The organism is Haloferula rosea (assembly GCF_016595525.1).
Classification (GTDB): Bacteria; Verrucomicrobiota; Verrucomicrobiia; order Verrucomicrobiales; family Akkermansiaceae; genus Haloferula; species Haloferula rosea.
Window position 1 is genome coordinate 172,425 of sequence record NZ_JAENII010000006.1, and the last position, 94,355, is coordinate 266,779.

At 61.5% G+C, this 94,355-nt stretch carries 57 protein-coding genes (1 of these 57 only partly in view); 25 read left to right on the forward strand and 32 right to left on the reverse strand.

What is annotated here, in order from left to right; translation table 11 throughout:
• From JIN81_RS09800 to JIN81_RS09845, 10 genes are all read right to left on the reverse strand, one after another.
• Positions 1–1,430: the start of a sulfatase-like hydrolase/transferase gene (locus JIN81_RS09800; RefSeq protein ID WP_200278762.1), read on the reverse strand. 1,462 nt of this gene lie to the left of the window's left edge; the window shows 1,430 of its 2,892 coding nt (coding positions 1–1,430); the start codon lies at positions 1,428–1,430; its stop codon lies beyond the left edge, outside the window.
• A gap of 126 nt (positions 1,431–1,556) precedes the next feature.
• Positions 1,557–2,249, reverse strand: a complete 693-nt coding sequence (locus tag JIN81_RS09805; protein WP_200278763.1) for a PEP-CTERM sorting domain-containing protein — start codon at positions 2,247–2,249, stop codon at positions 1,557–1,559.
• A 206-nt stretch (positions 2,250–2,455) separates the two neighbouring features.
• On the reverse strand, positions 2,456–5,707 hold the full coding sequence (locus JIN81_RS09810; RefSeq protein WP_200278764.1) for a beta strand repeat-containing protein: 3,252 nt from the start codon (positions 5,705–5,707) through the stop codon (positions 2,456–2,458).
• 216 nt (positions 5,708–5,923) lie between these two features.
• Entirely contained in the window at positions 5,924–6,439 is a 516-nt protein-coding gene (locus tag JIN81_RS09815) for a hypothetical protein (RefSeq protein ID WP_200278765.1), read from the reverse strand.
• A 28-nt stretch (positions 6,440–6,467) separates the two neighbouring features.
• Positions 6,468–7,220: a type II secretion system protein gene (locus JIN81_RS09820; protein ID WP_267907986.1), complete on the reverse strand. Its 753-nt coding sequence runs from the start codon at positions 7,218–7,220 to the stop codon at positions 6,468–6,470.
• 107 nt (positions 7,221–7,327) lie between these two features.
• Positions 7,328–8,512 (reverse strand): XylR family transcriptional regulator, encoded by a 1,185-nt coding sequence (locus JIN81_RS09825; RefSeq protein ID WP_200278767.1) that lies wholly within the window; start codon positions 8,510–8,512, stop codon positions 7,328–7,330.
• A gap of 13 nt (positions 8,513–8,525) precedes the next feature.
• Complete coding sequence (locus tag JIN81_RS09830) at positions 8,526–11,723, reverse strand: discoidin domain-containing protein (protein WP_200278768.1); 3,198 nt, start codon at positions 11,721–11,723, stop codon at positions 8,526–8,528.
• Positions 11,720–14,971, reverse strand: a complete 3,252-nt coding sequence (locus JIN81_RS09835; protein WP_200278769.1) for a discoidin domain-containing protein — start codon at positions 14,969–14,971, stop codon at positions 11,720–11,722. Before JIN81_RS09835 ends, JIN81_RS09830 begins: the two co-directional genes overlap by 4 nt.
• Entirely contained in the window at positions 14,968–18,261 is a 3,294-nt protein-coding gene (locus tag JIN81_RS09840; protein WP_200278770.1) for a DUF5107 domain-containing protein, read from the reverse strand. Before JIN81_RS09840 ends, JIN81_RS09835 begins: the two co-directional genes overlap by 4 nt.
• 54 nt (positions 18,262–18,315) lie before the next feature.
• The gene (locus JIN81_RS09845; RefSeq protein WP_200278771.1) at positions 18,316–19,860 is read right to left on the reverse strand and encodes an SLC5 family protein; all 1,545 of its coding nucleotides are present in this window, start codon (positions 19,858–19,860) and stop codon (positions 18,316–18,318) included.
• A gap of 65 nt (positions 19,861–19,925) precedes the next feature.
• Here JIN81_RS09845 and JIN81_RS09850 point away from each other — a divergent pair, with 65 nt between their 5' ends.
• Positions 19,926–20,141 (forward strand): hypothetical protein, encoded by a 216-nt coding sequence (locus tag JIN81_RS09850; RefSeq protein WP_200278772.1) that lies wholly within the window; start codon positions 19,926–19,928, stop codon positions 20,139–20,141.
• A 49-nt stretch (positions 20,142–20,190) separates the two neighbouring features.
• On the opposite strand, the gene tmk is transcribed toward JIN81_RS09850, so the two are convergent.
• Positions 20,191–20,763, reverse strand: coding sequence for a dTMP kinase (gene tmk, locus JIN81_RS09855; RefSeq protein WP_200278773.1), 573 nt, complete (start codon positions 20,761–20,763; stop codon positions 20,191–20,193).
• A gap of 201 nt (positions 20,764–20,964) precedes the next feature.
• Between tmk and JIN81_RS09860 the strand changes: the two genes are divergently transcribed.
• From JIN81_RS09860 to JIN81_RS09885, 6 genes are all read left to right on the forward strand, one after another.
• The gene (locus JIN81_RS09860; RefSeq protein WP_200278774.1) at positions 20,965–23,244 is read left to right on the forward strand and encodes an alkaline phosphatase D family protein; all 2,280 of its coding nucleotides are present in this window, start codon (positions 20,965–20,967) and stop codon (positions 23,242–23,244) included.
• Between the two features lie 286 nt (positions 23,245–23,530).
• Entirely contained in the window at positions 23,531–26,101 is a 2,571-nt protein-coding gene (locus tag JIN81_RS09865; RefSeq protein ID WP_200278775.1) for an autotransporter outer membrane beta-barrel domain-containing protein, read from the forward strand.
• A 220-nt stretch (positions 26,102–26,321) separates the two neighbouring features.
• Positions 26,322–30,284, forward strand: coding sequence for a sulfatase-like hydrolase/transferase (locus tag JIN81_RS09870; RefSeq protein WP_200278776.1), 3,963 nt, complete (start codon positions 26,322–26,324; stop codon positions 30,282–30,284).
• A 218-nt stretch (positions 30,285–30,502) separates the two neighbouring features.
• Positions 30,503–31,381, forward strand: coding sequence for a PEP-CTERM sorting domain-containing protein (locus tag JIN81_RS09875; RefSeq protein WP_200278777.1), 879 nt, complete (start codon positions 30,503–30,505; stop codon positions 31,379–31,381).
• A 95-nt stretch (positions 31,382–31,476) separates the two neighbouring features.
• Positions 31,477–32,013 (forward strand): sigma-70 family RNA polymerase sigma factor, encoded by a 537-nt coding sequence (locus tag JIN81_RS09880; protein ID WP_200278778.1) that lies wholly within the window; start codon positions 31,477–31,479, stop codon positions 32,011–32,013.
• Positions 32,010–33,542: a LamG-like jellyroll fold domain-containing protein gene (locus tag JIN81_RS09885; RefSeq protein WP_200278779.1), complete on the forward strand. Its 1,533-nt coding sequence runs from the start codon at positions 32,010–32,012 to the stop codon at positions 33,540–33,542. Before JIN81_RS09880 ends, JIN81_RS09885 begins: the two co-directional genes overlap by 4 nt.
• Before the next feature lie 15 nt (positions 33,543–33,557).
• Here the strand turns inward: JIN81_RS09885 and recG are convergent, their stop codons facing one another.
• Both recG and JIN81_RS09895 read right to left on the reverse strand, forming a co-directional pair.
• Positions 33,558–35,603: an ATP-dependent DNA helicase RecG gene (recG, locus tag JIN81_RS09890; protein WP_200278780.1), complete on the reverse strand. Its 2,046-nt coding sequence runs from the start codon at positions 35,601–35,603 to the stop codon at positions 33,558–33,560.
• 12 nt (positions 35,604–35,615) lie between these two features.
• Entirely contained in the window at positions 35,616–36,896 is a 1,281-nt protein-coding gene (locus tag JIN81_RS09895) for a serine/threonine-protein kinase (RefSeq protein WP_234044647.1), read from the reverse strand.
• Between the two features lie 124 nt (positions 36,897–37,020).
• Here JIN81_RS09895 and JIN81_RS09900 point away from each other — a divergent pair, with 124 nt between their 5' ends.
• The 3 genes from JIN81_RS09900 to JIN81_RS09910 all read left to right on the forward strand — a co-directional run bounded on the left by JIN81_RS09900 (position 37,021) and on the right by JIN81_RS09910 (position 41,629).
• On the forward strand, positions 37,021–37,713 hold the full coding sequence (locus JIN81_RS09900) for a hypothetical protein (RefSeq protein ID WP_200278782.1): 693 nt from the start codon (positions 37,021–37,023) through the stop codon (positions 37,711–37,713).
• A 186-nt stretch (positions 37,714–37,899) separates the two neighbouring features.
• Positions 37,900–39,699 (forward strand): translation elongation factor 4, encoded by a 1,800-nt coding sequence (gene lepA, locus JIN81_RS09905; RefSeq protein ID WP_200278783.1) that lies wholly within the window; start codon positions 37,900–37,902, stop codon positions 39,697–39,699.
• A gap of 139 nt (positions 39,700–39,838) precedes the next feature.
• Complete coding sequence (locus JIN81_RS09910; protein WP_200278784.1) at positions 39,839–41,629, forward strand: Na/Pi cotransporter family protein; 1,791 nt, start codon at positions 39,839–39,841, stop codon at positions 41,627–41,629.
• 6 nt (positions 41,630–41,635) lie between these two features.
• Here the strand turns inward: JIN81_RS09910 and JIN81_RS09915 are convergent, their stop codons facing one another.
• The 10 genes from JIN81_RS09915 to JIN81_RS09960 form a co-directional block, all read right to left on the reverse strand.
• Positions 41,636–43,069, reverse strand: a complete 1,434-nt coding sequence (locus JIN81_RS09915; protein WP_200278785.1) for a hypothetical protein — start codon at positions 43,067–43,069, stop codon at positions 41,636–41,638.
• Between the two features lie 22 nt (positions 43,070–43,091).
• Positions 43,092–44,942 (reverse strand): AAA family ATPase, encoded by a 1,851-nt coding sequence (locus JIN81_RS09920; RefSeq protein ID WP_200278786.1) that lies wholly within the window; start codon positions 44,940–44,942, stop codon positions 43,092–43,094.
• A complete protein-coding gene (locus JIN81_RS09925; protein ID WP_200278787.1) occupies positions 44,939–45,898 on the reverse strand; it encodes an ABC transporter ATP-binding protein in 960 nt (319 codons plus the stop codon). Before JIN81_RS09925 ends, JIN81_RS09920 begins: the two co-directional genes overlap by 4 nt.
• 20 nt (positions 45,899–45,918) lie before the next feature.
• Positions 45,919–46,767, reverse strand: coding sequence for an ABC transporter permease (locus tag JIN81_RS09930; RefSeq protein ID WP_200278788.1), 849 nt, complete (start codon positions 46,765–46,767; stop codon positions 45,919–45,921).
• A gap of 48 nt (positions 46,768–46,815) precedes the next feature.
• A complete protein-coding gene (locus tag JIN81_RS09935; protein WP_200278789.1) occupies positions 46,816–47,862 on the reverse strand; it encodes a type 2 periplasmic-binding domain-containing protein in 1,047 nt (348 codons plus the stop codon).
• 26 nt (positions 47,863–47,888) lie between these two features.
• A complete protein-coding gene (locus JIN81_RS09940; RefSeq protein WP_200278790.1) occupies positions 47,889–48,710 on the reverse strand; it encodes a hypothetical protein in 822 nt (273 codons plus the stop codon).
• Between the two features lie 19 nt (positions 48,711–48,729).
• Complete coding sequence (locus JIN81_RS09945; RefSeq protein WP_200278791.1) at positions 48,730–49,623, reverse strand: hypothetical protein; 894 nt, start codon at positions 49,621–49,623, stop codon at positions 48,730–48,732.
• Positions 49,624–49,648: 25 nt separating this feature from the next.
• Positions 49,649–51,259 (reverse strand): phosphate ABC transporter substrate-binding/OmpA family protein, encoded by a 1,611-nt coding sequence (locus JIN81_RS09950; protein ID WP_200278792.1) that lies wholly within the window; start codon positions 51,257–51,259, stop codon positions 49,649–49,651.
• Between the two features lie 84 nt (positions 51,260–51,343).
• On the reverse strand, positions 51,344–52,108 hold the full coding sequence (locus JIN81_RS09955; protein ID WP_200278793.1) for a vWA domain-containing protein: 765 nt from the start codon (positions 52,106–52,108) through the stop codon (positions 51,344–51,346).
• 20 nt (positions 52,109–52,128) lie between these two features.
• On the reverse strand, positions 52,129–53,883 hold the full coding sequence (locus tag JIN81_RS09960) for a hypothetical protein (RefSeq protein ID WP_200278794.1): 1,755 nt from the start codon (positions 53,881–53,883) through the stop codon (positions 52,129–52,131).
• 286 nt (positions 53,884–54,169) lie between these two features.
• Here JIN81_RS09960 and JIN81_RS09965 point away from each other — a divergent pair, with 286 nt between their 5' ends.
• A complete protein-coding gene (locus JIN81_RS09965; RefSeq protein ID WP_200278795.1) occupies positions 54,170–54,811 on the forward strand; it encodes a hypothetical protein in 642 nt (213 codons plus the stop codon).
• A gap of 13 nt (positions 54,812–54,824) precedes the next feature.
• Here the strand turns inward: JIN81_RS09965 and JIN81_RS09970 are convergent, their stop codons facing one another.
• Genes JIN81_RS09970 through JIN81_RS09985 form a run of 4 tightly spaced genes read right to left on the reverse strand, consistent with a single transcriptional unit; the run spans position 54,825 to position 62,482 of the window.
• Complete coding sequence (locus JIN81_RS09970; protein ID WP_200278796.1) at positions 54,825–55,334, reverse strand: hypothetical protein; 510 nt, start codon at positions 55,332–55,334, stop codon at positions 54,825–54,827.
• A 3-nt stretch (positions 55,335–55,337) separates the two neighbouring features.
• Positions 55,338–56,810, reverse strand: a complete 1,473-nt coding sequence (locus JIN81_RS09975; RefSeq protein WP_200278797.1) for a DUF1501 domain-containing protein — start codon at positions 56,808–56,810, stop codon at positions 55,338–55,340.
• A gap of 37 nt (positions 56,811–56,847) precedes the next feature.
• The gene (locus JIN81_RS09980) at positions 56,848–61,740 is read right to left on the reverse strand and encodes a DUF1800 domain-containing protein (RefSeq protein WP_200278798.1); all 4,893 of its coding nucleotides are present in this window, start codon (positions 61,738–61,740) and stop codon (positions 56,848–56,850) included.
• Between the two features lie 58 nt (positions 61,741–61,798).
• Complete coding sequence (locus tag JIN81_RS09985; protein ID WP_200278799.1) at positions 61,799–62,482, reverse strand: hypothetical protein; 684 nt, start codon at positions 62,480–62,482, stop codon at positions 61,799–61,801.
• 148 nt (positions 62,483–62,630) lie between these two features.
• Between JIN81_RS09985 and JIN81_RS09990 the strand changes: the two genes are divergently transcribed.
• From JIN81_RS09990 to JIN81_RS10040, 11 genes are all read left to right on the forward strand, one after another.
• A complete protein-coding gene (locus JIN81_RS09990; protein ID WP_200278800.1) occupies positions 62,631–66,635 on the forward strand; it encodes a glycoside hydrolase family 2 TIM barrel-domain containing protein in 4,005 nt (1,334 codons plus the stop codon).
• 26 nt (positions 66,636–66,661) lie between these two features.
• Positions 66,662–68,059: a sulfatase family protein gene (locus JIN81_RS09995; protein ID WP_234044651.1), complete on the forward strand. Its 1,398-nt coding sequence runs from the start codon at positions 66,662–66,664 to the stop codon at positions 68,057–68,059.
• Positions 68,060–68,704: 645 nt separating this feature from the next.
• Positions 68,705–69,304, forward strand: a complete 600-nt coding sequence (locus JIN81_RS10000; RefSeq protein ID WP_200278802.1) for a type IV toxin-antitoxin system AbiEi family antitoxin domain-containing protein — start codon at positions 68,705–68,707, stop codon at positions 69,302–69,304.
• A gap of 3 nt (positions 69,305–69,307) precedes the next feature.
• Complete coding sequence (locus tag JIN81_RS19630; RefSeq protein WP_200278803.1) at positions 69,308–69,790, forward strand: nucleotidyl transferase AbiEii/AbiGii toxin family protein; 483 nt, start codon at positions 69,308–69,310, stop codon at positions 69,788–69,790.
• Between the two features lie 156 nt (positions 69,791–69,946).
• Positions 69,947–71,575, forward strand: coding sequence for a class I SAM-dependent DNA methyltransferase (locus JIN81_RS10010; protein ID WP_200278804.1), 1,629 nt, complete (start codon positions 69,947–69,949; stop codon positions 71,573–71,575).
• A gap of 13 nt (positions 71,576–71,588) precedes the next feature.
• Positions 71,589–72,890: a restriction endonuclease subunit S gene (locus tag JIN81_RS10015; RefSeq protein WP_325100870.1), complete on the forward strand. Its 1,302-nt coding sequence runs from the start codon at positions 71,589–71,591 to the stop codon at positions 72,888–72,890.
• Complete coding sequence (locus JIN81_RS10020; protein WP_200278806.1) at positions 72,883–74,469, forward strand: DUF6119 family protein; 1,587 nt, start codon at positions 72,883–72,885, stop codon at positions 74,467–74,469. Before JIN81_RS10015 ends, JIN81_RS10020 begins: the two co-directional genes overlap by 8 nt.
• Positions 74,470–74,482: 13 nt before the next feature.
• The gene (locus tag JIN81_RS10025; protein WP_234044660.1) at positions 74,483–76,558 is read left to right on the forward strand and encodes a RecQ family ATP-dependent DNA helicase; all 2,076 of its coding nucleotides are present in this window, start codon (positions 74,483–74,485) and stop codon (positions 76,556–76,558) included.
• Positions 76,559–76,560: 2 nt separating this feature from the next.
• Positions 76,561–77,832 carry a DNA-processing protein DprA gene (locus tag JIN81_RS10030; RefSeq protein ID WP_200278808.1) on the forward strand — a complete coding sequence of 424 codons (1,272 nt, stop codon included), beginning with the start codon at positions 76,561–76,563 and terminating at the stop codon, positions 77,830–77,832.
• Positions 77,833–77,934: 102 nt separating this feature from the next.
• A complete protein-coding gene (locus JIN81_RS10035) occupies positions 77,935–79,170 on the forward strand; it encodes a hypothetical protein (RefSeq protein WP_200278809.1) in 1,236 nt (411 codons plus the stop codon).
• A 24-nt stretch (positions 79,171–79,194) separates the two neighbouring features.
• Entirely contained in the window at positions 79,195–82,344 is a 3,150-nt protein-coding gene (locus JIN81_RS10040; RefSeq protein ID WP_200278810.1) for a type I restriction endonuclease subunit R, read from the forward strand.
• Between the two features lie 352 nt (positions 82,345–82,696).
• Here JIN81_RS10040 and JIN81_RS10045 read toward each other — a convergent pair whose 3' ends face one another.
• The 3 genes from JIN81_RS10045 to JIN81_RS10055 all read right to left on the reverse strand — a co-directional run bounded on the left by JIN81_RS10045 (position 82,697) and on the right by JIN81_RS10055 (position 87,726).
• Positions 82,697–83,359, reverse strand: a complete 663-nt coding sequence (locus JIN81_RS10045; RefSeq protein ID WP_200278811.1) for an alpha/beta hydrolase — start codon at positions 83,357–83,359, stop codon at positions 82,697–82,699.
• 120 nt (positions 83,360–83,479) lie between these two features.
• Entirely contained in the window at positions 83,480–86,479 is a 3,000-nt protein-coding gene (locus JIN81_RS10050; RefSeq protein WP_200278812.1) for a glycoside hydrolase family 2 TIM barrel-domain containing protein, read from the reverse strand.
• A gap of 176 nt (positions 86,480–86,655) precedes the next feature.
• Positions 86,656–87,726, reverse strand: coding sequence for a pyridoxal-phosphate-dependent aminotransferase family protein (locus tag JIN81_RS10055; RefSeq protein ID WP_200278813.1), 1,071 nt, complete (start codon positions 87,724–87,726; stop codon positions 86,656–86,658).
• Between the two features lie 132 nt (positions 87,727–87,858).
• Between JIN81_RS10055 and JIN81_RS10060 the strand changes: the two genes are divergently transcribed.
• A complete protein-coding gene (locus JIN81_RS10060) occupies positions 87,859–88,227 on the forward strand; it encodes a hypothetical protein (protein WP_200278814.1) in 369 nt (122 codons plus the stop codon).
• A 14-nt stretch (positions 88,228–88,241) separates the two neighbouring features.
• On the opposite strand, the gene JIN81_RS10065 is transcribed toward JIN81_RS10060, so the two are convergent.
• Together JIN81_RS10065 and JIN81_RS10070 are read right to left on the reverse strand one after the other, a co-directional pair.
• Positions 88,242–89,798 (reverse strand): sulfatase family protein, encoded by a 1,557-nt coding sequence (locus tag JIN81_RS10065; protein WP_234044662.1) that lies wholly within the window; start codon positions 89,796–89,798, stop codon positions 88,242–88,244.
• Between the two features lie 127 nt (positions 89,799–89,925).
• Complete coding sequence (locus tag JIN81_RS10070) at positions 89,926–91,698, reverse strand: peroxidase family protein (protein WP_200278816.1); 1,773 nt, start codon at positions 91,696–91,698, stop codon at positions 89,926–89,928.
• A gap of 153 nt (positions 91,699–91,851) precedes the next feature.
• On the opposite strand from JIN81_RS10070, the gene JIN81_RS10075 reads away from it, so the two are divergent.
• Positions 91,852–92,571 carry a response regulator transcription factor gene (locus tag JIN81_RS10075; RefSeq protein WP_200278817.1) on the forward strand — a complete coding sequence of 240 codons (720 nt, stop codon included), beginning with the start codon at positions 91,852–91,854 and terminating at the stop codon, positions 92,569–92,571.
• Positions 92,568–94,166 (forward strand): sensor histidine kinase, encoded by a 1,599-nt coding sequence (locus tag JIN81_RS10080; protein WP_200278818.1) that lies wholly within the window; start codon positions 92,568–92,570, stop codon positions 94,164–94,166. The genes JIN81_RS10075 and JIN81_RS10080 overlap by 4 nt, the downstream gene beginning before the upstream one ends.
• Positions 94,167–94,355: the final 189 nt, after the last annotated feature.

The window sequence follows — 94,355 nt, forward strand, 5'->3', positions numbered from 1 at the left end:
GCGAAATCGACGAAGGACACCAGCTCATCGGTCGTCGCATCCGCCGTATATCCGTTTGGAGCGAGGTGGGCATATTTTGCCGGGACCCGCATGATCAGCGGAACCTGCTGGCCGCGGTTCCCGACAAAGCGCTTGTACCCGGGAACGCACGACCCGTGGTCCGAATAGAAGAAAACAATCGTATCGTCTGCCAGCCCGTCCGCCTCGAGTTGATCGAGGATCGCCCCGACCTGGCCGTCCATGTGGGTGATGGTGTCGTGGTGCCTGGCCCATGACTCGCGCAGCTTCGGCAGGTCAGGGTGGCAATCCGGCAGCACGATGTTGGCGGGGTCGTGGACCTGGGGAATGTAGGAGTACGTGCCTCCCACCGGCCGGATCCTTGACTCGTGGGTGTCATCGAAATTGAAGACCGCCATGAAGGGCTGCCCGTTCGGTCGGTTGCGCCAGTGCGCCGTGCCCGAGGAGTCGTTCCAGCCTCTGCGCCATTCCTCTCCGGAGGGAGGCTGGATGTTGTAGTCCTCCTTCGAACGGTTGGTGGTGTAGTAACCCGCCTCCTGGAGCAGGCGCGGGTAGAAGCGCATGAAGCCGGGCATCGAGAGTTCCTCGGTGGAGCGGTGCATGGTGCCGCCGGTGCGGACAGCGTGGGTTCCTGAAATCAGGGTGGTCCGTGCCACCGAGCAGATCGGTGCGTTCGACCAGCACATGTCAAAGCGCAGGCTCTCCCCAGCCAGCGCATCGATTCGCGGTGTGATGGCGTTCGGATCGCCGTAGCAGCCGAGGGTCGGCGACATGTCCTCGGCCACCAGCCAAAGGATGTTCGGGCGGTCAGGCAGGGTTCCATTGGCTTCAATGGTGACTTGGTCAATGGTGGAACGGCCATTGCCGGACTCAAGGTTGCGGAAGAAGACGACGATGTTTCCGAGTCCGGACACATCCTGGCCAGTTGTGAAGGAATAGCTCACGACCTCGACCATGGTTTGGGGAGGAAAAATCGAGGTGTCCGTGATCTGACCTCCGGTTTGATCGGGTGCGAGAGCTGGCTCAGTCGCCGGGGAGGCGGGGACGCCACCCCAAAGCCCGAATTCGATCTCTCCACCCGCCTGGTAGGCTGAGTTCTGGCGCGAGCCGGCATAGAACCTCAGCGTGTAGGTCGTGTTCGGCGAGTATGGGGTGCCGGTGTCCCGGTAGAGCCAGGAGTTCGAGGGATCGGGGTTCAGCGAGATGGCGCGCGCCCCGAGTGGCGTACTGGCGCGGTTCAGAATGCCACCTCCCGCGGCATAGTTCTCGACGTAGGCTGCCGTTCCCCGAACCCAAGGCCCGGCAGGACTGGAATCGGTGAAGATCGATGCCCCTTCGAAATCATCCTCGACCAGCGCACCAACTGCGAGATTTGTCAGCGGAATCAAGAATGCGAGAAGGTGGGTTTTCATGAGGTGGTGCGATGTTGATGTCGCCGAGGAGATGGCTGCTGGCAAAAAAAATCCGGCTTTTGTCCCATCCATGACGGGAGACAAAAGCCGGGATTGAATGAAGTCTCGTGGTGTTACGGTTGTCGCTCAACCTCGGCGGCGGCGCATCAGGGCGAGGCCTCCGAGTGAAAGCAAAGCAAGTGCGCTTGGTTCCGGCACAACATCGTAGCTGATACTAGTGATGGCGAGTTGAGCTCCGTGCTGGGTCGTATCCGTCACGGTCAGAAGCAGCGTTTGTCCCGCACTGGCGAAGAGGTTGGAGAGATTGAGGATTCCATCGGCACCACCGAAGTCAGCCCCAGTCAGGTCAAGTTGCAGTGTACCGGTGCCGCTATCGTATGAAACCGTGCTGGTGGTGATCGCTCCGCTTAGAGTCGCTCCCGGATCGGCGACGAAACCCGTAATGAAGACACCATCGTTGGGGCCGGGTCCGTCTGCCCGCGAGAAATCCCAAGTCATCTGGCTGAATCCAATGGTCGGAGCGAAGATGAACTGAAGCTGTTGCTCATTCCCATTGTTTGGATTGGTATCCACATCATTGAAAGCATTTGCGTTGTTCGCGATCGTTCCGGCAGGGGTCGGCGCATCATCAATGCCCAAGCGGAGGGCGTTATCGTTGAAGGTTGATGGGGAGCCAGCTTCGAGAGGGTTCAGGGTGATGTTGCCATCCGTGAACGTGCTCCTAGAAGTGTCACCTCCATTGATGGTGGCCGGAGTGAGTAGCGTGGCTGCCGAGGATGCTCCCGTGAGGAGACAAAGGAAAATGAGCTGTTTTTTCATAGGACAGGGGGTTTTTGAATCTAGACGATGCGGCCAATCTCAATACTCAGTCTGAGAGTTTCCGGCTTGCTTTGAAAATAGACGGTTTCGGTAACTGCATGGTCTGAATCCGTGAAGACGTGGCTCGCAATCTGAGGCTTCCGGATAAGAGAAACCCGCTGCCCTTGTCGTGGGCAGCGGGTATGGGGAAACGGGTCGTTTCGCAATTACTGTTCGCTCACCCGGTAAAAGGCCTTTCCGGTAGGGGCGGAAGGGTCGGTTACCTGGGTAGTGCCGGGGCTTAGAACGAGTGGGCTGCCCACCTGCACCCAGTCGTTGTTCAGCGTGAGGCTGCGCTCAAGGATGTATGTGCCTGCGGTGTCCGTGGTGAAATCAGCTGTGAAGACTGACCCCGTGAGGGCTGGATTGGCCAGGCTGACCACGGCTCCACCTGTTGCACCCGTGTTGATGACCTGGACGCCGTAGATGCCCATTGAGTTCTGCAGCGCTCCGGTGGTCACCGTCACGTTGAAGTCGGTGCCGGTCTGCCCACTGAAAACCGCATAGTTGGCCTGCGGGAATCCACTACCAGTATCAGTGGTCTGTGTGTAAACCCCCGGGAATCCAGTATTGGAATCAGTAGTGAACGAGTAGGTCGTCACGCCGTCGGTCAAGGTGCCGGTGCGGCCATCGCTATCGGATCCAAAATACACGTAGACGTCATAGCTGGTGTAGGGAATCCCGGTGAGGGAGACACTGGAGTCGTTGTTTCCTGAAGCGTTGTTCCCGTAGATGAAGGAGTTGAACAGGCGACCGTAAGGGGTGCGGGCATCCGTTACCGACGAGTAGGCTCCGGCGCCCGCGGTGAAGGTGAGCCCGACTCCGCTGATATCGTCTCCGATGATATTGCCCGATGAATCCACAAGCTCCTCATTGCTCGGAGTTGCGATTTTGAGAATGTCGCCGCTTGCATCCGTCGCATTGTTCGCGAGATCGATCGTGCGGTTCCAATTCTTCATTTCGATACCCGGAGCACCGGCATAAACGCCGGGGCCAAACTCAGTAAGAGCGGCTGCCCCTGCGGCACCCCCAACACCTGCTACTGCATTGAAGGCGATGCCAAACCCATCCGGATTCGGGCCTCCGGGAGCTTCCGGATCATAGAGATCGGAGCCAAGCTCCACCCATTCGTAGTCATCCCGGTAGCCATCGTTGTCCGCATCCCCGTTGCTGAATACGATCGGATCGGTGCCAGCTTCCACTCCTGCGACGAAGTTTCCGCTATTGGTCTCGGCACCATCAAGGATTCCATCACTGTCGAAGTCGGCAATGCGGGGGTCCGTACCGGTATCCGTAATGGAAACAAAGATGCCTGTATCCGTTTCGTATTGGTCGAGATAGCCATCATTGTCGGTATCATCCGATGTCGGGTTGGTTCCGGCATTGTGTTCGTCAATGTTTGAGATGGTGTCGCTATCAAAGTCCGCGCCGGGTGCCTGCAGCGGGTCCGTGGTGCCGTCATCATTCGGATCAAGGCCGACCGAGATCTCGTAGTTGTCGCCCATGCCGTCTCCATCCGAGTCCAAGTCTTCGACGATCTGGATGGCGGCGATGCCGATGTTGTCGAGAGTGCGGACAAGGTCCAGCGTGACAACGTCCGAGGTGAGGCCGCGGAAGACGAGGTGGGTGGCCCGAGGGAAGTTCTCGAAGTCACCGCTGCTCGCGGTGGTTTGATCGGCAGACAGATAGTAGGTGGGTTCGGTGCCATTGGCGAGGAGCGCAGGTGTCCGAACCGCGAACTCTTTACCCGAAGCGAGCTCGAGAAGGGTGCCCCTCTGGTTGCCGTTGAAGCCGAGCGGGTAGATGACGACATCATAGCGGCTGTAGGGAATGTCGGTCACGTCGATCTCGACCGTGTCGTTGACGGCATCGGCAAAGAGATAGGCGGAGTAGAGTCCACCGTAGGGTTGTTCGCTATTGTTTGGCACGCTGAACACGCCAGCCATGCCAATGGTGAATCCAGCGGTGGTGCTGTTTCCGTTGCTGTCTACCAGAACCCCAGTAGAAGGTGTCGCCACGTCAAGGTCCGTGGTGCTGGTTGCATTGCCAGCGAGTGCAATGGTGCTGTTCCAGTTCTTCTGGGAGTAGCCAGGAGCTCCGGCGAGCATGAGAGGTCCAAGCGTCGTGTTTGGATTCTGGCCATTGGTCGTATTGAAGGTGATGCCGATCGCATTGCGGTTGTCATCCACTCCAGGCGAGCTTGCGGCATCGTTCGGCAAGGTGGCTGGGTCCGCATCGTTGACCTCATAGCCGTCCGAGTAGCCGTCACCGTCGGTATCCGCCAGGAGTGGGTTGGTGGAATTGACAACTTCCTCCCCATCGGTGAGCCCATCATCGTCGGTGTCGGGATCGAGGGGATTCGTATTGTCGGTCCATTCCTGGAAATTGTTGCGGCCATCGGGCGCTGGAGTGCCAGCCAAGGTGCCTTCCTGTGTATCGACGTCGTCGGTCTCATCGTAGAGTAGGAAGTCGCCGAAGTTGTCGACCTCCCATTGGTTGTCGATGCCGTCGCCGTCGTCGATTGCGCTGACCGCAACGGTGGCAACGGCATCGCTACCGACGCCATTGCTTACAGTGATTCGGTAGTCCCCATCCGCTGCAGGTCCTGCCACGAAAGTGACCGATTCCGTGGTGCTCACGGTTACAAAGCCACCGCCGTCATCGTATTCCCAGAGATAGGTCGGTCCGGGAGCGGTGCCGGCTTCCAAAGCTGCCGTAAGGGTGGTTGAAACACCAATGCCGGGTGCCAGCGTGGCTGGCAGCGGAGGATCAAGCACTGGAGCCTTGGTCGGCACTGCGTCTTCATAAGAGATGCCGGTTATCGGGAGTTGCGCACCGGCTTGCGTACTGTCGTTGACCGTCAAAAGCAGGGTCGCGCCCGTGCTTGCTGCAGGGTTGGCAAGAGTGAGAACCCCGTCAGTTCCGGTAAAGCCCGCGCTGCTGATGTCGAATCTGAGGGTTCCCGCGCTGTAGCTCAGGCCGCTCGTGCCGGGGCCTGTCAATGTGGCCAGCGGATCCGAGGTGAAACCGGAAATCCGCACGCCGTCGGTCGCCAGCGGACCATCGGCACGGGCGAAGTCCCAGCTCAAGCGGGTAAGCCCTGAATTTGGTGAGAAGACGAACTCAAGTTGCTCATCATTGGCGTTTCCAGCTGTGGTGTCCGGGTCGTTGAGGGCGTTCGCATTCGTTCCGAAATCGTCGATGCCGAGTCGGTCGGCGTTCGCGTTGAATGTGGCGGGAACACCATTCTGGAGTGGAGTGAGGAGGATGTCTCCGTTGTCGAACTCGATGGTGGCGGAATCCAAGCCATTGATGCCGCCCGGCGTCAGGGCAACTTCAGCGGCATGGGCAAGCGGGATGGCAAGAAGCAGCGTGAGACACGTGGATCTCCCATTCGGGGTTATTGTTGGTTTTTTCATTGGAATCAGCTGGTGGAACTGAAGGCCCCCACTCGAGAGCAGGAGTCTCAGGGTATTGAGAAAAATGCATCCAAGGTGTGATGGTTGGCTATGGCCCAATCATCCAATACTCTTGTCCAAATGCCCAATTTTTGGGGCGGGAATGCGCAATTTGCCATCAATGGCCTTCGCAATTTCGATGGGGGTGGCGGAAGTCCCCATCGGAGTGACGGCCAGTCACTCCCCAAGTTGATCGAGGGCCTTCTTGTAGGCCTTGTCGAAGTCGCGCTCGGTGGAATCCCCGTGCCAGAGCATGGTCCCATCAGGGAGGAAAATCGCGGCGTGCGGCATGCCGCCGATGCTGGCCGGCAGGAAGCCGTTCTTGCGGATGATGATTTCCGCACGCGCCTTTTCCACCGCATCAGCGATCTGCTGATCGGGGACATCGCGTTGGCGATGGATGGCGATGATGACGACCTTCAGCTCATCGCGCTCAATCTTTTTGGCCAGACGTCCGAGGTCCTTGATGCGTTGGACGCACGCAGGGGTCTTGACTCCGAACTCTTCCACGACCACGACCTTGCCCTTGAGACTGGAGGCGTCGAACTTTTCAGTCTTCTCCTTGTCACCGACTGCCAGGGCTTCGCCCCAGTTGACCATGTTGATCTTGTAGTCCGCGACGTTCTCCTTCTCTGCGAAGCCTGGGAGAAGTGAAATCAGAAAGATGGCGGCAATGGAGAGCTGCTTAGTCATCAGGTGTTGATTCTAGATCACGTCATTCCTAATAGGAAATTGCGAAATGCTTGTTCTTCAGATCCTCCGGGCGGAGTGCGTCGACATGACCGTCTGCAAAGAAGAAGTGTCCTCGGCCATTGCTCCGGAAGGCGGGAAGGCCCTTGCCTCCATCCTGAGTCATCTCGACGATGTTTCCGGGCAGGCTCACCGGTGTGTTTCCACGGGCTTCGTTCGAGACGGGTGGGGTGCCCGAGTTACCGGTGGCCTGACCACGGAGCCCCCACCAAACGACCATCGAGAAGCCGTAGGGCGCTTCGTCGTTTCTCGGCAGGGCATCACCCAGTAGAATCTGGTTGGCCGGGCGCCGGAGGCGGGCTGGTGTGACGCGGTAGAACAAGCCGTTCACCCCTTCCTGAGGGAAAATGATGGGGTTCACCGAGTAGTTGCTGATGGCGGTTCCAGCGAGGCCGGGATCGATGTTCTTCGCGATCTGTGGCGAAAGCAGGATGTCATCCTGGTTGATCGAGTCGCCATGCATCTGGTCGATCACCAAATCCGCCCATGACTGGCCTTTGGCAAAACTCCATCCGGGTGGAAAGGCTCCGTTGTCCTGAGACAGCATGCTGACCATGCTGCCCAGGTTGCGGACGTTTCCGAGGTTTGAGGCTGCCTTCGCCCGGTCCATCGCCTTGCCGGAGATGACAAATACCAAGGAGGCCAGTGTCGCAACGATCACGATGGTGACCATCAGTTCCACGAGGGTGAAACCATGGGCTGGGCGAGAACCTGCACTTTTCATTATCACACAGCATTCCAGCTTTCTCCCGAGTTGCCATAGTCCACAATGGTGAAGCGCTTGCCTGAAGTTCCCGGGTCAATCCTGAAGATCACGCGGGCTGGCCGGTGTCATTTGTCGCGGGCGTGCGCAGCTCTGAAGGCGCCCGGGGTGACTCCCTCCGCCTGTTTGAACATCCGGCAGAAGTGGGAAGCGGTCGCGAAGCCACAGGCATTCGCGACCTGCTGGAGCGTCATGTTGGTTTCCCTGAGGAGGATCAGGGAGCGAGCCAGGCGGGAGCGGGTGATCTCATCCTTGATACTGCGTCCGAGGTAGCTGCGGAAGCGGTTCTCAAGGGTCGACCTTGAACGGCCGACCTGTTGGATGACGTTCCTGGCATCGATGCCTTCATGCGCATGGTTTCGGATGTATCTCAATGCCGTGACGAAGATCTCGTCGTCCGATGCGATGGTATCGGTGGAGGCGCGCTCGGTGATGTGAAGTGGAGGCACGAGGAGGCTTTGATAAGGGAGGGTTCGTCCTTCCATCAACAAGTGAAGCCAGTGGGCCGCGGTGTAACCCAAAGTACGGGTGTCCGGATGGATACTGGTCAAGCGCGGGTTGGTCAGCTCGCAGAGCAGTTCGTCGTCGTCGACTCCCATGACGGCGAGTTCTTCCGGGACTCGTCTGCCGATCCGCATGGCAACCTTGAGGAGTTGCTGGGCGCGCACGTCATTGCAGGCAAGAATGGCCGTACTTTCGGGAAGGGCCTTGACCCAGGCTTCGAGCTCTTTCGAGCCATCCGGGTGGAGGGCTTCGCGGCGCGCTACGTCGTGGGAACTCCAGCTGTGTGGCGGTTCGTAGAGGATGACTTCGGATCCGAGCCGGCGGATGGCCTTCTGGAACGATTGGCTACGGCCATCGGAAAACCAAAGCCCGGGGAATCCGCAGAATGCGAAGTTCGAGAAGGTGGCATTGACGAAGAAGCGGGCGGCCATGTCGGCGACTGCATCCGGGTCCGTATCCAGGAAGGGGATCCTCGGGTGCTGGACCTGGCCGTAGATGTCGATGACCGGGCAAGGGGCATCGGCGAGGAGGTCGGCGAGTTCGGGGTCGGCGAGGCGGCACAGGATGCCGTCTCCGTCCCAGGTCTCGAGCCACTCTGGAATGCCGCCGCGCAGGTCGCGTTCCTCGATGAGGAAATTCCACTCCCCATGGCCTCGGGCATACTCGGCGATGCCAAGACACAGATCCCGGCCATAGGCTCGGGACGTCTCGATCAGCAGTGCGACGGTGGGTTTGTGGGGTGTGCTCATCGAACGAGTTTCTTCAGTCGTTGAATCCAGGGATGATGCCGAGATCGCGGACGTCACCCGGGTCTCCAAGCAGTGGTTCGATTTCAGCCATGCTGGCGAAACCGCGGTTGCCGTGATCGCGAAGGATGGAGAGACGAAGGTAACGTGCCTTGATGGGGTCCTTGAAGCGGATTTCCTGAGTGTTCCCGGAATTTGCCAGTTTGCCATTCGTGGCGATCTTCAACCATTTGCTTCCATCGATGGAAACCTCGACCTCGTAGGCGGAAACCCGGCCGTTCTCCATGTCCTTCCTCTGAGTGCATCGAAGTCCAAGGATGGGCTTCGGACCAAGAAGGTCGATGGTGAGGTCGGCCGGAAGTTTTTCGCCGGTGGTCCAGTCGGTGTGCCATAGCGTGGTGGGGTCGCCATCGGCGGCATGCGACGCGGGTGTGGTGCTGTGGGCGCTGCTGGCGGTGACGACGAGGGATGTCTCGCCGATCAACTCCTGGAGCTGGGATGGGCTCAACACGCCGGATGGATTGAAATCCGATGACTGGATGCGCTGGATGAGAGCCCGTTTCAACTGGCGGGCAACGATGCGCTCGTCGGGTCGGGATTCGACATCGAGCGTGCAGACGAGAAGTTTGCCGGGGCCGACCCGGGCTTCGAAGATTCCGGTTGGCAAGGCGTTGCGATCGTACTTGTCGATGAACCGGAATGGTTTCGCGACGGAGGCATCCACGCCGCTCAGGTCGACGGCGGTGGAGGTTGCCGTCAGTTCCCACCACTGCCAGTTGGTGTGGCTGTCGGTCGGGAAATGATTCCACAACGGGTGGTCGGTCTCGATGGTTGCCCCGAGCGTGCCCGGTTGGTTGGGGAAATGGAGCGGTGACCAGAAGACCGGGATGAACCGGGCGGGAAGGGATTTGCGAACCGCGCCCGAGGGCGGCAGAAGAAGCACGGACTTGCCTGCTGCGAGATCGGCCATGCATTCTTCGGTCGTGCCGCGGTGGATGATGAGGTCCTTTTCCGCGGCTGGCGCGTTCCTGGGGTAAACCCAGATCGGCCAGGAGTTCGTGATGTCTTCGCTCGGTCCCGACACCTCGAGCGTGAGCTGCACGGGGCGGGTGAAGGCACTCAAGTCCGCGCGGAAAGCTCCGATCTCCAGTCCGTTGCCGAGCGGGAACCGGCGAGCGTCAAATGCCTGCTCGGCCACGACCTCTCCGCCGGGTGCGATGAGACGTGCGGAGAATCCGACGGCGTCCAGCGGCAACTCGCTGAAGTTGGCGAGTTCAAGATCAGCGGTGAAGGTTTCGCTGTTCTCCCAGACGAACTTCTCCATCCGTGCGAGCGGCACCACGGCATCGGAGAATTGCCGGAATTCGTCGGCTGTGATCACGCCCTTCGAATCCCAGAAGGCGTCGAGGAGCCCGACCGTTGCGGTGCTTTGTCCGGGGAAGTCCTGAAGTTGTAGTAATTGAATGCCGGCGAGCCCCTTGGTTCTCAGGGCTCGTTCGATGTCCTCCTTGTAGAGTAGTGCCGCGAGCTTGCCGGAGTCGCGGGTGAACCGTTCCGCGTCATCGAGCAGCGACTTGGCTTCGAGGTCCTGCTTGATCACCTCCAGCGCGGTCGAGCGGAGCGGGGTGTCTTCGTATTTCGGCAGTTCCGCAAGATTCGGGTAAACGACGTATTGTCCGACCTCGTGGGTGACGAGCGGGATTTCAAGGCACTCGAGGCCTTCGGCGTAGTCGGTGTCGGTCGAGGGAAAGGTGGTGTTGAGGAATCCCTGACCGCGCACCCAGCCCGATTTGGAGCGCTGGGTGATGAAGAAGTCGTCCTCGGGGCCGGGCAGCAGGCCGCGCGGGGAGAAGGCGTAACTGGTGGACGTGAAGAGCATGTCCGGCGCGATCTCGCGGAAGTGCCCGATCAGGGCGTCCATGTGTTTGAGGTTGCCTTTCAGTTCATTGCCGAGCGAAAACATGACGAAGGACGGGTGGTGTCCGTATTCGCGGAAGATCCGCTCGCCTTCCGCCTTGAAGAACTCGTCTGCCGGCGGGTTCTTGCCCATTTCGAAGGTCCAGTTCGGGAGTTCGACCTGCAGGTAGATGCCGTGGCGATCGGCGGCTTCGAAGGCTGCTTCCGGCGGGCACCACGAGTGGAAACGAAGGTGGTTCAGTCCGTGGTCGCGGGAGACCTGCATGATCTTTTCCCACTGTGGTCCCTCGGCATCGGGGTGGCCGGTCTGTGGGAAGATGGCGCATTCGAGATTGCCGCGCAGGAATGTCGGTTGGCCGTTGATCAGCAGGTCGCGTCCTTTCGCCGTGAAGTCGCGGAAGCCGATGGTGCGCGTCAACTGGTGAAGCGGCTGCCCGTCTTCGTCGAGGAGCTGGATCTCGAGCTGATAGAGTGTGGGGGAAAGTTCCGACCAGGGTTTCGCTGCCCCGAAGCGTGCGACGAAGGTCTTGCTCTGACCGAGGTCCTTCACGGTCGGCATCCGTGTGGTGGATGTGGCCCCGGGTTCGGAGATGGAGACGCTGAGTCGACTGCGCGGGGGAAAGTCGCCGGCGGCAGTGATTTTCATGGTCCCGTCCGATCGGGTCATGATGCGGAGGTCATCGATGCGTGCCTTGGGCACCTGCTGGATCTCGAGGTCACCGATCACGCCATTCCAGATCGTTTGGGTGCCTGCGGTGTAGGCATGGCCGATGTCGCCGATGGGAACCATCTGGCGGTTGTCGATACGCAGCGTGAGGGTGTGGGTTTGCCCGGGCTTGAGGTAGCCCGTCAGATCGTAGCGGTGGGGGGCGGAAAGTGAGTTCTGAGGTGCTCCCACGGGCTGCTTGTCGACCCAAACGCGGGACTCCCACAGGACGCGCTCCAGGATGAGGATGGAATCGTGGTCGCCACGCCAGTCGTCGGGCACGCGGATCTCCCGTTGGTACCATGCCGGACCGACGTAGGGATGGCGCTCGCGGAGCCGGTTCATGGTCTCCTTGTCGAGCTTGAGATCCATCTGGAACTCGGGCCCCTTGGATTGTGCGGCTGTGCTGCCCGGGAGGTTGATGGTATCGGGGAAATCCCAGGTCGATGGCCCTGCTGCCAGGCCCAGGTCCTTGGCATCAAGGCTGAATTTCCAAGTGCCGGACAGGTCCAGGCTGTTGGCGAGGAGTGGCAGGCAGGTACTCAAGGTGCAGGCGAGAAGGGCGCTGCTGATGGTGCGGAGCGGTTTCACGGATTCTGGGGAGATGGGACGATGTCGATCTCGGCGATGGCGGCATTTTTGCCATTGGCGACGGTGGGCATGCGGAGAGTCAGGGAACGGGTCTTGATGGCGCCCGGCAGCGGGATCCGGAACTTCCCGGCGCCTTCGCGCACCTCGGTGGTGGCGAGTACCCCGCCGTCCTCGTTGAGCACTTCGACGGTCTTGAGGTGGCCGTTCTTGTTCCCGTCCTGCCTCTGGGTGACGAGGACCGCCTCGATCTCGATGGCTTCGGGGAGGGTCAAGGTCAGGGTGTGGGGTGGTAGTGCGGGATTCGGTTCGAACCGGCTGTGCCAGAAAGTACTGCGATCCCCGTCGATGGCCTTCATGGTCTCGTAGCCCTTCGCTTCGCTGCTGGCTTTGGCCGTGGCATTCATCCGGGAAAGCCTCGAGGGCTGAACGACGAGTTCGGCAAGGTCCGCAGCGGTCAATGTGACTTCGGGGTCGAACTCCGTGCTGCCAAGGTAGGTCTCCAGCGAGTGGCGGAGCTGGCGGGCGGCAGGGCGGTTGTCGAGCCTGCTCTCGAGATCGGCGCTGCAGGCGATGAGCTTGCCCTTGCCGACCTTTGCTTCAAAGACGAGACCGAGTTTCCGGTTGGTGAACCAGTCGTCGATGGGTTGGACGAATGGGATCAGGTCCTCGTGCTTCGTCAGCAGGAACGGCTGGGATCCGGTGACGATCTCCCACCACTGCCAGTTGGTGTGGATGTCGGTGGGGAACCGGGAAAGGGCCGGGTGCTCGGGCTCGATGAGCAGACCGAGGGTATGCGGGGGCTGCCAGTTCGTGTAGGCGGTGTTCCAAAAGACGGTGGAGAAGCCGGTCTTGATCGGGTGCTCGAAGTCATCGGCGACCTGACCGGGTGGCACCAGCCAGAGTACGTTCTTGCCGGCTGCGAGTGCCTCCTGAGCGGTTTTCAGGTCCTTGGTGATCAAGCTTTCGGAGTTCTTTTCCGGGGCCTCGCTGATGACATTCGGGTAAACGAAGAGATCCCATGAATTGCGTGCGTCGGTTCCCTCGATGCTGACACTGAGGGTGAGCTTGGCGGGTGCTTCGATCTGATTGAGCGGCACCCGAATGGTGGCGAGGTCGTGAAGGGCGGATTTCGATAGCTGCCGGGCGGGCAGCTTGCCGCCGGCAACGGTCTTTTCGCCGTGACGGATGGTCCAGACGGGGGTGGCCTCACTGAGGTCTTCCGGCCCGAAGTGGGAAAGCTGGAGTGCGGCCTCGAGGGTCTCGTTCGCGGTGTAGACCATCTTCTTCAGGCGGGCGAGGGGGACGATGGGGCCGCTGAATGCGTGGTATTCCTCAGGCGAGATGTATCCCTTTTCGTCCCAGAAGGCATCGAGCACGCCGACCAGTGCGGTTCCTTGGCCGGGGAAGTCGTGCAGGTCGAGGAGCTGGAACCCGCCGAAGCCTTCGGTGCGCAGGGCGGCTTCGATGTCATGCTTGTAACAAAGGGCCTGCCACTTGCCGGAGGCCATGAGGAAGTCCTCGGATTGTTTCAGGACGCCGTTGCGACGCGCCACTTCGCGGAAGATCTCGAAGTTTCGTGCCTTGAAATAGCCCGTGTATTTGTCGATCTCCTTGAAGTTCGGGTAGGCGCACCATTGACCGATTTCGTGGGAGATGACCGGGGCGTCGGTGTGTTTCCTGAGGTAGTCGGACCAATCGAAGTCGGTCTGCGGTGGTTTGGCATTGATGATGGAGCCCAGTCCTTCACCCCAGCGCTGGACGCGTGGCTGGAACGGGTTGTGGAAGTCACTTCCCTTGACCACCGGCCACCCGGCACCGGTCGTGTAGAGCCGGCGGGAGTCGGCCTGCTGCTGACGCTTGACCCAATCGGCGAGCCACTTTGCGTGGTTCGGGCCTCCCGGTTCGTTGCCGTAGGCCATCAGGAGGAAACTCGGATGGTTGCCGTACTCCTCGCGGATCCGTTCGGTTTCGGCATTGATCCACGCATCGACCGGGCGACCTGATCCGACCGCAGCAGTTCCGTTTGCCCAGGCGGATGCTTCGACCTGATAGTAGAAGCCGAGTTCATCCGCTGCGATGAAGGCGGCCTTGGGTGGGCACCACGAGTGGAAACGAATGTGGTTCAGGCCGTGGGCCTTGCAGATGCGGATGATGCGTTTCCATGGTTCCACCTCGGTCGGCGGGTGCCCGAGTATCGGGAAGATCGCGCACTCAAGCGTGCCGCGGAGGAAGGCTGGCTCACCATTCAGGATGAGGCGTCCGTCGCGGTTCTCGATTTCGCGGAAGCCAAAGGTGGTGTGGTGGGTGTCCTCGGCCATGTCGTCGCCGGTCTGGAGAAAGACGGTCGCCTGATAGAGCGTGGGACTGAATTCGTTCCACAGCTTCGGGTCCTCGACCTTGGCCACGCGTTCGGCGTTGAAACTTCCATCTGCCGCCTGCTTCACCACTTCGGATTTGAGAAAGGTCGTCTTGTTGCTGTCGCCGACCGGGTGGATTTCGACGCGGAGGGTCGCCTCGCCGACCTGATCACTGAGTTGGCCATCGACCTTGATCCGGACGGTGCCATCGGCCGATGGGAACAGGTCGACCCGTTCGATGTGGCTGGCGGCCAGTGCCTGAAGCTCCATGGTGCCGACCACGCCATTCCAGTTGCCCTGGGTTTGGTCGCTGACACTATGGGCGGAAGGACCGACGTTGATCTTGTCCAGGCGGTTATCGATCCGCATGGTCAGCGTGTGGGTACCCGGTGCGAGTTCACCGAGACGGAGTCGATGGGGGGTGCCGAGAGCGTTCGCTTCTCCGATTTTCCTGCCATCGAGCCACACTGTGCTCTGCCAATGGACCCGCTCGAGAAACAGGTCGACGGGATGGCCTTTCCAGTCGTCCGGGACTTCGATCTCCCGCTGGTACCATGCCGGGCCGAGGAAATGCAGGGGCGGCTGGAGGAAGAAGGGGAACTTGAAGTTGTCGGGCGCCTGCCACTCGACGAACATGTCGGGATAGCGCCACGTTTCACCGGTCCAGTTGGTTTCGAATGACGGCTCGTCGCCGAATCCCTGGGCGGTGACCATGCCGGGCAGTTGGATGACATCGGGAAACTTCCATCGGTCAGGCGCCTCCTTGATGCCATAGTCCTCGGCATCGAGGGCGAACTTCCATTCACCAGCGAGGTCGAGGGTTTCGATCGGCTGGGGAGATGCGCTCAGGACACCGATCGACACGAGTGTGGGGAGGTAGAGGGATTTCATGCAGGATTGAGCGAAAGGGTGCGGTTGAGCATTGCTGCCATCGGGTCTGTGAGTGTGAAGGCGAGGGTTTTCCGGAGTTCCGTGACCGCATTTTCCGTTTCTTCCAGACCGTGATGGGCCAGAGCCATGAGAAGGTGGTGGTCGGCATCGCGCCTCTTCTGGAGGTCTTCCTCGAAGACGAGCAGGTTCGGCAGCGAAGTGGCGAAGTAATCGATCTTGGCCTTGGTCCTGAGTCCTTCCCGGGCGAATTCGGCAAGGCCGGTGAAGAGGCGGCGTGCCTCTTCCTCACGTCCCATTTCCCGCAGGGACAGGCCACGGAAGTAGGAAAGGGGGGAGTGGCTTGTGACGGCCATCTCGCTGAAGTCGCCTTCTTCCTCCGCAGACAGCTTGAAGTGCTGCAGCGCTTCCTCTTCCCTGCCCATGGCGCGCAAACTACGGCCAAGCCAGTAGTTCACGTCGGCCTTGGCCTGGAGGAGGTGGTAGGCTTCCCCGAGTGACTCGGGCGTGTCCATGGCGAGCGAGAACTGCTCGTAGGCGCCCGGGGCATCATCATTCTCCAATGCCTGCTGGCCGAGGAGGAGGCGGGCGTCGGTGTATTGCTTGAGCACGGCGCCCTCGCCGCCTTCCCACGGGTGGAATCGGCGGGAAAGCACGAGGTCGAGTGCTTCCTGGGGGCGGCCGGTCAGGTTGTAGAGGGATGCGAGTGCCACGGTGGCGTCATCGCGCAGCAGAACCGCTTCGCGATGGGATTCGAGGAACTTGAGCCGGTCCTCGAGCGGATCGTTGAGTTTCTGACAAAGTTGATCGAACTCGGAGACCAAGCGGGCGTCGTCAGTATCCAGAGCAATGGCTTTCAGGTAGCAGGCTCTGGCCGCTTCGCCATCCCTGTTGAGGTTCCAGTGGGCGAGCGCGAGGTTCCGGTGGGCCTGTGGGTTGTCGGACGTGGCGGCGATACGCCACATCTCGAGAGCGTCCTGATGTCGCTTCAGGTCGTAATAGTAGTTGCCCAATCCGTAGGCGGCGAGGGTGTCGTCACCGGATGGTTCCATGGCCCATTCGAGGATGAGCTGCTCGTGGATCCGGGACGGGAAGAAGTGGGCCGGATCCTGCTGGCGGGCGGTCGCCAGATCGGCGGGATCCCGGGACAGCCAAGCCTTGGCGTAGGCGGTCATCTGGCTTCGTTCGAGCGGGTTGGGGACCGCGCAGTCGGTGGTGCCGTGCTGGTCATGCAGGGCGAGCAGTGCCAGTGCCTCGTCCCTGAATCCGGCGTCGCTGTAGTCGAAGACCAGATCGAGAATGGTCTGGGCGTCGTTCCGCGTGCCGCTGAGGAATTTGTCGATGTCGCCGCTCACGTGGGTGGCCCAGTGGTCGAGTGGGTCGCTGGCAAGCAGTTCCTCGAGGATGGCGGATGCCTCGGAGTCCCGGCCGAGTTTCTTCAGCGCCAGGGCGGTGAGTGTTCTGGCCTTGTTGTGGTCGCGGTTGGTGGCGAGTGATTGATCGAGGTGACCGAGTGCGGTTTCAAAGTCTCCCTTCCGGCAATCGAGGCAGGCGATCTGATAGAACGAGCTACTGCGCCATTCGTAGTTCCAGGTTGCCTTGTAGAAAAGCGAGTAGGCGGCTTCGGGTTCGCCGAGATGGACTTTCGTGAGTCCGAGGAAGTAGTGGGCTTCGCCGGTGACCGGGTTCGGGTGCCTTGTGGTGAGGCGGGCGATGGCCTTTTCCAGATGGGCTGCGGCTTCTTCGAGCAGGCCACGACGCAGGAGGCGCTTGCCCAGGGCGAGGTTGGCGCGGAAGTCAGCCGGGTCGATCTCCAGGCAGCGTTCGAGATACGGCTCGGGCGCCCGGGTCGGGTGGCGATAGAGTTCGAGGTGTTCAGCGGTGAAGAAGAGCTCGTCGGCGGATTCGAGTTCGTCGGCCGTCGGTGGCTCGGTGGCCTGGACGCGGTCGCGTTGCAGCGTGCTCACGTCGATCGGGCGGAAATCAAGGAGCAGCTTGCCTTCATCATCGCGGAACTCGGCAAGCACTGCGGCGGGGTTCTCACCCTCGAAGGCGAGCGACTTGTCCTGCCATGCTTCACCGGGTTTCAGGTTGATCGGGAAGGCTCCGATCACCTCGCCATGGCGGGAGATGGTGAGCTCTCCGCTCGTGGGTTCCGAAACATTCAGGCCGAGTTGGATGGTGCGGTCGTCACGGATGGTGAGGTGCAGTGCGGCCTGCTGGTTGGCCGCCTGGACGGGGCCAATCCCCTGAATCGGCCACCAGAATTGCGAGAAGGTCTTGGTTTCGTAGGGAAGGAGGTAGGTGAAATCCGGTTGGTTGTCGGTGTAGACGCCCGCCATCAACTCGACGTAGGGGCCATTCTCATCGGTCAGCTCGCGGTCCCATGCCCATCCGAAGTCGTGGTTGCCCCAGGTCCATTGCTTTTTGCCGGGGGCGATGTGGCGGTTCGCGACGTGGACGAATCCACCATCGGCCTTGAAGTCGTAGCCACCGAAGAAGTCAGCGAGGGTCTGGCAGACCATGTAGCTGGTCGGCACCGGGATGTTCTCGTACCACGACAGGTCGTTGGCGCCGGGCCGGTTCTGGTAGTCGACGCCGTAGTAGGGGTTGTTCGCTTCCGGGAATGAGGAGAGCGCCCGCACGGCGTGATCGGCGACGTAGTTGACGTCCGGCGGGAAGAAAGACTGGTATTGGTCGTGCACCATGGCGGCGACATTCGCCCACCAGAGGAAGGTGTGGGTGAGGGGCGTGCGGTTGTAGAGGCGGCCGCGGAGCTCGATGAGCGAGGAGTCCGGACGGATGCGGATTCCGTGCATGCCTTTCAGGCGGTTGAGCGGGTCGTGCTCAGACATCCAGACCGTGGCGCTGCCATCTTCCTCGTGCTCGATGTGCACATCGGCCGGCATGAAGGTCCCGGGGCGGTGGTGCTGGGGCCAGTTGAACTCGACGCCGCCTGAGATCCATGGGCCGGCCAGGCCGACGAGGGCGGGTTTGATCACATCGTTTCTGTAGAAGAAGTCGTAATCGTCATTTGTCTTGTCCTGCCCGAGGAAGATGCGCCCACCGATCTCCGGGAGCATGACAAGCCGGATGAAGTCGTTCTCCAGGCGCGCGGAGGTGTAGGTGATGTCCTCGGGGACGTCGTGCACCTTGTCCACGAAGGGCACAGGGTAGACTTTTCCCGAGGAACCCTGATAGACGCGCTTTTCAAAGAAGAGCGGGTTCTTCTCCGGGGCGCCCAGCGGGTACGTCGGAAGAGTCAGGGGTTCGAGTTGGGCGATCAGGGACATGGGTCGATGGAGGTCCGGTGGTTTGCAGGATGGATGCTGAGGGACGGCGCCCGATCAGCGGAAAATGATGAAGAAGGCGATGACGCCTGCGATCACGAGTGCACCGCAGATTTTCACGACGGGCTCGGTCTTGATGGCGACTTCCTCGCGGATCGGGAGGGTGCGGGGTTCCGAGAGTGGATTGACCAGGGTCATGATCAGCATGACGGTCGACACCCCAAGGAAGGCGATGAGCACCTGGTGGAGGAAGAACAGCCCGTGCGTTTCCTGGGTGAACTGGAGGATGCCGTAGAACAGGGGGCCGAGAAGCAGGGCGACCGCACCGGCGGCCTGGGGTGCCTTCGGCATGAGGAAGGCGAACACGAAGGCGGCGACCACGCCGGGCCAGATGTAGCCTTGGAACTGCTGGATGAACTTGAAGACGCCGCCGAATTCCGGGTTATCGAGGACGGGGGCGATGGTGCAGCCGATGGCGACGATGCCCACGGTGAGCAACCGACCGAGCCAGACGAGGTTCTTCTCACTCACCTCTGGATTGATGAGTCCGCGGTAGATGTCCATGGTGGCAATCGTCGAGGACGAGTTGAGCAGCGAGGCGAGGGTGGAGGTCACGGCACCTGCGATGGCCGCATAGATGAGGCCGCTGATTCCCGGTGGGATGAGCTCCTTGATCAGGGTGGGGAAGGCGGCGTCGGGCGTCGGCAGCTTGTCGGCGAAAAGCTGGTTCGCCATGAGTCCGGGCATGACGATGGCGAATGGCACCAGCAGCCACAGCGCTCCGGCGAAGATCATGCCGAGCTGGCCGTGCTTCAGCGTCTTGGCGGCCAGATTTCGCTGCACGATGAATTGGTTCAGGCCGCAGTAGTAGATCATCACGATCCACATGCCCGACAGGATGCCGGTCCACGGGAGTTCCGGGTGGTCCGCTGGCAGGATCATGTGAAGGCTGTCGGCATTGGTGGTGGTGAAGGCCTCCCAGCCACCGACGGCTTTCAACCCGAAGAAGAAGACGAGCAGTCCGCCGCCGATCAGGGCGAGCCCCTGGACGAGGTCGGCCCAGGCGATGGCCTTGAGGCCGCCGAGCGTGGAATAGAACATCCCGATCGCACCGATGATGATCACCCCTTGCCACAGCGGCAGCCCCACGATGGCGCGCATCGTCACGCCACCGGAGTAGAGCACCGCGGGAAGCATCACGACGGCGTAGATGATGACCGTGAGGATGGCCATGATGCCGCGTGCGGTGCGGTTGTAGCGATACTCGAGGAACTCAGGCATGGTGTAGATGCCGGCCCGCAGGAAGCGCGGGAGAAGGGACATCGAAACCACCACGATGAAGACCGAACCAAGAAGCTGCCACGCGCTCACGGCGAGCCCCGTGCCGCCAGCGGCTGAGCCGGCCATGCCTACCATTTGCTCGGTCGAGATATTTGCCGCGACGATCGAGATCCCGATCAGTGGCCAGGTCAGGCTGCGGCCTCCGAGGAAGAAGTCGGAAGAACTTTGGTCGGCTCCAGCTGCTCGTCGACTTTTCCAGACCGACAGTCCGATGACGAAGACGAAGAAAAGGACGAATGAGATGAGTGATAGAGAGTGCACGGGTTTGGGCTTTGGAGCATGCTATCGGAAGTGATGGCTTCCTATGGTCTGTTTTCAGAAAACATTTGTCCAAACCGTTCGCATCGGTGATCCAAGGGCACTGGCTTGCCGTGCTTCGGGGATTTTTCCGCCTTGGACCGGGCCTGGGATTCGTCCTGTGGTTGCTCTTGTTCGCGGTCGTTGAGTCCGCGAAGACGGTGGTTGAACCACTCCCTGCTGGTGCGGAAGGGCTTCCTTCACCGGCGGAGGAACGGGTGCTGGGCGAGTCGCCGGAGGAGTGATGAAGTCCGGGTGGCCGGAGGAGTGATGAAGTCCGGGTGGCCGGACTTTTCACTGCAAGGCCTCGCGCAGGCTGGCCTGGACCTCGGCGATGGGGCGATTGGTATCGATGACGTGGACGAAGGGCTCTTCGGCAAGGCCGAGGAAGATCTCGCGGCATTTGGCCAGTGAGTCGCGCTTTTCGAACTCGTTGGTGGTGTCGCCGCGGGCACCGATCCGCTCGCGGGCGGCATCGACATCGAGATCGAGGATGAACAGGTGATCGGGACGGGGGGCGAAGGCTTCGTTCTTGGCGCGGATTTCGCGTGGGTTGAAACCGCGGCTCCCCTGATAGGCCATGGTGGAGAAGTAGTAGCGATCGAGGATGACGACCTTCCCGGCATCGAGGGCGGGACGGATCAGCTCGTCGATGTGCTGTTTCCGGTCCTTGAGGAAATACTCCAGTTCGTCCTCCGGCGACAGGCGTCCGGTCGCGGCGGACTCGCGCAGCTTCTTTCCCCACGGTTGATCGGTGGGTTCACGACTGGTCACGACCTCGCGCCCCTGACTGCGGAACCAATCGGCGAGGAGTTGGACCTGCGTGGACTTGCCGGTTCCGTCGATGCCTTCGAGGACGATGAACATGTGCGGGAGTCTTGGGAATGGCGGGCACCCGCGCAAAGCTGAAATGAGGGGGAATGCTCCGTGGTCCAATGAGGCGGATCTGGCTGAGCGCACGGGGTGTTATGCAGGCGGTTGATGGTGGTCGGTGGAGGAAGCAGATACGCCTGTAAGGATGGCAGTATTTGATCGGTATTCGCTGATATGGTGATGTTTGTTCGTGTAATGCTCGGAATTCTAGGGGTGGGTTTGCTCGCTGCAGAAGAGCCCCTGCGGGTGCTGGTTTGGAATACCGAGAGGGGGTCGAACCCGTATGGTCCAGCGGGGAAAGAGCGGGTGCTGAAGGTAATCAAGGACAGCAAGGCGGACGTGGTCTTGTGGCAGGAGAGCTACCCGCTGGAGGGCATGGACGAGACTCTGGGAGCGTGGGTGTCGAAGCAGCTGGGGTGGAACTTCTGGCAGGGGGAGAGCCCGCATCTGGCGGTGGCGACCCGCTTCACGCCGATCGAGCGAGACTTCCAGCATCCGTGGCATGGCCTGGGGGCGAGGTTGAAGGATGATGCAGGGCGGGAATTCGTGGCGTGGAGCATCTGGCTCGACCACCGGGCTCCGGTGCAGTGGGCGTCGGTGGCCGAGCCCTCGCCGAGCGATGAGGAGTTGCTGGCCTGTGACACGACCCTGTCCGATCGCTTCAAGCAGGCACAGGCCTTGTTGGATGATCTGGACCGAAGGGGCCTCCTTGATGCCCAAGTGCCGGTACTGGTCGGCGGGGACTGGAATTGCTCATCCCATCTCGATTGGACGGCTCGGGCTGCGGAGAAATTTCCGCATCGGCGTCCTCTGGCGTTGCCGATCAGTCGATTGATGCACTCGGCGGGGTTTGATGATGCGTTCCGTGTGGTCCATGCGGATCCGGCCGAGCATCCGGGAACTACCTGGACTCCGCGAGGTGACCAGCGGGAGGACGGCAGTCCGGACCCTCCGGAGCGGATCGACCGGCTGTATGTGAAGAACGCCATCGGCCGCCCTGCCCTGCAACCGGTGAAGGCAACGGTGTTTCCGCTGAATCCGGAGGATGCCCGGGCGCCCAGGACCGAAGCGGTGTTTCCGAGTGATCACGCCGCGACCTTGATCGAGTTCGAGTGGGTCGAGGCGGACGGAGCGACCGCAGGGGCCTTCGAGCCCGAACCGGCCTCTGCGTCCCCGGGATTGGATCATCGCGCGCCGAAGGAGGTGGAGCCGGGTTTCGCGCCGACGCGCATTGCGTGGGGCTCGTGTTTCCGGGAGTCACAGCCATGCCCGATGCTGGACACCCTCGGGAAGGAGAAGCCCGAGCTCTACTTCGCCCTCGGCGACAACATCTACGGGGATACCCAGGACATGGGATTACTACGGATGAAGTACCGCCGGCTGGCACGGCATCCCGGGTGGCGGGCGTTGACCGACACGGCACGTGTGATCGCCACCTGGGATGATCACGACTACGGAGCCGACGACTCGGGAGAAAACTACAAACCCCGGGAGGCTTCCAAGGAGATCTTCCTCGATTTCTTTGATGAGCCAGCCGGCAGTGTCCGGCGGAAGCGTGAGGGGATCCACGCTTCCTCCATGCTCGGACCTGAAGACCGCCGTATCCAGTGCCTGATGCTGGATCTGCGGACGTTCCGATCGGATCTCATCCGCGATGACGCCAAGCCCTACCCAGAGCTGGGAAGGTATCGCGCGCTCCGGGATGACGAACCCCAGAGGATGATGAGTGAAGCGCAGTGGGCATGGCTTGAGGAGGAACTCAATAAACCGGCCAGGCTGCGCCTGATCGGCCTGTCGACCCAACTCGGCAGCGGTCACAATGGTTATGAGGCATGGGCCAACATGCCGAAGGAGCGGGAGCGATTCTTTGCGCTGCTGGAGAAAACGAAGGCAGAAGGGGTGATTCTCCTGTCGGGCGACACCCACTGGGCGGAGGTGAGTCTGGTCGAACGTCCCGGACTCTATCCGATCTATGATCTGACATCGAGCAGTCTGAACCAGCAATGGGATCCACCGGGCGCCAACCCGAACCGGATCGGCACGGCCTACACGAAACCCAATGCCGGGGTGATGGATATCGATTGGGAGGCTGGCATGGTGAAGACACGCATTCTTGATGCCTCGGGCGGCACTCGGATCGCCCTTGAGATTCCGATGGATCAGCTCCGATCGGGGGTTGCTGGAACCGAAGCCGATGTGTCGGGTGTCTGGGAGTCGGCCTTCGGTGAATTGCATCTCGAGCAGGATGGCGCCGCGTGGAAGGGGCGCTATCCGGGGGGGAGCTGCACATTGACCGAGCAGGACGGAGTTTATGTCGGGCGGTGGTCCGAGGGAGAGCGTGGGGGAGTCTGTCGCTTCCGGCTGTCATCCTGCGGGCGCTTTCTTCAGGGGGCCTACGGACGCGGAGAGGGTGAAGCACTGCTGCCGTGGCCGGCGTGGCGTGCCGATGCCGTTGGCGTCGAGTTCGTGAAGTGACCCCCGGATCTCTACGTCGGGCTTTCCGTGCTTCCGCGTCCCTCGGGGAGCGGAATGTCGGTGGGTAAGGCCCCCGCATGAGGAAAGGGGAGGCAAGGGGGTTACGAACTTTCCCGCGAAAAGCTCGAGTTCACTGTTAACGCATGGAGGGGGGACGTCATCAACAGGCGTATTCGATGAGGTGACATTGCAACACTTCCACTCCCTGTTCCTGAACCCATGGGCAGGGTCGGAAGGAGTTGATGGCGATGACGAAGAGTTCCTCAGCTGAACCACACACAGAAGCATGAAAAACCCGGGAAACTACAAGATGAGACTCCAGCTCGGCGCCGCGTTGGGCATCGCGGCGATGGCAAGTTCGAGCGCGAATGCCGCCGTCCGAACCTGGAATGGCAATACGGATACCAACTACAACGTCCCCGGAAACTGGTCGGGCGGCGATGTGCCCGATGGCAATGATAGCGGAGTCCTCGGGGGCGGCGGCACAGGCATCACGGATCTGGCGGGTGGGATCAGTCCGAGTACTGCAAATGCCCTCAATGTCCGGGGCGGCCATGTCTTCAACATCAACAATGCTGGTGGCATCCTGAACGTGAATGCGAACGTCAATGTGGGTCGAGGTGTCGCGGGTAATGATAATGAGATCAACCACTCGGGCGGAGCCTTCAACATCGGTGGGCTGGATATGGGTGGTAATGCCACCGGCGGCACATCCACCTACACGCTTTCCGGCACGGCCATCCTTTCCATCGATGCAGGAGCCTCGGCACGAGACTTCGACATTGGTGGCGATGTGGGTAGTGGAGATTTCGATACGACTTTCGCGATCGAGGGGGATGTTGCCACGGTGTCCCTGAATGCAGCTCCCGTGCTGCTTCGTTCGAGTGCGATCATCGACCTCAGTCTGGGTGCAACCGGGATCGATACAATCGACACCACGGGAGGCTTCACCCTCCAGAGCGGGGCAGTGCTGACCGTTGATGGTTCGTCCTATACCGGAGGAGCCGGCACCATCACGCTTTTCAGCTACGGCTCGCGGACGGACGCCACGGAGTTCAGCACCGAGAACATTTCAGGATTCGCCGGCTACGATGTCGATGTCGTCCACGATGAAGACAGCATCGATCTGGTGCTCGTGGCGGGTGATCCCGGTGGACTTGCCATCACCTCTTTCGATACGGATCTCTACACGGTTGCCCCTGGCGAGCCAGTGACCTTGAGTTGGGCAACCCAAGGGGCCACCACGGTCACGCTGGATGGCGCACCTGTCGACGCCAATGGAAGCACCGTGGTCAATCCGACCGTCTCGACCACCTACACCCTGAGCGCGGGTGATGGAGTTGGCACCGTCAACGACACCCTTGCCGTCTTCGTCCTTCCTCAGATCAATTCCTTCACGGCCGATGATACCCAGGTCGGCACGGGCGATCCTGTGAGTTTGAATTGGAGTGTTTCCGGCGCGGATAGCCTGACCCTCGATCCCGGTGGTATCGATGTGACGGCGGTGACGCCCCCCTACGTGGTGAATCCGGTTTCAAGCGAGACCTACACGCTCACCGCAACCAACGCTTCCGGGAGTGTCGGGTCGGATGTGGTGGTCTCGGTCGGGCCTGTGATCGATTCGTTTTCCGGGAGCCAGCAGTATGTGTTCTCCGGTGGTCTGGTGACCCTCGGTTGGGTCGCTGATGATTTCACGAGCCTGACTCTCACGGCCGACAATCTGATCGACCCTCCCGTGGACAGCGATGTGACCTCGGATAGTTCCGTGGACGTCAATCCCACAGAAAACATGCTCTACACCCTCACGGCATCGGATGGCGTGAATGCGGATGTCACCGCGACCTTTGAGATCGTGATCATGCCTGAGTATCCGGTGATCCCATCCGGACCGACCATCAGCGTGAATTTCCACGTCGATGATCTGGATGCCCTTGCCGACCATCAACTCACGATGGGAGAAACCGCGGGCTTTGTGCCGGTCGATGGCGAGTTCTGGACGAACATCAATTTGGGTGTGCCCAGCAATCATGAGGGTGAAGCGCTCTTTCCGTCGACCCAACTGATCGATGATACCGGCAATGCCAGTGCTGCGACGATCGCTCCCTCGGTCGACAGCAGTTATTTCGTCGGTTATGCGGCAAGTGCGGCCTCGGAGGCGCTTGAGCTGGGCCTCCCGGGAGATGACGACAATCTGTTCAACTCCTATCTCGCCCTTAACGGCCCGAACGGAGATGGAACTCCAGCGGACCTTGCCATTCTGGATATCAGTGGTTTGGGGTCGGAGTATACCAGCGGGGGCTACACATTGATCATCTACAGCGACAGCGACCGCCGTAACAACAGTGCCAACAAACGGCAGAGTCTCTACACCCTGACACCCTCCGGCGGGAGTGCGGTCACGGCCTTCGTCGAGGACGATGACCCGGCAGATGGGATCAATATCTTCGACAACACCTACGTCTTCAGCGACTACGTGGATGATGGCGATGACTACTCCAACTTCGTGATTTTTGAAGGACTGACCTCTGCGAGCTTCAGCCTTGAGATCAGTTCACCCGATGGTGGACGTGGGGCCATCAGTGGTTTCCAGATCATCGGGGGCACAGGGTTGCCTGCCGATCCGCTCAAGCTGAGTGTGGTGGGGAATGGAGCGAATCTGGATTTTGAATGGAACAGCTTGGCAGGCATGTCCTACAACCTGAGGGGGAGCGCTTCGCTGGACAGCGATCCCGCCACCTGGCCGATTGTCACAGGACAGAATGGCATCCTTGCGACGCCTCCGAACAATACCTTGTCCATTCCGCGTCCGGTTGACGACAAGTTCTTCTACGTCGTGGAAGAGTTCCCAACCCCTTGACCTCCTGGTGACGCCTATCTTCCGTGGCGAATCTCCGACGGGTGGAACTTTCCGGTTCCGCCCGTCGTTCGCCGCATCCTGTGTTTGCCCCGTGATCCGTGCGATCCCTGCCGTTTCTCCCTTCGGTTTTCCGACTGCCCAGCCCACTACCCGTTCGTTCGTGATTACCACCGATCCTCGAAAGAGACTTCCAAGACCAGGGGCCCTACTCGGCTTGCTCATGTTGACTGCGATCAGTTCGTCTGCCGCCACCCGGACGTGGGATGGTAGCACCGACACGGATTACAACACGGCGACCAACTGGTCTGATGACGACGTGCCGGATGGCAACGATTCGGGTGTGCTGGATGGAGGGGGATCCGGCATCACGGACCTGACCGGGGGGGTCACACCCTCCGCGGCGAACGCGCTCAATGTGCGTGCGGGCCATGTGTTCAACATCAACAACGCGGGTGGCAGCCTGAGTGTGAATGCCAATGTCAATGTGGGTCGAGGAGCGGTGGGAAATGGCACACAGATCAACCATCAGGCAGGCGCCTTCAGCATCGGCGGTCTGGACATGGGCGGGAATGCCACCGGCGGCACATCGACCTACACGCTCTCGGGAACAGGTTTCCTTTCGGTCGACTCAGGCACGTCGGCCAGAGATTTCGACCTTGGCGGTGACCTTGGTGTCGGAGACTTCGCCACGACCTTCGCGATCGTGGGTGATGCCGCCGTGGTCACTGCGGGTGCCACCCCTGTGGTGCTGCGTTCGAGTGCCAGGTTGGACTTCACGCTTGGAGCAACCGGGGTCGATGCCATCGATACGACCGGTGGTTTCACCCTCCAATCGGGCGCTACCCTGACCATTGATGGTTCTTCCTACACAGGCGGAGCCGGGGTCATTCCGCTTATCAGCTATGGATCCCGGGCGGATGCGACGAAGTTCAGCACGGAGGACGTCTCGGGCTTCGTGGGGCTGAATGCGGAAATTGTCTACGATGACGATGGTGTCGATCTGGTGCTTGCGGCTCCCGGTGCTGTTGCCATCAACACGTTTGATGCGGATGTGCTCACGGTGAATGCGGGAGACCCGGTCACGCTGAGTTGGACAGTACAGAACGAGACCAGTTTGCTTCTCGACCCGGGTGGGATCGATGTCCTTGGGAGTAGTTCGCTGGTGGTCAATCCAACGGAGACAACGACCTACACCCTGACCGCGGGCGATGGATCCACCACGGTGACGGAAACCGTGGATGTCACCGTGAACCCTGCAGCCACGGCGACTTCGATCAGTGTCAATTTTCATGCGAATGATACCGATGCCCTTGCGGATCACCAACTGGAGTCGGGGGAGTCGGCAGGCCTCACGCCACTGGATGGAAGTCACTGGAACAACATCAGTGTCGGAAACCCTGCGGTGAATGGTGGAGCGGTGATTTTCGCTCCCACTCCTCTCGTCGATGACGTGGGGAATGCATCGGCCGCCACGATCAGTTCGAGCCCGGGAACGGGGGCGACCGGCTCGTGGTTCGTCGGCTATGCGGCCTCATCTGCCTCCGATGAAAATGAACTCACCAATGGGATCTCCGACGACAGTCTCTTCAATTCCTACTTGGCCACGAATGCCGGCGACGATTTTGTGTTGAATGTGGCGGGTCTCGGGGCGGACTTCACCACCGAGGGCTACAGCCTCATCATCTATTCGGATTCCGATCGCCGCAATACGAGCACCAACAACGTCCGTCAGAGTCTCTACACGATCACGCCTGATGGCGGGGCTCCGATGAACGGATTCGTTGAGGACGACGACGGAGCAAGCGTCGTGAACATCTTCGATGGGACCTACATTCCGAGTGACGGAGTCGATGATGGCGCGGACTACTCGAACTACGTGGTCATCGGCGGCCTGAGCGCATCGGAGTTCACCCTGGAGATGGATTCTCCCGATGGTGGTCGAGGAGCCATCAGTGGATTCCAGATCATCGCCGGCGATGGGGGCGTGGTTCTTCCTCCGGTCATCCACAGTTTTGTGGCCGATGATCTTTACGTGGGAGCCGGGGATCCGGTGCAGCTCAGTTGGAGTGTCGGGAATGCGGACTCCCTGACCCTTGATCCGGGCAACGTCGATGTGACCGGCCTGAGCCAGTATCAGATCAACCCGACAGCCACGGCGACCTACACGCTGACGGCCACCAGCAGTGGAGGCAGCGCGAGTGCCGATGTGGAGGTGACGGTCGGACCTGCGCGGCCCAACGTGATTCTCTGTCTGGTCGACGACTGGGGGGTGATGGATACGTCCGAGCCATTCTCCTACGACAGTTATACCGATGGAGCTCCAGCGGTGATACGGGCATTCAACACCTTTTATCAGACCCCGAATCTGGAGCAACTGGCCGACGATGGCATGAAGTTTTCACAGGCCTATGCCCTACCGGTCTGCAGTCCGACCCGGACCTCGTTGATGACCGGTTTCAATGCGCCGCGCCACGGAGTGACCGTCCACCTCAATCTGAACGGAACGTACGAGAGGCCCACGGGATCGAATGTCGCCACCCACCGTAGCCCGAACAACTGGCGCTATCGCGGGATGGAAGTGACGGATGTCACTTTGCCGGGACTCCTGTCCGATCAAGGCTATCGATCCATTCACTGCGGTAAGGGACACTTCGGAGCGCGGGGTGACGCGACCGAGGACCCGCGGGCGATTGGATTCGACATCAACCTGGGTGGGAGCGGCGCCGGAGCCCCCGGTAGATACGTCGGCAATCCCGGGTTCTCGAGCGGCAGCAATCCGGTGCCATACATCGAGGACTACCATGGAAATGGTAGATGGCTCACCGAAGCGCTTACCGAGGCGATGAATGACGCCATCGAGGACGCGGTCGATGATGGCGTGCCGTTCTTTTCCTACATGTCCTACTACGCCGTCCACTCGCCATTCACCACGAATCCGAACGCGACGGGGGATTACAGTGCCGGGGTGAACTCAAACCACCAGAAGTTCGCCACCATGGTCGAGGGGGTCGACACCTCGCTCGGGCAGATCCGCGCGAAGCTGCTGGAGTTGGAAGCCCTGGATCCGGCCGTCGCCGAGAACACCCTGATCATCTTCACCGGAGACAACGGCAGCGACTCACCCGCGCTGAACAGCGGCGGACAGATCGGCAGCAGTACCTTCAATGACTATCCGATCCGCGGGAAGAAGGCGAACTGCTACGAAGGCGGGTATCATGTGCCTCTCTTCGTGGCATGGGCGAAGCACAACCCGTCCAACCCCTTCCAGCAGCAGTTGCCCATCGGGCAGGGATCGGTGGAGCACGACATCGTCTCGGTGGTCGACATCCCAACGACCATCCTCGCCGTGGCGGACGTCCCCCATCCGGACATGGACGGCGTGGACCTGAGTCCCTACCTCACCTCGACGCCCGGGACCCACCGGGAACAGACGCTGCTTCGTCATCAGCCGAACTCGCAGAACTCGAGCTTCTTCACCGCCTACCGTCGCAACGATTACAAGCTGATCTACTTCTACTACAAGGATGCGGCCGAGCAATTCGAGCTCTACGACCTGTCGGTGGACCGTGACGAGTCCGACAACCTCGCAAGCAGCCACCCCGAACTGGTTTTGGAGTTGGCCCGTGAGATGGCGGCCGCCCTCGACGAGGGTTGGGGTGAGTATGGAGCGCTTTGGCCGACCTTCGCGGTGGGCTCAGGGGATGGCGATGCGTTCCGTCCCCTGGCGGATGATCCATTCCTCATCGACTTCACCGTGGACGGTCGGGATTTGGTCGACAGCGACATCGATGGACTCACTGACGCGCTTGAGGATGCCGACGGCAATGGTTTGGTGGGTTTGACGGAAACGGATTCGAAGAATCCTGATACCGATGGCGACCAGTTCCTGGATGGTGAGGAACTGCGGACCGGGACGGACCCGCTGAGTCGGTCGAGTTACTTCAATCTCGCCATGCTGCCGCACACAACCACCAGCCTGATGCTCACCTGGCCGTCGGCCCCGGGCGCCGTGTATCGGATCGAGGAAAGCACCGATCTCGACAGCTGGGATACCCTGCTCGACAACGTGCCGGCTTCAGGATCCGGGTCATCCACCTCGCAGGAGGTCGACATCCCCGATTCTCCCGAAGCGGCTCACCAGTATTTCCTCCGGGTCGAGTTGCTGCCTCCGAGCAGCCCATGATGGGATGTTGGGAAGGACGAGATCCAGTGGCTCTCTGGCGCCGGTGGGATAAGACCACCTGATCTGGAATGACTGACCATTTCCACGGTATGCGCCGATCTCGGGGGCTTCCCGCGAAATTCGCGCTTTTTTGTTAACGAAGCGTTCCGGGCCACCATTACCAGCATCCGACCCCAGTCGGGCCACGTGGTCCGACTGCTTCAGATTCTCAAGCGACCATGATTCCCCAATCGACCATTCCCGGCGTCTCCTCCCTGGTTCCAATCCTTGCCCTTTCGGGTGCCTTGGGTGCGAGCGCGCTCACCATCAGCGTGAATTTCCATGTGGGAGACGATGGAGCCAACCAAGCGGACCATGAACTCACCGGTAGCGAGTCGGCTGGCATCGACGGCAATACCAGCTGGAACAATGTCAATGTGGGCAATGGTGCGACGAACGCTGCCGCCGCACAAATATTCGCCACTACGACCTTGGCTGATGATGGTGGCAACAGCTCGGCAGCCACCCTCAGCTCAACCCTGACCAACTCGGCGACGGCCGCCACCTGGTTCGTCGGTTATGCAGCCAGCCAGGCGTCGCTCAAAGGGGAACTGTCCAATGGCATCTCGGACGACAACCTCTTCAATTCCTACCTCGCCTTGAACGGTGCTCATGGCGATGGCACTCCTCAGGACAACTTTCAGCTTACCATTTCCGGCCTGGGCACCAATTTCACGACCAACGGCTACAATGTGATCATCTACTCGGACTCGGACCGCCGCAATACGGGCAGCAACGTGCGCCGGAGTGAGTTCCTCGTCACACCAAGTGGTGGCTCGGGAACCACCGTATTCGTCGAAGATGACGATCCAGCGACGACACCGAACATCTTCAACGGCACCTACCTCTTGAGCGACAACAGCGAAACCGGAGCGGACTACTCGAATTACACGATTGTCAGTGGCCTGACCGCCAGCGGTTTCACCATCGATATCGAGTCGCCCGACGGTGGCCGTGGTGCCATCAGTGGCTTCCAGATCGTTGCGATCCCCGAGCCATCAACGATCGGGCTCCTCGGATTCGGGTTGTTGGGGTTGGGCCTGCGCCGGCGCCGATAGATTCCCTTGACCGCCCCATCCCCGGTTTCTGATGAATGAACGTCCGCCTTGTCGATGAGACGGATTTCCCGACGTGACCCGCTACTCCGAACCTTGTGAAGACCGAACCGGCTCAGTTCGTTTCCCTGCTGATTGATCATCAGGAGATCATCCGGTCGTTCATCATCACGCAGATCCCGGGAAGTCCCGATGTCCGGGACATCCTGCAGGAAGTCAACATCGTCCTTTGGGAGAAGCGGGCTTCCTTCAAGCTGGGCACCAATTTCGGGGCATGGGCCTGTTCGATCGCCCGTTTCAAGGTGCTTGAGCACTGGCGCAAGGAGGCCCGCCGCCGTGGTGTGCTTGTTTTCAACGACGAGTTGAGCACGTCTCTCGCGGACAAGACACAGGACCGTGATCCTGGGTTGATCGAAGAACAGCGGGAGGCGCTTGAGCACTGCATGTCGAAGTTGTCCGAAAAAAACCGCCGCTTGTTGGAAGTTCGCTATTCGTCGCGAAGCGGTGGGCTGGAGAAGCTCACCAAGGATACGGGTCGTACCAATCAATCCCTCCGCGTCACCCTGTTCAGGCTCCGTACATCCTTGCGGAACTGCGTTCGTTCCTACCTGTTTGCGAAAGGAGAATTGTCATGAATCCCGATGAGTTCGAGAAATCGGTTTGGTCTCTGCTGGACGGGAGTCTGGACGAAGAAGGGTTCCGGAAATTGGAGGAGTTCCTCATCGAGCAGGATGAGGCGCAGGAGCAATTCGTGAGGATGGTGGATCTTCATGGGATCCTGATCCAGAAGCTCTCGGATCAAGGGGCCCCGCCCAGTGTGTTTTCGATGGACGAGGTGGTTCGTCGTCAGAAGCGCCGCTATTTCAAGCAGTCGGCGATGGCCGCCGCGGCCGTACTGGTGCTCGTGGCGATGGTCATGAAGGGCGTCTTCATGAAACCCGCGGAGCCGCTGCTGACCATCCGGCACAGTGAGGATGCGGTCTTCCAAGTGACGCATGCGAGTGAGGAGGATGGAGACGGAGGCGGATTGACGCTCGAGAAGGGGTCAAGGCTCCAGCTCAGTCAAGGTGGAGTGGAGTTGACCCTCCAGAGCGGCGTCCAGGCGCTGGTCCGTGCTCCGGCGGACCTGACGCTTCACGATGACGATCGGATCTACCAGAGTTTGGGGATTTCACACTTCGTGGTGCCACCTTCGGGGGTGGGCTTTCAGGTGCAGACTCCCGACCTGCTGGTGACGGACCTGGGCACCGAGTTCGGAGTGATTTCGAGTCCGGATGAGCTCGATCAGGTCCACCTGTTCAAGGGGAAGGTGGTGGTCGAGAACCATTGGGGGGTGAGGCACAAGGAACGGTTGGAGGGTCTCCAGTCGAGGCGTGCCGGTCCGGCGGGTCGATTGAACCCCGTCGACTCCCGGCCCGAGCTCTTCATGACCTCGCTTGAGGACAAGCCCTCCTATCTTCGCCTGAGTTTCGATGATCTGAAGCGGGACGAGTTCGTGATTTCGGGCAACCACCCGGATGCTCCTGGCATCAGGGCCACCCTGTTGGACAGCACGAGGGAGGACAAGCGCCCGGGTATCGTGGCGGGGAAATTCGGAAAGGCCCTGGAGTTGCACGGTCATGGAGGATGCGTGCAGACCAACTGGCCGGGAATCTCGGGCAGATCACCACGCTCCGTGGCATTCTGGGTGAAGCTTCCCGCGGAAATCGAAGGACCCCACAAGCAACGGGGCTTCCTGACTTGGGGAGATACCGATATCGAAGCCGGCAAGTTTGAATTGATCGTCAACCGCCACCGGAGCATCGGACCGTGGGGAGCGATCCGCTTCGATTGCGGCAAGGGACATGTCGTCGGTGAAACCAATCTCTACGATGGGGAATGGCATCACGTCGCCGTCGTCATGGGAGGAGTCGTCGATCCTGCTTCCGGCATGAAGGTTCAGCTCTACGTGGACGGCGAGCTCGAAACGATCACGGGATTCCTGCGCAACGAGCCGGACACCATTCCCGGCACCGATGAGAGCTCCTGGATGAGCGTCGGGCGCTACTTGCATGCCGGAAGCCCGAATGAAGGCTACCTGATCGGCACTCTGGATGAGCTCTACGTCTTTTCAGGAGCCCTGACGCAAGCGGATATCCGTCAGGTCATGAACGGCGACTGGTAGACCGGCGGTCGGTGGTCAGGCCCGGTCGATCGTGGGGGCGGGCTGCTTCTCGATCAGCGCTTCGAGGGCCCGATGCTTGTGGCTCAGATCAGGATCTTCCTGGAGGACTTGTTCGGCGAGGGCACGCGCTTCGCGGAGGAGGACGGTATCGGCGAGGAAGTCGGGGAAGCGGAAGTCGCCAAGGCCGCTCTGCATGGTGCCGAGCACGTCACCCGGACCGCGGAGGCGCAGGTCCTCTTCCGCGATCTGGAAACCGTCACTGGTCTTCTCCATCACACCCAGCTTGTCGACGGCTCCCTCGGTCTTGCCGTCGCTGATGAGGATGCAGTAGCTGGTGTGCTCACCGCGGCCGATCCTGCCTCGTAGCTGGTGGAGCTGTGCCAGGCCGAAGCGTTCGGCGTGATGGATGACCATGAGGTTGGCATTCGGGACATCGACGCCGACCTCGATCACCGAGGTGGCGACGAGCACATCGATCTCGTGGGCCCGGAAACGCCGCATGATGTCCTCTTTCTCTTCCGGGCTGAGTTTGCCGTGGAGCAGTCCGACTTCGTATTTGCTCAGGCGTTTGCGCCACTTCTCGACCGCTTCGGTGGCGGATTGGATCTTCAGGGATTCGCTTTCCTCGACCAGAGGATAGACGAGGTAGGCCTGTCGGCCGGCTGCGAGTTGATCCTTCACGAAGCGGTTGAGGTCGGTCTGCTTCGGCTTCATCCGCAGGGCGGTGATCATCTTCCCGCGACCGGCGGGACGCTCATCGAGGATGGAGACATCGAGGTCGCCATAGATGGTCATGGTCAAGGTGCGGGGGATGGGGGTGGCGGTCATCACCAGCACATCGGGAGTGACTCCCTGCGCGATGAGACGCCCGCGCTGCATCACGCCGAATTTGTGCTGCTCGTCGATGACGATCAGTCCGAGATCGGAGAACAGGGCGTCATCGAAGAGCAGGGCATGGGTGCCGATGAGGATCTGGGGGTCACCCTCGAGATCGAGGTGGGTTCCTTCCTGGCGGTCGGCGGTCCGCAGGGCGACGCGGACGCCGAGCGGCTCGAGCCATTTCTGGAAGGTCAGGAAGTGCTGTTCGGCGAGAATCTGGGTGGGGGCCATGAGGGCCGCCTGGGCGCCCGAATCCACGGCCATGAGCATGGCGGCCATGGCCACGAAGGTCTTGCCGGATCCGACGTCACCCTGGAGGAGCCGGTTCATCGGGTGGGGTTGCCGCATGTCGGCGATGATCTCCTTGATCGAACGCTTCTGGGCACCGGTGAGGTCGAAGGGGAGCTTGTGGTAGAACTCGGTGAGCAGGGCGGTCTTCTTGCCCATGATGCGTCCATCGCGGGCGTGATGGCGGGCACGACGCCAGACGACCTGAAGCTGAAGCGCGAAGAATTCCTCGAGGGCGAAGCGCCTGCGCGCGGCCTCGCTCTGTTCGATGGATTCGGGAAAATGGACTTCGCGATAGGCCTCCGCGGCGGGATAGGTGGGGTCGACTTCGTAGGGGGGAGCCAGCGAGGCGGGATCGACCGCCTGAAGCGTCAAATACTGGATTTCTCGTAGACGCCTCTGGGGGATGCCGGAGATGTTGCGATAGATCGGGACGATCCGTTCGAGGTGGATCGAGGGTCCGGAGTCCTCCTTGATGACTTCGAAGTCGGGATGGTCGATGACGAGTCGGCCCTGGGATTCCTTCGGCTTGCCGTGGAGGATGACTTCCTGTCCCGCAGCAAGCACCTTGCTGAGGAAGGGCATGTTGAACCAGCGGCAGGTCAGTGTGGAAGGCCCCATGGCGGGGTTCCCGGAGGTGTCGGACACCACGGCTTCGTAGAAGCGGACGCGGGGGCCGAAGCGGTTGCGGGTGTCGATGACAGTACCACGGATGCAGACGGCCGTGCCGCCGGCCATGGCGGGAAAGGCGTCAAATCTACGACGATCCTCGTAGCGGCGCGGAAGGTGGTCGAGCAGCTGGCGTGGGCTGCCGATGCCGACGGCGGCGAGGGCCTGGGTTTCCTTACCGGTGAGGAAGTCCGCGGTCGAGAGCTCGGTGTCGGCGTGCAGCACGGTGGATCAGGTCTATTCTCCCAGACGTTCGATCTGTTCGGGGCGGTTGAGCTCGATCAGGAGGCCGCCGGATTCCTTCACGACCTTGCCGGTGACCCGGATTTCGGCGCCGGTGAATTGCTTCAGCCACGGCAGTTTGACGGCTTTGATGGAGGTGCGATGGCGGATACCGATGATCCCGTCCCGCGGTGCTCCTTCAAAAATGAGATAGGTGGTCTTTTTCGACCTAGATTGGCGCACGACCTTGATCGGACCTTCGACGGTGAAAGGCTCGCCGACGGTCGGGGAGACCGGGGCGTCGGCAGACTGTGCTTCCTCGGCGAGAGCCAGTGCCCGGGCGGAGGCTGCTTCTGCCGGGCTGAGTTTCCGGGTGGGTTCGGCCGCCTCGTCCTTGTCCATGCCGATGGAAATCGGAGGTGGGACTTGTCGCTCACGGGTGGCCTGCCAACCGACAAAGGCCAGGGCGCTGGTGGTGAGGACGCCGGCGACGATCCATGGCCAGATCGTGGTGGAACTCTTCGATGGGAGGGGTTGCCCGCTTGCCGGAATGGTCTGAGGGCCACTGGGCGCTGGGGCTGGGCGCACTCCCTGCAGGGTGGGGGTGGGCGTCGCCGAGGGAGGGCCTTCATGGAGGGCAACTCGGGCCTGCTCGAGGCTCCATTGGTCCGGATTCTTGCGCAGGGCCTTGAACCACCAGCCCAGCCCGTCGCCCGCTGAATCCGGAACGACGCTGTTCTTCCAGCCGGTGACTTCCTCAATCATGTCGACGATGGGCCGGAGCCCGCTGCGTTCGTCGGCGCTTCCGAGCCATCGAAGGGGAGAGATCCAGAAGGTGACCTTGCGGTCGGATTCAGCACCCCCGAGGATGATGGAGAGGGGGTGGGTTTCGATCCAGATGGTCTCTTCCTGAAAGGTTTCGGAGAGGATCTGGGAGCATTCCAGGGCCAGATCGGCCAGTGCCTTCGCGGATGGAGGGCTGAGGGGGCGGATCTTGAGGCGCTCCGAGAGAGGTTCGCCCTCGTGCCACTCGGTGACGAGGAATGGCATGCCGTCGACCGGGTCCGTGCCTCCATTCATCACGCGGCGCAGAGCGGGGTGTTCGACCTCCATCAGGCGGCGAACGGCGATGTCGTAGGCAATGCGCTCTTCTTCTTCCAATCCGCCTCCGTCCACGCCGAAGGGGAAGAAGCGTCTCAGGACGACATCGCAGTCGGACTCGCGGTCATGGGCCCGGAAGACCACACCGCTGGCATCTTGTGCGAGGATATCCTGAATTTCGTAGCGACTGTTCACGAATCGAGGAAGATTCGTAGAGCGTTTGGCGGGCGATGGCCAGCAAGAGAATTCGCGGCGAGCCATCACGACGCAACTTTTGCTCATGGGTTGGGTTTCCCACTTTGAACATCCCCACAAGACCATGAAAATCATTCCACTCCTACTCATCACCGTTCTCGGCCTTCCGCTTCTCGCTGCACCTCCGGGTGCCCAAGGTCGAGGGAAGGGCGGAGCCGCAAAGATCCGAGGCGGCGTACCGCTGGAAGAACGGGCGGCCATGAAGGAAGAAGCGCTGCTGGATCATCTCGACACGCACAAGTGGAAGCAGGATCCCGAAGCCACGGACAAGCGCCCGGAGAACCTCGGCGAGTATCTCAACCGCACCTATCAACGCATCGTGCGTCTGCTTCATCACGGCGCCCTCACCGAGAAGGACGGACTTGCTTTCAAGATGACCCACACGGACATCACCACGAAGGGCAAGTCGATGCGTGCCCAAGGCGAGTTGACCTCCGAGCAGAAAGAGGAAATCCGTGGTGAGCTGGATACGCTGAACGACGACATCAATGCTGCGCTGAAAGCCGCGGAAGAGGGCTCCGAACGCAGCCCGATCCTGAACCGGGTGCAGCATCGGTTCGAAGAGCAGATCGAGTTCGGCGTGCGTTCCGGACGGCTGTCGAATGGCGAGGCGAGCCGACTCAAGCGCAAGGTCGCCAAGCTGGCCGAAATCGAGGAAAAAGCGAAGGACGGAGGCCTGAGCACCCGGGAGCGTGAAAAGCTCTTCGAGGAGGCGAAGGAAATCGGCCGTGAGCTGCGCGAAGATCTTCTCGACTGACAATTGAGGTTCAGTCGGTAAGGGATGGGCCACTGCTGCGAAGGCGGCAGTGGCCCTTGTGCGCAAAAACAAACACGGTTTTAGGCCGTTCGCGGGGTTTGATGGTAATTTTTACGTGCCTTTAGGCATTTTCGCGGTTTCCATCCCGCCGCCCGGCGGAGCTTCCCTCCGCGGATCCCACGCATCATGGCCACCGAGCTCACACGCAACTTTTCGATCATCGCGCACATCGACCACGGCAAGACGACCTTGTCGGATCGCTTGCTCGAATTCACCCAGACCATTTCCGACCGTCAGAAGCAGGATCAGCTGCTCGACGCGATGGATCTGGAGCGCGAAAAGGGGATCACGATCAAGAGCCACCCGGTGGCGATGAAGTACAAGGCGAAGGACGGGAAAATCTACAACCTGAACCTGCTTGATACGCCCGGCCACGTGGACTTTTCCTATGAGGTCGCGCGATCGCTCGCCGCCTGCGAAGGGGCGATCCTGATGGTGGATGCAGCACAGGGGGTGGAAGCCCAGACGATGGCCAACCTCCACCTCGCGATGGATCAGAACCTGACCATCATCCCGGTGCTCAACAAGATCGACCTACCGGCGGCGGACGTCGACAAGTGCAAGCAGCAGCTTGAGGACATCCTCGCCATTCCCGCCGAAGAGGCGATCCCGGCATCGGCGAAGAACGGGATCGGCATCGAGGACATCCTGGAAGCGGTGGTGCAGCGGGTGCCGGCACCGGTGGAAAACGAGGACAAGCTCCTCCGTGCCTCGGTCTTCGACTCGATTTACGACCCCTTCCGCGGTGTGATTTCCTACGTCCGCGTCTTCAGTGGCACGATCCGCAAGCGCCAGCGGATCAAGCTTTTCGCCACCAACAAGACCTACGAGGTGAAGGAGATCGGTGTCTTCACCCCGAAGATGGTCCAGCGGGACGAGTTGGTGGCTGGTGACGTGGGCTACGTGATCGCGAACATGAAATCGGCCGACGAGGCGAAGATCGGTGATACGGTCACGGATTCGACGCACTCGTGCTCCGAGGCGCTGCCGGGCTACAAGGAGATTCAGCCGATGGTGTTTTCGGGGATCTATCCGGTCGACAGCTCCGACTACGAGGGGCTGAAGATGGCGATGGCGAAGCTGCAGATCAACGATGCGGCATTCACATTCATGTCCGAGAGCTCGACGGCTCTGGGCTTTGGTTTCCGCTGTGGATTCCTCGGACTTCTCCACATGGAGATCATCCAGGAGCGCTTGCGGCGCGAGTTCAACATGGACGTGATCTCGACCTACCCGTCGGTGATTTACGAAGTCACGAAAACGAACGGCGAAGAGCTGATCGTGGACAACCCGAGCTTCCTTCCCGAGCAGCAGGAATTGCAGGAAATTCGTGAGCCGATGGTGCGGATCTTCATCATGATTCCGGGCGACTTCATCGGCGACATCATGGCGCTGGTGATGGAGAAACGGGGGGAGCTCACCCATACGGAGACCATCGACGACACCCGCCTTATGCTCACCTGCGAGCTGCCGCTTTCCGAGATCCTGGTCGATTTCAACGACCGCATGAAGTCCGTCACTCGCGGCTACGGCTCGATGGACTACGAGCACTGCGGATACCGGCCTGCGAAGATGGTGAAGATGGACATGCTGATCGCTGGAGAACCGGTGGAGGCCTTCTCGACCATCGTGCACCGCGACAAGGCGGAGTCCTACGGTCGGGCGCTCGCCGTGCGGCTGAAGGAGGTCATTCCCCAGCAACTCTTCGTGGTGGCCATCCAGGCCTGCATCGGTGGCAAGATCATCGCCTCCGAGAGGATTTCCGCGATGCGGAAAAACGTGACCGCCAAGTGCTACGGCGGTGACATTTCCCGGAAGCGCAAGCTGCTCGAGAAGCAGAAGAAGGGTAAGGAGAAGATGAAGGCGTTCGGGAAGGTGAATATTCCACAGGATGCCTTTATCAAGGTGCTGAAATCCGGCGACTGAATGCGGGTGACTGCCTCGGATTGAGGGGCTTGTACAAGTCCTGATCGGGCTGGAGCTGGTAGAGGCGGTCGGGTGGTGCCCGATTGGCAGAGATTTTGCTGGCAGCGTGGCTCTGAATGTGACGGTTTCGTCACAACCCATGACGCTGCTTTCGTCGCTCTCGCTACCGTCCGTCGTTTTTGGGATCCTGCAGGTGCTAGGCGCCTTGGGGGTCTTCCTTTTCGGCATGAAAATCATGTCGGAAGGCGTCCAGCGGGTCGCCGGGAAACGGATGAGGCAGGCATTGGCCGGCGTCACCAGCAACCGATTCAGCGGGATCGTGACGGGCTTCCTGACCACCACGCTGGTCCAGTCCTCCTCCGCGACCACGGTGCTGGTGGTTTCGTTCGTGAATGCCGGGCTTCTGACCCTGGTTCAGTCCATCGGCGTGGTCATGGGGGCGAACCTCGGCACCACCGTGACGGCCTGGATTGTCGCCCTGATCGGCAAGTTCAGTGTCTCCAGTGTGGCGCTGCCGCTGATCGGCGTGGGTCTTCCCTTCGTCTTCATTGGCAAGGACAAGGCCAAGAGCTGGGGCGAGACCCTGTTGGGCTTCGGACTCGTTTTCTTCGGCCTGGGGCTGCTCAAGGACTCCGTGCCCGACCTGCGGGAGCTGATGAAGACCGACCCAGGGACCGCCGATGCCATCCGCAATGTGGTGACCTGGATGGGTGATCGGGGATTTGCCTCGACCGTCCTTTATCTCTTCGGAGGCATCATCCTGACTCTGATGGTCCAGTCGTCCTCGGCGGCGATGGCGATTACCATCACCTGTGCGCTGAATGGTTGGCTCGGTGACCTTTCGGATCCCATGCTGGTCTTCCGGAACTCGGCGGCGATCGTGCTGGGTGAGAACATCGGCACCACGGTTACGGCGTGGCTGGCTTCGCTGGGGGCCAATATCCACGCCAAACGCGCCGCACGAGCCCACTTCACCTTCAACGTGATCGGGGTGCTGTGGATGCTGGTCGCCTTTGTTCCCTTCACGGCGATGGCATGGAATCTCGCCGGGCACTTGCCCGAGGGCCTTCGTTCGGCATCAAAGGGTTTCCAGACCTCGGAGATCGCGTTTGCGACCGCCATTTTTCACACCTCATTCAACTTCATCAACATCTGCCTTCTGGTGTGGTTCGTGCCGCACATCACCCGACTGGTCGAGTGGTGGGTGCGGGACACTTCCCCGACCGCGGGAGAGTCGCGCCTGAAGTACATTTCTCAGGGTCTGGTGGATCTGGGTGAGGTGAATCTCGCCGAGGCGGAGAAGGCCACGCAGAGGATGAGCGAGCTGACCTCGCGCATGTATGATGGATTCGTCCACGTGCTCAACCAGCCCCATGAAGATCTCTCCGAGACCGTTGCCTCGCTGAAGGAGATCGAGGACCAGTGTGACGAACTGCTTCACGACATCACGGCGTATTTGATCCAGTGCTCTTCTCATGAGATCGGCTCGGAGAATGCCCAGCGCATCACCTCGATGCTGCGTGTGGTGTCGGAGTATGAGGAAGCCAGCGATCGGATCTACCGCCTGGTGAAGATCGTGCAGCGGAAGTATGAGAAGAGCCGTAGTTTCTCCGAGGAGCAGCACGTGGAGCTTACCGAGATCTGTTCGCAAGTCCGTGCCATCCTCGATTTGAGTGGCCAATCCCTCACCTCAGCGAACAAGCAGATGCTTGAGACGGCGAACCAACTCGAGGACCAGATCGACCGTCTGCGCAAGGCGCACAACAAGCGGGCGGTGCGTCGCATGAAGCAGGGGGATGCCGTCCAGACGGAAATGCTCTTCACGGAGATCAACAACCACCTCGAAGCAGTCGGGAATCACGCCCTGAACATCATCCAGTGTGCGGAAGTGGTGGGCGGACCGGCATCCGTGGCCCCTGTGGACGTGTGAGACCGGTCAGTGGCCGGTGGGAGGATAGTGGAACTCGTAGTCATCCGGCATGTCCGGATTCTCGGCGGTGAAGATGAGGTCTCCGTCCGGTGATGGGGTCATCTCCATGGGATGGTCCATGACCGGGGATTCGAGCGGCCGTGGGAGGATTCCCGGCACAAGCTGATCGAGCGTTTCGGGGAATCTTCCGTGTGCTTCCCGGTAACGTTCGCAGGCGATGGCCAGCCGGATGAAGTGGATCTGCACGTGGTTCTGGATGGCTGCTTCGATGATGTTGGCGTGGATCTGGATGCCCGTATGCCTGGACAAGGAACCGGTGCGTTGAAGCTGTGCTTCGAAGTCGAGGACGTCGGCCTGCGTGATGTGGGTGCGCAGGGTTCCGGAGGGAGTCCGGGTAAGGGGATCGAGGTGAAGGTCGATGGCCTCGGCCATCTGTGCCTTCAGGTAACCGACGGGCCGGATCTGCCACCACCAATCGTCCAGGGTGGATTGCCATCTCTTCCAGGAATCGTCCCAATTGAAGTCCCAGTCCATGTCGGACGCCGGGAGCGTGGTGGCACTCTGGTGACCATTGAAGAGGTGGTAGAACCAGAAACCCATCTCGAACTCCACTCCACGCAGGAGGTTGTCGACGCGGTCGATCGAATGCATGCCCTCGTCAACCGTGTCGAGAATGTGACGTTGATTCTGCGAATGCCCGACGAGGATCAGAGCCGTGTCTGCAAGGTAGGGGATGACGCCATAGAGCATGACACTGTCCATCGCGCTGTGGCTTTGGTCCTGCCACCTTCCGGTGAAATCAACGACGGCTTTGAAGTCGGCGAGCGCTGCATCAAGATTCCCTGCCTTGGCGCGTAGCACCGATCTGAGGAGGAGATAGTTGTTGAGGTTCCGGACGACCGCCCACTGGGAATGAGGCATGTGATCGGGGGTGGTCGAATCGATCACGAGGGAAGGCTCCGCCATGGCCTCCACGATGCCTTGGATGGACTGATCGGTGGAAGTGAAGCGGGCGAGGATCTCACCCGCGCGTTCCGGGCTGAGTTCACCGTCCGTCGCCGCGGGATCGAGGAATCTCAGGTCGCCCGGCGGGTGGGTTGCATCGCCGGAGAAAAAACCCCACCAGTCAGGATCGGTAAACCCGGCCTTGGAGAGGACATGGAATGGGTCGCATTCGGTGGGAGTGAGAGCCAGCACATCGGGGTGCGTCAGCAGGCAAGCCCCGGAAGTCGAATAGTAGGCATCGACGGCGCGGTTGGTGGTCGGGATGCCGAACTCCTCGAGCCTCGCTCGGGAGTGCTCGAGCTTCGCATTTCCCCAGCGGTTGACCTGCCAGTACCAACAGGTCAGGCCGAGAATCAGGATGAAGGGTGAGACGATCAGAGCGCGATGGAAGCGCTTCGACCGCAGGATCCGCCAGATGGGTTTCGGCAGTCTCATGGGAGCCGGAAGAGTGGCGGCATCATCTCGAAAGCATCACTTTTGCCCGCTGCAGGTCGTCTTCGAAGGTCGGCGTCTTGAAGCGCGCTGGCACGAGTGCCGGGTAGCTGCTGGTGGAGGCGGCAATGAGGGATTGGGCGGCTCGCTTGGACACGATGCCCTTGGAGGCGGACCAGGTTTCGAGGACTTCAGTGACCAGGGTGTCCGGCTTGTCGCGCCGGGCGCTCTTCACTTCGCGGATCAGGAAGTCGAGGTCCCGGTTCGAATACCAACCGGTGGCGGCGACCACATCAGCGAGTTCCGCATCCCCGAGCTCGATGTCGCGGTGGGCGAACATGGCGCGGAAGAACTCGCTGCGTTCTCCGCCCTCGAGATCGAAGATGGGGATCTGCTTCGGAGCCCGGCTGAGGACATCGGGGTCCAACAGATCGGGGCGGGTGGTCATCAGGCACCAGACGACCTTCGAGAGGAGCCCCTTGTCGGACATCATCTTGATGATGTTGGCCATCAGGCGTTTTTCGGTGTCGTGGGTCTCACCCGAATGGATGCTGCCGAATGCGGCGTGCGCTTCATCGACGAGAATGGCGACCTTGCCGTAGATCTCGACGTAGCGCCGGACCATCTCGAAAAGGCGGTCGGTGCCACCGAAGTCGGACGAGCGGATCTGGGAGAGCTCGATGACGATGCGACCGGAGTCGGCGGCATGGGCCTCGACATTGAAGGTCTTGCCCACGCCATTGGGTCCCGACACGACGAAGGCGGAAATGGCGGTTTCGGGGTCCTCGCAGTCGCGAAAGACCCGCTTGATCGCCTCGCGCGGGCCCTTGTAGCCGCAGAGGTCGGCGTCGCCATGGCTGGGGCGCTTGATCGTGACCACGCCATCGAGCTGCGACTTGAGGATCTCGTTGAGCAGGGCATTGACGGCGGCCCGGGTGACGGCTTTTCCGGATCGGGCCGATTCCTCGAGCAGGGATGAAATGGCGTTGAGCCCGAGACCGGCGGCATCTTCGACGAAGTCCTCCTCGCTGGTTTCGAAGGTCGGGGCGCTCGAATCTTCCCGATCGGAGAAGGTGGCGATCTTGCGGGCGACGAAGTGGCGGCGCGTGGCGTCGTTGGGAAAGCCGACCTCGATGGACTGGGATGAGGGCAGCGAGTGGATGCGTGAGTTCAGCTCCGAGCGGTTGTCGGCGATCAGAATCGTGATGTGGCCACCGGCCTGATAGGCGGGATCACTGAGCCAGCTGAGCAGGGTGGCCAGCCGGTTGCGGTCGAGCTCCGAGAGTTTTCCGAAATCCCCCGGCGGGAAGAAGGCGCCCGCCAAGCGGACGATGGTACACACCGGTTTGATGTTCTCACCCCGATCACTTGCCTCGCGTGCCATCTCGGTGAGTTCCCTGAGCAGGACGAGGGCGGCACCCGGACGTTGTTTGGTCCGCTCAAGCAGTTGGTCCGGACTGGGCGCCACCGGTTGGGCGGCTGGCGCCGACGAATTCCCACGCAGGTGCTTGCTGACGATCTCGGAGCCGAAGTCCAGCAGTCCGCCGAGTGATTCCACCGAGGGCTTGCCGGCACCCGGGAGGGCCCGGCGGCTCCAGCCGATGGCTTCGAACAGGGCGTGGCGTTGCTGGGATTCGTAGAAACCGACTCCGAGCGAAAGGTCGAGGCGCACCATGGTGAAGCGCGAGCTGAACGACTGGCAGATGCGCTCTTCCAAGGTCGAGTAGCCTGGTCCGTCCCGGTCCGGGAACAAGTCCATGACGTCACCCGTCAGCGAGAAGATGCGGCGCCCACGGTGCTTCACCCCGTCGACAAGCTGCCTCATGAATGCCGGGGTCGGGCCGGGCCGGGATTCTCGGTTCTCCTTGGTGCTCATGGTGTTCCGATGCTGTCGGAGTGATCGTGATCGAACTCGGCGATGTGTTGGAGTCGCTCGGGGTCGAGCACGTCCTCGTGGACCTTGCGCCGGAGTGCCCGGAACTCAGGTGTGTCGATGGAGGTGGTCGGGCGGGGATAGGCGCCCCCGAGGGCAGCGGTCACGTCGCGATCGGTGACAATCCTGGCGCCGACCTTCTGCTGCGGTGTGTCGGCCTGCCAGTATTGGGACAGCCCGATGATGCGGCTACCGAGGAACAAGGCCTCATCCAGATCGTGCGTCACGAAGATCACGGTGAGTTTGTTGAGCTTGGCCTGCTCAAGGATGAACAACTGCATGTCCTCGCGGGTGCTGTGATCGAGGGCACCGAAAGGCTCGTCCATCAGCAGCACGCGGGGTTTCATGATGGTTGCCTGCGCGATGGCGACCCGTTGCTGCATGCCGCCGGAAAGCTCGTGGGGGTACTTGTCGCCATCCTCCTGACTCAGTCCGACACTTCCCAGAAGGCTGAAGGCTTCATCGCGTGCCTCGCGGAGGACCCGGCGGTAGCGCGGTCCGATGCTCCGGATGAGCGACTCGGCGGGGCCGGTCTGTTGCAGCAGCGGACCAAGCGCGATGTTGTTCGCCACCGTCAGGTGCGGGAAGAGGGAGTAGCGCTGATAGACGATCCCGGTCTTGGGGGTGACATGGCGGATCGGTTTGCCGTCGATGAAAGCCTCGCCCGCGGTGGGGAATTGGGACCCCAGGATCAGCCGGAAGAGGGTGGATTTGCCGCAGCCACTGGGGCCGACGATGGTGGTGAACTCACCCTCGCGGATATTCAGGTTCAGCCCGGTGAACACCGTGACGGCATCGCGGTGGAATCGGGGGCCTCCCTGAAACTTGAGCTTGGGCTTCGAGTGGTAGGTGACCTCGACGTTGCGAAGCTCGACGACTGGAGTGGAATTCTGACTCATGGGTGTCGGGGAGGTCGGGTTCACTGGCTGGAGAGCCACTTGTAGCGGTGTTTGATCCAGAGGCTGATTGCCAGATCGAGAAGGAACATCAGCAAGGTCAGCCAGATCACGTAGACGATGGTCGAATCCATCGCCGTGGTGCGGTAGAACTTGATGAAGATGCGGTAGCCGATGCCGGATTCGGCGGAGATGGACTCGCCCGCGATCATCAGCACGGCCATCACGCCAAGGTTGAGACGGATGGTGTTCAGGACGTCCGGCCAGATCTGGGGGAAGACGACGCGCCATGGCATCTCGAGCTCACAGGCACCGAGACTCTGGGCCTTGTAGAACTGCTGGCGGGGCAGGGCCTTGGCACGGAGGTAGGTGTCCAGACAGATCATCGGAAAGACGCCGAGGACGATCAGCCCGACCTTGGCGACTTCACCCGTGCCGAGGGTGAGGAAAAGAATGGAGAGCAGCGCGAGCGCGGGGATCATGCTGAGGATAACCATGATGGTCTTGCCCAGCGATTCCGCCCACGGATAGCTGCCCATCATCACGCCGATGGGCACGGCAATGAGAATCACCAGCATGGCCCAACCCATGCGCTTGAAGCTGGCAACGGTGTCCTTGTAGAGCATGAACTGCCGTTCGAGCCGGAGTTCCTTGCGCCGCTCGCTTTCCCGCTCCGGGGCGGGGATGGGCAGCGCGACCTTCTTGGCCGCATCGACGAGCTTGCCCGCCGTCGGCATCAACTTGGCACGATCGGTTTCCGCGAGCTCGGATGAGCGCTTCACGTAGGCGAAGCACAGGACGAGCACGGGAAGCAGGGTCAGGATCAGTTTGCCGGCCCATGGAAGCCTGGCATCGGTGCGGAGGAAGGTCATCGGGTTTTGAAGAGTGCGGTGGCACGAACCACCGCACTCCGGATGGGGTTACTTCGATGCGGCCACGTTGAAGCGGAGCTTCACGTTGCCCTTGTCACCGAGGACTTCGCCGTCGGCGAACTCGATGCCGATGTAGCCGGCGTCGTCGGCATCCTCACCGAGCAGCGCCTGATCGAAGCAGAAGTCACGGACCAGTTCGGTGGCCTGCTTGTGGGCCTTCGATTTGAGGGCCTCCGCCATGGTGTCCGGCGTGTAGTAGAAGAAGGTCGTCTTCAGTTGGGCCTTCGCCTCGGCCACGGTGACATTGGCCGCCTGAGCGATGGTGGCGACGAGGTCCTCGGCTTCCTGACCACCGCCATTGAGCGTGGCCATGGCTTCGAACCACGCTCCGGAGATGGCCTTGGCAAGCTTGGGATCCTCCTTCAGCAGGTCCGTGCGCATGACGAAGCCGTCGAGAATTTCGCCGGGGATCTTCGAGGAATTGAAAACATCGGTCACACCCGGTTGTTGGAGCAGCCCGAGTGCGTGTGGATTCCAGGTGGCGGTGGACTTGACCTTGGCATCATCACTGGTGAACCCACTGACGATGCCCTTCTCCGCACGGTGGGCGAACTTGAAGTCGGATTCCTTCAAACCGTTGAGCACGATACCACGGTAGACGAGGTAGTGGCTCACGGTGAACTCTTCGCCGTGCACGGTGGTCCCCTTCAGGTCCGCGATCGATTTGGCTCCGGTGGCAAGCCACTTGTCATTGCCATTCGAGTAGTCACCGACGAGGAAGAACGAGCAGTCGATTCCGGCTTGGCTGATCAAGGTCAGGGCGTCCATGGTGGTCACGGGAACCACGTCGATGTTCTGCGCCTTGAAGGCATCGATCGAGGCCACGTAGCCGAACTCCTTCACCCCGATCTTGATGCCATTGGCTTCGGCGTGTTTGTCCAGTAGTCCGGTGTCGGCGAGGTATTTGACCGGACACCAGCCGATGTAGTTGCTCCAGCCGAAGGTGTAGTCGCCGTCGGCCTGGGCGTGGGCCGCCAGAGGTGCGGCCAGAGTGAGAGCCGCAGTGAGGGCGGCGAGATTTGATTTGAGGATCATGTTGTTCTTTGGGGTAGGGGAAGTGATCAGGCCTTGAGTTCGCCTTCGTCTTCCTGGGTGGTGGTCTTGGGTGCACCTTCCGGTGTGTCTGCTGCGAGCATCTCGTCGAGCAGGTCGAGTCCGGCCTGTTCGACCAGAGTGGACTCCAGCTCGGTTTCGATGGAATCGGCCGATGCCCCTTCGAGCTCGGACTTGATCTTCGCCTGCTGCTTCATCTGCGCGACGCGTGAGGTCACGGTATTGATGGCCGAACGGTCGGAGGATTCCTCCAATCCGCTGAGACGGTCCATCAGTGCGGAGGTGGTCTTGGCATCGACGAAGTCCGCGATGGCCTGGGCCTTCTGGTCATCGAGGGCCTTGATCTCACGCTGGCGCTTGGCCAACTGCGTCTTGAGTTGATCGAGGCGCCCTTGGCGGTCCTTCAACTCGGGTTCGATCTGCGCCTGCAGTTCATCCTCCGTCCTGACCTTCGCCTGGTAGTCGATGAAGGCGCGCTGCCATTTCATCACATCCGGGTCGTTCTGAGCGGTTTCACGGGTGAGGCCCTTTTCCTTGAGGACCTTGGCGAGCTGGATCTTGGCGGCATCGCGCAGCTTGATGGCGCCCTCTTCACGCTCGAGGCTGTCCTCGAGGCGCTTCTTGCTGGATTCCACGTTGGCGGCGAGTTGTGAGACCGCGTTGATGAATTCCGCGTGGTCCTTGATCTCCTTGTCCTTCTGGATGTCGAAGGCCATGCCCACGCCCTCGGCGGACGAGGTGAAGGTCTCTTCAGCGGCTTTGTTGACTTTTCCGCCAGCCCACAACCATTTGAAGGTGAGGAACCGGCCGATTGCTTTTAGTAATCCCATGGTTGTCTTTGGTGCGTTGTTACAGTGTGTTGGATGTCTCTTGGCGGACCGTCTGGAGGAAATCCTTCATGTCCGATTCCGCGGCTTCAGCCGCGGCGACCACATGAGACAATCGTGTGGCCGGGTTATCATTACTTTCATCCAGGCTCAGGTCGGAGCGACCTGCGTCTGACATGTAGGCGGTTTTCAAGGCCGCCTCCAGTTCGTTCGATTCGGCAATCAATTGATCGCGCTTCGAAGCGAGCTGTTGGTAGCGGTTGATCTGTTGTTCGTGGGCCCGGATCTTCTGGTCGAGCACGGTGGGGTCCGATGATCCGGTGGTGCGTTCCGCCGTCCACTCGGCGTGCTCGCGTCTCAGCATGTCGATGCCGATGCCGGCCAGTGCGGTATGAATTTCGGTGGCTTGCCGCAGGTGTTCCACTCCAGCCTTGCGGGCGGACTCGGCAAGCCCGAGACGCTGCCCGACGGCGGCTCCCAGTTTGGCTCCTGCCCGGGTTTCGAGGAACTCGGTGTATTTCGAGTAGGCGTCCGACAATTCGTCGGCCTCCTTCGCCGCTTCCGGGAAACCGATTTCGCGGCACATCCGCGAGATTTCCTCGAGAGCATTGCGGCGATCCTGCTTCAGCTGCTCCATCAGCCACTGGATGTGTTCCCTGGCCAGGGTTTCGCCGCGGATCCACATGTTGTAGATGAAGGCCGCGGCCCCAATCACCCCGAGTGCCACCGAGGCAAAGACACCGAGAAACCCCCAGCTGAAGGCGCCGGTCAGCAGCAGCATGCCTCCGGCGATCGCCAGTGGAAGGATGGTGAATGGAGATTGGATGCACTTGTTTCGAACGGCTTTGAAGATGGCTTCCTCGTCGGTCAGGCTTTCGAGACTGACTTGGTTTTGCTTTCCACCCCGTTTCGCCATGGTCACTGGTTGAGATACTGGGAAATCAGAGCCCGCCCCGCTCGACGAGGATGGCTTCGACGCGCGGGACCCGGCCGCGGTAGGCTCTTGACCGTGGGTTTTCGCCGGGGCGCACCTGCGGGGGATCGGAAGAACCCACGCCTTCGATGAACAAGCGGTCCTCGTCGAAGCCATGCACGAGAACGAGCCGCTTTCTGACCACTTCGGCGCGCAATTCGGAAAGCTCCCGGTTTTCGTCGCTGTCCTGGCCACCGGTGTGACCACGAATGATGACGCGGTAGTTCGGGTAGTTCACGGAGAGGAGCTTGGCGATCTTGTCGACTTCCTCAGCGGCGCCGACTTCGAACTCCGTCTGGTTGCGGAAGCGAATCGGGCGAACCTGAAGCTTGGCGATTTCCCGGAGTTTCTCCCAAGCGGAGTCGGACAGGGGCTCGAAGTCGATCGTGCCCTGGTCGTTCTGACCGAGTGCCCGCGGAGCCGTGTTCTTGAGTGCTTCGAGCACTCTGGAATTCACCAGCCGATAGGGATCGTTGATCTCGGAGGGCTTCAGACGATCCGTATCGATGAGCACGTCCGTGCACGAGAGAATGGTGTCGATCACCCCTTCCTGAGGCGGAATGTTCGAGCCGGAGGCGGAGATGCCGAACTGCTGCTGGCAGTTGTCGTGGAGATCGAGCCAATCGATCTTCTGCTCGTTGACGATGGCCTCGACGGTGTCCCGGTCGAGGTCGGCCCAGCGGGCCATGTCGGTGGTGAGTTCTTCCGAATGCCGGCGATAGTGGTCGAGCGAACGGAAGTAGGCCTTGAAGTATTTCAGGACGTCGTCTTCGCGGCTTGCGAGCGTCTGCTTGTTCACCACGAAGTAGTCCACGATGTAGCCTGCGAATTTGTCCGAACCCCAGATGTAGGTCAGCTTGGGGTTCTTCTTGAGGGCGCGGGAGATGTCGGGCTCCCACATCACGAAGACGTCGCCCTGACCATTCATGGCCCGGGTGTAGACTTCGGCGGATGAACCGACGGGTCTGCGCCATCCGCCACCGTTGCTTCCGGCGGCTTCATCGGCGGATCGCAGGTTGAAGAAGTCCAGATCCTTGACGGTGATATCGACGAGGAACTCGCTCGGACTGTCTCCGGTATAGACCCACTCCAGCGAGGCGTCGTTCAGGTCGGCCACGTCGTTGTTGGGCAACTTGTCCTTCGTGACGACGACGCCGTCGCCCCCATTCGAGCGTGCGATGGCGGCAACCATCACGCCGGGGAATCCTTTCGACCGCCCATGAATGAGATACTCGGCCGCGGGGATGGCGATGATGTCGTATTCCCCGGATGCCAGCTTGGAAACGCGCTCGGCAACGGCCGCTCCATCATCGATCCACTGGATGCCGAGCCCCTGCCTCACGGCTTCCTTCTTCGTCTGCCTCGCGGAGGCGAAAAAGTATCCGAGGTAGCCATCCCCGGCAACGGTGAGGGTGGAGTTCACCTTGGCGTCCGAAATCTCGCGTTCGAACTGTTCGGCTTTCTCCTGCTCGGCCTGTTCCTGGTGTTTGCGGAAAAGCGGCTTCAGGGCGAACCATGCCCCGGCCAACAGGGCGCAGACTCCGAAGATCAGGACGGCCAGCTTTGAAGTGGTGTTCATTCAGTGGGGTGAGGATCCGGCAGGCTGGAGGGCGCGGCAGGTGCTGCTGCTAGAGTGTGTGAGTGGGATGGAGAGGTCGAGGACTTAGAGATCGATGGTGGCGCTGTCATCCAGTTCGGCCAGGGTCTCCTGCATGGCTCCGAGCAACTCCTGTTCGTCGTTGGCCGTAAAGTAGGCTTCGGAGAACTGCCGCAGGGGGTGGTCACTGTTGATCCGGAATCCGATGGTGTAGATCGGCACGTGGTGGTCCCTGGCGAAGGTGATCCCACGGCGGAACGCGGAGGGGTCGCTGGCCTGGCCGTCGGTCACCACGATGAGCCGGATGTCTCCGTAGCGCAGCTGCTCCTGAAACTGGGTGATCAGGGCATTCGTGCCGGTCTGGATGGCGGACCCGAGCGGGGTGCCGCCACCGGCCGAGATCCGGCTGATCTCGTCCTTCAAAGCGGTACGGTGATCATTGCCGCGACCGAGTTTGACGGTTTCCCGACCGAGACCGCTGCGGGCATCGAATACGAAGAGGCCGATGTTCAGGTCGGTGGGGGCACCGTCGACGAAGGATGCGACAGCCCGCTTGGCCTGCTGGATCGGCTCGCCCGCCATGCTGCCACTGCCATCGAAAACGATGTAGGCATTCGAGCTGGGGTCCATTTTGGATCCGGGCGGCGTCGTATTCGGGATGGGCTCGTGGTCGGAGCTGCCCTTGCTGGCGTTGGCGGCGACCATCGGGCTTTCGAATGTCGATTGCCGCTCGGATGAGTTGCCGCTGCTGGTGGTCCGCGATTTCTCGCAGCCCGCGGGTAGCAACGCCGCGACGGCGAGCAGTCCCAGGGAGTAGTTTCGATGAATCATTCTGAGGAGGGGGTCGGAGGTTAGAAGTCGATCTCGACGTCGTCTCCGACTTCAAGGACTTCGAGGCGCTCGAGGATGATGACACCCCGGCGGTTCTCGGCACGCTTCTGGGGCGTGTCGGCATTTTCGTAGATCGGAGCGGTCGAGCCACGGCCCACGGCGACGATGCGGTTGGTGTCCATCACGAGGCCCTTCTTGTCACAGTAGTCGACGAAGGCATCGCGCAGGGCTTCCGCCCGTTCGGCGGACTTGGTCTTGAGCGAACGCTCGAGCAGGGTGGCGGTCTGTTGGGTCGGGGTGGACGACATCTTGAGGACCTTCTGGATCTTGCCGAGCAGTGCCTGATCGTTCTTTTCCAGCGCCTGACGCAGACGCATGAGCAGGTAGCCATCGGCATGCGCCTCGATGATCATCGTGGTGCCGGCGTAGGTGTCGACCATGCCCATGGCTTGGTTGAAATAGTTCTGCAGGGCGGAGTCGTTGGAATCGAAGCTGTTCTGGTTGGCGGCGAAGGGAACCGTGAAGTCGAAGAGGGCGGTGTCCCGCTCGTCGAGTTCCGGATTCTCCATCAGGAACTTCTCCACCTTCTGTTGGGCCTGCTCGGTGGATTTGAACACCGACTTGGCGACCTTCACTTCGCCTGCGTATTTCAGGCCGGCTCCAAGAGCGGCCCAGTCCCATCCTGCGACGGGCATGTCGAAGCGTCCGATGCCCCGTCCCGCCTTGTCGAAGGCGACCTGGATTTCCTCGGTGAGGGTTTCCATGCTGCGGGTGGTTCCCTGTCCGGTGAAGAAGGCGACATTGCCGGAATGGCCGACCAGTTCGGCTTCCGAAAGCATGGCCTCGGTATCGCCCACCAGCCCTGCATCTCCGAGCAGGAGCTTGGCCGATGTGGTCATCACCTTGCGGTGTTCGGCGGTCTTCGTGGCCTTGGCGGCTACGAGGTCACGCAGGGTCTCCTCGGCCTTGAGCAGGCCTTTCACGAAGCCTTCGACCTTCTTTTTGTTGCTGTCGAAGTAGTCTTTCCGGACGGCGTAGACATCCGGGATGATGCGGCTTGCCTGCTTCGAGGTGAAGAGGATGCGGGCACCTTTCACCGCGTAGTCTCCCTCGGTGAGTGCAGCAGCGTCGGGTGAGATCACCCACACGGCGTCAACGTCTTCCTGAGCCTCGAACAGGCCGGGCGGGGAGACGATCTTGTTACCGCCTCCGTCAAGGGGGGCGGCCAGTTCGGGGAGGTAGTGGAACTTCACGTTCGATGGATCCACTCCAGCGTCCTGAAGCACCTTGATGGCGGGGTGCTCATGAGGACCATAGAGTTGGAGGGCGACGGACTTGATGTCCTTGATCGACTTCACCCGGTCGCGCACGACGAGGCAGTCCCCGCCGTTGCTCCATGAGAGCTGATAAATCACGACGAGGTCGGTGCCCGCATTCTGGAACGCCTTCCGGGCCTGCAGGATCATCGGCAGGGTGCCGCGGAGGTAGGGGGAGCTGCCATTGAGGCAGTTCGCGACCTGAGCGGGGAAGTTGTCTTCCCGATAGAGTTCGGTGCCGGGGAGGATTCCGTCCATCACCGCGAGTTGGGTGGCGACATCGGCACCCCAGGCGATGACCGGGACCTTCTTGTCGTTGGTGACCGGTTTGAGGCCGGACTTGGTGGCGGCTTCAAGCGGTTTGTAGCTCAGGGTCTGGGCATTCTGGGCCAGACCGGGAGTGGCAGTGAGACCTACCAGCAGGGCGGCGCCGAGCGCCGAGGGAAACAGGGATTTCATGATTGGAGAGGAGGTTGGGGTATTTCGATGTAGGCTTTACCCCCAGACAACGCGGGTTGCAGGGGAAAATAAACACAAAAACCCGTGCGTTTCTGCCTTCGGGCGGGGTGCGGGGGTTGGTTCCATCAAGGAAGGGTGGGATCTGGACATGCCGCCAGTATTCGGAGTCTCAACATTGTGCGCCATTACACGCTGCCTCGTCGTTTGGAGCGACCGGGGGCAGGCTCCGGCACCAATCGCTTGTTGAAATGGTGCGGATCGTGCTGAGTTTCCCCGCCCTGAACCCATGACTACCGACGATCCCATCGCCACCAGTTCCGACCCGGCCGAGCGTCCGGGAATCACGGAAGGAAAGAAATTCAGCGAATTCCTCAAGACCTGGATCACCAAGCTGGAGGATGACGAAATTACGATGCGTGAGGCCTACGAGAGCCTGATGTCGATCGGCAACTCGCAGGATGAAGTGCCTCTCATCGTGAAGCTGACCGAGAACCCGAAATTCCATTTCGGTGGGTTGGGGTTCTTCAAGGGTCGGGTCACGCTGGAACAGCATGACTACATCCACATTCTGTTGGGTCGTGGGCTGACGCTGATGGATGAAGCCTTCGTGATCGGTTTCACCATGGGGTCCACCGACCGGGTCTCATCCCATGAGCAAAGTCTGTTCGGGTTCATCAACAAGGTGCTTTATCCCAAGCCCTACCGCTTCAAGGAAGACGGGATGAAGGTCTTCAAGGATGCGGTGGCACTGGCCTATGTTTCCGACTGCCTGCCACTCGAGGAGGTCGACTTCAAGCCGATGCTGGACATGCCACTGCGCGAGATCAGAAAGGCGGTGAATCTGGAGGTCGATCTATTGCAGGCCTACTACCGGATCGAAGCCCGGAGGTATCCGGAATGCGCGGCGAGTCAGCGCTTGATCGAGTGAGGCGCGGGCTCGGTTACTTCGGGTTGAGTTCGATATCGTCGTCCGTGAACATTTCCCGGTCGGGTCCGGCGGAACGAAGCTCGATCTCCCTTCCGGCCACGGGATGGACGAAGAGGGGGGTGCCCCAGCGGTCGACGAGCTGCTCCGTCGCGTCGAAGGCAGGGTGATCCGCGGGGAGGAACGCCTGCTGTCCGGCATTCTCCCCGCGCAGGGCGGCCGCGAGGTCGGCGTTGCCACCGATGGGATGCTTCGAGTGGTCCTTGATGATGGAGAAATAGCCGGTGAGGACGCGGTCGACCGCCTTCAGGTCCTCGAGCGGATCGGTCGATGGGTCACCATAGGAAACCATCAGGGCCTCGCCGGGGAGTGGGCCGGTCGCGGGAACGGAGGGTGTGCGACTCTCGGTCGGCTGGGGCGGAGGTTGATTGGCCGGGGTTTCCCGGGGAGGGCGCAGGGTCATCCACAGGAAGATGCCTGCCGCCCCCAGGGCGATGATGAAGGCAAGCGCACGGGAAATCCGCATGGTTCAGGCGAGGAAGCCGACCGGGTTGGTGCTACTGTAGGGATCGTAGAAGGTTCGGATGTTCGGCAGGACGGTGTCCATTTCTCCATTGCTCACCCCAAACCACCGCAGCAGCTCGCAGAAATACTCGTCCACCGACATGCGCGGGAAAATGCGCCCACCGCGACCGATGTCGTCGGGGCCGTCGATGGCCAGTGACGGGAAGTGACCGAGGATCTCGCCGCCTCCCACCGGTCCGCCGAGGACCATCTGGTTGGCCGACCACGCGTGGTCGGTGCCCTGCCCGTTCGACCGCAGGGTGCGGCCGAAATCGGAGGCGGTGAAGGTCATGACATCATCGCTGAGCCCGAGTTGTTCGAGGCATTGCTGGAAGGCGAAGAGTGCCTGGTCGAGGACCGCCAGCATCCCCCCCTGGGTGTTGAGCAGCTCGCTGTGGTGATCCCAGCCGCCGAATTCGATGAAGAAGGTCTGGCGGTGGAGCTTGAGGTCGTCGCGGATGGCGATGGTCCGCACGGCGGCGGCGAGATTCCGTCCGACCGAGTGGTCGGGGAAATTCGCGGCGTTGATGACGGCTTCGACGTTGGTTCCGTCGATGCTGCCCGGGTCGTCGAAGTGGGTTTGGAAATCCTCACCGCGGGCGATGCTGTTCGCGGTGATCTGGCCGTGGGTCCGCTGGAAGAGATTCTGGTAGTGGTCCTCGATCGGGCTTTCGACGGTAGAGCCGATCGCGGCCTGCTTCGCGCGGTGGGCCGGGGTGTTGCTGTTGGCGCCGGTGAAGGTGAGCGCGCCGTTGCTGGTGATGACGAACTGGCCTTCACTCTCGCCGATCTGGAAGGTCGAATTCCCGGAAAGGGAGAAATTCATGGGCATGTAGTAGCCACCGGTCTGCTCGGTGTTGAGCCGGGAATGGATGACGTCGGCACAGCGTCCGGCCCAGCCGGTGAGGACCTGCATGCCCTGGGGCACGGAGGTCTGCCATTGCTCGGTCTGGTCGCGGTGGGAGAACAGGGCCTGGGGGAGGTCGACGAGTTTCTGCTGGTAGGCCTCCTTGTCGGGGATGGGTTCGATGAGGGTGCCGATGTTGGCGAGCAGGCTGAGGCGCTTCTCGGCGGGGTCGCCTTCGAGTCCGTTGAACATCTCGGCGATGCGCGGGCAGGATGGGTGGATGCCGTAGGTGCGGCCGAAGGAGTCGCTGAAATTCAGCGGAATGAGTTGGGAGCGGGGGATGGCCAGATTGGTACGGGAGGCGGCGTATTCGTCGTAGCCGCCGGGCTGGTCCATCGGGATGAGGAAGTTGAAGGTGTCGCAGCCACCTCCGAGGTAGAGGCAGACGAGCGCCTTGCGGGTGCCGGCGGCCTCACCATTGGCCGCGGCGGCGTGGTTCGCCATGGTGAGGTTGAGGAGTGTCGAGAGGATCGGGGTCGAGCCGATGGCGGCGCAACTGGCTTCTCCGAGGAACTGACGGCGTGATTTCATGGTATGGGACGGGAAATGGGTTCGGGTAAGGGTTGGCTCAGCGCTGGGTGGCGCCCTCGGGTGAGTTGATGGTGGTCCAGAGGGCCACGACGACCTTGTCCTTGGGCGTGAGGTCGGGTTCGGCGGCGAAGGCATCGAGGATGGCACTGCGGGTGCGGGCACTCATGTTCCCGGCGCAGAGCAGGAGGTTGATGCGGTCGATGAGCATCCCGTCCTCGGCCGTGAGTTTCAGGAGTTCGCTGTGATTGGGGTCGAAGTTGATGCTCCATCCCGAGTCGAATCCTTCGTTGAGGTAGTCCCACAGGAGGTTCGGGAAGGAGACGACCGAGTAGGAGTCGAGGATCTGGAATCCCGGACTGACGAGCCCTGAGTTCCGGATGGCTCCGGGTGCCTGATATTCGGGCGTGAAGAAGTTGAACACGCTCGGAGAGCTCAGGGGTTCCTGAAAACTGTAGTCGTAGTAGGTCTCGTCCGGATTCCACCAGACAAATTCCTCGTGGGCCTCGGTCATCTTCATCAGCCGGGCCAGGTGCATCGTCCGGATCACCGGCTCGCGGGTCTTTCCGAATGCCGGGTCGGTCGGCAGGTTCCGTGCCTCGGGGTCGAGCAGGATGGCTTTGGCAACTGCGCCGAGGTTGCCCCGCTTGCCCTCGCCGTCGTCTGCGAAGACCGACGAGACCCGGCTGACGTAGGCGGGCGATGGATTGGCGGTGACCAGGAACTGGATGAGCCTTCGTGAGATGAAGGGTGCGGTGTTCGGGTGGCGGAAGAGATGGTCCACGGCATCGTGGATGTCGCTGAGTCCGTTCTCAGCCGAGGGCTCCCGTGCGGGGAGCGTTACGCCGCCCAGCAGGGTCTTCGAACCAAAGTCGTGGTACTGCGGGTGCATTACCATCGGTTTGAGGTAATGCTCGTCGGCCCATCCGCCGCTGCCCCAGCCCCAGGGGGAGTCGTAGTAGAGGCCGGTGAAGACCCGGGCCAGTTCGGTGATCTCGGCGTTGCCGTAGGTGGCGATGGGTTGGCCGTTCGGAGTAGATTTCCGGGTGCCGTCCATGTTCAGCTCCCACAGGCCGATGCTGAAGAGCTGCATGATCTCGCGGGCGAAGTTCTCGTCGGGATACCTCGGGATGGTCGGGTCGGCCTTCTGGTTGCCAACGTGGCTGAGATACCAGCCCATGGCCGGATGCAGGGCGACGTCGTAGAGGAGTTCGCCGTAGTTGCCGAACGCATGGCGGCTGAGCATGTCGTAGTAGTGGGCCATGCCCTCGGGCCGGTCGGCCAACTGGGCGTCGCGGCGTGAAACGACGAGAATCTGTGACAGCGCGAAGGCGAGGCGCTGGCGGAGTTGGTCGGGACCGTCGATGGCGTGGCGTGCCCAAGGGGTGGTGACATTCCGGCCGGTGACGTAGCTGCCGCCATCGTTGTAATCGTAGAGTGGATCCAGTCTGCCGTTCCGGGCGTCCTCCTTGATCTCGCGGATGTAGGGAGTGAGCGCCGAGGCGGGCATGGCGAGTTGCTCATCGATCCACGCTTCGTAGCCGATCTCGCGCACCCGGTCGATCGACTCGGGAGTGGGGCCGAAGCTGGCCTGCATCAGGAAGCGGGCTGCATGTACCGCCGACGGGCTGCCGGTCGATCCCGGTCCGGATCCCGGGAAGGCGCCGGTTGATAGTTTTTCGACCAGTGCCTTGGCATCGCCGGACAGCGGTGCTCCGACGGCTCTCTCGGCGGCCTGGCCCGAGGAGTTCGCCGAATCGGGTGAACTGGCGAGAAACTCGAGCTCGACCCAGTCCTCGACGCCGTCGCCATCGCTGTCCATGGGACCGATCGTAGTACGATAGAAGCCGTGGGTTCCGGAAAGGGCGTTGGGAATGGTGAGGGAGCGGCGGCCGTTGGAAGCGGATGAGGCGGGGAGTCCGCTGGCTGGATCCCACTGGTCGAGGGTCTCGGAATATTCGATCCCATGTGCCTTCCCCCGGATGTCGGGCCATTCGAGGCTCAGGTCGTTGCCCGACTTCAGGGCGACAAGGTCGAGTCGGGAGTTCGGGTCATCCGGGTCGGTGCCGGCCTCGCTCTCGGCGAGGTTGCTCATGCCGTCACCGTCGTCATCGGCGAGAGGGTTGCGCGGGGCGCCACCTGCCCAGAGTGTCCACGCGTCGGACAGCCCGTTTCCATCGAGGTCGTCGGGGGAGCTGCTGAAGTGGAAGTAGGTCGGATACGAGTTCGGGTCGTTTGGCGAACTGCCTTGGCGGATTTCCTCGCCGTCGAGCACCTGGTCGCCGTCGCTATCGTCGTCGTTCGGGTCGGTGCCGGCGAAGAACTCGTCGCGGCTGATTACTCCGTCGTTGTCGGGGTCGAGGGTGGCATCGGCGGGGTCGGCGGGATTCAGCAGGTGGGTGGTTTCCCAGCTGTCCGGCATGCCATCGCTGTCGGCATCCGCCGGGCCGAGGGCTTGGCGGGTGATGAAGGCCTCCACGCCGGGTTCGTTGTCAAAGGTGGGAACGTTGGGGTTGCCGTAGACGTCGGTCCAAGGAGCGGAGCCATCGAGGAGTCTGGGATCGGCGGCGACGCCATTGGTCCAGCTTTCCGTGCCGAGCAGCACCGGTTGGGCGGGGTTTTCGGTCTGATAGAGGTTGTAGGTGAGCGTCCACAGGTTCTCGCCGGGGTCCGGCTGGTGAGCGGTGAACTGGAGACGCAGGGGCAGTGAGTCGTCGGCTTCACCAAAACCGCTGAAACCCAAGGCCTGCTTGAGGTCGTTCGCGGGCTGGGTGGAACCGGTGCCGTAGAATGACCAGCCGGGCTGTCCTTCGTAGTGGAACACGCCATTGATGCAGCGGATGCGGTGGGTCACCACCCCGTCGCGGTAGTAGAGACCCATGCGGATGGCTGCTGACCAGCCACCGTCGTCGAACTCGGTGACCAGTTCGAAGAGCTCGGTCCGGCGGCCTGCCAGTGGGGACTCGGCGTGGTTCCAGCGCAGGCGGATGTCGTCGACCTGCCAGAGCCACGTGCGGGTGGTGGGATTCCAGACCGGCACGCCCGGTGGCACGTCCGCCGGGTTCTGCGGGTCAGTGCCGGCGGCCAGCTCGGTCGGGTCATCGCGTCCGTCGCTGTCGCTGTCGATCAGCATCGGGTTGGACGGGAAGGGGTTGCCGTGGACTTCATCGCCATCGCGCAGGCCGTCGTCGTCGCTATCCGGGTCGAGTGGATCGGTGATCGTCTCTTCGCCGTCCAGCAGGCCATCGTGATCGGTGTCGGCTTCATGCGGGTCGGTGCCGGCGGTCAGCTCCGCGGCGTTTCCGAGGCCGTCCTGATCGGGGTCGGCGGTGGCATCGGAGGCCGCGGGATCGAGGCGGTGCTCGATTTCCACTGCATCGGGGATGCCGTCGCCGTCGCTGTCCGCGGCCATGTCGATGATCTGCACGCCGTGAATGGCCACGGAGTCGTTGTCGAGTTGTTCGAGGATGACCTTCTGGCTGCTGCCGCTCAGTCCACGAAAACGGACGTAGTTGGCATCGGTGAGCTCGGGCTCGGTGGTGGCGGTGGCTTCCGTCCAGGCGAGGAAGGGTGGTGCGGCGGCGGAGCGGAGATAGCGGGTGCTGGAGGCATCGCCATCGAGGCGCGCGCTGGCACGGTTGTAGGGATTTGGCCCGCCGCAGTAGACGATCACGTCGTAGGTGCTGAAGGGGATCCCGGACAGGGTGACTTCGACGGGGATGTCCGGTCCATGCGGCTGGTCGGTCCAGATGCCGCTGTCGAGGAGCCGTTCATCGCCGCCCCCCGAGTGCCGTCCGACCACGGCATAGCCGAAGGACCAGCTTGCGTGGACGGTGGTGGCATTGCCGGCGCCGTCGATCAGCGCCGTGGCGCTGTCGGTCAGCGGGGTGCTGTTCGGTGGCCAGGTCGGTTGGAGGTTGGATGCGTTCCAATGGGGTGCGGGGATGACGCCGGCGCGTTCCCACGTGCCGAGTGCGATCGAGTCCTCCCGGGCGGCGAGGAATTGCAGACCGATGCTTCCGGGGAAGGAGAACGGGGTGGAGGCGGCGGATGCGGGATCGCTGCCAAGCTCGACCTCGTAGCCGTCCGGGAAATTGTCGCCGTCGCTGTCCGGGTTGTCGGTGAGAGTGGTGAGTTCGTCCCCGTCGAGCAGCCCATCATCGTCGCTGTCGGCATCGAGTGGGTCGCTGGCTTCGTCATCGAAAAGCCCGTCGTTGTCGGTGTCTGGATCGGTGGGGTTCGTGCGCAGCGCCGATTCGGCAAGCGAGCTCAGGCCGTCGCCGTCCGGGTCGAGTGCGGCGTCCGTGCCGTCGCCATCGTCGAGGCCGTACATTTCCTCATACCATCGGGGCATGCCGTCGCCATCGCCGTCCGCGTAGGCGTCTTCGTCGACATCCAGCTTGAGGTAATCCAGCGAGATGTAGCCGCCGGCGGTGGTGCCGGTGCGTTCGATGGTGAGGATGTTGTCCTCGGCGGTCAGCGGGAATGCGGAGGCATCGAAAGGGATCTTCAGCAGCGTGTTGGTCTCGATACTCGTCCAGGTTCCGAGTGGCTGGCCATTGAGGGAAATCGTGATGTCATGCTGGCCGAATCCCGGAAGCGTTCCGCCGACCCAGATGCCGCCGCCGAACAGGTCGACCGTGAGCATGAAGTGGGCGTCCGACGAGCGTTGGGCCGCGGAGAGGGGAAAGTGGAAGCGTTGTCGCGGGTCCCCGGCAGTCAGGGCGCGTTCGACATTCTCGATCGCTTCATCGCTCGCCAAGGAGCCGATCGGTGAAGGGTAGTTCCCCGCGAAGTAGTAGTCGTCATCCTTCGCGGTGGAAGAACCGGGGGCGCTGTTCGGACCGAAACTCTCCTGCCGGAACGGCGAGGTGGAGCCGTCATCGGAACCGAGGGACCAAACGGAATTCAGAGCTTGGGGGGTCGCGGCCATCGCCGCAGAGCTCAGAGCTAAAGCCAAGCTGATATTTTGGGACACAAAAGCGAACCAATCAGAATCGGCCCCCTCGTGCAACCGTACGTTTGCGACGAAGTAGAGCGAGGGCGGCAAAGGTCGTGAGCATCAGGGTTTTCGGCTCCGGGACGGCCTGAATATTGTCCACGAGCACCGTGCGTTGGCCCGTGCCACCGCGGAACGAGGGCGTGGAGCTGTGGAGGATGCGGATTTCCCCCACATCGGACAGCGTGGAGCTGGCATCGGATCCACCCGCGCTGATCAGGGCGCCCGGGCTGAGGTCGAAGGAGACGGGGGTCCAGGTCGAGAAAGCGCTGAGGGATTGGGAATCCGTGACGAACCAGCCGCCCGGCCCGTTGACGGCGACCCGCATGTCCGACGACAGGAAGGACTGGTTCCGCAGATCCATGGTCAGGGTGTCGATGCCTGCAGTGAGGTAGTCGCCCGCCCAGTCGGAGGTGTTGATGATGGCCAGCCTGCTGCCGGCACCTTGTCCTGCGGAGGCGGACATGCGCAGGGCGAAGTCCCCGTTGCCATCGGGACCGACGTCGGCCTGGATCGACGGCGGGGAAGGGTGCGGATTTCCCACGCCCCAGCCGGTGCTGCTGTCGAAGGTCTCCAGCTGCATCAGGACGACCCCATGGGTGACGGCGGGAAACAGGAAGCCTGCGAGGATCAGGGAGTGGGAAGCAGGTGCGCGCATCGGCTTCACAGGCTGCATGGTCGCATCATCGGATCAAGGCTGGAACACGTTGGGGAAAGAGGGCGTAGCATGGGAGGCGGCGGCAACTTTGGGCACGAATGAGCTAAGAAAGTGCTTTGTATGTCCATGTTTCCAGCGCACGCTCTGGCCATTGACTCTCTGGACCATGAATCGAATCTCACTCAGTCTCTTCTTTGGCATGTCCCTGCACGGTTTTGCGTCGGCCCCTTTGGAGGGCTTCACTTACGGTGAGCAAAAGGCGCCGACCGGCAAGGAATGGGAGTCGCCCGAGCATGTGGCGCACAATAAGGAGCAACCGCGGGCGACCTTCTATTCGTTTCCGGATGTCGAAAGCGCGCGCAAGGTGCTGCCGGAGCATTCCCGCTTCGTGAAGTCGCTCGATGGGATGTGGAGATTCCACTGGGTCGGCACGCCGGACGAGCGGCCGAAGGAATTCCACCAGCCGTCCTTCGACGTGTCGTCGTGGGATGAGATTCCGGTGCCTTCGAACTGGAACCTGCTCGGGCTGAAGCAGAATCAGAAATACGGCACGCCGATCTACTGCAACCAACCGGTCATCTTCCAGCACAGCGTCAAGCCGGACGATTGGCGGGGCGGCGTGATGCGCGAACCCGCGAAGGACTGGGTGACTTATGAAGACCGCAATGAAGTCGGCTCGCACCGCCGGGACTTCGAGCTGCCGGCCGACTGGGATGGTCGCGAGGTGTTCGTGAAGTTCGAAGGCGTCGACTCCTTCTTCTACCTGTGGATCAACGGCAGCTACGTCGGATTCTCCAAGAACTCGCGCAATGCCGCCGTCTTCAACATCACCGATCATGTGAAGCCGGGGAGCAACGTCATCGCCGCCGAGGTCTATCGGAACTCGGACGGTTCCTTCCTCGAGGCCCAGGACATGTTCCGCCTGCCGGGCATCTTCCGCTCGGTCTCGCTCTACTCGACTCCCAAGCTGCAGATCCGCGACCTGTTCGTGCTACCGGATCTGGATGAGGACTACGAGGACGGCTCGCTGAAGATCACGGCCGACATCCGCAACCTCGGCGACGGGAAGGCCGACGGCCACACGGTGAGCTACTCGCTCTTCGCCAATGAACTCTATTCCGACGAGAACCAGCCGGTCGACGGTGCCACGGCAACGGCCCAGGTCGACGCGGTGGCAGCCGGTGGGGAAACTGCGTCGACGGTGGAGCTGGCGGTCGAGGCACCGCGCAAGTGGTCGTCCGAGCAACCCTACCGCTACACACTGGTCGCCGAGCTCAAGGATGCGTCCGGCAAGGTGGTCGAAACGGTCTCGGTGCACACTGGTTTCCGCGAGGTCGAGATCAAGGACACCGCCGCCGAGGATGATGAGTTCGGTTTGGCCGGGCGCTACTACTACATCAATGGGATGCCGGTGAAGATGAAGGGGGTGAACCGCCACGAGACCCACCCGGAGACCGGACATGTGCTCACCCGTGAGCAGATGGAGGAGGAAGTGATGCTGATGCTGCAGGGCAACATCAACCACGTCCGCAACTCCCACTATCCGACCGACGAATACTGGTACTATCTCTGCGACAAGTTCGGCATCTATCTGGAGGACGAAGCGAACATCGAGTCGCACCAATATTACTACGGCGAAGCCTCGCTGTCCCATCCGCCGGAGTGGAAGAATGCCCACGTCGGCCGGGTGATGGAAATGACCCATCAGAACAAGAACCACGCGTCCATCGTCATCTGGTCACTCGGCAACGAGGCGGGGCCCGGCGAGAACTTCGTCCATGCCTACAAGGCGCTCAAGGAAGTGGATGCCTCACGCCCGGTCCAGTATGAGCGGAACAACTCCATCGTCGACATCGGTTCGAACCAGTATCCGTCGATCGGCTGGATGCGCTCGGCGGTGAAGGGGACCATGGGGATCAAGTATCCCTTCCATATCTCCGAATACGCCCACTCGATGGGCAATGCCTGCGGCAACCTGGTCGACTACTGGGATGCCATCGAGTCGAACAACTTCTTCATGGGGGGTGCCATCTGGGATTGGGTCGATCAGGCGGTTTACAACTACGATCCCGACACCGGCGAACGCTATCTCGCCTACGGCGGCGACTTTGGCGACAAGCCGAACAGCGGGCAGTTCGTGATGAACGGCATCATCTTCGCCGAGCGTGATCCGAAGCCGCAGTACTACGAGGTGAAGAAGGTCTATCAATACCTCGCGGTGAAGGCCGACGATTTGCAGAAGGGAAGCTTCGCGATTTTCAACAAGCACTACTTCGAGCCGACGCACGAGTATGTGCTGGGCTGGTCGCTGTGGAAGGACGGCGTGGAAGTGAAGGGCGGCGACCTCGCCATGCCGGATCTCGCCCCGCGATCGAGCGCCACGGTCACGGTGCCCTACGATGTCTCGACCTTGGAAGCGGACTCGGAATACTTCGTGAAGTTCCAGTTCAAGCTGGCCGACGACATGCCGTGGGCGAAGGCCGGCTACGTGCAGGCGGAAGAGCAGATCCTCCTTAAACCTGCCACAGAGAGGCCGTCGATTGCCGCGGTGGCCGGCAAGGGAGCGCTTGAAGTCGTGGAAGCCTCGGCAACGATCCGGGAAGTCCGGGGCAAGGGATTCACCGCGCGATTCAACCTCGAGGATGGATCGCTGCATGGTCTCGAGCAGGGCGGTGACACGGTGATTGCCGATGGATACGGGCCGAAGCTCGATGCCTTCCGCGCCTTCGTGAACAACGATACCTGGGGATACGTCAGCTGGTTTGAAAAGGGACTGTATAACCTCAAGCATCGCGCAACCGCATCGAAGGTGCGCACCCATGCGGATGGCACGGTGTCTCTGGCCTTCACGGTGATCTCGCAGGCACCGAATGCGGGGAAGCAGCACGGTGGCACGAGCTCGGCGGACATTCGCGTGGAGGAACTCACCAACCGTCCCTACGACGAGGATGACTTCCGCTTCGTTACCAACCAGATCTGGACGGTTTATCCCGACGGGTCGATCGAGTTGCAGTCGAGCATCACCTCGAACGAACCCGGCTTCGTGTTGCCCCGCCTGGGCTACTCGATGACCGTGCCGGCGAAGTTTTCCGACTTCACCTACTACGGACGCGGGCCGATCAACAACTACAACGACCGTAGGACGAGCCAGTTCATCCAGAAATACGAGAGTACTGTGGCCGACCAGTTCGTGCCATTCCCGAAACCCCAGGACATGGCCAACCGCGAGGAAACCCGCTGGTGTGCGCTGACGGGTGACAAGGGCGGGCTGGTCTTCGTCGGCACCGGACCGATGGCGGTCAGCGCGCTGGCTTACAAGGATCTGGATCTCGCGCTTGCCGGCCACATCCATGAGCTGCCGCCAGCGGGCGACACCATCCTTCATCTCGATGCCAAGGTGTCCGGCCTCGGGGGTGCCAGCTGCGGTCAGGGTGGCCCGCTGGAACATGACCGGGCCTACGCGAAGCAAACGGACTTCGGCTTCATCATCCGGCCTGCCACCGGCGAGCTGACGGAAGTGGCGAATGTCGGTCCATCAGGGCAGGTGCCGCTTTCCATCGTCCGTGCGAAGAATGGGGAGGTACAGGTCGCGACCAGCAAGCAAGGGGCGAAGCTCACCATCGCGATCGATGACGGCGAGGCGCGACCCTACCGTGGTCCGGTGCCGCTGAAGCAGGGGGGCACGGTCCGCGCCTGGTATGAAGGCGACCGCGAGTCCGAGGTGAGCATGAGCTTTCCGAAGCTGGAGAAGATCGACCTTGAGGTGGTCTTCACCAGCAGCGAGGAACCCGGTGGCGGCAACGCGGCGCGGAACCTCGTCGATGGCAATCCCGCGACCATGTGGCACACGATGTATTCGGTGACCGTCGCGACCTTCCCGCACTGGGTCGACTTCGATGGCGGCGAGGAAAAATCGATCAAGGGCTTCATCTATCAGCCCCGCCTCGATGGTCCGAATGGTGACATCAAGGAGTACACGATCCAGATCAGCAAGGACGGGAAGCAGTGGAGCGAGCCGATCCAGAAGGGGAGCTTCGCCAAGAACAAGAAGGAGAAACGCGTGATCTTCGACAAGCCGGTGAAGGCCCGCTTCGTCCGCTTCACGGCCCTCAGTTCGCAGAATGGACAGGACTTTGCCAGTGGAGCGGAGTTCGGTCTGCTGGAAGAGTGAACCTGAATTTCCGTATGCCTGTTTCCATGAAGTTCCTGCCTTCCATCCTCGCCGCCGCCGTCGTGGTGAGCACCGCGGCCGCACGCCCGGCGCTCGATCGGCCGAATGTGGTCCTCATCTATCTGGATGACAGCGGCTTCGGCGATTACTCGCTCAATGGCAATCCGGTGATCGAGACGCCGCACATCGATGAGATGGCGCGCAAGGGGGTGAACTTCACCCAGTTCTACGTCACCTCACCGGCCTGCAGTGCCTCGCGCTATTCGTTGATGACCGGACGCTACCCGATGCACTCGGGCTTCGGCTCGTGGGTGATCGGCCCGGGAGCCAAGCCGCACCTGAAGGAGGAGGAAACCACATTGGCCGAAGGGCTGAAGGCACGCGGCTACGCCACCGGCATGTTCGGCAAGTGGCACATGGGGAATCCCAATCAGGGCAACAAGATGTCCGCCGCCGCCCTGCCGCTGGCGCACGGCTTCGACACCTGGGTGGGCACCAACGTGTCCCACGACTACGGCGATGCGAAGCTGCTCAAGTCCGACCCCGATGGCAGCAACCCGGTGCCCGGCTACTCGGAGATCGCCAGGAACCTGCCGTCGGACATCGAGGCTTCCACCTCTCTGACCGGCCGCTACACCGATGCCGCCGTGTCCTTCATCAAGGCACACAAGGACGAGCCCTTCCTTGCCTACATCGCGCACAACCAGCCGCACCTCGGGCTCTTCGTGAGTGAGGAATTCAAGGGCAAGTCGCGCCGGGGTTTGCTCGGCGACGTCATGGCCGAGATCGATGACTCGGTGGCGCGCATCCTGCAGACGCTGCGCGACGAAGGCATCGAGAAGAACACGCTGGTCATTTTCTCATCCGACAACGGGCCCTGGGTCCGCTTCCGCACGGTGGAGAAGAGCAAGTACGGCGAAGCTCGGATGCACGTCGGCTATGCCTTACCGTTCCGCGATGGCAAGGGCTCGTGCTGGGAAGGAGGTCACCGCACCCCGGGGATCTTCTACTGGCCGGGAACGATCGGTGCGAAGCGCGAACTCACACCCGTGAGCACCCTGGACGTCTTGCCGACCCTCTTCGCCCTCACCGGCGCCAAGTCACCCGACCCCGCCGTGCTCGACGGGCGCGACATCCGTTCACTCCTGCTGGAAGACTCATCCGCTCCGGAACTCGGGGAGTTCGAGTTCTACTACAGCCACTCGCAGAACAACCTCATCGCCGTCCGTCAGGGACCGTGGAAACTCATGGTCGCCAACCCCTCGCAAACCGGCAAGGACCACGGTTTCAAGCCGAGCGAACAATCGCCCATCCTGTTCAATGTCGAGGAAGACATCGGCGAACGCATCGACCGCGCCGCCGAACATCCCGAACGGGTGGAACGCATGCTCAAGCTGCTCCTCGAGAAGCGGAAGCAACGCTGAGATGGGCTTTGCCTCTTCTGCGGAACTGAAGGCGCGGGAAGGTAAGGAGCGCGGGTTTTCCAACCCGCTGAGTGGAGGGGAGGGAAAGGGTAAGGAGCGCGGGCAATCCTGCCCGCGGTGAGGAGGTAGCGGGAGGGTAGGGAGCGCGGGTTTTCCAACCCGCTGAGTGGGAGTAGGAGGAGGGAAGAATCAGTAGAGGGGAGACAGCGGGTTGCAGACCCGCGCTCCGGAGTCCGGGAGCCCGGGCTGTGGGCTTGTCACTCAAGGGCGGGCTCGGTTGGACACTCCCGTACCAACTCGCAACCGCGCCACGAAATCGAAGCGATCATCGAGCTTCTGGAAACTGAGGACGCCTCGCACGTCTTGGGCGAGGCGATTGATCCGCATGACGGCGCGACGGGGCACGAGGCGCAGAAAGGGAACCCTAAGGGGCTCCAATCAGCCGTCATTTTTTCACAGAATGCCCCTTCAACTTGTGAAAGATGTTTTGATCAATGGAGATGCAACGCATTGAAAACAAGTTCCCTTCGAGGGCTTTAGGCAACCAGGGGGCTGGGTGTTTTCCAAGAACGGATCGATCAACGGCAAACTCCAAGCTCGCCAGAATTTCTTAAAACAAGTAACTTGCGGTCAAGTTACTGAAAGATGGAAAGCCAACGATCCCAGCTTCTGCGCCTTGCGGGGGAGTCACGCCTACTGCGTGAGGAGCGGCTGCGTGAGGCCGGGATCAGTAGTACGGTGATCTCGCAGGCGGTGAAGGCGGGTGAGCTGATCCGGCTGTCGCGAGGAGTTTACCACCATCCCGAGGCGGAGCTTGACGAGAACCTGAGCCTTTCCGAAGTGGCGGCTCGGGTTCCTCATGCAGTGATCACACTTCTTTCCGCGCTGCAGTTTCACCAGATTGGAACCCAGCAGCCGCATGCGGTTTGGATTCTCATGAAGCAGAATGCGGTCACTCCAAGGATCGACTATCCACCGCTCGAAGTGGTTCGCAGTAGTGTGGCTGCGTCTCTTTCGGCAGGCGTCGATATCCATCCACTCAATGACATTCCCGTCCGGATGACCAATCCAGCGCGTACCGTGGTCGACTGTTTCAAATACCGGAACCGGGTCGGTCTCGATGTCTGCCTGGAAGCACTCAAGGATGTCCTGCAACGAGGTCTGAAGCCCGTTGAAGTGATGGACTATGCCAAAATCCAGCGGGTCACGAGCGTGATCCGTCCCTACCTCGATGCTCTCGTCTGAACCATGAACCTCGTCGCCTCACTCCAGGACCGACTCAAGAACGAAGGGCGGCGAAGGGGCATTCATTATGCCTCCTTGCTGGAGCAATTTGCCCTCAGTCGCTTTTTTGCGCGCCTGGCTCAGAGTGACTACGCGGATCGCTTTGTCCTCAAAGGGGCCCAGCTGTTCCGCTTTCTGAACGAAGAGGGACACCGCCCGACCCGGAATGCCGATTTCCTCAGTTTTGGCGATCATGATCCCGAAGCGCTGAAAGCGATTTTCACTGAGATTTGCCAGCTTACGCCGGAGGGGAGGGAAAGGGTAAGGAGCGCGGGCAATCCTGCCCGCGGCGTGGAGGTAGCGGGAGGGTCAGGAGCGCGGGTTTCCAACCCGCTGGGCGGAGGGGAGGGAAGAACCAGGAGAGGGGAGACAGCGGGTTGCAAACCCGCATTCCGGATTCCTGGAGCCTGGGCTGTGGGCTTGTCACTCAAGGGCCGGCACGGTTAGATGCTCCCGTGCCAACTCGCAAACGCGCTTTCAAGAGGGTGGCCCACAATCCCCCCCGGAAAGACAGATCCCCCGAACGCGGGATCTTCGATGCCGCCTGCTCCATGGGCGGGGCTGGCATCCAGCGCATCGCCGACATATGAATTTTCCCCAATAATGCCTGCCCGCAAACGTGCCGCCAAAACGGCGAAGAAGAAAGACTCCACCGCCCACCTCGGCTTCGAGGCGAAGCTCTGGCTCGCCGCCGACAAGCTCCGCAACAACATGGACGCGGCGGAATACAAGCACGTCGTCCTCGGGCTCATCTTCCTCAAATACATCTCCGACGCCTTCGAGGACCACCGTGCCAAGCTTCTCGCCGGGGAGGGTGACTACGCCGGGGCCGATCCGGAGGATCCGGACGAATACCGCGCCGAAAACATCTTCTGGGTGCCGCAGGAGGCCCGCTGGTCCCATCTCCAGGGCCGCGCCAAGCTGCCGACCATCGGCACGGACGTGGACGACGCCATGGACGCCATCGAGCGCGACAACCCACGACTCAAGGGCGCGCTCAACAAGAACTATGGGCGGGCAGATTTGGACAAGCACCGGCTCGGCGAGCTGATCGACCTCATCGGCTCCATCGAGCTGAAGGAGGAGGCGGGCCAGTCGAAGGACATCCTCGGCCGCGTCTTTGAATACTTCCTCACCCAGTTCGCCAGCGCCGAGGGCAAGAACGGCGGGCAGTTCTACACGCCCTCCTGCGTCGTCCGCCTGCTGGTGGAAATGCTGGCACCCACGTCCGGCTCCCGCATCTACGACCCCGCCTGTGGCTCCGGCGGCATGTTCGTGCAGTCGGAAAAGTTCATCGAGTCCCATGGCGGCAAGCTGGGCGAAATCTCGGTCTACGGTCAGGAGAGCAACCCGACAACCCGCCGCCTCGCCATCATGAACCTCGCCCTGCGCGGCATCGAGGCGGACTTCGGCAAGGAACACGCCGACACCTTCCGAAACGTCCAGCACCCCGACCTCCGCGCCGACTACGTGCTGGCCAATCCCCCCTTCAACGACAGCGACTGGCACCGCAAGGACGACGATGTGCGCTGGCAATTCGGCGTCCCGCCCAAGGGCAACGCCAACTTCGCCTGGGTCCAGCACTTCATCCACCACCTCGCGCCCAAGGGCATGGCCGGCTTCGTTCTCGCCAATGGCAGCATGAGCTCGAACCAGTCCGGCGAGGGCGAGATCCGCAAGGCCATCGTCGAGGCCGACCTCGTCGACTGCATGGTCGCCCTGCCCGGCCAGCTCTTCTACTCCACCCAGATTGAGGTTTGCCTCTGGTTCCTTGCCCGCAACAAGAACGACGGGAAACGCCGGGACCGGCGCGGCGAAACCCTCTTCATCGACGCCCGCAAGATGGGCAGCATGGTTAGCCGCGTGAACCGCGAACTCACCGGCGAGGACATCGCCAGGATCGCCGACACCTATCACCTTTGGCGTGGTGACCAAGGGTATGTAGTCCCGCCTTCAGGCGGATCGAAGAAGGACCGCCTAAAGGCGGAACTACGAACCTACGAAGACGTGCCCGGTTTTTGTAAATCGGCGACCACCGAGGAGATCGGGAAACACGGCTTCGTCCTCACCCCGGGCCGCTACGTCGGTGCCGAGGAAGCTGAGGACGACGGCGAGCCCTTCGAGGAAAAGATGCCGCGCCTCGTCGCGGAGCTGAACGCCCAGTTCGCCGAGTCCGCGAAACTGGAGCAGGCCATCAAATCAAACCTGAAGGGGCTGGGGTATGGCGGGTGATGCTGGCTCAGTCGTGACCATTGAGGAGTTGATGGCCGACGGCACCATTGTTGCTCACAAGGATGGGAACTACGGGTCGAACTATCCACGGGTTGAGGAGTTCGGGTCTGAGGGCGTGCCGTTCCTGACGGCGAAGTCCCTTCGCGAAGGCTATGTGGATATTGCTGGCGCACCACGCTTGGCGGACGAACGAGCCGATGGTCTGACGTTTGGATTTGTTCAGGAGAACGATGTGCTCCTTTCTCACAACGCAACGATTGGACGTGTTGCCATTGTCCCTCCGCATAAAGGACGCCTTCTGGTCGGAACTTCGCTGACCTACTTCCGCCTCAACCCGCAGAAGCTGCTTCCTCGCTATCTTGCAGTCTACTTTGCAGGGACGGAGTTCCAGAACCAGCTCGCGGCAGTGATGAGTCACTCAACGCGAAACCAGGTTCCGGTAACGGCGCAGCGAAAGTTGAGTGTCGTGGTCCCACCCCTCCCCGAGCAAAAAGCCATCGCGGCGGTGCTTGGGGCGCTGGACGACAAGATCGAGTTGAACCGGCGGATGAACGCGACGCTGGAGGCGATGGCGCGGGCGCTCTTCCAGAGCTGGTTCGTGGATTTCGACCCCGTCCGCGCCAAGCTAGATGGTCGCAAGCCCCCCAATCTCGACCCCGCCACTGCCGCCCTCTTCCCTGAGCACTTTGACCACGGCGATGATGGTTTGCTTCCCGTCGGTTGGCGTCGTGCCTCCATCGAAGAGCTTTGCGAGATCAATGGATGGGCCCTCAGCAAGCGGGACGATCTGGAAACGCTCGAATACATCGAGATTTCCGAGGTGAATCGCGGCAACATCTCGAATGTTGCAACCTACAATCGCGGAGAGGAGCCAAGCCGCGCTCGCCGCCGCCTCCGGCATGGAGATACGGCGCTTTCCACGGTGCGTCCGGATCGCGGTGCCTACTTCCTCGCCCTAAATCCGCCTGAGAACCGAGTGGCTTCCACCGGCTTTGCCCTCCTCACGCCAACTGAGGCGCCATGGTCGTTCGTTCACGCAGCTATGACTCAGCAGGAAGTCTCCGACCACCTCGGCCAGATGGCCGATGGAGGTGCCTATCCTGCCGTTCGTCCTGAGATCATTGGGGCAATGCAGGTCGCCATTCCCGGTGAATCAAAGATCCTCGATGCATTCCACCGCATCTGCGCACCATTTTACGAACAGGCGGAATCCAATCGAGTCCAATCCCGCACCCTCGCCACCCTGCGCGACACACTGTTGCCGAAGCTGCTGAGTGGGGAGGTTTCAATCGATCAAGTTGCCTTGGATGCCTAATCTTACCCTCACCATGTTCTTGCTGAAGGATTCGATCACGAATCCCGAGGACGCTTTGGATCCGGACAAGTCGAGAACTGCGATCCAGCTTGCGGATAATTCAAGTGTTTGGGGAACCTTGTTTGTAGGGGCACAGAAACGGGGAATCCCGGACTGGGTTGGGATGCTCAATCAGTTTCTGGTTGAACCCGTGGTCGACGTTTACAGCGCGAGCATCGCGGCAGTTCTGATTGTTTGGCATGAAGAGCGTTATTTTGCCCTGACCTTTGGAAGTGGCAGGTTCCTGCTCGATCCCCGTGCTTGTGTTCGAGATTTCGGTCTCAAAGTAACCTTGAACCGCGTGGATCCCGCGAAGCTACGAAGTATGGACTCCAAGGTTTACGACGATCTTGTGGTTTCAACCCGGAAGCAGCTCAGCCGCAGCGGAGCCGTCGCGAACTTTGAGTTGGATGTCGGGCGGGCACTATTGCGGGGTGTGACGGGCGACGCTAACGACGGCGAAATCTTCAAGCGGCTGACGGGAGCTTCGGCACTTCGTTTTACGACGGAGCTTTCCTTTTCTCAGTTGGACGATATTCTTGAGGAGGTGGTTGCTGCGTACGAAGACACGACCTATCAGGCCAATTTCGGGTGGATCGACAATGTCCGGGAGGTGAACGAAGAACGCGCTGAGGAGCTAGATGGTTTGTTGGAAACGGCTCTACTTCAACCTGATGCCGGCGGGGCCTACCTAGCGCCCGCGGACGTGGTGGATTGGACTGAAATTGATGCCTTCAATTACACCGGCGGTAGTAGCGGCGTTGAATATCAGGATCTCTCTCTGCCCGCGTACGTTGCGATCCACATTGGAAAGGGGCAACCTCCTGACATAGCTGCTCTGAAACGCCATCGAGTGAAGGTGCGCAGAGACGGGCAACCTCAGTGGAGGGACGAATGGGCCGTTTACGAATGCATCGTTTGGGAGACGGACCTCAATGGACGAAAGTATGTCCTCTTCGATGGCCGGTGGTTCGCGGTTGATCAGCAGTATGCCGCTAGCGTGCTTGGATATGTGGCATCAATCTCAGTGGATCCGTCAGGATTGCCGGACGGGACGGTTGGGGAATGGGAAGAGGTCTACAACGCCGCGGTCGAAACCGCTGATCCAGCGACCTACGCCCTCTTGGACCGGCAGTTGTTCACGCCTACAGGCGGCGGATCGCAGATTGAGTTCTGCGATCTCCTGTCTTCTGGCTGTGAACTTGTTCATGTCAAAAAGCGTTCCGGTTCGGCGACCCTGAGCCACTTGTTTGCCCAAGGTTCAGTAGCAGCGGACTTGTTCCTCCAAGACCAAGGGCTTCGTGCAGCGGTCCGCCAGAATCTGACCACCGCTGGAAAGACGGGGCATGCTGCGCTTATACCGCCCGATCGGCCTGTTCCTAATGATTTCGAGGTCGTCTATGCCGTCTTGGTGAAGCCCGGGCGACGCGCGTGGCCTCCACCACTCCCTTTCTTTTCCGCAGTCAACCTGATGCACCATGCTACACGGATTCAGAATCTTGGATTCCGAGTTTCGATTCGGCATGTCCGGCTCAACTAATCCATCAAGCTGCATGCCACACAACTCGACACGTGCTCTCGAACTGCTCCGCCTCGGAACCCAGAATCCGTCCGCGGAGTTCCGCGACGGGCAAGAGGAAGCCATTCGCCATGTCGTCGAGGGGCTGGGCCGTTTGCTGGTGGTGCAAAAGACCGGCTGGGGAAAGAGTTCCGTGTATTTCATCGCGACGAAGTTGCTACGCGAGCAAGGCTTGGGGCCGGCGATCTTGATCTCTCCGCTCTTATCTTTGATGCGGAACCAGATCGCGGCGGCGGAGCGGATGGGTGTGCGGGCGCTGACGATCCATTCCGGCAATACCGCCGATTGGGACGAGGTGAAGGAGCGGGTCAGAAATGATGAGGTGGACATTCTCCTCATTTCGCCTGAGCGGCTTTCGAATGAGTATTTCCGCAACGAGGTTCTTGGTCCGGTGGCGGGAAGGATTTCGCTGCTGGTGGTGGATGAGGCGCATTGCATTTCCGATTGGGGTCACGACTTCCGTCCGCACTACCGCTTCATTGAGCGGATCGTTCGTCAGTTGCCCGCCAACCTTCGTCTGCTGGCCACCACAGCGACGGCAAACGAGCGGGTGATGAACGACCTGGAGCAGATCCTCGGGCCGAACCTTGAAGTTTCGCGAGGCGAGCTGGGGAGGCCGTCGCTTTTCCTGCAGACGATCCGCCTGGCGGGTCAGGCAGAGCGTCTGGCGTGGCTGGCACAACACCTGCCGGGGATTCCGGGCAGCGGGATCGTCTACACGCTGACGGTGAGGGATGCTGCCCAGGTGGCGGAGTGGCTCAGGTCGAGAGGGATCGAGGCGAGGGCCTACAGCGGTCAATCCGGCGACGAGCGCCCGGAGCTTGAAGATGCCCTGCTGCGGAATGAGGTGAAGGTGCTGGCGGCAACGACGGCGCTTGGCATGGGATTCGACAAGCCGGATCTGGCATTCGTGATCCATTTCCAGATGCCGGGATCGGTGGTGGCTTACTATCAGCAGGTGGGGCGTGCAGGGCGCAACATTGATTCGGCCTACGGCATTCTCCTAAGCGGAGTAGAGGAGCAGGAGATCAACGATTACTTCATCGAAAGCGCCTTTCCCAAACGCGAGGAGGTGTCAGCGGTGCTGGATGCCTTGGGAGAGGCTGAGGAGGGCTTTTCCGTTCCGGAATTGATGGCTCGGGTGAACGCGACGATGGGCCGGATTGATAAGGCGCTCTTGCTGATGAGTCTGGAGTCCCCGGCGGCGGTTGTGAAGGAGGGGACGAAGTGGAGGCTGACGGCGGCCGGGCTGTCGGAGGATTTTTGGATTCGCGCCGAGAGGCTTACTTCGCTGCGTCGTGATGAGCAGCAGCAGATGAAGGACTATGTGGATCTGGAGACCGGGCACATGGAGTTTCTCATTTCGGCATTGGACGGCGATCCTGCAGGATATGTCCCGCCCGGAGTGCCTGAGATTGCACAGGATGTGGAGCCCGGACTGATCTGGGAGGCGGAGAGTTTTCTGCGCAGGACGGGTTTGCCCCTGGAGCCGCGCAAGAGGTGGCCAAACGGAGGTCTGCCGCAGATGGGGGTGCGTGGAAACCTAGCGGAGGAGCTTCGCGCGGAGAGCGGAAGGGTGCTTTGCTATTGGGGCGGAGCTGGATGGGGGGAAGAGGTGCGGCGGGGGAAGTATCATGATGCGCGCTTTTCCGATGATCTGGTGGCTGCCTGTGTCGCCATGGTGGGCGACTGGAATCCGCATCCTGCACCGGAGTGGGTCACCTGTGTGCCGTCGCTGCGACACCCGGACTTGGTGCCGGATTTTGCCCGTCGGCTGGCTGCGGCCCTTGGATTGCCCTTTTTTGAAACCCTCCGGAAGACTGATGCTCGCCCGGAGCAGAAGACCATGGCCAACAGCATTCAGCAGGCCCGCAACATTGATGGATCGCTTGAAATCCTGAGTGGCAGCGTCCGGGAGGGCTCCGTCTTGCTGGTGGACGATATGGTGGATTCCAAATGGACCCTGACTGTGGCAGCCTACCTCCTCAGGCAGCAGGGTAGTGGACCGATCCACCCGCTCGCACTGGCCACCACCGCCCACGCCGAATAAGCATGGAAATCTCACCCAACACCCAAGCCATCCTGCTGCTGACCGCTCCATTGATTGCGGGGAAGAAAGCGGAGCCTGCTCCTTTGTTGACGTTAAAGGACTACAACTGTTTCGCCCGTTGCCTGCGGGATGCGGGAAAAGAGCCAGCGGACCTGCTTGGGGCAGATGTTGGTGAGTTGTTGGACAGTTGCGGTGCACGCTATGGACGGGAGCGTCTGGAAGCCTTGCTCGCTCGGGGTTTCCTGCTCGGACAGGCGGCGGACCGTTGGCGTTCGCGTGGAATCTGGGTGATCAGTCGGGCTGATGCCTGCTATCCCCGCCGCTTGAAGGCTCGCCTGCGGGAAGCGGCGCCACCCATCCTTTACGGCTGCGGTGAACCTGGCCTGCTCGATGCAGGGGGCTTGGCCGTCGTAGGTTCCCGGCACGTGGACGATGAATTGGTGCGCTACACGACTCAACTGGGAGCGGTGGCCGCCGAAGCGGGAGTTGCGATCGTCTCCGGGGCGGCGCGAGGGATCGATAGTTCGGCGATGGCGGGTGCTCTGGATGCGGGAGGAAGAGTGATCGGCGTGATGGCGGATAGTCTTCAACGAGCCGCCTTGGCAAAGGGCAACCGTGATGCATTTCGCGATGGGCGACTCGTCGTGGTGTCCGCGTACGATCCAGCGGCTGGATTCAATGTCGGGCATGCGATGCAGCGCAACAAGGCGATCTATGCTCTTTCCGATGCCGGACTGGTGGTGACCTCGGATTTCAAGAAGGGGGGAACTTGGGCAGGAGCGATCGAGCAGTTGGGGAAGCTCAAACTCGTCCCGGTCTTCGTGCGGAATGGGTCTGCTGCCGGGAAAGGAAATCAAGCCCTGCTCCAACAGGGAGGGGAGGCATGGCCTGAGCCGGCGACTGGAGAAGAACTCACGGAGGCCATTTGCAGGGCGAAGGAGGACCGCGCCAAGGAGCCCAAGCAGGAGTCACTTGGGCTGCCCCTTCGTGAGGAAGAGGGCAACTACGCGGCGGAATCTCCCTCGGATGTTGAAGAGCCAGAGGCACGAAGGAGCCGACGGTCTCCCTCCGAACAATTGATGTCGGCGGTGACGGCGATCATGTTAGAAATTCTATACGAGCCCATGAGCGACAAGCAGATCGCCGAACTCCTGAACGTTTCCAAAGCGCAGGTTCAGACGTGGCTGAAGGTGCTGATGGAACAGGGAAAACTGGAGAAACTTACCAAGCCGGTGCGCTATCAAGTGGTTAACGCCGAGGGGAAACTCCTTTGAGAGGCGGGTATTTACCCAATCACGAACATGAGTGATCCGATAATCCACAATCTCAGCCGCGAAGACCTTTATGAGAAGGTGTGGGCTACACCCGGGGTCAAGTTGTCGGAAGAGCTGGGTGTTTCGGATGTCGCGATTGCGAAGCGGTGCCGCAAGTTGAATATTCCCAGGCCCCCGCGGGGCTACTGGGCAAAGGTCGAGGCTGGTCGGCGGCCAAAACGTCCGCCGCTTCCTCCCACAGCCGAGCAGCTGTTTATTCAGGAAGCTCGGAAGCCGGTCGGGAAGAACTTGGCTTTGCCAAAGGATTCCGAAGACCTCCATCCTCTTGCGGCGGCGTTTCTCGAGGGCGTGAGTAAAAGCAAGCTCAGCTACGATAAAAAGCGGGTGAATTTCCGGGAAAGCCCGCTTCCTGAAGCGGACATCAGCAAAGAAATCGCATCACGGGCGGCGAAGGCGTTCCATGCGGTGCTCGAGGTCTTGGAGCCTCGGGGAATCCATTTTCGCAAGTCTCAAAGTTCTTATGATGGTGGTCATTTCCGTAAAGGGAATGACCGGTTGTATGTGAAGTTTGAGGAGGAACTTGAGGATGTTCCCGGCGGGATTGGTCGTCGGAGGTCGGCGTACGGATATCGTGAGCCGAAAACCGTTCCGTGTGGAAAGCTGACCATCACGATCAAGACCGAACGATACGGTTCATCAAAAGGGAAGAGTTGGGTCGAGTCTGACAGTTCTCCGCTCGAAGTCATTCTGGCGGAGGTGGCGACTTTCATCTGTAAGCACTACGCGGAAGCTCAGGTGCGCCGCGAAACCGAGAAGGTCGAGCGCGAAAGGCAACGGGTGGAGAACGAGATTCGTTTGAAGAAACACCAGGAAGAGGAGCGATTGCGAAAGGAGGAGGAGGCGCGGCAAAAGCACGCCGAGTCGCTTCTCAATGTTGCGAGCCAGCGACGGGAGGATCTGGTGAAGGCTTCCGAGTGGTGGCAGTTCTACAACTCAACAATTGCCTTCGTGGACGAGGTGGAGCGTCGGTGGCTGGCAACTCAGGAGAAACAGTTGGCCACTGAGCAGCAGGATTGGTTGGTATGGGCTCGCGAGACCGCGAAGGGGTTGTGCCCCTTTGACTCCGATTTCCCCGATCCATCGAAAGATGGAATCTTTGATCCGGAAGATGTTCCATTTGGCGGTCCCTATCCTCCGATTCGCCAGTTTCCCAATCCACCAAGTATGCCGGAGATCTCTGCTCCGGTCGTTGTCCAGCAAGGTTACGGAGCGTCTGGCTTTCAATCGCCTCCCGCACCTAAACCGTATCCCTTTTGGCTCAGGCACCTCCCACGGTGAGCGTGCCGATTCAAAAAAACACCTATGCTCCTCACCGAATCCACCGTCGAAGAAGCCGCCCTCGAATGGTTCGGGGAGCTTGGGTATGCCATCGGCCACGGACCCGAGGTGGCTCCGGGCGAGGCGGCGGAGGAGCGCAATTCGTTCGGGGATGTGGTACTGGAAGGTCGCTTGCGCGAGGCGCTGCGGCGCTTGAACCCGGAAGTGCAGGAAGAGGGGCGGGAGGAAGTCCTGCGCCGGGTACTGCGGGTGGCGGATGGCACGCTAGTGCGGACGAATTTTTCTTTCTACCGGATGCTCCGGAACGGCGTCGAAGTCAGTTACAAGCGTCCCGATGGCAGCACGAAGCATGACCAAGTCTGGCTGGTGGATTTCTCCGACGAGCGGGCGAATGACTTTTTCGCGGTGAACCAGTTCACGGTGATCGAGGGATCCCATAATCGTCGGCCGGATATCGTGGTGTTCGTCAACGGACTGCCGCTGGGATTGATCGAGCTGAAGAACGCGGCCAACGAAGAGACCGACATTTGGTCCGCCTACAAGCAGCTCAAGACCTACAAGGCGGAGATCCCGACGCTGCTCCGCTACAACGCGGCGCTGGTGGTGAGCGATGGCTTGCAGGCGCGGATGGGATCGCTGACGGCGAGTGAGGAGTGGTTCAAGGTGTGGCGGACGATCACCGGGGAGGAAGACGCGCCGAAGGGATCACTGGAGTTGGAGGTGCTGGTGCGCGGGGTGTTTGATCGTGGGCGCTTTCTCGACCTGCTGCAGCACTTTATCGTCTTCGAGGAAGACCCGGACAACGGTTCCGTGCACAAGATCCTGGCGGGCTATCACCAGTTTCACGCGGTGAACGCAGCGGTGGAGGAAACGGTGCGGGCTAGCGGGATGACGGCAGCGGGCAAGCTGAAGGACGATGAGGGCCGCTACTGGGCCGGGCGGATGCACGGCGGCAAGGCGGGGGATCGCCGGGCTGGGGTGGTCTGGCACACGCAGGGCAGCGGCAAGAGTTTCTCGATGCTCTTCTACGCGGCACGGGTGATCCGGCATCCGGCGATGCAGAACCCGACGCTGGTGGTGTTGACCGACCGCAACGATCTGGACGACCAGCTTTTCGGCCAGTTCCAGCGTTGTGAGGATTTGCTCGGGCAGAAGCCGGTTCAAGCGGAGGACCGTGGGCATTTGCGGGAGCTTTTGAAGCGGGCGAGTGGCGGGGTGGTGTTCACCACGATCCATAAGTTCATGCCGGAGAAGGGCGAGGCCATGCAGGAGCTGTGCGAGCGCAGCAACATTGTCGTGATCGCGGACGAGGCGCATCGCAGCCAATACGGCTTCGGCGGCAAGGTGAACGCCGAGGGGCGGATGACCTACGGTTTCGCCAGCAACTTGCGCGATGCCCTGCCAAATGCTTCGTTCATCGGCTTCACCGGCACGCCGGTCGAGAAGACAGACGCGAACACGCGGGCGGTCTTCGGTGACTACATTTCCATCTACGACATCCAGCGGGCAGTGGCGGACAAGGCGACGGTGCCGATCTACTACGAAAGCCGGATTGCCAAGCTGGCACTCAATGCTGCTGCGTTGCCGAAGATTGATTCCGAGTTCGACGAGATCACCGAGGGCGAGGAGTTTTCAAAGAAGGAGAAGCTGAAGACGAAGTGGGCCGCGCTGGAGGCGCTGGTGGGCGACCCGAAACGGATCGGTCTCATCGCCGCGGACCTGGTGGCGCATTTCGAAAAGCGGGTGGAAGCGATGGAGGGCAAAGCGATGATCGTTTGCATGAGCCGCCGCATCTGCGTGGATCTCTACGAGGCTCTCATCAAGCTTCGCCCCGAGTGGGCGGAGGATGCGCTGAAAGTGGTGATGACCGGCAGCGCGGCGGACGGGCCGGAGTGGCAGAAGCACCTGACGACGAAGAAGCAGCGCCGCGAGCTGGCGAACCGCTTCAAGAACCCTGCGGACGCGTTCAAGCTGGTGATCGTCCGCGACATGTGGCTGACGGGCTTCGACGCGCCCTGCCTGCACACGATGTATGCGGACAAGCCGATGTCCGGCCACAACCTGATGCAGGCGATCGCGCGGGTGAACCGGGTCTTCAAGGACAAGCCGGGCGGGCTGGTGGTGGACTACCTCGGCTTGGCCGACCAATTGAAGCACGCGCTGGCGACCTACACCGAGAGCGGCGGCAAGGGCGATCCGACCTTCGACACCGCGCAGGCCATCGCCGTGATGCTGGAGAAGCACCACGTGGCCTGCGACATGATGCATGGCTTCGACTGGAGCAAGTGGACGAGCGGCACGCCGACACAGCGGCTACAACTGATCCCTGCCGGGCAGGAACACATTCTCGAACAGGAAGACGGCAAGCAACGTTGGGTGCAGGTGGTGACCGAGTTGTCCCGCGCCTTTGCCCTCTGCGCCGCGAGCGACGAGGCGGTGGTGATCCGCGACGACGTGTCGTTTTTCCAAGCGATCCAAGTGGCGCTGAACAAGCAGTCTAGCGAGAACCGCAAGAGCCCTGAGCAGATTGATGCGGCGATCCGGCAACTGGTGAGCAAGGCGATCACCACCGAGGGCGAGGTGATCGACGTCTTCACCGCAGCGGGCCTGCAGAAGCCGGATATTTCGATTTTGTCAGACGGCTTCCTCGCCGAAGTGCGCGGTCTGAAGCACAAGAACGTGGCGGCGGAGTTGCTCGAGAAGCTGCTGAAGGACGAGCTGAAGGTGCGCTCGAAGAAGAACCTGGTGCAGAGCCAGCTTTTCTCCGACAAGCTGAAGAAGACGCTCAACGCCTATCACAACCGGGCAATCTCGACGCTTGAGGTGATCGAGGAGCTGATCAAGCTGGCGAAGGAGATGGACGCCGCCACCAAGCGTGGCGAGGACCTCGGACTAACAGATGACGAAGTGGCTTTCTACGATGCTCTAGCTGCTAACGAGAGCGCGTTGCTGGCGATGGGCGACGACAAGTTGAGAGTGATTGCCGCCGAGCTGATCACGATGGTGCGCAAGAGCGTGACGATTGACTGGACCCTGCGGGAAGGAGCACGGGCGAAGATCCGGGTGATCGTGAAGCGGATTTTGAACAAGTATGGTTATCCGCCAGATCTTCAGGCGGATGCGGTGAAGACGGTACTCGCGCAGGCGGAGTTGATTTGCGCGGAGTGGGCGTGATCGGAGCTACTTCATCTTTGGCAAGAAGGATGAAGATTTGGAGGTCTGCCTATTTGGTACTCGGAGTGGAAGGCGTGAGATCGGCGAAGGGTGTGTGGAAGTGGGTCCCGGAGCTTGGGCTGGGCCCGCGGTTGAGCGAGCGGAAGGTTCAGGCGATCGGGAATTGCCTCGAGATGCATTGCCGCAATCTGGAGGGAGCTTAGCGCGACGGACGTCACGCGCTCCGGCGGTGGGGGTTGAGGCGGGGTGTTGCGCGGCAGCGCCGCGCGGTTCGATCCGCTGAGTGGGGGAGCGAATAACCAGGAGAGGGGAGACTTAGGGCTGCAATCCCGCGCTCTGGATTCGGGGGTGCTCAGGGGGAGAGCTCGGTGAGCCACTCGAAGAGGTCGCGGATTTCCTCCTGGGAGACGGAGTGGGGGAGGCCGGGGTAGGATCTGAGGGTGGGGGAGTAGTCGGCGGCGGCGAGGGACTGACGGGCGGTCTCGGCGGCGCTGAGGGGGACGACTTCGTCGTCGGTGCCATGGAAGAGTCCGATGGGGAGGTCGTGCTGTTTGGCAGGGACGGGGTGTTCTTCCGACTCGAGCAGGTAGCCGGACAGGGTGGCGATGCCTGCCAGCCGTGGTTGGTGGCGCAGGCCGACGTGGAGGGCCATCGCGCCGCCTTGGGAGAATCCGGCGAGGACGAGTTGGGGCGCGGGTTCCTTGTCGATGAGTGACTCGATCTGTGTCTGGCTGGCGGCGACGGTGTCCCAGTCGACGGCGCGGGGGTGGCTGAGGTCGATGATGTCGTACCAGGCGGGCATGATCATGCCCATGTTCAGGGTGACGGAGAGCTTGCCGGCGTGGGGGAGGACGAAGCGCCAGCGGGCGGGCTTGGCGGCCTCGGCGAGCATGGCGGCGACGTCGGCGAAGTCATGGCCATCGGCGCCGAGGCCGTGCATGAGGATCACGCTAAGTTCGGCGTCTTCCGGCGCGACGCCGATTTCGAGGGATTCCAGTGGGGCGGGGTCGGGCATGGCGGAAAGGGTAGGGCGCGGGGTGTTTCGGGCAATCCCGGGTTCGGGGGGAACCGGGGAGTACTACGGGAAGTTCAGCCGCGGCGAGGTTGGCGGTGTTCTCGGGGTGGGGTGGAGGGATCAGCGGAACTCCACTTCATCGAGATTGGGTGCCGAGTGGCCGGTGGTTTCGAGTCGCAGTGTGTTCGCGCCACTTTGCAGGCGGGCGGGGATCTTGATGGTCTTCCAGTCGCTGCCCCAGTCGCGGGTTTTCGGGAATGCGGCGGTGGCGATCGGCTTGCCGTTGAGGGTGACCTTGAGGGGGCGTTTGCCTTTCGGGTCGGCATTCGCGTAGCGGATGATGAGTGTGGCATCTCCTGGCGGTCCGTCGTTCTCCTGATAGAACTCGACCTTGCCCTCCTTGCCCTTGAAGTCGAGGTATCCGGTCCCGTGGTAGCCCTTGCCGCCAGTCACGACGACGGGCCCGCTGAATTTGGCTGACTCAGCCTGCAGGGCGGTGGTCGACCCCGTGTCGGTCTGGACTTCCTCGTCGCCGGCCCAGTGCAGTCCGAGCTGGGGTCCGAAGGATTCGGACATTTTGAGGATGATGTTGTCCTGACGGAGGACGATCGCCTTCACGGTGCAGCTGGTAGGAACCGGGAAGGGTGCGGTGTATCGCGGGCTCGAGGTGTCGGGCTCGCTGCCGTCGGTGGTGTAGTGGATGGCGAGTGGATCGGAGTTCCAGTCGCCGTGGGGATCGAGCTGTCGGGCGAAGATGGCGACCTGATCGGAGGTGAGTTGTCGGCGCTCGCCGAGGATGGAGGCGAAGGTGACCGAGCGGGGTGACCCTTCGAGGAAGAGGCGGGCTTTCCCCATGAAGGCCCGGCGCGTGGCGGCGACCGGTGGATCGGTGTCGGCGGGGTGGCCGTTCTCGAATGAGAGGATGCGGGCGGGACCCTCGATGGCGGCGTGAATGCGGTTCTCGCCGTAGGGGTAGGTGACGCCGTGCTTGTCGACGGTGGTGAGGGTGATGATGGGGTGATTCTCAAAACGGGCATCGATATCGGCTTCGAGTGCTTCCGGAGTGGCGGCGGTCTGGTGCTGGTGCCGGGCCACTTCCTTGCCATCCCGGCGGGCGATGGCGGTGATCTCACCGGGCTGCCATGGGATCATCCACTCGCATTGCATTTCGTCCCAGCTCCGGCCGGGCCGGTCGGTTCCCAGGGACTTGCCATTGAGGAGCAGTTCGACCTCGTCGGCATTGGAATACACGTGGATGGGGATCTCCGTGCCCGGCTGCATGCGCGGGTGGGTCCAGTGGGGAAGGATGTGCACCATGGGGGATCCGGTCCACTGGCTCTGATAGAGATGGAAGAGGTCCTTCTTGAAGCCTGCGAGGTCGAGCGCGCCGCCGGCGAAGGCGTGGAAGGGCCATCCGCCGTGGACGTAGCCGGCTTCACCGGGGTAGTCGAATCCGGTCCAGCGGAAGTGGCCGCTGATCCATGGCAGGTCGCGCACCTTCTCCCAGTGCTGGCGCGCGTTGATGCGGACGGTGGCGTTGTCGTAGGACGAGTTGAAGAACTGCTTGCGGTTGGCCATGTCCGCGGGGGCGAGGAAGGCCTGGGTGAAGATCTCACGAGGGGTGAGGTCGGGGGTTTCGAACGGATCCTGGCGCTTGTTCGGGAAGCCATCGCGATACCAAGTCCTAGATTTGTAGTAGCCGCGGACCTGCCAGGTGTGCGGGGCTTCGGTGGCGACGAAGGGTTTGTCGGACGGGCCGCGCTTGAAGAATCTCTGCGACTCCGAGTTGCCGTTCACGCCGAGGACGTCCATGGCGCCCGAGCCGGAGGCTCCGGAGGTGACGGGGCGACTGGGGTCGAGCTTGTGGCACAGCGCGACGATGTCCTTGGCCACGGCACCGTGGGTTTCATTGCCGACCGACCAGATGATGATGGACGGGTGGTTGCGGTCGCGCTTGATCCATGCGCTGAGGTCCTTCCGCCACCACTTGTTGAAATCGAGGGCGCCATAATCCTTGTCGGCCTTGCGGCTCCAGCCATCGAAGATTTCATCCATGACCATGATGCCGAGCCGGTCACAGAGGTCGTAGAATGCGGGGATCTGGGGGTTGTGGGCGGTGCGGATGGCATTGCATCCCATGTCCTTGAGCAGTCGGAGTTTCCACTCGATGAGTGGCTCCGGCCAGGCGCCTCCCACGGGTCCTCCGGTGAGGTGTTCGCAGACTCCCTTGAGCTTCACGACCTTGCCGTTGAGGTGGAAGCCGGTGTCCTTGTCCCAGCGGATGGAACGGATGCCGAAGGGGATGCGGATTTCGTCGCGAGTGCGGTCGCCATCGCGCAGGGTGAGGACGGCGGTGTGGAGGGATGGTGCCCCGGGTGACCAGAGTTTCGGCTGGGTGAGCGTGAACTCGGTGGTGACCGAGGTCCGGGCGGAGCTGGATTTCGCTTCCAGCGGCTTCCCTTTCGGATCGAGCACGGAGACTTCGAGGGTCAGGCCTTCGGGGTTCACGATTTCCGTGGAGATCGTGATGGAGGCCCGGCTGGCGGACACGGCGGGGGTGGTGATCACGGTGGCGTCATCGGCGAACCGGCTGGTGGCATCGGTGGCGACCAGCGTGACCGGGGCGTAGATGCCGCAGGGGTGGTACCAGCGGGTGGAGGGTTCGAGTCGGCAGTCGAGGCGGACTTCCAGGGTGTTGTCACGCGGCTTCAGGTGCGGGGTGACTTCATGCTGGAAGCTGATGAAGCCGTAGGGGCGGGTGCCCAGTTGGTGGCCATTGAGGAACACCGTGGCGTAGCGGTAGGCGCCATCGAAATGGAGGGTGACCCGTTTGTCGGCAAAGGAATCGGGGAGGTCGAATTTCTTGCGATACCATCCGACGCCTCCGATCCGATAGCCGCCGCGGTCCTTCTGCGCGCCGTTTTGACGAGGTCCGGCCTCCCACGACCAATCGTGCGGGACGTCGACCACGCGGGTCTCACCCGCGGGGAAACTTTCCGAAATCGTATCGGCATGGAGGAACGTCCACTGGTCATTCAGGGAAAGTCTCTCGCGCGCTGGAAGCGTGGAGAGGAGTCCGGTGAGGAGGAGGGCGGCGAGCAGGAGGCGAGGGAGGTTCATTGGGGAAATCACCTGTGGTGATCGGTTTCATGGTTTTGGGACATCGTCGCCCAATCAAGTTCCGGATCGGGTGGGTTCCGGTTTCCGTGGTGACGGAAGGGTGTTCGTTTCACCAAAACGGCCCGCCGGTGAGGGCGGGCCGCTTGGATCGTGGATCATCTGAATTGGTCTCGGGCTCAGCCGAGGACGTTGTCCATGGCATCGATGAGCTCCTGCACGGTCTCGACCGTTTCATTGCCCATGTTCGAGATGCGGAAGGTCGTGCCCTTGATCTTGCCGTAGCCGCCGTTGATGAGGAGGTTGTGCTTGGTCTTCAGCTCCTTGATGAAGCCGGAAAGGTCGAAGCCATCCGGGGTGGCGAAACAGGTGAGTGCCTTGGAGCGGCGACCTTCGGGAGCGAAGAGCTGGAAGCCGTGGCGGGCGCCCCAGGCGTGGATCATCGCATTGGTCTCGGCGTGTCGTGCGAAGCGGTTCTCGAGGCCTTCCTTCTCAATCTGGCCGAGGATGTACTGCAGGCCGTAGAGGATGGAGATCGATGGTGTGGACGGGGTGTTGTTCTTGGCGTCGTTTTTCTCGAACTCGAGGAAGTCGAAGTAGTAGCCGCGGTTCGGGGTGCCCTTGGCACGCTCCGTGGCGGCTTCCGAAACGGCGAAGACGGCGAGGCCGGGAGGAAGGGCGAGGGCCTTCTGCACTCCTGCAAGGATCACGTCAGCGCCGATCTCATCCATGTTGATCGGCACGGTGGAGAGGGAGGAAACGGTGTCGACCACGAGCATGGTGTCGGGGAAGGACTTCACCACGGCGGCGATGCCGGCGAGGTCGTTGAGCACGCCGGTCGATGTTTCCGAGTGGATGAAGGTGACGGTGTCGAATCCGCCTTCGGCAAGTTTTGCGCGGACGGCCTCGGGATCGATGGCTTCACCCCACTCGACCTGGATCTTGTCGGCCTCGTAGCCGAGTTTGTTGGCCACATCGAACCACTTGTCGGAGAAGGCACCGCAGCACAGGCAGAGGACTTTGTTGCGAACGAGATTGCGCAGGGATCCCTCCATCACGCCCCATGCGGACGAGGTGGAAGTGAAGACCGGGCGGGATGTTCCGATGAGTGATTGGAGACCGGGGCGGAGGGAGGCGTAGAGTTCCTCGAAGTCGGATCCGCGGTGACCGATCATGGTGTGGGACATGGCGGCGAAGGTTTCGGGAGAAACATCGACCGGGCCCGGGGCAAAGAGTTTCGGCGTTGGCATCGGCGGGAGCTTAGGAAGGATCGCCCGGACGCCAAGTGGAAGGTGAGGCATTTCGAGAAATCCCTCTGGGTCGAGTCGGGGCGGTGGATTGCAAGCTGGCGGGGTAACTGGGGGCGTGCCAGCCTACCGGGCGTGAAAGTCGAGTTCGAGATCGAGGAGATGGAGCCTGAGGAGCTTCTGAAACTCTGGGAGCCGCAGGCCCGGGCGGTGGCAGCGAAGGCTCGGGACGGGGAAGAGATCCGCCGGTTCTTGATCGGGAAGGGCGTGCCTGAAGAAGTGGCGGGGGGCCGGGCTGCTGAGTTGTGGGTGGAAGCCCAGCAGCGGCGGAAGTGGTGGGTCCAGCCGAGGTGCTGGGTTGGCGGTGGCCTGCTGGTGATGGGGGCGGCCTTGATTGGCTTCAGTTTTCTATGGGGTGCCGGCGTGTTTGCCGCGATCGCGGCCTGTGGGTTCTGCGGGCTGGGTGCGGCCGTTCTGTGGGGCGGGTTTCTCGAGCGAAACTGAGGGGTCGAGGCCTCTCAGCGGCCGTCCATCGAACGGTAGGGTGCCTTGTCGAAGCGGTCTTCGAGTCGTGGGTCCTGATTTGTCTCCAGCTCGGTCATGAGGCGCTTCCTCAAGGTGACCAGGCGTTCCTGATAGGACGGATCCTTGGCGAGGTTGCGGAGTTGGTTGGGGTCCTTTTTCAGGTCGTAGAGCTCGTCGGCGGGGCGACGCATCCATCCCCATGCGAGGTAGGGGGTGAGGTTGCGGTCATCGCGGTTCTCAATCAGCCAGGTCTTGGTCGGAGATGCGTCAAGGTCGGGGAAGGCGGCGCGGGTGTTCTTGCTGATGCTTGCGAAATCGGGTTGCGGTTCGGCGGCTTCGAACGGTTCGCCCATCGGCCACCGGTCGGGCTTGAAATTGCGGATGTAGAGGAAGTCGGGCGTGCGGATGGCGCGGACGGGATAGGGGAGTCGGTCGGAACGGGCGCTGCCGACGTGGCGTTCCCGGCCGATCAATGCCCAGCCCCGGAGCTTGGAATCGTCCGCACCTTCGCGCAGTGCGGGGAGGAGGTCTTCACCATTGGGGTCGTCCTTCGACTGCAGGCCTGCGGCTGCGAGGAAGGTGGGGGCAAGATCGACGAGTGAGACCGGCACCATGACCTGTCGGCCGGGAGCGATGTTCCCGGGCCACCGCATGGCGAGGAGCACACGGCTGCCGAAGTCGTGGACGTTGCATTTTCCACGGGTAAATCCGGGGGCACCGTGGTCGCCGGAAATCACCACCAGGGTGTTGTCGAGTTCGCCCATGGTGCGCAGTTCATCGATGATCACGGCGCAGGCTTCATCGAAGGCCATGACCTCGCCGAGGTAGTCGGCAAAATCCTCGCGGATGACCTCGGTGTCCGGAATCGACGAGGGGAGCCGGCCTTTGAGTTGATCGGGATCGATTCCCCACAGCTTCTTGCCGGAGCCCCGCGTCCAGGTGCGGTGAGTGTTGGTCGGGTTGAAGGAATAGAAGAAGGGCTGGGCGTCCGTGCGCTTGGCGACGAAGTCGCGGAAGTTGTCGCGAACCGCCTTGAAGATCGCAGCTTTGGTCGCGGCGGGGTCCTTGGCCTTCGACATTGCCTGGGAGTATTGGTTGATCTTGCTCCCGTGCTTCGAGAACTGGTTCTGCTTCCCTCCCATCAGCGACTCGCGGAGGTGCCACTTGTGGGACCAACCGATGTGGTAGCCTGCCTTGCTGAGGGTGATGGGCATGCCTTCGACCTTGTCGAATGGGTCGGCGGCGTCTCCCACCCAGGGATTGTGCAGCTGGGATGCCGAGCCGTTGCGAAAAAAGTGGCGGCCGGTGTAGACGGCTCCGCGCGACGGCGTGCAGCTCGGCGCGGAAATGAAGGCGTTTTCAAAGATGGCACCTTCCTCCGCGATCCGGTCGAAGGCCGGGGTGTCGATCAGGTCGTTCGCCGAGGGTTGATCGGGGTCGGAGTAGGCCGATGCGTAGCGGCCGAGGTCGTCGGCGAACAGGAACAGGATGTTGGGTTTCTCCGCTGCATGGAGAATCGGGGAGAGCAAGAAGGGAAGGAGCCAGCGCATGAGGCCCTATATTCGTTGGGATTCACCGATTCCTTTCGGGGGTGGAGGAGGGGTGCAGCCAAAAACAGGGCCGGGCGTGATGCCCGACCCTGCTTGGTTTTGCCAATGTGCCCAGAAGCTTGGAGAATCAGCGGCGGCGACGGTCGTCCGGGCGGCGCTGTGGAGTCCGGTTCCTCAGTTCGTCGGGTCGGTCCGGGGTGCCGGGGACGAGGAAGACATGGTCCTGGATTTCGTCACCGATCCCGGTGTTTCGGCGGATGATCCGGGCGAGGGTCTGTTCTTCGACCAGCTCCAGGATCTCGGGAGCGAGGGCGTGTTCATACCAGAAGCGGTCGCCATCGCGGAGGCGGACGAATTGATCGACCACGATGCGATGGATCACGGGGCCCACCATGGCACCCGGGACGTGCGGTTCGCAAAGTCCGCCGACCCAGAGGTCGATCTGGTCGACGTCGGAGTAAACTTCAGCGAGCTTGTCCTGGATTTCGCGGTCGGGGTGGACGTCGCGGAAGTTGCGTGCGGGGCGCATGCCGAGGGCGCGACGAACCTCGTTGTAGCTTGGCAGTCCGTGGTCACGTCCGCGTTGGATATTCAGTGAAGCGAGGTCGAAGCCACCGGCTCCGGGTGGGCCGAAGAGGAAATTCCGCACGCCGTCGACGAGCTGGTTGTCCAGTTCCTGGCAAGGTTGGGCGGCCAGCCCGCGCAGCAGGGAATCGATGCCGTTTTCTTCGATCAATGATGGATCGAAGAAGGCCGAAGCGAGTTCGAGGTTTCCCTCTTCGGCAGGGTCGCCGTGTTCATCCAACCTCAGGATGGTGTTGGGAAGCAGGCTGTGACCGAAGCGATAGACCGCCGTGGCGAACTCATTGGCAATGCTCGGATCGACCTCTTCCCTGTATCCGCGATAGGGCGGAATGGCTTCGGGTCCGAGCAGGATGGGAAGGAACTCGCGATAGGTGATGTGCTGCATTTCCGCACCCACGATCATGCGCGCGAACTCGTAGATGTCGTCTTCCGAAGCGGATGGGTTGGCTTCGCGGAAGCTCCTTGCCCAGTGGTTGTGCTCGCGGACGAAGAGCGTGTGCATCGCGGTGAGGGCGGCCTGCTCGTTGGCCCGGACGTCACCGGCAAGAAACCAGTCGGCGGATTCGGTCGGTGCGTTGGCGAAGCCGCCTTCGTTGTAGGGGAGCAGTGGTCCGTGAACCGAATCGGTGGTCTTGAGCATGCCGCTGCCGTCGAGCATGCGCAGGGCGTAGGCCCGGGACTCCTCGGAGCCGTAGACATTGGAGGCATCGATGAATGCGGTGATCTCATTGACCTGCTGGCGCGCACCGTCGATGAGCTCGAAGTAGGACCGGTTCATGGCGATGGTGATGCTGCCGGTGCCATAGGGGTCGAACCATGGATCGCCAGTGGGCACCTCGATGTCGAAGGCTTCGGCCGGATCGAGCGTGGGGGTTTCGTCGATGTCGTGATCGAGGAACTGTCCCCACTGCCACAGGTAGTCGGTGGCACCCCGCTCGTTGGGGGTTTCTTCGGTCTGGGCGACTACGGCATTGCTGATGGCTCGTGCCGACGGCCGATCCTGGCCTGCGGGTTCACCAACGCCATCGGCATAGGCGTTCTCGAACAAGCGGAGGAAGGGCTCGCCGGTGTTACCAAGTTCGGGTTCGTCCAGATGGTTCCCGAGTCCATTGATGCTGCGGAACTCGGTTGGGAACTCCGTGCCATCGCTGCTTTCTCCCCGTGGCGGGGGCGACTGGTCGGCAGGCGGTCGAGTCCTCGGAAGGGGGATCCCGGGAGGTCTTCGCTCGCCCCGGTTCTGAGCGCTCACCGCGCCCGTAAGGATGGCTCCTGTGAGAAGGATGGCGATCGTCGTGGGTGTGGCGTGGTGTTTCATGTGTTTGTCGGTTTGAAGCGACCTGCTTGATTGCAGGCTCAGCCCCTTTGTCGCGGCCCATCGTTAGGGGATGATGTCGGAGACCCTCACTTTCTGTTAAGAGTTGGTAAAAGGGATGGTCTCCGCCCCCTCGGATCCGCCAGTCTGCTTCCCATGGAGGATGTAGGAGAAGGCACGGGCCGCCCGTTGCTGGTCGTCGATGATGATCGCAAGCTGTGTGGACTCATCCGGGATTATCTTTCGCCGCTTGGTTGGAACGTGGCGATGCGCCACACCGGAACGGAAGGGCTCGAAGAGGCACTGACGGGAAACTACGAGGCGGTGATTCTCGATGTGATGATGCCGGGCATGGATGGCTTCGACGTCCTGCGCGAACTGAGGAAGTCATCAAGCATCCCGGTCCTCATGCTCACGGCCATGGGTGAGGAGGCGGACCGGATCGTGGGATTGGAAATGGGTGCGGACGACTATTTGCCCAAGACATTCTCAAGCAGGGAACTGCTGGCCCGTTTGCGTGCCGTCACCCGCCGGGCCGTGGTTCAGGAACCAGCCGACGGCAACCCGACCGGTGATCTGGTCGTCGCTGAGTTGAGGCTCAACGAGTCGACCCACGTTGCATCGCGGGGTGATGAGACGCTGGATCTGACCGCGCTCGAGTTCGCGATCCTTGCCACCCTGATGAAGGCGAAGGGGAGGGTGAAATCCCGCGAGGCTCTGCTTGAAGATGTGTCCGAGCGTCGTTTCGACGTCTTCGATCGCTCCATCGATGTGCATGTTTCACAGCTGCGGAAGAAGCTGGGAGACGATGCCAAGGCTCCGCGTTTCATCCAGACGGTGCGCGGTGTGGGTTACAAACTGGTGGATCCATCATGAGCCGCCGAGCCCGGTTTCCCCTGCTGCTGAAGATGGCCTTGTGGCTGTCGTTCCACCTCGTCGTGCTCGCAGCCGCCTTTGTCATCTTTGTGAACTGGCAACTGAGGGTCGGGCTGGGATCACTGATCAGTGGAGCGGCGGGCGATCGGCTGACGACCCTTGGGGAAGGGGTGGCTGCCGAGTTGCGCAGTGCCGACCGGGACGATTGGAAGTCCATCATTGATCGCCATGTCGAGCCCTACGGATTGCATGCCGACGTTTTGCTCGAAGGAGGAGACTGGGCGAGCGGAGTGGATTTCAAGGTCCCGGAAGTGATCCACGAGCGCCTCGCGCAAATCGGTGAGCGAGCGGAGCCTCCGGGTGCCGCGGAGCCCATGCCCGGCGAGCGCAGAGAGAGGCCGCGGGAGGGCCCACCCGAGCGGGACGTGGATTTCGAGCGTTCCGGGCCACCGAGGCCCGGCGGGCGTGCGGGGCCCGATGCTGCACCGGGATCCGACCGGCCTCCCGGCGAGCGCAGGATGGGTCCACGGCCTCGAAGAGGTCAGCCGCGAGCGATCCCGAAGGTGCGGCCCCTGTTCCTTACCCGGGTCAATGGGTCCATGGGATACTGGGCGGCGATCGACCTGCCCTTGTTCACGCCAGGCGTGTCGCCACCGATGCACGGGCTGCTGGTGCTTCATTCGGACGACCCTTCCGCCAATGGCTTGTTCTTCGATCTGAAACCCTGGATCTACGGAGGTCTGGCGGTGCTCGGGCTGAGTCTGCTGATCTGGGCTCCGTTCATTGCGGGGATCACCCGCTACAGCCTCAGATTGGCCCGGGCGACAGATCAGATCGCCGACGGGGACTTCGGTGTCAGGATCCGTGGTCGGCGTCGGGATGAACTCGGCAGTATCGGCCGGTCGATCGAGCACATGGCTGAGCGGATCGAACGGTTGCTCACCGGCCAGCAGCGGTTTCTGGCCGACGTTGCCCATGAATTGTGTTCGCCGCTGGCCCGCATCCGGACCGGACTCGGGGTGCTGGAACACTCCATCGCGGAAGACCAGAAGCCGAGGCTTGAATCGATCGACGAGGATGTGACCGAGCTCTCCGACCTCCTCTCGGAATTGCTTGCCTTCACCCGCGCCGCCACCGCGCCGGAGAGTGCGGTCATTGAAAAGGTGGCGCTGATCGATCTGATCGCCCCGGCGATCGATCGCGAAGCCCCTGGCCATCAGGTCGACCTCCGTGGGGTGGAGGGCGTGTCCGTCATGGCCGACAAACGTCTGCTTGGCCGGGCCATTGCGAACATTCTGCGGAATGCCCACCGCCATGGGGGCAGTGAATGCCGGATCACCATCACCGCGCGCGGCCGGGGAGGGAAGATCGAGCTGAGCATTGCCGACAGTGGCCCCGGTGTCGCGGAGGAGGCATTGCCCCACCTGTTCGAGCCGTTCTACCGGCCGGATCAGGCGAGGAGCAGGGAAGCCGGCGGAGTCGGGCTCGGAATGTCCATCGTCCGCAGCGCCGTGCAGGCTTCCAAAGGGACCGTCGAAGCCTACAGCGCCGACCCGTCCGGGCTGGTCGTCCTGATGACCCTGAAAGGGGTTTGATTACTATGGGTGTAGTAGTTCAGGCAATGCGCTCGGTGAGTCGCCCTCCGGCGCCTCGATCGGGCCGGAATTCCGCTGCGATCCGCCCCGTAGAGAAATCTTCAAAAAAAGTGTCGAAAGGTATTGACCGGGGAGGGGTGGCGTGTAGTTTCCCCCCCGCCGCACCAAAGGGAGCGGCGCGAGAGACGA

Excerpts from the sequence above, each read along its gene's own strand:
- JIN81_RS09860 (WP_200278774.1), top strand. The coding sequence starts at position 20,965 with ATGCTCGGAATTCTAGGGGTGGGTTTGCTCGCTGCAGAAGAGCCCCTG.
- JIN81_RS09865 (WP_200278775.1), top strand. The coding sequence starts at position 23,531 with ATGAAAAACCCGGGAAACTACAAGATGAGACTCCAGCTCGGCGCCGCG.
- JIN81_RS09875 (WP_200278777.1), top strand. The coding sequence starts at position 30,503 with ATGATTCCCCAATCGACCATTCCCGGCGTCTCCTCCCTGGTTCCAATC.
- JIN81_RS10075 (WP_200278817.1), top strand. The coding sequence starts at position 91,852 with ATGGAGGATGTAGGAGAAGGCACGGGCCGCCCGTTGCTGGTCGTCGAT.
- JIN81_RS09820 (WP_267907986.1), bottom strand. The coding sequence starts at position 7,220 with ATGAAAAGTGCAGGTTCTCGCCCAGCCCATGGTTTCACCCTCGTGGAA.
- JIN81_RS09920 (WP_200278786.1), bottom strand. The coding sequence starts at position 44,942 with ATGAGCACCAAGGAGAACCGAGAATCCCGGCCCGGCCCGACCCCGGCA.
- JIN81_RS09955 (WP_200278793.1), bottom strand. The coding sequence starts at position 52,108 with ATGATTCATCGAAACTACTCCCTGGGACTGCTCGCCGTCGCGGCGTTG.
- JIN81_RS09975 (WP_200278797.1), bottom strand. The coding sequence starts at position 56,810 with ATGAAATCACGCCGTCAGTTCCTCGGAGAAGCCAGTTGCGCCGCCATC.
- JIN81_RS10045 (WP_200278811.1), bottom strand. The coding sequence starts at position 83,359 with ATGCCCGACCCCGCCCCACTGGAATCCCTCGAAATCGGCGTCGCGCCG.
- JIN81_RS09835 (WP_200278769.1), bottom strand. The coding sequence starts at position 14,971 with ATGAAATCCCTCTACCTCCCCACACTCGTGTCGATCGGTGTCCTGAGC.
- JIN81_RS10070 (WP_200278816.1), bottom strand. The coding sequence starts at position 91,698 with ATGAAACACCACGCCACACCCACGACGATCGCCATCCTTCTCACAGGA.
- JIN81_RS10000 (WP_200278802.1), top strand. The coding sequence starts at position 68,705 with ATGGAAAGCCAACGATCCCAGCTTCTGCGCCTTGCGGGGGAGTCACGC.
- JIN81_RS09930 (WP_200278788.1), bottom strand. The coding sequence starts at position 46,767 with ATGACCTTCCTCCGCACCGATGCCAGGCTTCCATGGGCCGGCAAACTG.
- JIN81_RS09965 (WP_200278795.1), top strand. The coding sequence starts at position 54,170 with ATGACTACCGACGATCCCATCGCCACCAGTTCCGACCCGGCCGAGCGT.
- JIN81_RS09810 (WP_200278764.1), bottom strand. The coding sequence starts at position 5,707 with ATGAAAAAACCAACAATAACCCCGAATGGGAGATCCACGTGTCTCACG.
- JIN81_RS10055 (WP_200278813.1), bottom strand. The coding sequence starts at position 87,726 with ATGCCAACGCCGAAACTCTTTGCCCCGGGCCCGGTCGATGTTTCTCCC.
- lepA (WP_200278783.1), top strand. The coding sequence starts at position 37,900 with ATGGCCACCGAGCTCACACGCAACTTTTCGATCATCGCGCACATCGAC.
- JIN81_RS09900 (WP_200278782.1), top strand. The coding sequence starts at position 37,021 with ATGAAAATCATTCCACTCCTACTCATCACCGTTCTCGGCCTTCCGCTT.
- JIN81_RS09825 (WP_200278767.1), bottom strand. The coding sequence starts at position 8,512 with ATGAGCACACCCCACAAACCCACCGTCGCACTGCTGATCGAGACGTCC.
- JIN81_RS09945 (WP_200278791.1), bottom strand. The coding sequence starts at position 49,623 with ATGGCGAAACGGGGTGGAAAGCAAAACCAAGTCAGTCTCGAAAGCCTG.
- JIN81_RS09925 (WP_200278787.1), bottom strand. The coding sequence starts at position 45,898 with ATGAGTCAGAATTCCACTCCAGTCGTCGAGCTTCGCAACGTCGAGGTC.
- JIN81_RS10050 (WP_200278812.1), bottom strand. The coding sequence starts at position 86,479 with ATGAACCTCCCTCGCCTCCTGCTCGCCGCCCTCCTCCTCACCGGACTC.
- JIN81_RS09990 (WP_200278800.1), top strand. The coding sequence starts at position 62,631 with ATGAATCGAATCTCACTCAGTCTCTTCTTTGGCATGTCCCTGCACGGT.
- JIN81_RS09985 (WP_200278799.1), bottom strand. The coding sequence starts at position 62,482 with ATGCAGCCTGTGAAGCCGATGCGCGCACCTGCTTCCCACTCCCTGATC.
- JIN81_RS09970 (WP_200278796.1), bottom strand. The coding sequence starts at position 55,334 with ATGCGGATTTCCCGTGCGCTTGCCTTCATCATCGCCCTGGGGGCGGCA.
- JIN81_RS10025 (WP_234044660.1), top strand. The coding sequence starts at position 74,483 with ATGCCACACAACTCGACACGTGCTCTCGAACTGCTCCGCCTCGGAACC.
- JIN81_RS09960 (WP_200278794.1), bottom strand. The coding sequence starts at position 53,883 with ATGAAATCCCTGTTTCCCTCGGCGCTCGGCGCCGCCCTGCTGGTAGGT.
- JIN81_RS09910 (WP_200278784.1), top strand. The coding sequence starts at position 39,839 with ATGACGCTGCTTTCGTCGCTCTCGCTACCGTCCGTCGTTTTTGGGATC.
- JIN81_RS09840 (WP_200278770.1), bottom strand. The coding sequence starts at position 18,261 with ATGTCCCTGATCGCCCAACTCGAACCCCTGACTCTTCCGACGTACCCG.
- tmk (WP_200278773.1), bottom strand. The coding sequence starts at position 20,763 with ATGTTCATCGTCCTCGAAGGCATCGACGGAACCGGCAAGTCCACGCAG.
- JIN81_RS09980 (WP_200278798.1), bottom strand. The coding sequence starts at position 61,740 with ATGGCCGCGACCCCCCAAGCTCTGAATTCCGTTTGGTCCCTCGGTTCC.
- JIN81_RS09950 (WP_200278792.1), bottom strand. The coding sequence starts at position 51,259 with ATGAACACCACTTCAAAGCTGGCCGTCCTGATCTTCGGAGTCTGCGCC.
- JIN81_RS09815 (WP_200278765.1), bottom strand. The coding sequence starts at position 6,439 with ATGACTAAGCAGCTCTCCATTGCCGCCATCTTTCTGATTTCACTTCTC.
- JIN81_RS09915 (WP_200278785.1), bottom strand. The coding sequence starts at position 43,069 with ATGAGACTGCCGAAACCCATCTGGCGGATCCTGCGGTCGAAGCGCTTC.
- JIN81_RS09935 (WP_200278789.1), bottom strand. The coding sequence starts at position 47,862 with ATGATCCTCAAATCAAATCTCGCCGCCCTCACTGCGGCTCTCACTCTG.
- JIN81_RS09940 (WP_200278790.1), bottom strand. The coding sequence starts at position 48,710 with ATGGGATTACTAAAAGCAATCGGCCGGTTCCTCACCTTCAAATGGTTG.
- JIN81_RS10040 (WP_200278810.1), top strand. The coding sequence starts at position 79,195 with ATGCTCCTCACCGAATCCACCGTCGAAGAAGCCGCCCTCGAATGGTTC.
- JIN81_RS10065 (WP_234044662.1), bottom strand. The coding sequence starts at position 89,798 with ATGCGCTGGCTCCTTCCCTTCTTGCTCTCCCCGATTCTCCATGCAGCG.
- JIN81_RS19630 (WP_200278803.1), top strand. The coding sequence starts at position 69,308 with ATGAACCTCGTCGCCTCACTCCAGGACCGACTCAAGAACGAAGGGCGG.
- JIN81_RS10020 (WP_200278806.1), top strand. The coding sequence starts at position 72,883 with ATGCCTAATCTTACCCTCACCATGTTCTTGCTGAAGGATTCGATCACG.
- JIN81_RS09870 (WP_200278776.1), top strand. The coding sequence starts at position 26,322 with ATGTTGACTGCGATCAGTTCGTCTGCCGCCACCCGGACGTGGGATGGT.
- JIN81_RS10030 (WP_200278808.1), top strand. The coding sequence starts at position 76,561 with ATGGAAATCTCACCCAACACCCAAGCCATCCTGCTGCTGACCGCTCCA.
- JIN81_RS09995 (WP_234044651.1), top strand. The coding sequence starts at position 66,662 with ATGAAGTTCCTGCCTTCCATCCTCGCCGCCGCCGTCGTGGTGAGCACC.
- JIN81_RS09805 (WP_200278763.1), bottom strand. The coding sequence starts at position 2,249 with ATGAAAAAACAGCTCATTTTCCTTTGTCTCCTCACGGGAGCATCCTCG.
- JIN81_RS10010 (WP_200278804.1), top strand. The coding sequence starts at position 69,947 with ATGCCTGCCCGCAAACGTGCCGCCAAAACGGCGAAGAAGAAAGACTCC.
- JIN81_RS10080 (WP_200278818.1), top strand. The coding sequence starts at position 92,568 with ATGAGCCGCCGAGCCCGGTTTCCCCTGCTGCTGAAGATGGCCTTGTGG.
- JIN81_RS09885 (WP_200278779.1), top strand. The coding sequence starts at position 32,010 with ATGAATCCCGATGAGTTCGAGAAATCGGTTTGGTCTCTGCTGGACGGG.